102 protein-coding genes and 1 other RNA gene (2 of these 103 only partly in view) are annotated in these 113,508 nt (G+C 63.1%); 35 read left to right on the top strand and 68 right to left on the bottom strand.

Translation table 11 applies throughout. The features are described 5' to 3' along the window. From AC07VY_RS12690 to rnpB, 28 genes are all read right to left on the bottom strand, one after another. Positions 1–970, bottom strand: partial view of a methyl-accepting chemotaxis protein gene (locus tag AC07VY_RS12690; protein ID WP_495074222.1) — the 5' portion only. 617 nt of this gene lie to the left of the window's left edge; 970 of the gene's 1,587 nt are visible here — the first part of the coding sequence; it begins with the start codon at positions 968–970; its stop codon lies beyond the left edge, outside the window. Positions 971–1,120: 150 nt separating this feature from the next. Continuing rightward, a complete protein-coding gene (locus tag AC07VY_RS12685; RefSeq protein ID WP_495097552.1) occupies positions 1,121–1,297 on the bottom strand; it encodes a hypothetical protein in 177 nt (58 codons plus the stop codon). 10 nt (positions 1,298–1,307) lie between these two features. After that, complete coding sequence (gene lpxC, locus AC07VY_RS12680; protein ID WP_495074079.1) at positions 1,308–2,231, bottom strand: UDP-3-O-acyl-N-acetylglucosamine deacetylase; 924 nt, start codon at positions 2,229–2,231, stop codon at positions 1,308–1,310. A gap of 129 nt (positions 2,232–2,360) precedes the next feature. Then, complete coding sequence (gene ftsZ, locus AC07VY_RS12675; RefSeq protein ID WP_495097553.1) at positions 2,361–3,578, bottom strand: cell division protein FtsZ; 1,218 nt, start codon at positions 3,576–3,578, stop codon at positions 2,361–2,363. A 155-nt stretch (positions 3,579–3,733) separates the two neighbouring features. Further along, positions 3,734–4,963 carry a cell division protein FtsA gene (gene ftsA / locus AC07VY_RS12670; protein ID WP_490591098.1) on the bottom strand — a complete coding sequence of 410 codons (1,230 nt, stop codon included), beginning with the start codon at positions 4,961–4,963 and terminating at the stop codon, positions 3,734–3,736. A gap of 77 nt (positions 4,964–5,040) precedes the next feature. Beyond that, positions 5,041–5,820 (bottom strand): cell division protein FtsQ/DivIB, encoded by a 780-nt coding sequence (locus tag AC07VY_RS12665; protein WP_495097554.1) that lies wholly within the window; start codon positions 5,818–5,820, stop codon positions 5,041–5,043. A gap of 32 nt (positions 5,821–5,852) precedes the next feature. Continuing rightward, positions 5,853–6,800: a D-alanine--D-alanine ligase gene (locus AC07VY_RS12660; protein ID WP_495097555.1), complete on the bottom strand. Its 948-nt coding sequence runs from the start codon at positions 6,798–6,800 to the stop codon at positions 5,853–5,855. Further along, positions 6,797–8,230 carry a UDP-N-acetylmuramate--L-alanine ligase gene (gene murC, locus AC07VY_RS12655; protein WP_495097556.1) on the bottom strand — a complete coding sequence of 478 codons (1,434 nt, stop codon included), beginning with the start codon at positions 8,228–8,230 and terminating at the stop codon, positions 6,797–6,799. The genes AC07VY_RS12660 and murC overlap by 4 nt, the downstream gene beginning before the upstream one ends. Next, complete coding sequence (gene murG, locus AC07VY_RS12650) at positions 8,227–9,294, bottom strand: undecaprenyldiphospho-muramoylpentapeptide beta-N-acetylglucosaminyltransferase (protein ID WP_495097557.1); 1,068 nt, start codon at positions 9,292–9,294, stop codon at positions 8,227–8,229. The genes murC and murG overlap by 4 nt, the downstream gene beginning before the upstream one ends. Next, positions 9,291–10,547, bottom strand: a complete 1,257-nt coding sequence (ftsW, locus tag AC07VY_RS12645; RefSeq protein ID WP_495074084.1) for a putative lipid II flippase FtsW — start codon at positions 10,545–10,547, stop codon at positions 9,291–9,293. Before ftsW ends, murG begins: the two co-directional genes overlap by 4 nt. Further along, entirely contained in the window at positions 10,544–12,154 is a 1,611-nt protein-coding gene (gene murD, locus AC07VY_RS12640) for a UDP-N-acetylmuramoyl-L-alanine--D-glutamate ligase (RefSeq protein WP_495097558.1), read from the bottom strand. Before murD ends, ftsW begins: the two co-directional genes overlap by 4 nt. Positions 12,155–12,158: 4 nt before the next feature. After that, positions 12,159–13,337: a phospho-N-acetylmuramoyl-pentapeptide-transferase gene (gene mraY / locus AC07VY_RS12635; protein WP_495074086.1), complete on the bottom strand. Its 1,179-nt coding sequence runs from the start codon at positions 13,335–13,337 to the stop codon at positions 12,159–12,161. Beyond that, positions 13,327–14,727 (bottom strand): UDP-N-acetylmuramoyl-tripeptide--D-alanyl-D-alanine ligase, encoded by a 1,401-nt coding sequence (locus tag AC07VY_RS12630; RefSeq protein ID WP_495097720.1) that lies wholly within the window; start codon positions 14,725–14,727, stop codon positions 13,327–13,329. Before AC07VY_RS12630 ends, mraY begins: the two co-directional genes overlap by 11 nt. 5 nt (positions 14,728–14,732) lie before the next feature. Continuing rightward, positions 14,733–16,220 carry a UDP-N-acetylmuramoyl-L-alanyl-D-glutamate--2,6-diaminopimelate ligase gene (locus AC07VY_RS12625; protein WP_495097559.1) on the bottom strand — a complete coding sequence of 496 codons (1,488 nt, stop codon included), beginning with the start codon at positions 16,218–16,220 and terminating at the stop codon, positions 14,733–14,735. Then, the gene (locus AC07VY_RS12620; protein ID WP_495074088.1) at positions 16,220–17,950 is read right to left on the bottom strand and encodes a peptidoglycan D,D-transpeptidase FtsI family protein; all 1,731 of its coding nucleotides are present in this window, start codon (positions 17,948–17,950) and stop codon (positions 16,220–16,222) included. The genes AC07VY_RS12625 and AC07VY_RS12620 overlap by 1 nt, the downstream gene beginning before the upstream one ends. Next, positions 17,947–18,240: a cell division protein FtsL gene (gene ftsL / locus AC07VY_RS12615; RefSeq protein WP_495074089.1), complete on the bottom strand. Its 294-nt coding sequence runs from the start codon at positions 18,238–18,240 to the stop codon at positions 17,947–17,949. The genes AC07VY_RS12620 and ftsL overlap by 4 nt, the downstream gene beginning before the upstream one ends. Next, positions 18,237–19,190: a 16S rRNA (cytosine(1402)-N(4))-methyltransferase RsmH gene (gene rsmH / locus AC07VY_RS12610; RefSeq protein WP_495097560.1), complete on the bottom strand. Its 954-nt coding sequence runs from the start codon at positions 19,188–19,190 to the stop codon at positions 18,237–18,239. The genes ftsL and rsmH overlap by 4 nt, the downstream gene beginning before the upstream one ends. Before the next feature lie 9 nt (positions 19,191–19,199). Next, positions 19,200–19,628 carry a division/cell wall cluster transcriptional repressor MraZ gene (gene mraZ / locus AC07VY_RS12605; protein ID WP_495097561.1) on the bottom strand — a complete coding sequence of 143 codons (429 nt, stop codon included), beginning with the start codon at positions 19,626–19,628 and terminating at the stop codon, positions 19,200–19,202. A gap of 288 nt (positions 19,629–19,916) precedes the next feature. Continuing rightward, entirely contained in the window at positions 19,917–21,269 is a 1,353-nt protein-coding gene (hslU, locus tag AC07VY_RS12600) for an ATP-dependent protease ATPase subunit HslU (RefSeq protein ID WP_495097562.1), read from the bottom strand. Positions 21,270–21,314: 45 nt separating this feature from the next. Beyond that, positions 21,315–21,860: an ATP-dependent protease subunit HslV gene (gene hslV, locus AC07VY_RS12595; RefSeq protein ID WP_490591112.1), complete on the bottom strand. Its 546-nt coding sequence runs from the start codon at positions 21,858–21,860 to the stop codon at positions 21,315–21,317. A 63-nt stretch (positions 21,861–21,923) separates the two neighbouring features. Next, positions 21,924–23,654 carry an STAS domain-containing protein gene (locus AC07VY_RS12590; RefSeq protein ID WP_495097563.1) on the bottom strand — a complete coding sequence of 577 codons (1,731 nt, stop codon included), beginning with the start codon at positions 23,652–23,654 and terminating at the stop codon, positions 21,924–21,926. 46 nt (positions 23,655–23,700) lie between these two features. After that, the gene (dksA, locus tag AC07VY_RS12585) at positions 23,701–24,312 is read right to left on the bottom strand and encodes an RNA polymerase-binding protein DksA (protein WP_495074094.1); all 612 of its coding nucleotides are present in this window, start codon (positions 24,310–24,312) and stop codon (positions 23,701–23,703) included. A gap of 277 nt (positions 24,313–24,589) precedes the next feature. Then, entirely contained in the window at positions 24,590–25,642 is a 1,053-nt protein-coding gene (locus AC07VY_RS12580; protein WP_495097564.1) for a CobW family GTP-binding protein, read from the bottom strand. A 109-nt stretch (positions 25,643–25,751) separates the two neighbouring features. Beyond that, a complete protein-coding gene (locus tag AC07VY_RS12575; protein ID WP_495097565.1) occupies positions 25,752–26,948 on the bottom strand; it encodes a class I SAM-dependent rRNA methyltransferase in 1,197 nt (398 codons plus the stop codon). Between the two features lie 38 nt (positions 26,949–26,986). Next, positions 26,987–27,931: a tyrosine-type recombinase/integrase gene (locus AC07VY_RS12570; RefSeq protein WP_495097566.1), complete on the bottom strand. Its 945-nt coding sequence runs from the start codon at positions 27,929–27,931 to the stop codon at positions 26,987–26,989. Positions 27,932–27,936: 5 nt separating this feature from the next. Then, complete coding sequence (locus AC07VY_RS12565; RefSeq protein ID WP_495074098.1) at positions 27,937–28,620, bottom strand: DUF484 family protein; 684 nt, start codon at positions 28,618–28,620, stop codon at positions 27,937–27,939. A 15-nt stretch (positions 28,621–28,635) separates the two neighbouring features. Then, positions 28,636–29,505: a diaminopimelate epimerase gene (gene dapF / locus AC07VY_RS12560; protein ID WP_495097567.1), complete on the bottom strand. Its 870-nt coding sequence runs from the start codon at positions 29,503–29,505 to the stop codon at positions 28,636–28,638. A 145-nt stretch (positions 29,506–29,650) separates the two neighbouring features. Continuing rightward, positions 29,651–30,088: RNase P RNA component class A (gene rnpB, locus AC07VY_RS12555), an RNA gene on the bottom strand. Positions 30,089–30,165: 77 nt separating this feature from the next. Here rnpB and cysK point away from each other — a divergent pair. From cysK to AC07VY_RS12505, 10 genes are all read left to right on the top strand, one after another. Then, positions 30,166–31,083 carry a cysteine synthase A gene (cysK, locus tag AC07VY_RS12550; protein ID WP_495074100.1) on the top strand — a complete coding sequence of 306 codons (918 nt, stop codon included), beginning with the start codon at positions 30,166–30,168 and terminating at the stop codon, positions 31,081–31,083. 134 nt (positions 31,084–31,217) lie between these two features. After that, positions 31,218–34,187, top strand: coding sequence for a transglycosylase domain-containing protein (locus tag AC07VY_RS12545; RefSeq protein ID WP_495097721.1), 2,970 nt, complete (start codon positions 31,218–31,220; stop codon positions 34,185–34,187). A gap of 9 nt (positions 34,188–34,196) precedes the next feature. Continuing rightward, entirely contained in the window at positions 34,197–34,838 is a 642-nt protein-coding gene (gene alkB, locus AC07VY_RS12540; RefSeq protein ID WP_495097568.1) for a DNA oxidative demethylase AlkB, read from the top strand. Between the two features lie 200 nt (positions 34,839–35,038). Next, complete coding sequence (locus AC07VY_RS12535; protein WP_495097569.1) at positions 35,039–36,124, top strand: ABC transporter ATP-binding protein; 1,086 nt, start codon at positions 35,039–35,041, stop codon at positions 36,122–36,124. 8 nt (positions 36,125–36,132) lie between these two features. Then, positions 36,133–37,008 (top strand): carbohydrate ABC transporter permease, encoded by an 876-nt coding sequence (locus AC07VY_RS12530; protein ID WP_495097570.1) that lies wholly within the window; start codon positions 36,133–36,135, stop codon positions 37,006–37,008. 12 nt (positions 37,009–37,020) lie between these two features. Beyond that, positions 37,021–37,857 (top strand): carbohydrate ABC transporter permease, encoded by an 837-nt coding sequence (locus tag AC07VY_RS12525; protein WP_092758527.1) that lies wholly within the window; start codon positions 37,021–37,023, stop codon positions 37,855–37,857. A gap of 87 nt (positions 37,858–37,944) precedes the next feature. Further along, positions 37,945–39,276 (top strand): extracellular solute-binding protein, encoded by a 1,332-nt coding sequence (locus AC07VY_RS12520; RefSeq protein ID WP_495097571.1) that lies wholly within the window; start codon positions 37,945–37,947, stop codon positions 39,274–39,276. Between the two features lie 64 nt (positions 39,277–39,340). Continuing rightward, positions 39,341–40,861: an arabinosylfuranosidase ArfA gene (gene arfA, locus AC07VY_RS12515; protein WP_495097572.1), complete on the top strand. Its 1,521-nt coding sequence runs from the start codon at positions 39,341–39,343 to the stop codon at positions 40,859–40,861. 43 nt (positions 40,862–40,904) lie between these two features. Further along, the gene (locus tag AC07VY_RS12510; protein ID WP_495074107.1) at positions 40,905–41,624 is read left to right on the top strand and encodes a FadR/GntR family transcriptional regulator; all 720 of its coding nucleotides are present in this window, start codon (positions 40,905–40,907) and stop codon (positions 41,622–41,624) included. A 64-nt stretch (positions 41,625–41,688) separates the two neighbouring features. After that, positions 41,689–42,393 (top strand): phosphoglycolate phosphatase, encoded by a 705-nt coding sequence (locus AC07VY_RS12505; protein ID WP_495074108.1) that lies wholly within the window; start codon positions 41,689–41,691, stop codon positions 42,391–42,393. Positions 42,394–42,411: 18 nt separating this feature from the next. Here the strand turns inward: AC07VY_RS12505 and AC07VY_RS12500 are convergent, their stop codons facing one another. From AC07VY_RS12500 to AC07VY_RS12470, 7 genes are all read right to left on the bottom strand, one after another. Then, on the bottom strand, positions 42,412–43,419 hold the full coding sequence (locus AC07VY_RS12500; protein WP_495097573.1) for a Bug family tripartite tricarboxylate transporter substrate binding protein: 1,008 nt from the start codon (positions 43,417–43,419) through the stop codon (positions 42,412–42,414). Between the two features lie 172 nt (positions 43,420–43,591). Next, positions 43,592–44,356: an enoyl-CoA hydratase gene (locus tag AC07VY_RS12495; RefSeq protein ID WP_495097574.1), complete on the bottom strand. Its 765-nt coding sequence runs from the start codon at positions 44,354–44,356 to the stop codon at positions 43,592–43,594. 158 nt (positions 44,357–44,514) lie between these two features. Continuing rightward, the gene (locus AC07VY_RS12490) at positions 44,515–45,723 is read right to left on the bottom strand and encodes an acetyl-CoA C-acyltransferase (RefSeq protein ID WP_310376440.1); all 1,209 of its coding nucleotides are present in this window, start codon (positions 45,721–45,723) and stop codon (positions 44,515–44,517) included. A gap of 9 nt (positions 45,724–45,732) precedes the next feature. Further along, on the bottom strand, positions 45,733–48,147 hold the full coding sequence (locus AC07VY_RS12485) for a 3-hydroxyacyl-CoA dehydrogenase/enoyl-CoA hydratase family protein (RefSeq protein ID WP_495097575.1): 2,415 nt from the start codon (positions 48,145–48,147) through the stop codon (positions 45,733–45,735). Positions 48,148–48,161: 14 nt separating this feature from the next. Then, positions 48,162–48,590, bottom strand: a complete 429-nt coding sequence (locus tag AC07VY_RS12480) for a DUF2147 domain-containing protein (RefSeq protein ID WP_495074112.1) — start codon at positions 48,588–48,590, stop codon at positions 48,162–48,164. 20 nt (positions 48,591–48,610) lie between these two features. Then, on the bottom strand, positions 48,611–50,419 hold the full coding sequence (locus AC07VY_RS12475) for an acyl-CoA dehydrogenase C-terminal domain-containing protein (RefSeq protein WP_495097576.1): 1,809 nt from the start codon (positions 50,417–50,419) through the stop codon (positions 48,611–48,613). 2 nt (positions 50,420–50,421) lie between these two features. After that, complete coding sequence (locus AC07VY_RS12470) at positions 50,422–51,126, bottom strand: TetR/AcrR family transcriptional regulator (protein WP_495097577.1); 705 nt, start codon at positions 51,124–51,126, stop codon at positions 50,422–50,424. 234 nt (positions 51,127–51,360) lie between these two features. Here AC07VY_RS12470 and AC07VY_RS12465 point away from each other — a divergent pair, with 234 nt between their 5' ends. Further along, positions 51,361–52,923 carry a DUF5666 domain-containing protein gene (locus tag AC07VY_RS12465; protein WP_495097578.1) on the top strand — a complete coding sequence of 521 codons (1,563 nt, stop codon included), beginning with the start codon at positions 51,361–51,363 and terminating at the stop codon, positions 52,921–52,923. A 27-nt stretch (positions 52,924–52,950) separates the two neighbouring features. Here the strand turns inward: AC07VY_RS12465 and AC07VY_RS12460 are convergent, their stop codons facing one another. Further along, complete coding sequence (locus AC07VY_RS12460; protein WP_495097579.1) at positions 52,951–54,366, bottom strand: aminotransferase-like domain-containing protein; 1,416 nt, start codon at positions 54,364–54,366, stop codon at positions 52,951–52,953. Positions 54,367–54,530: 164 nt separating this feature from the next. Between AC07VY_RS12460 and AC07VY_RS12455 the strand changes: the two genes are divergently transcribed. From AC07VY_RS12455 to AC07VY_RS12440, 4 genes are read left to right on the top strand one after another with little or no spacing between them, the layout of a single operon-like run. Then, positions 54,531–55,637 (top strand): ABC transporter ATP-binding protein, encoded by a 1,107-nt coding sequence (locus AC07VY_RS12455; protein WP_495097580.1) that lies wholly within the window; start codon positions 54,531–54,533, stop codon positions 55,635–55,637. Positions 55,638–55,686: 49 nt separating this feature from the next. Then, positions 55,687–56,715 carry an ABC transporter substrate-binding protein gene (locus tag AC07VY_RS12450; protein WP_495097722.1) on the top strand — a complete coding sequence of 343 codons (1,029 nt, stop codon included), beginning with the start codon at positions 55,687–55,689 and terminating at the stop codon, positions 56,713–56,715. 22 nt (positions 56,716–56,737) lie between these two features. After that, positions 56,738–58,003 carry an ABC transporter permease gene (locus tag AC07VY_RS12445; RefSeq protein ID WP_495074117.1) on the top strand — a complete coding sequence of 422 codons (1,266 nt, stop codon included), beginning with the start codon at positions 56,738–56,740 and terminating at the stop codon, positions 58,001–58,003. A gap of 1 nt (position 58,004) precedes the next feature. Continuing rightward, positions 58,005–58,826, top strand: coding sequence for an ABC transporter permease (locus AC07VY_RS12440; RefSeq protein WP_495074118.1), 822 nt, complete (start codon positions 58,005–58,007; stop codon positions 58,824–58,826). Positions 58,827–59,039: 213 nt separating this feature from the next. Here AC07VY_RS12440 and AC07VY_RS12435 read toward each other — a convergent pair whose 3' ends face one another. Then, the gene (locus AC07VY_RS12435) at positions 59,040–59,888 is read right to left on the bottom strand and encodes a fumarylacetoacetate hydrolase family protein (protein ID WP_495097581.1); all 849 of its coding nucleotides are present in this window, start codon (positions 59,886–59,888) and stop codon (positions 59,040–59,042) included. Between the two features lie 200 nt (positions 59,889–60,088). Here AC07VY_RS12435 and AC07VY_RS12430 point away from each other — a divergent pair, with 200 nt between their 5' ends. Together AC07VY_RS12430 and AC07VY_RS12425 are read left to right on the top strand one after the other, a co-directional pair. Next, entirely contained in the window at positions 60,089–60,799 is a 711-nt protein-coding gene (locus tag AC07VY_RS12430; RefSeq protein WP_495097582.1) for a FadR/GntR family transcriptional regulator, read from the top strand. Positions 60,800–60,813: 14 nt separating this feature from the next. Beyond that, positions 60,814–62,352 (top strand): UxaA family hydrolase, encoded by a 1,539-nt coding sequence (locus AC07VY_RS12425; protein ID WP_495097583.1) that lies wholly within the window; start codon positions 60,814–60,816, stop codon positions 62,350–62,352. A gap of 96 nt (positions 62,353–62,448) precedes the next feature. On the opposite strand, the gene AC07VY_RS12420 is transcribed toward AC07VY_RS12425, so the two are convergent. From AC07VY_RS12420 to AC07VY_RS12410, 3 genes are all read right to left on the bottom strand, one after another. Beyond that, positions 62,449–62,874, bottom strand: coding sequence for an SRPBCC domain-containing protein (locus tag AC07VY_RS12420; RefSeq protein ID WP_495097584.1), 426 nt, complete (start codon positions 62,872–62,874; stop codon positions 62,449–62,451). A 202-nt stretch (positions 62,875–63,076) separates the two neighbouring features. Continuing rightward, positions 63,077–63,796 (bottom strand): hypothetical protein, encoded by a 720-nt coding sequence (locus tag AC07VY_RS12415; RefSeq protein WP_495097585.1) that lies wholly within the window; start codon positions 63,794–63,796, stop codon positions 63,077–63,079. Between the two features lie 188 nt (positions 63,797–63,984). Beyond that, positions 63,985–66,396, bottom strand: a complete 2,412-nt coding sequence (locus AC07VY_RS12410) for a bifunctional diguanylate cyclase/phosphodiesterase (RefSeq protein WP_495097586.1) — start codon at positions 66,394–66,396, stop codon at positions 63,985–63,987. A 443-nt stretch (positions 66,397–66,839) separates the two neighbouring features. Between AC07VY_RS12410 and AC07VY_RS12405 the strand changes: the two genes are divergently transcribed. Beyond that, positions 66,840–67,007 carry a hypothetical protein gene (locus tag AC07VY_RS12405; RefSeq protein WP_495097587.1) on the top strand — a complete coding sequence of 56 codons (168 nt, stop codon included), beginning with the start codon at positions 66,840–66,842 and terminating at the stop codon, positions 67,005–67,007. Further along, positions 66,973–67,701 carry a substrate-binding periplasmic protein gene (locus tag AC07VY_RS12400; protein ID WP_495097588.1) on the top strand — a complete coding sequence of 243 codons (729 nt, stop codon included), beginning with the start codon at positions 66,973–66,975 and terminating at the stop codon, positions 67,699–67,701. Before AC07VY_RS12405 ends, AC07VY_RS12400 begins: the two co-directional genes overlap by 35 nt. A gap of 14 nt (positions 67,702–67,715) precedes the next feature. Here AC07VY_RS12400 and slmA read toward each other — a convergent pair whose 3' ends face one another. The 3 genes from slmA to AC07VY_RS12385 are packed head-to-tail and all read right to left on the bottom strand — an operon-like array spanning position 67,716 to position 69,715. Then, entirely contained in the window at positions 67,716–68,342 is a 627-nt protein-coding gene (gene slmA, locus AC07VY_RS12395) for a nucleoid occlusion factor SlmA (RefSeq protein WP_495097589.1), read from the bottom strand. Positions 68,343–68,349: 7 nt separating this feature from the next. After that, positions 68,350–69,234 (bottom strand): acetylglutamate kinase, encoded by an 885-nt coding sequence (gene argB, locus AC07VY_RS12390; protein ID WP_495074126.1) that lies wholly within the window; start codon positions 69,232–69,234, stop codon positions 68,350–68,352. A 58-nt stretch (positions 69,235–69,292) separates the two neighbouring features. Continuing rightward, entirely contained in the window at positions 69,293–69,715 is a 423-nt protein-coding gene (locus AC07VY_RS12385; protein WP_495074127.1) for an Lrp/AsnC family transcriptional regulator, read from the bottom strand. 108 nt (positions 69,716–69,823) lie between these two features. Between AC07VY_RS12385 and ctlX the strand changes: the two genes are divergently transcribed. Further along, on the top strand, positions 69,824–70,780 hold the full coding sequence (gene ctlX, locus AC07VY_RS12380; protein WP_495097590.1) for a citrulline utilization hydrolase CtlX: 957 nt from the start codon (positions 69,824–69,826) through the stop codon (positions 70,778–70,780). Between the two features lie 135 nt (positions 70,781–70,915). On the opposite strand, the gene AC07VY_RS12375 is transcribed toward ctlX, so the two are convergent. The 3 genes from AC07VY_RS12375 to AC07VY_RS12365 all read right to left on the bottom strand — a co-directional run bounded on the left by AC07VY_RS12375 (position 70,916) and on the right by AC07VY_RS12365 (position 73,913). Next, positions 70,916–71,392, bottom strand: coding sequence for an FKBP-type peptidyl-prolyl cis-trans isomerase (locus tag AC07VY_RS12375; RefSeq protein WP_495097591.1), 477 nt, complete (start codon positions 71,390–71,392; stop codon positions 70,916–70,918). Positions 71,393–71,519: 127 nt separating this feature from the next. Continuing rightward, complete coding sequence (locus AC07VY_RS12370) at positions 71,520–72,815, bottom strand: MFS transporter (protein ID WP_495097592.1); 1,296 nt, start codon at positions 72,813–72,815, stop codon at positions 71,520–71,522. Positions 72,816–72,881: 66 nt separating this feature from the next. Further along, on the bottom strand, positions 72,882–73,913 hold the full coding sequence (locus tag AC07VY_RS12365; protein WP_495097593.1) for a pirin family protein: 1,032 nt from the start codon (positions 73,911–73,913) through the stop codon (positions 72,882–72,884). Positions 73,914–74,194: 281 nt separating this feature from the next. On the opposite strand from AC07VY_RS12365, the gene AC07VY_RS12360 reads away from it, so the two are divergent. After that, positions 74,195–74,725, top strand: a complete 531-nt coding sequence (locus AC07VY_RS12360; RefSeq protein ID WP_495097594.1) for a GFA family protein — start codon at positions 74,195–74,197, stop codon at positions 74,723–74,725. 40 nt (positions 74,726–74,765) lie between these two features. Here AC07VY_RS12360 and AC07VY_RS12355 read toward each other — a convergent pair whose 3' ends face one another. Genes AC07VY_RS12355 through AC07VY_RS12340 form a run of 4 tightly spaced genes read right to left on the bottom strand, consistent with a single transcriptional unit; the run spans position 74,766 to position 79,593 of the window. Next, positions 74,766–75,794, bottom strand: a complete 1,029-nt coding sequence (locus AC07VY_RS12355; protein WP_495097595.1) for a bifunctional nicotinamide-nucleotide adenylyltransferase/Nudix hydroxylase — start codon at positions 75,792–75,794, stop codon at positions 74,766–74,768. A gap of 21 nt (positions 75,795–75,815) precedes the next feature. After that, the gene (locus AC07VY_RS12350; RefSeq protein ID WP_495097596.1) at positions 75,816–77,525 is read right to left on the bottom strand and encodes an NAD+ synthase; all 1,710 of its coding nucleotides are present in this window, start codon (positions 77,523–77,525) and stop codon (positions 75,816–75,818) included. An 18-nt stretch (positions 77,526–77,543) separates the two neighbouring features. Next, positions 77,544–78,761, bottom strand: a complete 1,218-nt coding sequence (pncB, locus tag AC07VY_RS12345; protein WP_495097597.1) for a nicotinate phosphoribosyltransferase — start codon at positions 78,759–78,761, stop codon at positions 77,544–77,546. A gap of 16 nt (positions 78,762–78,777) precedes the next feature. Further along, entirely contained in the window at positions 78,778–79,593 is an 816-nt protein-coding gene (locus AC07VY_RS12340) for a cysteine hydrolase family protein (protein WP_495097598.1), read from the bottom strand. A 112-nt stretch (positions 79,594–79,705) separates the two neighbouring features. On the opposite strand from AC07VY_RS12340, the gene AC07VY_RS12335 reads away from it, so the two are divergent. Next, the gene (locus tag AC07VY_RS12335; RefSeq protein ID WP_495097599.1) at positions 79,706–80,377 is read left to right on the top strand and encodes an NUDIX hydrolase; all 672 of its coding nucleotides are present in this window, start codon (positions 79,706–79,708) and stop codon (positions 80,375–80,377) included. Between the two features lie 76 nt (positions 80,378–80,453). On the opposite strand, the gene AC07VY_RS12330 is transcribed toward AC07VY_RS12335, so the two are convergent. After that, positions 80,454–81,305: an oxidoreductase gene (locus AC07VY_RS12330; protein WP_495097600.1), complete on the bottom strand. Its 852-nt coding sequence runs from the start codon at positions 81,303–81,305 to the stop codon at positions 80,454–80,456. A gap of 114 nt (positions 81,306–81,419) precedes the next feature. On the opposite strand from AC07VY_RS12330, the gene AC07VY_RS12325 reads away from it, so the two are divergent. Beyond that, positions 81,420–82,379: a LysR family transcriptional regulator gene (locus AC07VY_RS12325; RefSeq protein WP_495097601.1), complete on the top strand. Its 960-nt coding sequence runs from the start codon at positions 81,420–81,422 to the stop codon at positions 82,377–82,379. A gap of 15 nt (positions 82,380–82,394) precedes the next feature. On the opposite strand, the gene msrA is transcribed toward AC07VY_RS12325, so the two are convergent. Further along, positions 82,395–83,132, bottom strand: coding sequence for a peptide-methionine (S)-S-oxide reductase MsrA (gene msrA, locus AC07VY_RS12320; RefSeq protein ID WP_495097602.1), 738 nt, complete (start codon positions 83,130–83,132; stop codon positions 82,395–82,397). Between the two features lie 217 nt (positions 83,133–83,349). On the opposite strand from msrA, the gene AC07VY_RS12315 reads away from it, so the two are divergent. Next, a complete protein-coding gene (locus AC07VY_RS12315) occupies positions 83,350–83,616 on the top strand; it encodes a hypothetical protein (RefSeq protein ID WP_495074136.1) in 267 nt (88 codons plus the stop codon). A 24-nt stretch (positions 83,617–83,640) separates the two neighbouring features. Here AC07VY_RS12315 and AC07VY_RS12310 read toward each other — a convergent pair whose 3' ends face one another. Beyond that, a complete protein-coding gene (locus tag AC07VY_RS12310; RefSeq protein WP_495097603.1) occupies positions 83,641–84,525 on the bottom strand; it encodes a LysR family transcriptional regulator in 885 nt (294 codons plus the stop codon). Positions 84,526–84,602: 77 nt separating this feature from the next. On the opposite strand from AC07VY_RS12310, the gene AC07VY_RS12305 reads away from it, so the two are divergent. Continuing rightward, entirely contained in the window at positions 84,603–85,271 is a 669-nt protein-coding gene (locus tag AC07VY_RS12305) for a glutathione S-transferase family protein (protein ID WP_495097604.1), read from the top strand. A 3-nt stretch (positions 85,272–85,274) separates the two neighbouring features. Here the strand turns inward: AC07VY_RS12305 and AC07VY_RS12300 are convergent, their stop codons facing one another. The 8 genes from AC07VY_RS12300 to AC07VY_RS12265 form a co-directional block, all read right to left on the bottom strand. Beyond that, positions 85,275–85,775, bottom strand: a complete 501-nt coding sequence (locus tag AC07VY_RS12300; RefSeq protein WP_495097605.1) for a DUF1439 domain-containing protein — start codon at positions 85,773–85,775, stop codon at positions 85,275–85,277. A 121-nt stretch (positions 85,776–85,896) separates the two neighbouring features. Further along, entirely contained in the window at positions 85,897–86,742 is an 846-nt protein-coding gene (locus AC07VY_RS12295) for a transglutaminase-like domain-containing protein (protein ID WP_495097606.1), read from the bottom strand. Between the two features lie 208 nt (positions 86,743–86,950). Then, entirely contained in the window at positions 86,951–87,274 is a 324-nt protein-coding gene (locus AC07VY_RS12290) for an AzlD domain-containing protein (RefSeq protein WP_495097607.1), read from the bottom strand. Further along, entirely contained in the window at positions 87,271–87,996 is a 726-nt protein-coding gene (locus tag AC07VY_RS12285) for an AzlC family ABC transporter permease (protein ID WP_495097608.1), read from the bottom strand. Before AC07VY_RS12285 ends, AC07VY_RS12290 begins: the two co-directional genes overlap by 4 nt. Positions 87,997–88,067: 71 nt before the next feature. Next, on the bottom strand, positions 88,068–88,934 hold the full coding sequence (locus AC07VY_RS12280) for a helix-turn-helix domain-containing protein (RefSeq protein ID WP_495074143.1): 867 nt from the start codon (positions 88,932–88,934) through the stop codon (positions 88,068–88,070). A gap of 128 nt (positions 88,935–89,062) precedes the next feature. Then, positions 89,063–89,767, bottom strand: a complete 705-nt coding sequence (locus AC07VY_RS12275; protein ID WP_495097609.1) for a glutathione S-transferase N-terminal domain-containing protein — start codon at positions 89,765–89,767, stop codon at positions 89,063–89,065. A gap of 79 nt (positions 89,768–89,846) precedes the next feature. Next, entirely contained in the window at positions 89,847–90,458 is a 612-nt protein-coding gene (locus tag AC07VY_RS12270) for a hypothetical protein (protein WP_495074145.1), read from the bottom strand. Positions 90,459–90,629: 171 nt separating this feature from the next. Beyond that, complete coding sequence (locus AC07VY_RS12265; RefSeq protein WP_495097610.1) at positions 90,630–91,397, bottom strand: tRNA-uridine aminocarboxypropyltransferase; 768 nt, start codon at positions 91,395–91,397, stop codon at positions 90,630–90,632. Positions 91,398–91,561: 164 nt separating this feature from the next. Between AC07VY_RS12265 and AC07VY_RS12260 the strand changes: the two genes are divergently transcribed. Further along, entirely contained in the window at positions 91,562–94,189 is a 2,628-nt protein-coding gene (locus AC07VY_RS12260; protein ID WP_495097611.1) for a chemotaxis protein CheW, read from the top strand. 161 nt (positions 94,190–94,350) lie between these two features. Further along, the gene (locus AC07VY_RS12255) at positions 94,351–94,695 is read left to right on the top strand and encodes a PRC-barrel domain-containing protein (protein ID WP_495074150.1); all 345 of its coding nucleotides are present in this window, start codon (positions 94,351–94,353) and stop codon (positions 94,693–94,695) included. Positions 94,696–95,017: 322 nt separating this feature from the next. Here AC07VY_RS12255 and AC07VY_RS12250 read toward each other — a convergent pair whose 3' ends face one another. Next, entirely contained in the window at positions 95,018–97,144 is a 2,127-nt protein-coding gene (locus tag AC07VY_RS12250; RefSeq protein WP_495097612.1) for a TPR end-of-group domain-containing protein, read from the bottom strand. 334 nt (positions 97,145–97,478) lie between these two features. On the opposite strand from AC07VY_RS12250, the gene AC07VY_RS12245 reads away from it, so the two are divergent. Next, a complete protein-coding gene (locus AC07VY_RS12245) occupies positions 97,479–98,165 on the top strand; it encodes a dienelactone hydrolase family protein (RefSeq protein WP_495097613.1) in 687 nt (228 codons plus the stop codon). A gap of 110 nt (positions 98,166–98,275) precedes the next feature. Here the strand turns inward: AC07VY_RS12245 and AC07VY_RS12240 are convergent, their stop codons facing one another. Continuing rightward, on the bottom strand, positions 98,276–99,505 hold the full coding sequence (locus AC07VY_RS12240; protein WP_495097614.1) for a Fic family protein: 1,230 nt from the start codon (positions 99,503–99,505) through the stop codon (positions 98,276–98,278). A 285-nt stretch (positions 99,506–99,790) separates the two neighbouring features. Here AC07VY_RS12240 and ypfH point away from each other — a divergent pair, with 285 nt between their 5' ends. The 4 genes from ypfH (at position 99,791) to AC07VY_RS12220 (ending at position 102,721) form a co-directional block, all read left to right on the top strand. Next, positions 99,791–100,495, top strand: coding sequence for an esterase (gene ypfH, locus AC07VY_RS12235; protein ID WP_495097615.1), 705 nt, complete (start codon positions 99,791–99,793; stop codon positions 100,493–100,495). 147 nt (positions 100,496–100,642) lie between these two features. Next, positions 100,643–100,927, top strand: a complete 285-nt coding sequence (locus AC07VY_RS12230; RefSeq protein ID WP_315427213.1) for a type II toxin -antitoxin system TacA 1-like antitoxin — start codon at positions 100,643–100,645, stop codon at positions 100,925–100,927. An 8-nt stretch (positions 100,928–100,935) separates the two neighbouring features. After that, positions 100,936–101,241, top strand: coding sequence for a type II toxin-antitoxin system RelE/ParE family toxin (locus AC07VY_RS12225; RefSeq protein ID WP_495097616.1), 306 nt, complete (start codon positions 100,936–100,938; stop codon positions 101,239–101,241). A gap of 538 nt (positions 101,242–101,779) precedes the next feature. Beyond that, positions 101,780–102,721: a GSU2403 family nucleotidyltransferase fold protein gene (locus AC07VY_RS12220; protein ID WP_495097617.1), complete on the top strand. Its 942-nt coding sequence runs from the start codon at positions 101,780–101,782 to the stop codon at positions 102,719–102,721. 155 nt (positions 102,722–102,876) lie between these two features. Here AC07VY_RS12220 and AC07VY_RS12215 read toward each other — a convergent pair whose 3' ends face one another. Further along, a complete protein-coding gene (locus tag AC07VY_RS12215) occupies positions 102,877–105,606 on the bottom strand; it encodes a DEAD/DEAH box helicase (RefSeq protein WP_495097618.1) in 2,730 nt (909 codons plus the stop codon). A gap of 162 nt (positions 105,607–105,768) precedes the next feature. Beyond that, positions 105,769–106,098 (bottom strand): hypothetical protein, encoded by a 330-nt coding sequence (locus AC07VY_RS12210; protein ID WP_495097619.1) that lies wholly within the window; start codon positions 106,096–106,098, stop codon positions 105,769–105,771. Positions 106,099–106,330: 232 nt separating this feature from the next. On the opposite strand from AC07VY_RS12210, the gene AC07VY_RS12205 reads away from it, so the two are divergent. Genes AC07VY_RS12205 through AC07VY_RS12195 form a run of 3 tightly spaced genes read left to right on the top strand, consistent with a single transcriptional unit; the run spans position 106,331 to position 110,293 of the window. Further along, the gene (locus AC07VY_RS12205; protein WP_495097620.1) at positions 106,331–108,589 is read left to right on the top strand and encodes an FUSC family protein; all 2,259 of its coding nucleotides are present in this window, start codon (positions 106,331–106,333) and stop codon (positions 108,587–108,589) included. Positions 108,590–108,593: 4 nt separating this feature from the next. Then, positions 108,594–109,796, top strand: a complete 1,203-nt coding sequence (locus AC07VY_RS12200; RefSeq protein WP_495097621.1) for an MFS transporter — start codon at positions 108,594–108,596, stop codon at positions 109,794–109,796. 8 nt (positions 109,797–109,804) lie between these two features. Further along, positions 109,805–110,293: a hypothetical protein gene (locus tag AC07VY_RS12195; protein WP_495097622.1), complete on the top strand. Its 489-nt coding sequence runs from the start codon at positions 109,805–109,807 to the stop codon at positions 110,291–110,293. A 149-nt stretch (positions 110,294–110,442) separates the two neighbouring features. On the opposite strand, the gene AC07VY_RS12190 is transcribed toward AC07VY_RS12195, so the two are convergent. From AC07VY_RS12190 to AC07VY_RS12180, 3 genes are all read right to left on the bottom strand, one after another. Continuing rightward, positions 110,443–110,778 (bottom strand): four-helix bundle copper-binding protein, encoded by a 336-nt coding sequence (locus AC07VY_RS12190; RefSeq protein WP_495097623.1) that lies wholly within the window; start codon positions 110,776–110,778, stop codon positions 110,443–110,445. A gap of 227 nt (positions 110,779–111,005) precedes the next feature. Next, entirely contained in the window at positions 111,006–111,575 is a 570-nt protein-coding gene (locus AC07VY_RS12185; protein WP_495097624.1) for a hypothetical protein, read from the bottom strand. 9 nt (positions 111,576–111,584) lie between these two features. Continuing rightward, positions 111,585–113,508, bottom strand: the 3' end of a protein-coding gene (locus AC07VY_RS12180) for a pilus assembly protein (RefSeq protein ID WP_495097625.1). 2,246 nt of this gene lie beyond the right edge of the window; 1,924 of the gene's 4,170 nt are visible here — the last part of the coding sequence; its start codon lies beyond the right edge, outside the window; it ends in the stop codon at positions 111,585–111,587.

Here is a 113,508-nt window from a genome sequence, read left to right as displayed (position 1 = left end):
TGGCGTGGGCAGACGAGTCGCTGTTCTTCTGGGTGGTTTCATGCAGCTGCTCCATGGAGGCGGAGGCCTCTTCCAAACTGGCTGCGGTTTGTTCGGTGCGGTTGCTCAAGTCCTGGTTGCCGGACGCCATTTCGCCGCTGGCCAAGGCAATACGCTCGCCGGCCTCCATCACCTGACGGACCAGGCCGCGCAACGCGTCCTGCATCAAGCCCATGGCCTGCACCAATTGGCCTACCTCGTCCTGGCGTGTCGCACTGACCTCGTCCGACAAATCACCCTGGGCGATACGGTTGGCCAACTCCTGAGCACGGGACAGCGAACCGGTAATGGAGCGTACCGTTATGACTGTCACAGGCACCAAAACCAACAACGCCAGCACTACGATGCCAATCTGCAAACGCAGCAGCATATTGGTGCGTGTATCGATGTCGTGCACCGCCGCACGCATCTGGGCGTGCGAGTTGACCGACAATTCACCCAATAACTTGTCTACCGTATCCATTTGCGGAGCCACACGCCCGGCATAAGCGGCTGCCACCGATCCATCGATCTGAGCAGCCTCGATCTGCCCCAGCACCGGGGTGATCGCATCTTCGTATTCCTTGAGCAGGGCCGGCGCCTTGCTGAGTGTCTGCACTGGGCCGGTGGCCGCGTATTTGCCTTGCAACAGCTGGCCCATCTGCTTGCGCAGCGAGGCCAGGGACTGCCCCCAGGAGGTTCGCAGAGTGGCCACCTCAACCGCGTTATTGGCGTTGACGATGGCGTCTTTTTCAATACGCCGCACCTGTGCCAGCGAGAAGCGCAGCTCGCCCACGTCCACCAGCACCTGCACCTGGTCGTCCACCATGGCATCCATGGTGGAACGGGTGTCGTTCAGTGCCCAGGTGCCGACCACGCCGACCAAGAGAAGCACAGCCAATGAAAATGCCATGCTGAAGTACAGCCTGGCGCGGATGGACAACATTTTCATAGCAAGCACAGGGCACCCCTTGTGTATCAAAAGGTTACGATAACGCAACTTTCGTTCCAGCCTAAGAGGGTAATCCAGGCAACTACCGGAATGTCAAAAACTTTGCTGGGCATTAGCGCAGCGAATACCGGACCACCTCCAGCGACGGCGCTATGCAATACGTTCGAGTACCAGAACACCGAAAAACCCCAGTGCCGCCAGCACGGTCCACTTCAAGATGCGCAGCCCCCAGAGTCGAAAGCGCTGCTGCCCCGTGCCGACATAGAACGCAAAGCACACACCGGCCCCCAGCAACAGGAACAGCACGGCCCAACGAAACAGCAGCATGGCTTGAGGGCTACCAGGCCCGCGCGAGCTGGGCGAAGCCGCTAGGCGCCTTGGCGGCGTCTTCGAAGGTCACGATCTCCCAGGCATCCGGGCGCAACATTAGTTCACGAACCAATTTGTTATTCAAGGCATGGCCGGACTTCATGGCGGTATAGCTGGCCAGCAGCGGCTTGCCCAGCATGTACAGGTCGCCCATGGCATCCAGCACCTTGTGCTTCACGAACTCGTCGTCATAGCGCAGGCCGCCGGCATTCAGCACCTTGTAGTCATCCATCAGAATGGCGTTGTCCATGCCGCCGCCCAGGCCCAGGCCGTTGGCACGCAGCATCTCGGCATCGCGGGTGAAGCCAAAGGTACGGGCGCGGGCGATGTCGCGGGTATAGGAGCCAGAACCCAGGTCGAACTCCACATGCTGGCCAGTGGAATCCACCGCCGGGTGGTCAAAGATGATGTCGAAACTGAGCTTGTAACCGTAGTAGGGCTCCAGCCGCGCCCATTTCTCGGCGCTGCCTGTGCCTTCGCGCACTTCCACTGGCTGGGTCACGCGCAGGAAGCGGCGCGGCGCGTTCTGCAACTCGATACCCGCCGTTTGCAGCAGGTACACAAAGGCCGCCGCCGAACCGTCCAGGATAGGCACTTCTTCGGCAGTGATATCCACATACATATTGTCGATACCCAGGCCGGAGCAAGCCGACATCAGATGCTCGACAGTAGACACTTTGGCCGAACCGACGGACACGGTCGTGGCCATGCGGGTATCGGTTACTGCCGTCACCGTCATGGGGATCTCGACAGGCACAGCCAGGTCGATGCGCCGAAACACAATGCCAGTATCCGGCGGTGCCGGCCGCAAGGTCAGCTCGACCCGCTGACCGGTATGCACGCCCACACCGACGGCACTGGTCAGGGACTTGAGAGTTCTTTGCTTGAGCATGCTGCGATTTTAGTTGCCCGCCCCGCCAACCACGATCAGCATGGTTGATGGCGGAGATTGGCGAAATTCATCCCCAAACCGCTTTTGCAGCGCCTCCCGGGCAGGCCTGGCCCACCCAAGAGGGCTTCATCAGTCGGCTTGCTTGCGTAGAAACGCCGGGATTTCGTAGTCGTCCATGCCGCCAGAGGACAAAGCGTCCACACGGGCACTGGCCTGGGTGCGGTTGGGCGTGCGCCACACGGCCGGACCGCGCAGGGCTTCGTAATCCGGCTGGGCAATGCCGCCCGTGGCAGCAGCGCCGGCGCCCATGCCCGTGGTCGGCAGGGTGAAGCCCACGTTGTCGGTACCCGTGCGTTGCACCACCACCTGCAGCGGGGCCGCTGCGCGGCGCTTGCTCAAGCCGGTGGCCACCACAGTCACGCGGATCTTCTCGCCCAGGCTGTCGTCATAAGCCGTGCCGTAGATCACATGCGCGTCAGGCGAAGCGTAGGCGCGGATGGTATTCATGGCCAGCTTGGATTCGCTCAGTTTCAGCGAGCCCTTGGCGGCGGTGATCAGCACCAGCACGCCCTTGGCGCCCGACAGGTCGATGCCTTCCAGCAGCGGGCAGGCCACAGCCTGCTCGGCAGCGATACGGGCACGGTCCGGGCCATCTGACACCGCGGTACCCATCATGGCTTTGCCGGGCTCGCCCATGACGGTGCGCACGTCTTCAAAGTCGACGTTCACGTGGCCGGGCACATTGATGATTTCGGCAATACCGCCCACCGCGTTCTTCAACACGTCGTTGGCATGGGCAAAGGCTTCGTCCTGGGTGACGTCGTCGCCCAGCACTTCCAGCAGCTTCTCATTCAGCACCACGATCAGCGAGTCCACATTGGCTTCCAGCTCGGCTAGGCCGTTATCAGCATTGGCCATGCGCTTGGGGCCTTCAAAGTCGAAAGGCTTGGTGATCACGCCCACGGTCAGAATCCCCATTTCCTTGGCCACGCGCGCGATCACGGGTGCTGCGCCGGTGCCGGTACCGCCGCCCATGCCGGCAGTGATGAACAGCATGTGTGCACCATCGATCGCAGCGCGGATATCGTCCACCGCCATTTCGGCTGCTTCACGCCCCTTGTCGGGTTTGCTCCCAGCGCCCAGGCCGCTCTGGCCCAGCTGGATGGTCTTGTGCGCCACGCTGCGGCCCAGGGCCTGCGCGTCGGTGTTGGCGCTGATGAACTCCACGCCTTGCACCGAGCAACCAATCATGTGCTCGACAGCATTGCCGCCGCCGCCGCCGACACCGATCACTTTGATCTGGGTGCCCAGGTTAAATTCTTCGACTTCAATCATTTCGATAGGCATATGTTTCTCCTGATATTCCAATTAAATGCAGTTGCGTGTATGAATGTGTTTGTTGTTTTTCTAAGAGGCATTTCACCTCCAGGGCGGATGGCAACTTCGCCATCGCCCGTTTAAAGGGGGACTTCCCCGCGCCAGCCAGATCTTGGTTTGCATGGTCAGAAATTCCCCACAAACCAGTCTTTGACGCGGCCGACCGCAGTCTTCATCGAGCCGTTTTTCTGGGCTACCTTGAAGCCGCGCAGACGGCCGATACGCGCCTCTTCCAGCAAGCCCATGACGGTGGCCGCACGCGGCTGGGCCACCATGTCAGACAATGCACCGCGGTACTTGGGCACGCCGCGGCGCACCGGTTTCAAAAAGATGTCTTCGCCCAGTTCGACCATGCCGGGCATGACTACGCTACCGCCGGTTAAAACGATGCCGCTGGACAAGACTTCTTCAAAGCCCGACTCGCGGATGACCTGGGCCACCAGCGAATAGATTTCTTCGACACGCGGTTCGATCACACCAGCCAGCGCCTGGCGGCTCAGCATGCGCGGGCCACGGTCGCCCAAGCCAGGCACTTCCACCTGGGCTTCCGGGTCGGCCAGCAATTGCTTGGCGTAGCCGCTTTCGACCTTGATGTCTTCCGCGTCCTTGGTCGGCGTGCGCAAGGCCATGGCGATGTCGCTGGTGATCAGGTCGCCAGCGATCGGAATCACCGCCGTGTGACGGATCGCGCCGTTGGTGAAGATAGCCACATCAGTCGTGCCCGCGCCAATGTCCACCAATGCCACACCGAGCTCGCGTTCATCTTCGGTCAGTACCGACAGGCTGCTGGCCAAGGGGTTCAGCATCAGCTGGTCCACATCCAGACCGCAGCGGCGCACGCATTTGATGATGTTCTCTGCCGCGCTCTGGGCACCGGTCACGATATGCACCTTGGCCTCCAGGCGGATGCCGCTCATGCCGATGGGCTCTTTCACGTCCTGGCCGTCGATGACGAACTCCTGCGGCTCGACCAACAGTAGGCGCTGGTCGGTACTGATGTTGATCGCCTTGGCGGTTTCCACCACGCGGGCCACGTCGGCGGCCGTGACTTCGCGGTCTTTCACCGCCACCATGCCGCTGGAATTGATACCGCGGATATGGCTGCCGGTGATGCCGGTATAGACGTGCGAAATCTTGCAGTCAGCCATCAGTTCGGCCTCTTTCAGTGCCAGCTGGATGCTTTGCACCGTGGCGTCGATATTCACCACCACGCCGCGCTTCAGCCCGTTGCTCGGGGCCACGCCAAAGCCGGCCAGCTTCAGCTCGCCACCGGGCATGACTTCCGCCACCACGACCATCACCTTGGCCGTGCCAATGTCTACGCCGACGACCAAGTCTTTGTACTCTTTTGCCATAGTTCGTCCTGTATCAGTCTATTTTCCAAAGCACCCTGGCCGGCTTACGGGCCGCCAGGGCGCTGTGGGAAATGGATTCAGTGGTCCACCGGCAGCGCTTTGCGCACTGCGGGTGCAACCACTGTCGTCACGCCACGCAAGCGCAGCGCATAACCCTCGCCGTAACGCAAATCTGCTTGCTCCACCGCATTCGCTCCACGCCCGTACTGGCGCGCCACCTGGGTCACCGTGCCCAGAAAACGCTGCAGGCGCTGCGTGATCTCGTCGCTGGTGCCGCGACCCAGCTCGATCACACCGCCGGAATCCAGTTGGGCGCGCCAGCCGCCCCGGTTGGTCAGCTCCAACTCGTCCAGCGACACATCCAACGGGGTAAACATGGGCTCCAGCGTGTGGTACATGCCCAGCACCTGGCTGGACTGCCCGTCGGGACCGTTGAGGTGAGGCAGGTCATCGCGCTCCACCTCGTCCACGTTGGCCTCGAAGACTTCGCCAAAGTTGTTCAGCAGGCGGGACGAATCCTCATCCCCCCAATAAGCCGCCACCTGGTGCTCCTGCAGCACCACCTTCAAACGATTGGGAAACTCACGGCGCACAACGGCCCGGCGCACCCAGGGCACGGCCTCGAAGGCGGCACGGGTCGCAGCCAGGTCCACGGTGAAGAAGGTGCCCTTGATCTTGCCGCCCAGGTTGGCGCGCAGCGTGACTTCGTTGTTGTGCGCCACGTCGCCCACCACCGAGATCGACTGGATGGCAAACATGGGCTGGCGCGCGGCCCATTTCACCAGGCCGGCCACGCCCAGGACGAGCGCGCCCAGGAACAGCACCGAGGCGGTGGCGTTCATGAGTTTCACGTCCATGGGGGTGGGCAGCTTTTGCATACTCAGGCGGCCTAGCTTCCGTAATCCAGGGCCGCCGACTGCAGCAGGCGCAGGCACAGGGCCTCATATGACAGGCCTGCCGCGCGCGCCGACATGGGTACCAGGGAATGGCCGGTCATGCCGGGCGAGGTGTTGATTTCCAGCAGATAGGGCTTGCGCGTCTTGGCGTCAATCATCACGTCAGCACGGGCCCAGCCGCGGCAGCCCAGCGTCAGATAGGCCTGGCGCACCATGGCCTGGATGGCGGCCTCTTCGCCGTCGGGCAGGCCGCAGGGCACCAGGTACTGGGTCACGTCGGTAAAGTATTTGTTCTGGTAGTCGTAGTTGCCTTCGGGCGCCACGATGCGTATCACCGGCAGCACCTCGGCCTGTGCGCCGCTGCCCAGCACGGGTACGGTCACCTCGTCACCGCTGACGAATTGCTCGCACAGCACGCTGGGGTCCAGCTGTGCGGCCAGGGCATAAGCAGCATCGCACTGCTCCAGGCTCATGACCTTGGTCAAGCCGATGGTGGAGCCTTCGCGCGCAGGCTTGACGATCATGGGTGCGCCCAGCTGGGCGAAGGCGGTGCGCGCAGCCTCGGCGCTGTCCACCACAAACCAACCAGGGGTAGGCAGACCTTCGGCGCGCCATATGCGCTTGGTCATGACCTTGTCGATACCGATGCTGGAGGCCATCACGCCGGAGCCGGTGTAAGGAATGCCCAGCAATTCCAGCGCACCCTGCACCGTGCCGTCTTCGCCAAAGCGGCCATGCAGTGCAATGAAGCAACGCGCAAAGCCATCGCGCTTGAGCTCGGACAGATCGCGCTCGCCGGTGTCGAAGGCATGGGCGTCCACGCCCTGGCTGCGCAGCGCGGCCAGCACGCCGGTGCCGGACATCAGCGAGACTTCGCGCTCTGCCGATGCGCCGCCCATCAGCACGGCGACTTTTCCGAGGTTTAGGTTATTTGCGGTCATAGCGCAGACGCTGCCTCCACTGCATGCTCTTTTTTCGATAGCATTTCGACCACCTTGGCCGGCACGGTGCCGATGGAGCCCGCCCCCATGCACAGCACCACGTCACCATCGCGGGCGTTGTCGTAAATGGCCTGCGGCATGGTGGCGATGTCGTCCACAAACACCGGCTCCACCTTGCCCGCCACGCGCAGCGCGCGTGTCAGCGCACGGCCGTCTGCCGCCACGATGGGCGCCTCGCCTGCAGCATAGATTTCAGACAGCAGCACCACGTCGGCCTCGCCAATCACCTTGACGAAGTCCTCGAAGCAGTCGCGGGTGCGGCTGTATCGGTGCGGCTGGAAGGCCAGCACCAGACGCCGCCCGGGGAAGGCGCCGCGCGCTGCAGCCAGGGTGGCGGCCATTTCAACCGGGTGGTGGCCATAGTCGTCCACCACGCTGAACTGCCCGCCACCCTGCGCTGGCAGATCGCCATAAGGCTGGAAGCGCCGGCCCACGCCCTGGAAGCTGGCCAGGGCACGCTGCACGGCTTCATCAGGGATATTCAGCTCCACCGCCACGGCGATTGCCGACAGTGCATTCAGCACGTTGTGCCGGCCGGCTAGATTCAAAACCACTGGCAGATCGGGCAAGGTCACGCCGTTGCGCCGCTCCACCGTGAAGTGCATTTGACCGCCCACAGCGCGCACGTCGATGGCGCGCACCTGGGCACCCTCTTCAAAGCCGTAGCTGGTAATGGGGCAGGTCACATCCTCCAGGATGGAGCGCACGCCGGGGTCATCGGTGCACAGAATGGCCGTGCCGTAGAACGGCATGCGGTGCAGAAAGTCCACAAAGGCCTGCTTCAGGCGGCCCAGGTCATGGCCATAGGTTTCCATGTGGTCGGCGTCGATATTCGTCACCACGGCCATCACTGGCAGCAGGTGCAGAAAAGACGCGTCGGACTCGTCGGCCTCGACCACGATGTAGTCGCCGTTGCCCAGCTTGGCGTTGGCGCCCGCGCTGTTCAACCGGCCACCGATCACAAAGGTCGGGTCCAGACCGGCCTCCATCAGCACACTGGACACCAAGCTGGTAGTGGTGGTCTTACCGTGCGTGCCGGCAATCGCAATGCCCTGCTTCAGGCGCATCAGCTCGGCAAGCATCAGGGCGCGCGGCACGATGGGCACATGGTTCTCGCGCGCGGCCAGCACCTCGGGGTTGTCGGCCTTGACCGCCGTGGAGGTGACGATGGCATCCGCCCCGGACACATTCGCCGGGTCGTGGCCGATAAAGGTGTGTATGCCCAGGCCGCCCAGACGGCGCAGCGTTGCGCTGTCGGACTGGTCCGAGCCCGACACCACATAGCCCAGCTTGTGCAGCACCTCGGCAATCGCCGACATGCCCGAGCCGCCAATGCCGACAAAGTGCAAATGTCTTACAGCGTGTTTCATGCGGCGAGCTCCTCACAGGCGGCGACTACGGCTTCGGTAGCCCCTATTTTTTGCATCATTTTTGCCTTTTGCGCAGATTCCACCAGCGTGGATCGCTCTAATTTCTGTAGCATTTCTGCCAATCCCTGGGGCGTCAGTTCGCGCTGAGGCAGCAGCCAGCCTGCGCCGGCCTGCACCAGGAACCGCGCATTCACCGTCTGGTGATCGTCCACCGCCGCTGGGAACGGCACGAACAGCGCTGCCGCGCCCACGGCGGCCAGCTCGGTCACCGTGCTGGCGCCGGCTCGGCAAATCACCAGATCGGCATCCGCATAGGCCTGGGCCGTGTCGTCGATAAAAGGCGTCAGCTCGGCCTCCACGCCGGCTGCGGCATAGCTGGCGCGCAAGGCGTCGATCTGCTTGGCGCCGCTCTGGTGCAGCACACTGGGGCGCTGCACAGCTGGAATCATGGCCAGCGCCTGGGGTACGGCGTCGTTCAAGGCCTTGGCCCCCAGGCTGCCGCCCACCACCAGCAGACGCAAAGGCCCGCTGCGCTGCGCGAACCGGCTGGCCGGATCGGCCTGGTGCAGGAAAGCGGTACGCAGCGGATTGCCCACCCAGCGGCCACGCGGCAGCACATCCGGGAAGGCAGTAAACACCCGCTTGGCCAGCCGCGCCAGCAGCTTATTGGCCGTACCGGCCACGGAGTTTTGCTCGTGCAGCACCAAAGGTTTGCCCATCAGCGCAGCCATCACGCCGCCAGGGAAGGTGATGTAGCCCCCCAGGCCCAGCACCACGTCCGGGCGCACCCGGCGCAGCACCTGCATGCTTTGCCAGCAGGCTTTGCCCAGGCGCAGCGGCAGGCGCAGCAGCGTGCCCAGGCCCTTGCCACGCACACCGCCAAACTCCACCGATTCAAAGGCAAAGCCACGCGGTGGCACCAGCTGCTGCTCCATGCTGCCAGGCACGCCCAGCCAATGCACGCGCCAGCCGCGTTCGCGCAGGGCCTCGGCCACGGCCAGGCCCGGGAAGATATGCCCCCCAGTGCCACCGGCCATGACGAGTGCGCAACGTTGCTGGGTCATACCCTGACTCCATGCATCAATTGGCGGTTCTCAAAGTCCACTCGAAGCACTACCGCAAGAGCAATCAGGTTCCACAAAATGGCCGATCCGCCGAAACTCATCAACGGCAGGGTCAGACCCTTGGTGGGCAATGCGCCCAGGTTCACGCCCATATTGATGAAGGTCTGGAAGCCCATCCACAGGCCCACACCCTGCGCCACCAGGCCGGCGAACAGACGGTCCAGGGCGATGGACTGGCGGCCTATGTGCATGATGCGGCGTATCAACCAGAAGAACAGGCCGATCACGCAGATCACGCCCACCAAGCCAAATTCTTCGCCGATCACGGCCAACAAAAAGTCGGTATGCGCCTCGGGCAGCCAGCTCAACTTTTCGACACTGCCGCCCAGGCCCACGCCAAAAATCTCGCCACGCCCAAAGGCGATCAGCGAGTGCGATAGCTGGTAACCCTTGCCCAGAGCGTGCTTCTCGCTCCACGGGTCGAGGTAGGCAAAGATGCGCTCGCGCCGCCATTCGCTGAAAGCGATCATCAGCCCGAACGCGGTCACCAGAATGGTGGCGATCAGGAAGAACATGCGCGCATTCACGCCGCCCAGAAACAAAATGCCCATGGCGATCACGGCGATCACCATAAAGGCGCCCATGTCCGGCTCGGCCAGCAGCAGCACGCCAATCACGGCCACGGCCGCGCCCATCGGCAGCACGGCGCGCAAGAAGTTTTCCTTCACGTCCATCTTGCGCACCATGTAGTCGGCCGCGTACACCACGATGGCGAACTTGGCCATCTCCGACGGCTGAAAATTCATGATGCCCAGGGGCAGCCAGCGCCGCGCGCCGTACACCACCCGACCCACCCCGGGAATCAGCACCGCCACCAACAGCAGCAGCGAAACGATGAACAGCCAGGGTGCCCAGCGCTCCCAGGTGCGCATTGGCACCTGGAAGGAGATCAAGGCAGCCACAAAGGCCACACACAGAAAGGCCGCGTGGCGCACCAAAAAGAAGTTGTGGTCGTACTTGGCGAAGCGCGGGTTGTCCGGCATGGCGATGGAGGCGGAATACACCATCACCAGCCCCCAGGCCAGCAGCGCCACGGTGACCCATACCAGGGCCTGGTCAAAGCCATGCACGCGTGCCGGCTGGCTGGGCGTGCGCGAAAAGCCGCTGGCACCCAGGCGTACAGGCAAGGCATCGGCCGCGGCCTTGGGCAGGCCCTTGAACCAGTCACTGAAGCGCAGGGACAGGCCGCTCATGCTGCGTCCCCCATGTCGCCATTTGCCAGCGCCTGCACGGCCTCAACGAACACCTGGGCCCGGTGTTCGTAGTTCTTGAACATGTCAAAACTGGCGCAGGCGGGTGACATCAGTACCGCATCGCCCGGGTGGGCGCGCTGCGCCGCCAGTTGCACGGCATCGGCCATGCTGGCTGCATCCACCAATGCCACGCCAGCACCTTCCAGCGCACTGCGGATCAGCGGCGCGTCGCGGCCGATCAGCACCACGGCGCGCGCGTAGCGGGCGACAGGCGCGGCCAACGGCGTGAAGTCCTGGCCCTTGCCCTCGCCGCCCAGAATCAAAACAATGCGGCGATCGGCGCCCAGGCCGACCAGCGCCGCCACGGTGGCCCCTACATTCGTGCCCTTGCTGTCGTCGAAATACTCGACTTCGCGCACCGTGTTCACCGACTCCACGCGGTGCGGCTCGCCCTGGTATTCGCGCAGGCCATACAGCATGGGCGCCAGCGCGCAACCAGCGGCGCTGGCCAACGCCAAGGCGGCCAATGCGTTCACCGCGTTGTGCCGACCGCGGATGCGCAGGGCATCGGCCGGCATCAGGCGCTGGATGTACAAGTCGTCGGCAGCTTCGCTGCGTTTGCGCTTGGTCTCATCGGCCTCCAGCGCGCGCACCAGCCAGGCCATGCCGTTGACGATTTCGATACCGAAGTCGCCGGGCCGCTGCGGCATATCTGCACCAAAGGTGATGTGACGACGCAGCTGCGGCTTCTGCAGGCGCAACTTGATGGGCGCGGGCAACATGGCCATCACGCCCGGGTCTTCGCGGTTCAGCAGCATCAGGCCATGCTGGCCAAAGATACGGGCTTTGGCTGCGGCATAGGCCTGCATGCTGCCGTGCCAGTCCAGGTGGTCCTGCGTCAGGTTCAATACAGCGGCCGCCGTCGGCTCGAACCCCCTTGTCGCATCCAGTTGGAAGCTGGACAGCTCCAGCACCCAGACCTCGGGCAAAGTAGCGGCATCCATATGGCCGGCCAGGGTGTCCAGCAGCGTGGGGCCGATATTGCCGGCCACGGCCACGGTCTTGCCCGCACGCGCCACCAGTTGGCCGGTCAGCGAGGTTACCGTGGTCTTGCCATTGGTGCCGGTAATAGCCAACACGGCGGGTTGGTAACCCAGGACTTCAGCCGGGGCCGCAATCACCGGGGCCTCGCCTTCATCCGACAGCTCTACGGGAGCCGCTTCTTCCTCGGGCTCGGGCTGGACTTCGCTCTCTGGCGCGGCGGCGGTCTGGCGCAAATCGGCCAGCGCCTGGGCAAACAGGTCCAGCTCGCCGCCCACACGCAGGCCGGCGCGCTGCGCCTCGTCCAGCACCGGGGCCAAGACGTCGGGAGCCAGGCCCGGCGAGCGGTAGATCGCCTGCATGCCGTTCGCCAGTGCCGCCGTAAACGGGCCACCGATAAACACGGCGCCAGGTACTTCCTGCTGCAAGGTGGCCAGCTGCGGCGGCGCCTCGCGCGTGTCCGCCACCGTGACCTGCGCACCGTGGCGGGCGCACCAGCGCGCCATGGCCAGGCCGGACGCACCCAGGCCCAGGATCACGACAGGAAGGTCTTGCAGGTGGCGCATGGGCTTAACGCAGCTTCAGGGTGGACAAGCCCACCAGGCATAGCAACATGGTGATGATCCAGAAGCGCACGACGACCTGCGTTTCCTTCCAGCCGCTTTTTTCGAAATGGTGGTGCAGTGGCGCCATCTTCAGGATGCGCCGACCGGTGCCGTATTTTTTCTTGGTGAACTTGAACCAGCTGACCTGCAGCATCACGGACAAAGCCTCGACCACGAAGATGCCGCCCATGATGGACAGCACCACTTCCTGGCGCACGATGACGGCAATGGTGCCCAGAGCACCGCCCAGGGCCAGAGCCCCCACATCGCCCATGAACACCTGGGCCGGATAGGCGTTGAACCATAAAAAAGCCAGGCCGGCACCAGCCATGGCGGTACAGAACACCAGCAGCTCGCCCGCGCCCGTGATGTGCGGCAAAAACAGATAGCGCGAAAACACCGAGCTGCCCGTCACATAGGCAAACACGCCCAGCGCCGAGCCCACCAGCACCACCGGCATGATGGCCAAGCCGTCCAAGCCGTCGGTCAGGTTCACCGCATTGCTGGAGCCCACGATCACCAGATAGGTCAGCACCACAAAGCCCAGCACGCCCAGGGGATAGCTCACCTCTTTGAAGAAGGGCAGCATCAAACCGGCTTTGGGCGGCAGGTTCAAATCAAAGCCAGACTGCACCCAGCTCAGGAACAGCTCCAGCACCCGCAAATTGGAGTTTTCAGAAATGCTGAACACCAAATACAAAGCGGCCACCAGGCCGATCAGCGACTGCCACATGTATTTCTCACGTGAACGCATACCTTCCGGATCTTTGTTGACCACCTTGCGCCAGTCGTCCACCCAGCCTATGCCACCAAAGCCCAGGGTCACCAGCAGCACGATCCAGACAAAGCGGTTCGACAGATCCACCCACAGCAGGGTGGAGATGGCAATGGACAGCAGGATCAGCACGCCGCCCATGGTGGGCGTGCCCTGTTTGACCAGGTGGCTTTCCATGCCATAGCCACGGATGGGCTGGCCGATCTTCAGCGCGGTCAGGCGGCGGATCACAGCCGGGCCGGCAGCAATGCCGATCAGCAAGGCCGTCATGGCCGCCATCACCGCACGGAAGGTGAGGTACTGGAAAACGCGAAAAAACCCGAACTCGGGCGCCAGGGTTTGCAGCCACTGGGCAAGACTAAGCAGCACGGGACGGTTCCTTTGGATGTTGTTCTTGTGGTTCAGCCTGGGCTGCGATGAAAGCGACCACGCGCTCCATCTGCATGAAGCGCGAGCCTTTGACCAGCACGCTGGCCATGTGGGGTAATTGCTGCTGCACGGCGGCCAGCAGCGTGTCGATGTCTTCGAAATGCACGGCACCGGCAAACTGCGCACTGGCGTGGGCCGACAAACTTCCCAGCGTCAGCAGGCTGTCGATGCCGCTGTCCTGGGCCTGGGTACCCGCTTCGGCGTGGAATTGCGGCCCCTGGTCGCCCACCTCGCCCATATCGCCCAGCACCAGCATGCGCGGCCCGGGCAGCGCGGCCAGCACCTGCACGGCGGCTTTGACGGAGTCAGGGTTGGCGTTATAGGTGTCGTCCACCACGGTCAGGCTACGCCCGCCCATGGGCACGGCCAGCGCGCGCGAACGGCCCTTGACGGGCTCGAACACAGACAAGCCCTGGACCACGGCTGTCAACGGCACGCCGGCCGCCAAGGCGCACGCGGCGGCGGCCAATGAATTCTTGACGTTGTGCAAGCCGGCAATACGCAAACGGTAGGACAGCGTTCCCGCCGGGGTGTGGGCGCGGACCTGCCAGGCGCCATCGGCCCAGACTGGGGTTTCGGCATACACGTCGGCATCGGCCAGTGAAAACTGCAGGCAGCGGTGTACGCCCGCCAGGCCCCGCCATACCGGCGTGTAGTCATCGTCTGCCGGGAAGACGGCGACGCCATCCGCAGGCAGTGCGGCCAGCACGCTGCCGTTTTCCTGGGCGACAGCCTCTACCGTGGCCATGAACTCCAGGTGCTCGCGCTGCGCGTTGTTCACCAGGGCTACCGTGGGCTGTGCCATGGCGGCCAGTGCGGCGATTTCGCCGGGGTGGTTCATACCCAGCTCGACCACTGCCAGGCGGTGGTGGGCGCGCAGACGCAACAGGGTCAGCGGCACGCCGATGGCGTTGTTGTAATTGCCCTGGGTGGCCAGCATGGCGTCCGGCTGCGCGGCCCGCAGTATGGACGCCAGCATTTGCGTCACCGTGGTCTTGCCATTGCTGCCGGTCACCGCGATCAGCGGCAAACTGTATTGGGCGCGCCAGCCGGTCGCCAAGGCCCCCAGCGCCGCCAGACTGTCATCCACCTTGATGCACGGCAGGCCAGGCAGCGCATGGCCGTGGTGGCAGATTGCGGCTGCGGCACCCTGCACACGGGCACGCTCCAGCAGAAGATTGGCGTCGAAGTTGTCGCCCTTCAGCGCCACGAAGAGATCACCGGACTGCAGGCTGCGGGTATCGGAGTGCACACGGTGGATGGCCACCGTCGCATCGCCGCTGATGCGTGCGCCGGGAATCCAGGCAGCCGCCTGCTGCAGCGTCATCATGGCGCTCATACCTGGCCTCCCTGGGCACGCTGGGCCAGTGCTGCTTCTGCATGTGTTTTGTCGGAAAAAGGATGCTTGACCCCGGCCACTTCCTGGGTAGCCTCGTGGCCCTTGCCTGCCAACAGGACAACGTCCTGCGGCGCGGCCTGGGCAATGGCTTCGGCGATGGCCTCGGCACGGTCTGACTGGACCCGCACGCAGGCGTTGTGGCTCAGGCCCAGCAAAATCTGGCTGATGATGGCCTCGGGGCGCTCGCTGCGCGGGTTGTCGCTGGTCACCAGTACAAAGTCCGCATTCTTCTCGGCCACTGCAGCCATTAGCGGGCGCTTGGAGTTGTCGCGGTCGCCACCACAGCCAAACACGCACCACAGCTTGCCGCCACGCGCCTCGGCCAAGGGCCGTAGCGCCAGCAAGGCCTTGTCCAGGGCATCGGGCGTGTGCGCATAGTCAATCGCCACCAGGGGCTGGCCGGGCGGGTTCAGGCAGTCCATGCGGCCAGGCACCGGCAGCAGGCCATCGCAGGCACGCACCGCTTCGTCCAGCGGCACGCCCAGCGCCCGCATGGTGCCGATCACGCCCAGCAGATTGGCCACGTTGTACTGGCCAATCACGGAAGATTGCAGGCGGCAGGACTGCGCGCCTTCCACCACCTCGAAACTCAGACCTGCGGCCTCGTAGCGGATATTGCGCGCCTGCAGACGGGCGCTGTGGGCACACGATAGGGTCCAAACGTCCAGCCCGCTCAGGGAGGCAGCCAGCACAGAGCCCTGTGGATCGTCCACATTCACCACGGCCGCTTGCAGGCCGGGCCAACGGAACAAGGCTTCCTTGGCCTGCCAATACGCTTCGGTACTGCCGTGGTAGTCCAGATGGTCCTGGGTGAAATTGGTGAAGACCGCCACGCGGATCTTCGTGCCGTCCAGCCGGCGCTCTACGACGCCGATGCTGGAAGCTTCGATGGCGCAGGCGCCCAGGCCCAGGTCCACAAAGCCGCGGAAGGAGTTTTGCAACAGAACCGGATCGGGCGTGGTCAGGCCGGTAGCTAGCACATCGGGCGGAATTCCCACACCCAAAGTACCCACTACCGCGCAAGGTGCCTGCGCATAACGCTGCACTTTTGATAGCGCCTGGGCTAGCCACCAGGTGGTAGAGGTTTTGCCGTTGGTGCCGGTAACGGCCAGCACGTCCAACTGCTGGCTGGGGTGTTTGAAATAAGCGGCGGCAATCGGTCCGGTGCTGGCCTTCAAGCCGGTATAGCTGGCCACCGCGTCGCTGGTGAAGCCGAAGGCAGCACTGCCCTCTTGTTCGACCAGGCAGGCGCTTGCGCCCTGGGCCAGTGCGGCCTGAACAAACTTGCGGCCATCGGTGGCTGCCCCCGGCCAGGCGATGAATCCATCGCCTGGCTGGATGGCGCGGCTGTCGACGCGCAGCGCACCCGTCACCCGGCTTTGCAGCCAGGCTACCGCTTCGGCAGGCGTGTGTAGTTCCAGCATCAGAACGACTCCTCCACGGCCTTGGACACCACCTGGGCCTTGACGTCCAGATCGGGCTGCACGCCCATCATGCGCAAGGTTTGCTGTACCACTTCACTGAACACCGGCGCGGCCACGATACCGCCGTAGTACGAGCCCGCGCTGGGTTCATCCACCATCACGGCAACGATGATGCGCGGCTTTTCAATGGGTGCCATGCCGGTAAACCAGGCGCGGTATTTGTTGCTGGCGTAGCCCTTGCCGACCTGCTTGTGCGCCGTGCCGGACTTGCCGCCCACCGAATAACCTACAGTCTGCGCCAAGGGACCTGTGCCGCCCGGGCCGGCGGCCAGTTGCAGCATCTTGCGTACTGCAGCGGCGTTCTGCGCCGAGAACACCTGCACGCCCACAGCCGGTTCATCCGACTTGAGCATGGTGGCTGGAATGATTTTTCCGTCGTGGGCAAAAGCCGTATAGGAATGCGCCATCTGGAACAGCGAGGCCGACAGACCGTAGCCGTAAGACATGGTGGCCTGCTCGATCGGGCGCCAGGACTTCCAGGGGCGCAAACGCCCGGTCACGGCACCCGGGAAGGTCAGCTGCGGCTTCTGGCCGAAGCCCACCGCGGTGAACGAGTCCCACATCTCGTGCGGACTCATGCGCTGCGAGATCTTGGTGGCGCCCACGTTGCTGGACTTCTGGATCACGCCCTCCACCGTCAGCAAACCATAGTTGTGCGTGTCGGTGATGGTGGAGCCGGTCACGGTATAGCGCCCAGGCGAGGTGTCGATCGGCGTTTGCGGCGTGATGCGACCCAACTCCAGGGCTGTCGCCACGGTGATGGGTTTCATGGTGGAGCCGGGCTCGAAGGTATCGGTCAGGGCGCGGTTGCGCAGCTGTTCACCAGTCAGGTTCTTGCGGTTGTCCGGCGAATAGCTGGGATAGTTGGCCAGCGCCAGCACTTCGCCCGTGATGGTGTCCAGCACCACCACGCTACCGGCCTTGGCCTTGTTGGCAATGACGGCATCGCGCAGCTTCTGGTAGGCGAAGAACTGCACCTTGCTGTCGATACTGAGCTGGATCTCGCGGCCATCGACCGGCGGCACCTGGTCGCCGATGTCTTCCACCACGCGCCCCATGCGGTCCTTGATGACGCGGCGCGAACCGGGCTTACCACCCAATTCCTTGTTGAAAGCCAGTTCGATGCCATCCTGGCCGTTGTCTTCCACGTTGGTAAAGCCAACCACGTGGGCAATCGCCTCGCCTTCGGGGTACTGGCGCTTGTATTCCTTGCGCAGATAAATACCCTTGATACCCAGGGCTGTGATCTGCTGGGTAATCGGCTCATCCACCTGGCGCTTGATCCAGACAAAGCTCTTGTCTTCGTCCAGCTTCTTGTTCAGGTCAGCCAGCGGCATTTCCAGCAGCTTGGCCAATTGCTTGAGTTTGGCCGGATCGTGGTCCACGTCCTCCGGGATCGCCCAGACGCTGGGCGCAATCACGCTGGAGGCCAGGATCAAGCCGTTGCGATCCAGAATGCGGCCCCGATTGGCCGGCAGTTCCAGGGTACGGGCAAAGCGCACCTCGCCCTGGTGCTGGTAGAAGGCATTGCCAATCACCTGGATATAGGCAGCACGCGCCGTCAGCCCCAGAAAGCCGACGGCAATCGCGGCCACCACCAGCTTGCTACGCCATACCGGTGTTTTACTGGCCAGCAAAGGGCTGGAGGTATAGCGAACGCTGCGGCTCATGGCGTTCCTCCCGCAGCGGATGCCAGGGGAGCCACCGTCACGTACTGGGTGATGGCGGGTGAGCTGGTGCGCATCTGCAACTGTTCTTTGGCCAGCTTCTCCACCCGCAAAGGCGTGGCCTGGGCGCGCTTTTCCACCTGCAAGCGTTCGTTTTCAATTTCCAGCTTTTGCGATAAGGCAACCGCACGGTCCACCTCAACAAACAGGCTGCGTGATTCGTACTGGATGCGCACCAGATACAAGGCGCTGGCCAGTACGGCGAGCAGCAACACCAAGTTCAGCCGGGTCATGGCGCCGCCGTCCTGCGTGCAACCCGCATCACCGCGCTGCGTGAACGCTTATTACCAGCCACCTCTTGCGCACTGGGCTTGACGCGACCCAGCGACTCCAAAGGCATGGGACTCGAGCCCCCCAGCATCCAGTCAGGGGTGCGGCGGTCCACCACCTCTCGGGCATGCTTGGCGATGAATTGTTTGACGATGCGGTCTTCCAGCGAATGGAAGCTGATCACCACCAGCCGCCCACCGGGTTGCAGCACGCGCAGGCTGGCGTTCAGCGCAAGCTGCAACTCTTCCAGCTCGGCATTGATGAAAATCCGAAAAGCCTGAAATGTGCGCGTTGCCGGGTTTTGCCCCGCTTCGCGGGTCTTGACCGCGCCAGCCACGAGGTCGGCCAGTTCGGAGGTAGTGGTGATCGGGCCGCGCTCTTGTCGGCGCGCGACAATCGCCTTTGCAATGGGGCCAGCAAACCGTTCTTCACCGTAGTCACGTACCACCTCTGCGATCTGTTGAACTTCGGCTGTTGCCAGCCATTCGGCCACACTTTCACCGCGCGTGGGGTCCATGCGCATATCCAGCGGGCCATCGGAGCGGAAACTGAACCCCCGGGCCGGGTTGTCAATTTGGGGAGAGCTGATGCCCAGGTCCATCAACACGCCGGCCACACTGGCGTCGGGCAGCTCAGACAGATGGCGAAAGCCCTGGTGGCGGATGGAAAAGCGCGGGTCGGCAATGGTGGCGGCTTCGGCAATCGCCTCGGGATCGTGGTCAAAGGCGATCAAGCGATCGCCGTCCGCCATTTTGGATAACAACAGACGCGAATGGCCACCCCGACCGAAAGTAGCATCGACGTAAGTAGCCACAGCGCCATCGGCGCTGTGGGAAGGGGAGTCCGGCTTGTCGAGAAGCGCGTCAATCGCTTCATCCAACAAGACGGTGGTATGTTTCCACAACGTATCCACCGTAGGGCCTTAGAAAGAAAAATCCTGAAAAACCTCGGGCATCTCACCCTGCATGGCCTTGGCCTCCTGGGCATCGTAGGTGACCTTGTCCCAGAGTTCAAAATGCCGCCCCATGCCCAGCAGCATGGTGTCTTTGGCAATACCTGCCGCTTCACGCAACTCAGGCGACACCAGCACCCGGCCGGTGGCGTCCATATCCACATCCATCGCGTTACCCAGAAAGATGCGCTTCCACCACTGGGCCGACATAGGTAGCTCGGCAATACGTTCGCGGAACTTCTCCCACTCCGGGCGGGGGAACAGCATCAAGCAGCCGTGCGGGTGCTTGGTGATGGTCAGCTGACCGCCCGCAGTCGCGCTCAGCACGTCCCGGTGCCGGGTCGGCACCGATAAACGCCCCTTGGCATCCAGACTGAGAGACGAAGCCCCTTGAAACACAACTACTGCCCACCTTGCTTGAGAGTTGCAATCCGATGGAGCGTGCGAAGGCACTTTTCACCACTTAATTGCACTTTTTTGCACTGTAGCAGGAAAAAAAGACTGCGCCCATTCCGCAACTGGTATTTTTTGTAATCAAATCAAGGACTTAGACGTCGCCTTGCAAGTAGGAAAATGCAAAATACGTTCTAAATTAAGCACTTAGCGCACATTCTGAATGTGCCAGCTCAGATGGGCGACACGACAGGCGGTAACAAAAAAGTCCGGCAGGGGGCCAGACTTCGGTGCTCAGAGGATATAGCGGGATAAATCTTCGTTTTTGCTCAGCTCTTGCAGGCGCACGTCCACATATGCAGCGTCCACAACAACCGTCTGTCCAGTCAACTCGGCAGCCGCAAAGCTAACCTCATCGAGCAGGCGCTCCAACACCGTGGACAGCCGCCGCGCACCAATGTTCTCTGTACGCTCGTTCACGTCAAACGCAATGTGGGCCAGCCGGGTGATCCCCTCAGACGTGAACTCCAGAGTCACACTCTCCGTCGCCAGCAAAGCCTGGTACTGCTTGACCAAAGATGCATGGGTTTGGGTGAGGATGGCCTCGAAGTCCTGCACAGACAAGGACTGCAGCTCCACCCGTATCGGGAAGCGGCCTTGCAGCTCGGGGATCAGGTCGCTGGGTTTGCTCAAATGAAAAGCCCCCGAGGCGATGAACAGGATGTGGTCGGTTTTCACCGTGCCATATTTGGTCGATACCGTGGTACCTTCAACCAAGGGCAGCAAATCACGCTGCACCCCCTGACGCGAAACCTCGGCTCCAGAACCTTCGGAACGAGATGTCACCTTGTCGATTTCATCGATAAAGACTATGCCGTTTTGCTCTGCATTATGGATAGCCTGGGTTCTGATATCTTCTTCATTCACCAGCTTGGCGGCCTCTTCCTCGACCAGGAGCTTCATGGCCTCGTCAATACGCAGCTTGCGGGTCTTGCGCTTGGGTTGCCCAATCTGACTGAACATGCCGCGCAGCTGCTCGGTCATTTCCTCCATGCCTGGCGGACCCATGATCTCCAGCTGAGCCTTGGCATCCGCAAGCTCCAGCTCGATTTCCTTGTCGTCCAGCTGGTGCTCGCGCAGCTTCTTGCGGAACGCCTGGCGCGCAGCACTGTCCGCCACGGCAGGCGTGGCCGGCGTAAAACCGAAATCCGCTCCGCTGGCGGCACTGCGGGCAGGGGGAATCAGAATATCCAAAATACGCTCTTCGGCAGCATCCTCAGCGCGGGTGCGCACCTTACGCATTTCAGTTTCGCGGGTTTGTTTGACGGCAATATCGGCCAGGTCACGGATGATGGCATCCACATCCTTGCCCACATAACCCACCTCAGTGAACTTGGTAGCTTCGACCTTGATGAAAGGCGCATCCGCCAGGCGAGCCAAACGGCGGGCGATTTCGGTTTTACCCACACCGGTGGGGCCAATCATGAGAATGTTCTTGGGCGTGATCTCAAAGCGCAGGGCCTCCGGCACCTGCTGGCGGCGCCAACGGTTACGCAGTGCAATAGCCACCGCACGCTTGGCCTGGTGCTGGCCAACGATATGGCGGTCGAGTTCAGAAACGATTTCTTGGGGCGTCATCGAGGACATGGTGCTTACTCTATTCTGGACAATGGCTGCGGCTGACGCGCAAACTCAAAGGACTTCAATGGTGTGGTGCATATTGGTGTAGATGCACAGTTCGCCGGCGATTTCCAGCGACTTTTTGACTATCTCCTGGGCTGACAAATCGGTGTTGTCCAGCAAGGCCTTGGCGGCAGACTGTGCAAAGGCACCGCCCGACCCGATAGCCACAATGCCATTTTCCGGCTCCAGCACATCGCCATTGCCCGTGATGATCAGCGAAGCCGTACTATCTGCCACCGCTAGCATGGCCTCCAGGCGGCGCAGCACGCGGTCGGTACGCCAATCCTTGGTCAGCTCGATGGCCGCACGCACCAAGTGGCCCTGGTGCTTTTCCAGCTTGCCCTCAAACCGTTCAAACAGCGTGAATGCGTCCGCCGTCGCACCGGCAAAACCAGCCAGCACCCGGTCATGGTGCAATTTGCGCACCTTGCGCGCCGTACCCTTGACCACGATATTGCCCAGCGTGACCTGGCCATCTCCGCCAATCGCAACCTGCATACCGGTCGGGGTTTTGCGCCGCACACTGAGGATGGTGGTACCGTGAAATTGCTCCATAGGATCCAAATAAGAGGTGAGCGCCATCCATGCAGCCGGCCCGATTGTGCCGGCAGCCAAGGCTCAATTCCTGCGGGGAATCACCTTGGCATGTTCATTGATGCCGACAATGTTGAAGAAAATCGCAGCCAGTCTGTGCAGGCCGGTAAAACGCACGCTGCGCCCTGCAGCATGGTGAAGCGCAGCCCAGTTCAGTACAGAACCGGCCGCCGAAAAATCAATGCGAACCAAATAGTCACAAGGCACGACCACAGTGGCGGCGCCATCCGCCCAAACGTCTACCCTGGCCAATATATCTGCTGCATCGCCCTCCACCACGCCGCTTAAGCCCGTGTGCTGCATACCCTGGATGGAGTCGCCCCCCCCCATATCGGTATGTTTGAACATGGAGTCAGCTGGCTGACGGGATAACGGCGCACCGGGTACGGCCTCCTCATCGGGCGCGGACAAGACCACGCAGGAACATCGCACATCCTGCCATGAGGGCGGGGACACCTCGTAGGTGATGCAGTACTCCAGCGCAACCATGTCAAATGCATCGTGGTTGCGCAAAATACGCAGCAAATCCAGCCGCAAACGCCACCAGGCCTGGTTGACGCCCGCATCCCCCGTTCGGGCTTGGCTCTGCACCACGGCTTCCAGGCGATCGATACGCAAAAAACTCAGGCGCACGGCCTGGTGCGTCCAGCTGTCCAGCAGGGCATTCAGCCCCTCCAGCGCCGCTACATCGATAGAAACCAAATGGGACCAATCGATCTGCAACCTGGACGGCGCACCGCGCTGCAGCGCGAGCCGCAGATTCGCCACCGTGGTAGCACCCAGCACACTGGGGCTGGTCCAGTTGAAATCATTGTCCGCCTGCGCCGCCGGCGTACTGGCAGTTCCCCAGCGCCCCGCCTGCTCTGGAATGGAAAACCAGTTGGGCGCAGAGCGGCCAAACCGGGTCGCGTAATCAATGCCCGCAACGTCAAACCGATCAGCCCGATCGGTCGCGCGGTAAAAGTCAAACAAAGTGGCCCAGAGTTCGGAATTGCCGTCCGCGCCATGCTCGGCCCGCAGCAAAGCCTGGATGAGGGCCTCTACCGCATCCACATCTCCGTTGGCGAAACGGATCGCCGCCTCGTCCAGCTCGGGGATATGCACAAAATCCACGTCGTCCAACCCGCCAGCACCCTGTGCGTCAGCGGAAAAATTGATCTGGGTATCCAGCGCCGCCAACATATCCACCATGGGCTCGCTCGATGACGTACTTTCCCGCAGCGGAGCAACCTCGGTCGGTGCAAACGCCGTGGAGGCCACCGTGGGGGACAAGGGAGATGGCACCGTAGGTGCAAAAGAAGTGGCAGTACCCGCTGCCGACACCGACTCGGCTGGCAGCAGCCCCGCCCGAGACGACAAGGGCACGGCAGACTTGCCGCCCGTTGCATCCTTGGCTTTCCACCATTGGCGCGACATCTGCTCTTCAATCTCATCGATCTTCTTGATCGTACCCGCGCGGTCATCCAGCTTGGACTGGATGGACTGCATGCTGCTCTGAAAGAAAGAAGGCCGCTCCGCCGCATCCGCCGCCTGCGGCTGGGCTTCGTTCTGGCGCAACTTACGCAGCTGGTCAAACTCACGGCGCCGCACAAAGTCATTGCGGCGCTTGCGCTCAATCATTTCCTTGAGCATCTGCTTGCTGTACTGGCTTTCCTTGTCCGTCTCCGGCTGGTCAAGGTCAGACCAGTTCGTCGTCGGGTTACGAACGAACTTGACGACCTTGGACAGCAAACCAGAAGGTTCGTTAGGGGGCATGGCTAACCTGGTACGACCGGGGAATCAGAGTGAAACAGCAATATGCTCAATCGCCGAACATCTTCTGCTTGAGCTCGCGACGCTGCTGGGCTTCCAGCGACAGCGTGGCGGTAGGACGCGCCAGCAAGCGACCGACGCCGATAGGCTCCCCGGTTTCGTCGCAGTAGCCATAGTCGCCCGCATCGATGCGGTTGATGGACTGCTCGATCTTCTTGAGTAGCTTGCGCTCACGGTCACGGGTACGCAACTCCAGGGCATGCTCTTCCTCGATCGTGGCGCGGTCGGCTGGATCGGGCACGACCACCGTGTCTTCACGCAAATGTTCGGTGGTTTCACCGGCGTTGTTCAGCATATCCTGCTTCAGCGCCACCAGCTTGAGACGGAAGAAAGCCGTCTGCTTTTCGTTCATGTACTCGCTGTCAGGCATGGCCATGACTTCGGCATCGGTCAATTTGTCGGCCGGCGTTGTCTTCCAGTTGTTGGCCAGCTTGGGGTCCTTCTTGGCGGCAACGTGCGGTGGCGGCGCAATCATGGGCTCTGGCGCGTTCTGCATATAGCTGGACTTGGCGGCCGTGGAGGCCACGGTGGGCGCCATGGAAGGCACGGTCAGCTGGGCCAACCGCGAGGACGGGCGGGTACTTTTTGCTGGGATGGCCATGTACCGCGGCCCGGTCTGGGTCGTTTCGGTCGTAGCTTCCGGGGTCGCCGGCTTGGGTGCGGTTGTCACTTTGGGGGGGTACTCACGGTTGGCGCGGGGCAATTGCTACCGCCGCTGACTTCTTAGATTTTGTGGGTGGGTACGTGGTAAAGCGAGCATGCAGCTTCGCACGCATGCACCGACCCGCAGACTTAAAGCCGCCAGCCGTATTTCCATGCAAGAACGAAGCCATCATGTATTCACCCGCTGCAGCGGGGCCCTTTCACCAACATTGACCTTACACCAAACACTGCTCCATGCCTTGCAAAAAGATGTCTTTCGGCAGATCAATACCAATAAACACCATTTTGCTGCTGCGCTTCTCATCTTCGGCCCAAGCTGGGCCCAGGTCGCTGCCCATCAACTGATGCACGCCCTGGAAAATGACTTTACGCTCGGTGCCTTGCATATTCAAGACGCCTTTGTAGCGCAACATGCGCGGGCCGTAAATATTAACAACAGCGCCGAGAAAATCTTCCAGCTTGGCCGGATCAAACGGGCGATCGGCTTTGAATACAAAGCTTTTCACATCGTCGTCATGGTGATGGTGGTGCCCCTCATGGCCGTGGTCATGCTGGTGCGAGGGGTGGTCGCAGTGCTCACCCTCGGCATGGTCGTGGTGGTCATGATCGTCTTCCTTGAGGAAGTCGGGGTCGATGTCCAGCTTGGCATTCAGGTTGAAGCCGCGCAGGTCGAACACCTCGCTCAGGGGCACTTCGCCGAAGTGCACGGCCTTTTGCGGCGCCCGCGGGTTCATGTGCTTGAGGCGGTGCATCAGCGCATCGACCTCGGCCGGCTCGACCAGGTCAGTCTTGCTGATGAAGATCTGGTCGGCAAAACCCACCTGGCGGCGGGCTTCCTGGCGGTCGTTCAGCTGGGTTGCCGCATGTTTGGCGTCCACCAGGGTCAGGATCGAGTCCAGCAGATAGCTTTCGGCGATCTCGTCGTCCATGAAGAAGGTCTGGGCCACCGGGCCGGGGTCGGCCAGGCCAGTGGTTTCGATGACCACGCGCTCGAAGTCCAGCAGGCCCTTGCGCTTTTTGGCGGCCAGCAGGCTCAGGGTGGCGCGCAGGTCTTCGCGGATCGAGCAGCAGATGCAGCCGTTGTTCAGCTGGATGATTTGCTCGCCCGGCTCGGAGACCAGGATCTCGTTGTCGATGTTTTCTTCGCCAAACTCGTTTTCAACGACGGCGATCTTCTGGCCGTGGGCCTCGGTCAGCACGCGCTTGAGCAGCGTGGTCTTGCCCGAGCCCAGAAAGCCGGTCAGGATGGTGACGGGGATGAGTGCCATGGGTTCTTTCATTGCTAATTTGTCACTGGGAACAGCGCCGCTCCCGCGATTTCGTGGAAATTAACAGGTGGGGAGTGTAGCGGCCAATTCAGGCGGGCTTTAGATGGGGCTATTTCCTCAGAATTACAAGGCCTTTGAGGTACTCGCCTTCGGGGAAATTGATGGTCATCGGGTGGTCGGGGGCGCCGCCCAGGCGCTCGCTGATATAGCCATCCACCCCGGCGTCGATACCGGCCGAGGCAACGATCTTGTGGAACAGGTCGGCGTTGATGCCGCCCGAACACGAATAGGTAAACAGCACGCCGCCCGGCTCCAGGATCTTGAAGGCCAGCCGGTTGATATCTTTATAAGCGCGGGCCGCGCGGTCGGCGTGGGCTGCCGTGGGGGCAAACTTGGGCGGGTCCAGCACGATGCAGTCGAACGTCTGGCCTTGCGCCGCAAACTGGCGCAGCGAGGCGTTCACGTCGGCATCCATAAAGGTGACGCGGTCCGCCGCAAAGCCGTTCAGCGCCACATTCGCCGCTGCCTGCTCCAGCGCCGGGCCGGACGAGTCGATGGACGTGACATGCCCCTGGCTGCCGCCGGCCCGCATGCCGGCCAGGGCCGCCACGGTAAAGCCCCCTGTATAGCAATAGCAGTTCAGCACGCGCTGGAGCTGCAGGCGCTGGGCGTAATCGGCCATTTTCTTGCGGCTGTCGCGCTGGTCCAGATAGAAGCCGGTCTTGTGGCCCTCAGCGATGTCCAGGCCGAGGCGCCACTGGTGCTCCTGGATGGTCAGGCCGGTGGCGCCGTCGCCACGCAGCCAGCCGGTGGTGGGCTCCAGGCCTTCCAGCGAACGGGTATTGGTGTCGGAACGTTCGTACAGCTTGGTCAGGCCGGTGGCGGCCAGGATCGCGTCGACCAGCACGGCCTTCCAGCGCTCCACACCGGCAAACAGGAACTGCGCCACCAGGGTGTCGCCATAGCGGTCAACGATCAGGCCCGGCAGGCCGTCGGACTCGCCATGGATCAGACGTACGCCGTCACTATTGACATCAAATCGGGCTCTGGCGCTGATAGCAGCTGCGACAGCAGCTACAAAAAACGCAGCATCAATACGCTGGGTTTCGTCAAAGCTCCAGACCCGGGCGCGGATCTTGGACGTGGGGCTGAACGCCGCCCAGCCCAGAAACTTGCCCTCATGCGACTCCACGCGCACGGTTTCGCCCGCGTCACCGCCGCCTTTGGCGATGGCGGAGTCAAAAATCCAGGGGTGGCGGCGCTGCAGCGAGCGTTCCTTGCCTTCACGTAAACGAATAACTTTCATGGGCGGGATTGTCGGGCCTATTTGCCCAGACCTCCCGACTACTTGCCCGGCGGCAGCTTCGCCCGGGGATGGGCCGCGTCGTAGACCTTGGCCAGATGCTGGAAGTCCAGCCGGGTGTAGACCTGGGTGGTGCTGATATTGGCGTGGCCCAGCAGCTCCTGTACCGCGCGCAGGTCGCCGCTGCTTTGCAGCACGTGGCTGGCAAACGAATGGCGCAGCATGTGCGGATGCACCGGGGTGGCGGTACCGGCCAGCTGGCTGCGCCGGCGCAAGCGCTGCCAGACCGACTGGGCGGTCAACCGCGTGCCATAGCGGCCCAGAAACAAAGCCGGCGAGAACTGTGCGCCCTGCCCTTCGGCGCGCAGGGCCAGCCAGCGCTCCAGTGCTTCGACGGCCTTTCGGCCAATCGGCACGCTGCGCCGCTTGCTGCCCTTGCCCAGCACATGGGCTTCGCCGGCATCCAGGTCAATCCAGCCACGCGCCTGTGGGCTGGGCTTGGCGTCCAGTCCGGTCAACTCGCCCACGCGCAGGCCGCCGCCGTATAGCAGCTCGACCATGGCGGCGTCGCGCGCCTCCAGCCAGGGATCGTCGGCCTCGTTTTCAAAGTCGGCCAGACCCGCGGCCTCGTTCAAGCCGAGGGCTTTAGGCAGGGGCTTGGCGGCTTTAGGTGCGCGCACGTCCTGCACCGGGTTGCTGGCCACCAGGCCTTGGCGGCCCAGCCAGGTATAGAAACCGCGCCAGCCCGACAGAATGAGCGCGATGCCACGCCCGGTGCGGCCCTGGCTGTGCATTTGCGCCACCCAGCGGCGAATGTGGTGGTGGGCCACGGCAGTCAACGCCACGCCGGCCTTGTCAGCCTCCTGCGCCAGCCTCTGCAGGTCCAGCGTGTACAGCGCCACGGTACGCTCGGCCAGACGCTTTTCAAAGCGCACATGGTCCAGGTACTGCACGACCAATGGCGGCGGTACGCTGGCCTCTGCCATATTGATTAAGCGCGCAAGCGCGACAAAGCGGCGCCCGCCAGCTCGGCGATGCGCTCCAGGAAGTCGGTGCCCATGGCCGACTCGAAACGGTGAGCGTCGGGCGAGGCCAGCACCAGCATGCCGAAAGCCGGGCTAGGGCTGTTCAACACGCCGGTACGCAGCGGCATCAGCGCCAGCGACATGGCAGCCGACGGCTCGGCCAGCCAGCTGACCGCCTCGAAACCCGAGTTCACGCCGCAGAACGGCGCGGTAAGCGAGGAGGCAAAAATCTTCGCGTCATCGCTGACACCACGCGCCCAGGCGGCGTGCGCGTATTCATCGGCCACGCCCCAGACCTTGATGGCTGCCTGCGGCACGGAAAACTGGACCTCGATCTCGCGCGCGATACGTTCGGGCAGATCGGCGGGCGAACGCGTCAGCAACAGGCTGCGCGCCCAGCGCTGCAGCTTGTCGGCAATGATGACGTTCTCGTTGCCATGGCGCACCATGTCCATGATGCGGTGCTCCAGGCCCTTGATCTTCTCGCGCAGCATCTCGGCCTGACGCTCCTGCAGGCTGACGGCACGGTTGCCGTGCGGGCTGGACAGCTGCACCGAGGCCAGCACCTGGGAATGGCGCTCGAAAAACTCGGGCGTGTTGGCCAGAAAGTTGGCGATGTCGTCTTCGGTGATCGGATTGGTGGTGTTCATAGGGGGTGCAATCAATTAGTCTGGAATCGTGATCGAGCCGTCAAAAACCGTAGTGGCCGGGCCAGTCATCCGCACTGGCTGGCCCATGCCGGCCCATTCGATGGTCAGGCGGCCGCCATGGGTGTCCACGTCCACCCGCGCGTCCAGCAAGCCCAGGCGTATGCCCGCTACCACCGCCGCGCAGGCGCCGGTGCCGCAGGCCAGGGTTTCGCCGGCGCCGCGCTCATAGACACGCAGACGCACCTGGCTGCGACTGACCACCTGCAGGGAGCCGACGTTCACGCCATTCGGGAAGCAGGACTGGGCCTGCACCAGCGGGCCCAGACTGGCGACCGGCGTGGCCTCGGCGTCGTCCACCAGGTGCACGGCATGCGGGTTGCCCATGGACACAACCGCTACGCTAAATGTAGCACCCTGCGCAGACTCCACCTGCGCCAGCGGCCATATTTGCCAATCATTCACGGCCACGGGCTGCAGGCCTTGCGGGTCGAACGGAATCTGCGGCAGATCGAACACCGGCAGGCCCATGTCCACGGTGACGCGGCCGTCATCCTGCATGTTCAGTTGCAGCACGCGCTCCATGGTTTGCACGCGCACGCTGCTTTGCGTGGTGAGTCCGCGGCTGTGGACGAAGCGCATAAAGCAGCGCGCGCCATTGCCGCAGTGCTCCACCTCGCCGCCGTCGGCGTTGTGGATGGCGTATTCGAAATCGATGCCCGGTGCGCTGGCGCGGCGCACGGACAGAATTTGGTCGGCGCCGACGCCGAAGTGGCGGTCGGCCAGGAAGCGGTACTGGGCGGCGCTCAGCCCTAGGCGGCCCTGGGTTTCGTCGAGCACCACAAAGTCGTTGCCCGCGCCCTGCATTTTGGTGAATGGGATGTGCATGGGGGAATTATCCGCTCTGGCGCATGGATTTTTAAACGGCAGGGCGATTCAAGCCCTGCGTACCGTGCTGGCGCGCAAATGCTATTGAATCCATAGCTACTTACGCTTATGAAATAAGCGCCAACGGCCTATTTCTTCTATAAAAGTGTGAAGCCCACCGATAAGCCGGATTCTGTGCGCGGGAGTTGCCCCCCGTGTGACCGCCATTAATCTGGGCCGGGGGTCGCCCCGCCGGCTCAATGCTACCTACCCGCCAACTCCGGGGGCCCCGTCAACGTTGGCCTACTTGGTATTGCTGCGCGTAGAGATTGCCCGTTTCACCTCGGTCGGGCTTTGCCCGACCGAGGTGCTGTGCTATTCCCGGCTTGCGCCGGGAGCGTCTGGCTTGCGCCATCCGCGTACCCGCTTGCGCAGGTACCGCACAGACCACCCTTGCTGGGCTGACCTGACCGAACTCGTCTCTGTTGCTCTAATCCTCACCTCACGGTGGACAGCCGTTAGCTGCTACGCTGCCCTATGCAGTCCGGACGTTCCTCCAGTGCCTGGTTTCCCAGATTGCACCAGCGGCGGTCTGGCGGGCTTCACGGGGTGCATTATCGCAGTGCCACAATGCATTTCTTTTTCTGCAGCTTCAACTTTCACGTTATCGAAAGACATTCCATGCGCGCCGACACCATCCTGCACACCATTGGCAACACCCCGCACGTCCGCATCCAGCGCCTGTTTGGCCCGGCTGCCAATGTGTGGATCAAGTCCGAGCGCAGCAACCCCGGCGGCTCGATCAAGGACCGCATTGCGCTCAGCATGGTGGAAGACGCGGAGAAATCCGGCGTGCTGCGACCCGGCGGCACCATCATCGAACCCACATCCGGCAACACCGGCGTGGGCCTGGCCATGGTGGCTGCGGTCAAGGGCTACAAGCTGGTGCTGGTGATGCCTGACAGCATGTCGGTTGAACGCCGCCGCCTGATGCTGGCCTACGGCGCCAGCTTTGACCTGACGCCGCGCGAAAAAGGCATGAAGGGCGCCATCGCCCGCGCCCAGGAGCTGGTCGCCGCTACGCCCGGCAGCTGGATGCCGCAGCAGTTTGAAAATCCCGCCAACATCGACGTGCATGTACGCACCACGGCGCAGGAAATCCTGGCCGACTTCCCCGAAGGGCTGGATGCCCTCATCACCGGCGTGGGCACTGGCGGCCACATCAGCGGCTGCGCCCGTGTCCTGAAGGAAAAATGGCCCAACCTGAAGGTGTTTGCGGTGGAGCCCACGGCCTCGCCCGTGATCTCCGGCGGCGCCCCTGCGCCCCACCCCATCCAGGGCATAGGCGCGGGCTTCATCCCCAAAAACCTGGACGTAGCCCTGCTGGACGGCACCATCCAGGTAGACGCCGAGCCAGCCCGCGAAATGGCCCGTCGCAGCGCGCGCGAAGAAGGCATGCTGGTGGGCATTTCCAGCGGAGCCACGCTGGCAGCGATCGCGCAAAAGCTGCCCGAACTGGGCGCAGGCGCACGCGTGCTGGGCTTCAATTACGACACCGGTGAACGCTACCTGTCGGTAGACGGGTTTCTACCTGCATAAACAGCATGAAAAAGACGCGGGATGCGGCCGATTTTGCCTCTACCATAGGGCTTCCAAGTTGCATTTCCCACGTCTAAAAATTGTTGCTCCGTTCATGGTGGAAACTGCTCTTACTGGCCATCCTGCTGGGATTGATGGCGCTATTGGCTTGGCTGGTCGCGGATGAGCTAAACACCTCCCGGCTGCAGGCGCGCTATCTGTCACGGTTGGGGCAAGAGCTGCGCTTTGCGCCAGAACCTGGGCCCAGCCCCGAAGACGCCATCCGCTTCCCGCACAGCGGGCCCTACGACGAACGCCTGGGCTATAGCCAGATTCCGTCCTTCACCCAGTCCCTGAGCGCACACGGCTATACCGTCACCCAGCAAGCGCGTATCTCGCCACGCATGGCCGAACTGGCCGACAACGGGCTTCCGCTGCCCTACGCAGAAAAGAACCAGGCCGGGCTGAACCTGCGCGACTGCAATGCCCAAACGCTGTATGCCGAACGCTTCCCTGAGCGCGGCTATGCGGACTTCCGCTCCGTGCCCTCGCTGCTGGTGAACACCTTGCTGTTCATCGAAGACCGCGACCTGCTGGATGACAGCCAGCCCAAACACAACCCCGCCATCAACTGGGGGCGCTTCAGCAAGGCCCTGACCGACCAGGTCGTGCACGCGGTAGACAAGTCGCACGAAGCCCCCGGCGCCAGCACGCTGGTCACGCAGATCGACAAATACCGCCACTCGCCCGAGGGCCGCACCGCCTCGCCACGCGAGAAGCTGCGGCAAATGGCCAGCGCCTCCATCAAGACCTATCTGGACGGCGAAAACACCCTGGCCTTCCGCCAGCAAACCGTGGTGGACTACCTGAACACCGTGCCGCTGGCCGCCAAGCCCGGCTACGGCGAAGTCAACGGCATGGGCGACGGCCTGTGGGCCTGGTATGGGCGCGATTTCAATGAGGCCAACCAGCTGCTGCAAGACAACGCAACTGAAACCGGCCCCGCGCTGCAAAGCCGGGCCGAGGCCTTCAAACAGGCAATGTCGCTGATGATTGCGCAGCGCCGGCCCTCGTACTATCTGCGCGAGGGCCGGGCCGCCCTGCAGCAGTTGGCCGATAGCCATTTGCGCGTGCTGGCCAGCGCCGGCATCATCTCGCCCGCGCTGCGGGACGCGGCCTTGCCCATCCAGCTCAAGCTGCAGCAAGACACCGGCGCTGAACCACCGGTGTCCTTTGTCACACGCAAGGCGGTGACCGCATTGCGCAGCCACCTGTCCAGCCTGTTGCAAGTGAAACACCTGTACGACCTGGACCGTTTTGATATGGCGGCCAACGCCACCTTGAACGGCGAGGTGCAGCGCGAGGTCAGCACCGTGCTGCGCCAGTTGAGCGAGCCCGCCAGCGCCAAGGCTGCCGGCCTGTATGGCCACAATATGCTCAGCCCCGGCGACGACCCGAGCAAGCTGGTGTTCAGCTTCACGCTGTTTGAGCAGCGCGACGGCGCCAACCTGCTGCGCGTGCAGACCGACAACTTCGACCAGCCCTTCGACATCAACGACGGTGCACGGCTCAACCTAGGCTCCACCGCCAAGCTACGCACGCTGATCACCTACCTGGAAATCATCACCGAGCTGCACCAGCGCTATGCCGGAATGAGTCCACAGGAACTGGCCGCTGCCAAGGGCGACGACGCCGACACTCTGAGCCGCTGGGCCCGCGCCTACATGGCCCAGGCGCAGGACAAAAGCCTGCACCCCATGCTGGAGGCCGCCATGGAGCGCAGCTACTCCGGCAACCCGGGCGAGAGCTTCGTCACCGGCGGCGGCGTGCAAAGCTTTGAGAACTTCGAGCCCGAAGAAAACTACAAGGTCATGACGGTGCGCGAGAGCTTCCAGCACTCAGTGAACCTGGTGTTTGTGCGGCTGATGCGTGACGTGGTGCAGTACTACCAGTTCCAGCGCTCGGGTGCCAGCAGCGCCGCGCTGCCAGCCGTAGACTCGCCCGCGCGGCAGGAAATTCTGGCCCGCTTTGCCGACAAGGAGGGCCGCCAGTTCATGGCCCGCTTCTACCGCAAATACCAGGGGCTGGCGCCCGACGCCGCCCAGGACCTGCTGCTGCAAACCATGCGCCCGGTGCCGGCACGGCTGGCCACGGTGTTCCGCAGCCTGCAGCCCGATGCGGATCTGGCGCAGTTCACGGCCTTCCTGCGCCAACGCCTGCCCGGCATGGCCTTGTCCGATGCCCAGCTGCAAGATCTGTACGCCAAGTACGCGGTAGACAAATTTTCGCTGCCCGACCGGGGCTACATCGCCGGCATCCACCCGCTGGAGCTGTGGGTGGTCAGCTATATGCACCAGCAGCCGGGTGCCACGCTGGCGCAGACCCTGCAGGCCAGTAGCAGCGTGCGCCAGGATGTCTACAGCTGGCTGTTCAAAAGCAACCGCAAGGTGGCGCAGGACAAGCGCATACGCCAGATGCTGGAGCTGGAGGCCTTTCAGGAAATTGCCCAGGACTGGCGCCGGTTGGGCTACCCCTTTGAGTCGCTGACCCCGTCCCTGGCCACCGCCCTGGGCGCTTCGGGCGACCGCCCGGCAGCCCTGGCCGAACTGATGGGCATCATCGTCAACAAGGGTATGCGCCTGCCGTTGCGCAAGCTGCACAGCCTGGATTTCGCCAGCGGCACACCCTATGCCACCCGCTTTGAAAGCGCCCCACCCGTCGCCGAACGGCTGCTGCCCGAGGAGCTGACCGAGGTGGTACGCCGCTCGCTGCTGGACGTGGTGAACGGCGGCACCGCCAGCCGGCTGCGCGACGGCTTCAAGCTGGCCAATGGCAGCAGCATCGACATCGGCGGCAAAACCGGCACCGGCGACCACCGCTTTGAAACCTATGGGCCCGGCGGGCGGCTGGTGTCCTCGCGCGCGGTGAACCGCTCGGCCACCTTTGTGTTTCTGCTGGGCGACCGCTTCTTTGGCACCATGACGGCCTATGTGCACGAGCCCTATGCGGCCAACTACCGCTTCACCAGCGCACTCTCGGCCCAGCTACTGAAGTCGCTGGCGCCCACCTTGCTGTCCAGCATGGGTGACAGCCCCGCAGCCAGCGCGCTGGCCTGTCGCAACTAAGCCCTCCCCATGCAAGCCGATCTTTTTGGCGGCACGCCGGCCGAGCTGGTGCTGGCCCCGCAGGCCAAGCTGCTGCAGGGGCTGGCCCTGCCCTATGTGCCTCGGCTGCTGCAGGCACTGGAACTCATTCAGCAAACCGCGCCCTTCCGCCACATGGTCACGCCGGGCGGCCAACCCATGTCGGTGGCACTCACCAATTGCGGCGCCCTGGGCTGGACCAGCGACCGCCACAGCTACCGCTACAGCCCGCTCAACCCCGATACCGGTCAACCCTGGCCGCCCCTGCCCGAGGTGCTGCTGCAACTGGCACAAGAAGCCGCGGCGCGCGCGGGCTTCGCCGGCTTTGTGCCGGACGCCTGCCTGGTCAACCGCTACCTGCCGGGCGCGCGCCTGTCGCTGCACCAGGACAAGGACGAGCGCGACTACAGCGCGCCCATCGTCTCGGTGTCGCTGGGTATACCGGCCACCTTTCTGCTGGGCGGCTTTGACCGCGTCGGCAAGACCCTGCGCGTACCGCTGGTGCACGGCGACGTGGTGGTCTGGGGCGGCGCCGACCGCCTGCGCTACCACGGCGTGCTGCCCGTGGCGCAAGCAGAACACCCGCTGCTGGGCGCGCAGCGCATCAACCTGACCCTGCGCAAAGCGGGCTGACCTACCGCCACTGGTGGCATAGACGAAATACGGCTACAGCGCAGGTAGTACCTGCGGAAGAAGCTATTTAATTTATAGCAAACCAAATCACACGAAGCCGGCAGCCATGCTGCAATGCAACATCGAATGCGGTTGACAGCCCAACTTTGCCGCCTCTATGATTGTCTTTCATAATACCAAAGACATATTGGAGACAAGACGTGGCAGGCATTCAACTGAACCGGGTCAGCAAGCACTACGGCAACGTAGCGGTGATGAACGATCTGAGCCTGGACATCGTGCAAGGCGAGTTCCTGGTCTTCCTCGGCCCCTCGGGCTGCGGCAAATCGACACTGCTGCGCATGATGGCCGGCCTGGAGCCGGTGACCGCGGGCAGCATCACCATCGCCGGCCGCGACGTAACCGACCTCCCCCCCGGCCAGCGCGGCGTGGCCATGGTGTTCCAGCACTACGCGCTGTACCCGCACATGAGCGTGTACGACAACATGGCCTTCGGCATGCGCAACATCGGCCTGGCCGAGGCAGAGATCGGCACCCGCATCACCGACGCCGCCCGCATGCTGGAACTGGAGCCGCTGCTGCAACGCAAGCCCGGTCAGTTGTCGGGCGGGCAGCGCCAGCGGGTGGCGATCGGCCGCTCCATCGTGAAGAACCCCAGCGCGTTTTTGTTTGACGAACCCCTGTCGAATCTGGACGCCGCCCTGCGCACCCGCACCCGGGTCGAGCTGGCACGGCTGCATCAACGGCTGCAATCGACCATGGTGTTCGTCACCCACGACCAGGTCGAAGCCATGACGCTGGCGACCCGCATCGTGGTGATGAACAAAGGCCAGATCGAACAGATCGGCGCGCCCATGGACATCTACCGCCGCCCAGCCACGCGCTTTGTGGCGGGCTTCATTGGCCAGCCGGCGATGAACTTCTTAGACACCGAGCGCATGGCCCCGCAAGACGGCCGGCTGTGCCTGCAACTGGCCCATGGCAGTGTGCTGCGCACCACGCTGATGGATGCCGACGTGCCGCACACCGGTCCGCTGACCCTGGGTATCCGCGCCGAATCCATCACCGTAGACCCGCAAGGCGAGCTGCCTGGTCGCATCGACATCGTGGAGCGCCTGGGCGACCGCACGCTGGTGCACGTAGGCCTGGCCGACGGCAGCAGCGTGGTGGCCGAAGCCCACCGCGACAGTGCGGCCGCTCCCGGCGAAGCCGTGGCGCTGCGCATAGACAGCGCGCGTCTGCATGTGTTCGACGCGGCGGGCCTGGCCCACCACGCGCCTCTGTAAGGCCTGCCATGCAAAAAGCCCGCAAACAACCCAAGCACTGGGGCAACGCCTTGTTCGTGCTGCCCTTTCTGGTGGTCTACGTTTTGCTGCTGGTACTGCCGCTGGCCACCGGCTGGTGGCTGAGCCTGCGCGACGTGGACATGCTGGCCGACACCAGCGACTTCATCGGCCTGAAGAACTACGCCGACCTGCTGCATGACGACATCTTCATGGGCGCGGTGCGCAACACCTTTTACTTTGTGGGCATGACGACGCCAGTGTTCGTCGCACTAGGCCTGGCGCTTGCCTTAGCTTTAAACCGCCCTGGGCGCACCGGTGCTGCGCTACGCGCTATCTTTTTTGGGTCATCGGTGCTGTCAGTGACCATCGTCACCCTGGTCTGGCGCCTGGTGCTGATGCCCGACCGGGGCCTGCTGTCGAACCTGATGCAGGGCATGGGCCTGGCACCGATTGCGCCCCTGGTCAGCGAGAGCCTGGCCCTGCCGTCGGTGGCACTGGTCACCGTGTGGTGGATTATTGGCCTGCCCATGATGCTGTTCCTGGCCGCACTGCAGCAGATCCCGCAAGAAATGTACGAGGCCGCGGCGCTGGACAACGCCGGCCGCTGGCGCACCTTTGTGTCCATCACCTTGCCGTCGATCAAGCGCACAGTGGCGCTGGTGGCGGTGATCGAGGTCATCCAGCAATTCCAGCTGTTCGGCCAGTCCTATCTGATGACGGCCGGCGGGCCGAACAACACCTCGCGCCCCATCGTCCAGTTCATTTATGAGACCGGCTTCCGGCAGTGGGCGCTGGGCTACTCGGCCGCCGCCGCCCAGGTGCTGTTCGTACTCATGCTGCTCGGCGTCAGCCTGCAAGCCTGGCTGAACCGCCGCAACGCTTAAAGGAACCCCGCAATGTCAAATATGGTTGGAAAAGGCTGGGGCGACCGGCTGGTGCTGGGCGCGGCGATAGCGCTGGCCTGCCTGTGGGTGGCACCCTTGCTATGGGTTTTGATGCTGTCGTTCAAGCCCAATGACGTGCTGGCAGCGCGCACCGATGTGCTGTTTGCACCGCCGTTCACGCTGAAGAACTACAGCGACATCCTGGGCACCTCGTCGGTGTTCCGCTGGCTGATGAACAGCGCCATCGTCTCGCTGGGCCAGACCTTCTTGACGCTGGTGATCGCCTCGCTGGCCGGCTATGGCTTTGCCCGCACCACGTTTCCGGGCCGGCGCATCTTGTTTGCCTTCGTGCTGGCCGGGTTGGCCGTGCCCGAGCAGGCCATCATCGTGCCGCTGCATCGCATGTTTGCCGACCTGGAGCTGCACAACACCTATAGCGCACTGATCCTGCCCCGACTGGCCGCACCGTTTGGGGTGTACCTGATGGCCCAGTATTTCAAGGGCATACCAATGGAGCTGGAAGAAGCCGCGCAGCTGGACAACGCCTCGCGGCTGAAGATCTTCTGGCGCATCATCCTGCCGCTGTCGGTGCCGGCGCAGGCGACGCTGGGCATCTTCACCTTCCTGAATTCATGGAACGACTACCTGTGGCCACTGGTGTCGGCGTCCAAGTCCGAGATGTACACCATCACGCTGGGCCTGGCCTCGACGCAATCGAACTTTGCGCAATCCGAAGGCATTGGCTACCTGATGTCGCAGGCGGTGTTTGCCGGGCTGCCGCTGTTCATTCTGTACCTGTTCTTCCAGAAATACATCGTCACCGCAGTCGCCGGCACCGCCGTGCGCTGACACACCCAAAACGGGGCAGCGCCGATCCGCTGCACATGGAAAACGGCCATCCGCTGCGGTGGGGCCTGGATAAAAAAGGAGACAAGCATGCATTTCAGAAAGCTCACCATCCGCCTGCTAGCGGTCACTCTGGCCAGCAGCGCCGCGCTGTGTGCCGCCCAGGAGAAAACGGAAATCACCCTGGCCCGCTTCTTCGGCGCCTGCGAGGCCGACTACGGCAAAGCGGTGGATGCCAGCAAGGCCCAGGGCGAGTGCGGCATCATCACCACGCTGGTGAATGAATTCAACGCCACCAACAAGCAGGGCATCGTGGTCAAACCGCAGATCGCCGAATGGCAACCCTTCTACGACCAACTGAGCGCCCGCATCGTCTCCAAAGACGTGCCGACCATCAGCGTGATGCATGAGTCGGTGCTGGGCGACTACGTGGCGCGCAAACTGGTGGAGCCGCTGGACGATGGCTTCAAGTCGGTCGGCATCAGCACCGACCAGTTCAGCGAGCAGGCCAAGACCGGTGCCATCATCGGCGGCAAGGCCTACGCCCTGCCCTTCGACACCTGGTCCTGGCTGTGGCATATCAACGGCAATCTGATGAAGAAGGCCGGCTTGACCAAGGCCGACGGCACGGTCATCCTGCCGCAAAGCCCCGAAGAGCTGCTGACCCAGGCGCGCAAGTTCAAGGAAGCCACCGGCAAGCCCTATCTGAGCTGGCCCGCCGCCGATGTGGCCGGCAACTTCCGCAGCCTGGTGACCCTGGTGGCGCAGCAGAACGCCAGCCTGTTCCCGACCAGCGGCAAGCAGATCGACATGCACTCCAAAGCCGTGCGCAACGCGCTGGAGCTAGCCAATACGCTGTACAGCGAAGGACTGATCAAGCCGAATCTGGACTACAGCGCCGGCAACCAGGCCTTTGTGAACGGCGACGTGGGTGTGCACATCGTCGGCACCTGGACGATTGGCGACTTTGTCGCTGCCGCAGAAAAGGCGGATTCCCCCCTCAAAGGCGGTTATTCGGTCGTGCCATTCGCCAAGCTCTACGCCAAGAAAGCCGCATTTGCCGATGGCCACAGCTGGGTGATGCTGAAGGGCGGCGCCAAGGACGACAAGACCCGCAATGCTGCGCTGACCTTCATGAAGTTCCTGTGGGACCGCGACTACGAGTGGGCCCGCACCGGCCACCTGCCAGCCAACAAAACCGCTGCCGAGCGCGATGACTTCAAGAAGCTGCCGTTCCGCAACAACATCCTGGAGATCAGTTCCATCGGCGTATCCCTGCCCAACAGCGTGCCGCGCCAGCGCGCGATCGAGTCCATCGTTGGTGAAGAGATGGTCAACATGATGGTCGCCAAAAAGCCCATCGACGCAGTGCAGAAGTCGGCCGAAGAACGCGTCAACAAGCTGCTGGCAGGCGTTCGCTAGTTCACACCACCATTTTGCTGGGGCGCACCGCCCCAGCCCACCCACTTTTTACAGGAAGCACACCATGATCTCCACCCGCCTGGTCGTAGACCGCGACTTCGTCGTCTCCGATCTCGACCGACGCATCTTCGGCTCCTTCGTCGAACACCTCGGCCGCGCGGTCTACACCGGCATTTACGAACCCGGCCACCCCACGGCCGACGAACGCGGCTTCCGCGGCGACGTGATGGAGCTGACCCGCGAGCTCGGCCCCACCATCGTGCGCTACCCCGGTGGCAACTTTGTCTCGGGCTACAACTGGGAAGACGGCGTAGGCCCCGCCGCCGACCGCCCGGTGCGCCTGGACCTAGCCTGGGCTTCCACCGAGACCAACCAGTTCGGCACCAATGAGTTCATGGAGTGGTGCAAGGCCACCGACATCGAACCGATGTGGGCCGTCAACCTGGGCACGCGCGGCCCGGACGAAGCCCGCGAGTTCCTCGAATACTGCAACCACCCGGGTGGCACGGCCTTGTCGGAGCTGCGCAAATCGCACGGCGTAGAGACCCCGCACGACATCAAGTTCTGGTGCCTGGGCAACGAGATGGATGGCCCCTGGCAGATCTGCTCGAAAACCGCCGACGAATACGGCCGCATCGCCCATGAAACCGCCAAGCTGATGCGCCTGGTCGACCCGACCATCCAGCTCGCCGCCTGCGGCTCGTCGCAACACAATATGCCGACCTACGGCAAGTGGGAAGACACGGTGCTCGAGCACTGCTTTGACGACGTGGACTTCATCTCGCTGCACACCTATTTCGAAAACCGCGGCGACTCCACACCCGAGTTCTTCGGCTGCATCGAGCAAATGGATGTATCGATCAAGGAGATCGTCGCCGTGGCCGATGGCGTGGCGGCGCGCAAGCATTCAACCAAGCGCATCATGCTGTCGTTTGACGAGTGGAACGTCTGGTACAAGGCGCGCTCCATCAACGACCTGCGCAAGCCCGGCTGGCCGCAAGCCCCACGTCTGCTGGAAGAAATCTACAACACCGAAGACGCGCTGGTGGTCGGCGGCGCGCTCATCGTGATGATGAACAACGCCGACCGAGTCAAGGCCGCCTGCCTGGCGCAGCTGGTGAACGTGATCGGCCCCATCATGACCGAGCCCGGCGGCCTGGCCTGGCGCCAGACCATCTTCTACCCCTTCGCCCAAGCCACCCGCTTTGCCCACGGCAAGGTGCTGCGCCCGGTGATCGAGTCGCCCAGCTACGAAGCCAAGAGCCACCCGGAAATCCCCTACCTGTGCGCCTGCGTGGTGGACGACGAGAGCACCGGCACCACCACCGTGTTCGCGCTGAACCGCCATCTGACCGAAACCATGCAGCTGCGCGTCGAGCTGCGCGGTCTGGGCACGTCGCGCACGCTGGACCATGCGCTGGCCCTGCACCACAGCAATATGAAGGCCACCAACACCAAGGATGCCCCCAACACCGTGGTGCCGGAGAATAATCCGAACGTACAGGTAGACGGTGAAACCATTCTGGCGGAGCTGCAACCCGGCTCGTGGAACGTGATCGTCACCACCGCCATCGGTCGTATTTAAAGAGGCAGGGGCCCCCGTGCCCCTTGCCGCACAAGGAAAACGCATGTTCGAACGTGAACCACTGGTGGGCACGATGACCGCACAGGTCGCAAAAATCATTGGCATGCGCGTCGTCGGCGGAGAGTTCTTACCGGGTGACGCACTGCCGGTGGAAAGCGAGCTGTGCAGTGCCTACGGCGTCAGCCGCACCACCGTGCGCGAAGCCATCAAGCAGCTGTCCAGCAAGCGGCTGATCGACGTATCGCCCAAGATCGGCACCCGCGTGCTGCCCTTTGCCGACTGGAACCTGCTGGACCGCGACGTGCTGGCCTGGCGCCTGCACGCGCAGTTCGACAGCAAGATCATCGAAGACATCTACGAGATGCGGCTGTGCTTCGAGCCGCGCGCCTGCTTTCTCGCCGCCCGCGCAGGCAATGCCGCCGACATGCAGTTGCTGGACCGCCGCTACCGCGAGCTGGCCGAGGCCTACACCAGCAACGAGGTGCGCGCCGCAGCCGAGGCCGACCTGGCCTTCCACATGACCATCATCGAGGTGTCGCGCAACGGCATGTTCATCACCATCGGCAACGGCATCAAAACCGCGCTGCGGGTGTCGTCCGAAATGCTGCTGCGCCATGCCACCCGTCCCAGCGAAGACCTGGCACTGCACGCCGACGTACATCGCCACATCCTGGCCCACGAACCAGACGCCGCAGCCGCCGCCATGACGGCGCTGCTGTCGGCATCACAGGCCCGGTTGCTGCCGTATACCGTCCAGCCCTAGCCGAAAGGCGGAACCTTGAGGCATTGAATGGTCGAAAATCGCTGTATTTTTCGGACCCCATGACATGCTTCTAAACGCCATCCAGTCAAAGCAAACTTTGATACAGGCAGCCATCGTGGACCTGGACGGCACCATGGTGGACACCCTGGCTGACTTCGCTGCGGCCCTGAACGGCATGCTGGCCGATCTGGACCTGCCCGCCATCACGCCGCAGACCATAGAAACCATGGTAGGCAAGGGTACGGAACATCTGTTGCACTCCGTACTCAATCATGCCCTAGCGCAGACACCGCCTACACCCGAAGCTATCAATATAGAAGCACTCTACGCGCAGGCCTGGACACGCTACCAACACCATTACCTGGCCATCAACGGGCAGTTTTCGCAGGTTTACCCCGGTGTGCTGGAGGGCTTGCGGGCCCTGCAAGGCAGGGGCTGGAAGCTGGCCTGCCTGACCAACAAGCCCACCGCTTTCGCCCTGCCCCTGCTGCAGGCCAAGGGCCTGGACGGCTTCTTCAGCCACGTATTTGGCGGCGATGCGTTTGAGCGCAAAAAGCCCGACCCGCTGCCCCTGCAAAAAACCTGCGAAGCCCTGGGCACGCTGCCCCAGCACACGCTGATGCTGGGTGACTCGCAAAACGATGCGCAGGCCGCGCGCGCCGCCGGCTGCCCGGTGCTGCTGGTGCGCTACGGCTACAACCACGGCGAGCCGGTAGAGGCAGTGGACTGTGACGGCCTGCTGGACTCGCTCGCCGAGCTCACGCTGTAGCGTCAGCGCCCGCCATGCTCAGGCCTTGAGCTTCAGCATGTAGATGATGGCCGAGGCGGTAGTCTGGTCGATCTCTATGAAGCTGCGCAGATCGGCCCCATCCAGCCAGCTGGACTCCCAGCGGTTCTGCTTCAGTGCTTTCTGCCAGCTTGCATGTGCAGTCGCATTTTTAACCCCCGCCAGCAACTCCGCCACCCGTGCTGGCAGCACGCCGCTGCCCACGAACAGGCCACGCCAGTTGGACATGACGGCATCCACCTTTTGGTCGCGGATAGCGGGAATGCCAAACATCGGCTTGCGCGCCGACACACCGATCGCCCGCAGCTTGCCACTGGCCAGCAGGTCGGCGAACTCGCTATACCCCGACACGCCAGCCACCGCCTTACCCGACAACACAGCCTCGGCCGACTGCACTCCACTGGTGAACGGCAGGTACACCATATCGACCACCGGCGCCCCAGCGGCCCGCACAAACAAACCGGCAAAAATATGATCGATGCCGCCAGCGGACCCGCCGGTAAACGGTACCTGCTTGGGGTCGGCCTTCACCATGGCAACTAGGTCGGTCACCGAGCGTATCGGAGAGTCTGCCTTGACGACCAGCACCAAGTAGTCACCAGTCAAGCGGGCCAGCGGCTGGACCTGGGCCAGCGTTACCGCAGGCCGCTGCAGGGCTACGGCGCCCACCATCACGGCACCGCCCACCATCAATGCATTCGGGTCCTGGCTGTAGCGCTGGGCATACGCGGCCAAGCCGATGGTGCCGCCCTTGCCACCCAAGTTCTCGTAGTCCACCTGCTCGCAGACGCCAGCCGCCACCATCGCAGCGCCTATGGCCCGACCGGTCTGGTCCCAACCGCCACCCTCGTTGGCAGGAATAACGATACGCAGACGCTGAGCCAGCGGCTTGCTGGCATCTTTGGCGACTACTTTGGATTGCGCGTACAGCGCTGGAGCGATGGCGGCCAGGGCAGCGCCCGACAGCTTGGACAAAACACCTCTACGACCCATACCCTGGTTCAGCATAGTTGGCTCTCGTTGCTAGTCAATACGGTACGGCCTTGGTGGACCGCAGGCGACATCAAAGCCCGCGTCAACCGGGCAACGGAAGCTTAACAAACCCTAAATGCTATTTTATTTATAGCTATCAGCACAGGCTTTGCCTGCGCCAGGGTCGTATTTCTTATACATTCGCAGTTCAGCAGTTGCTGAAATCGGGCTTGCGGTTCTCCATGAAAGCCGTCAACGCCTCCTTGGCCGCCGGCTCACGCAGCATCTTGCCGAAGATGCCGGTTTCCTCGGCCATGCGCTCAGCTACCGGTGCGGCCAATTCCTGCTTCATCAAGCGCTTGCTGGTGACCAAGGACGCCAGCGGCTTGGCCGCCAGGCGCAAGGCCTGCCGATGTGCCAGCGCATGTACCTCGGCGGGCGGCACGATGCGGTTGATCAAGCCCACCTCCAGCGCCGTCTCTGCGGTGAACGGGTCGCCCAGCAGCAATGCCTCTGCGGCACGCTGGTGGCCCATGAGACGCGGCAGCAGGTAGCTGGAGCCGGCTTCGGGGCACAGGCCCAGATTGACGAACGGTAGCGAAAACGCAGCGTTATCCCCTGCATAGACCAGGTCGCAATGCAACAGCATGGTGGTGCCCACGCCCACCGCTGCGCCGCAGACAGCGGCCACCAGCGGCTTGGGAAATGTGCTGATAACGCGCAGAAAGCGGATCACCGGCGACTCTGCCGTAGGCGCTGGCGCATTCAAAAAATCACCAATGTCGTTACCGGCCGAGAAGATGGTTTCGTGGCCCTGGATGACGGCCACACGCACACTGGCGTCGGCCGCAGCGCCTTCCAGCGCATCGGCAATGGCGGCGTACATCACCGAAGTCAGCGAATTCTTCTTGGCCACGCGATTCAGCGTGATGGTCAGGATGCCGTCTTCGGTGTGGGTGAGGATGTCAGTCATATGTGGTTCCCCCCCAGGCTCCGCGCACTGCGTGTCGCTCCTCCAACCCCCTGCAGGGGGCGATACCAGTGGCCCGGCAAAGCCGGTTCCACGGTATCCCTGGAATGGATGCGCTCAGTCCGCCAGCCTGGGTTAGGTAGTTGCAAAAAGTGGGAGGCTTAAACTCTCTCGAAGATACCAGCTGCGCCCTGGCCCATGCCGACGCACATGGTCACCATGCCGTACTTCAGGTTGTTGCGGCGCAGCGCGTGGATAACCGTGGCTGCGCGGATGGCACCGGTAGCGCCCAGCGGGTGGCCGAGCGCAATCGCGCCGCCCATCGGGTTCACCTTGGACGGGTCCAGGCCCAGGGTGTTGATGACGGCCAGCGACTGGGCCGCAAAGGCTTCGTTCAGCTCGAACCAATCAATGTCCTGGTGCTGCAGGCCGGCGTAGCGCAGCGCGGCGGGAATCGCCTCGATCGGGCCGATGCCCATGATGTGCGGCGGCACGCCCTTGCTGGCAAAGCTGACGAAGCGCGCCAGCGGCGTCAGGCCGAAGCGCTTGATGGCCGACTCGCTGGCCAGGATCAGCGCGCCGGCGCCGTCCGAAGTCTGCGAGCTGTTGCCGGCGGTGACCGAGCCGCGGGCCGAGAACACCGTCTTCAGCTTGCCGAGGCCCTCCACCGTGGTCTCGGGGCGCACGCCTTCGTCCAGATTGACGGTACGCTGGGTCACCGTGACCTTGGCGCTGTCCAGATCGACGCTGCGGTCGTCCACCGTGATCGGCGTGATCTCGTCGGTAAACGCGCCGGCCTTCATCGCCGCCAGTGCCTTCATGTGCGATGCGTAGGCGAACTCGTCTTGCGCGCTGCGGCTGATCTTCCACTGCTGCGCCACCTTCTCGGCGGTCAGGCCCATGCCGTAGGCGATGCCGTAGTTGTCCACGTCGTCGGTGTTGCTGAAGATGTTCGGCGACAGGCTGGGCCCGTTGCCCATCATTGGCACCATGCTCATGCTCTCGACGCCGGCGGCAAACATCACATCGGCTTCGCCGACGCGGATGCGGTCGGCCGCCATCTGCACCGCGCTGATGCCGGAGGCGCAGAAGCGGTTGACGGTGATGCCGCCCACCGAATTCGGCAGGCCGGCCAGCACCGCGCCGATGCGCGCCACGTTCAGGCCCTGTTGGGCTTCGGGAATCGCGCAGCCGCAGATCACGTCTTCAATGGTCGCCGGGTCGAGGCCCGGCACCTGGGCAAGGGCCGCGCGCAGCGTGGTGGCCAGCAGTTCGTCAGGCCGGGTGTTGCGCAGATAGCCTTTGTGCGAACGGCCGATCGGCGTGCGGGTGGCGGCGACGATGTAGGCGTCTTGGATTTGCTTGCTCATATTCGTTCCTTAGTTGCGCACGGGCTTGCCGGTGTTCAGCATGCCCATGATGCGTTCCTGCGTTTTTGCGTTGTCCAGCAGGCTGCAGAAGGCTTTGCGTTCCAGGCTCATCAGGTATTCCTCGGTCACCAGCGTGCCGCTGTCAACGTCGCCGCCGGTCACCACACCGGCGATCAGGCTGGCGATGTGGAAGTCGTGCTGGCTGATGAAGCCGCCGTCGCGCATATTGACCAACTGTCCCTGGATGGTGGCCTTGCCATTGCGGCCTGCCACCAGGAACTGGCGCTTGTGCGGCGCGCGGTAGCCGCCAGCGGCCATGGCCTTAGCCTCATTCAGCGCCACAAACAGCAGCTCGTCCTTGTTCGGCACGATCACGTCGCTGTCCAGCAGGTAGCCGAGCTTGCGTGACTCCAGCGCGCTGGTACCGACCTTGGCCATCGCGGCAGCCGTGAAGCCCTCGGTCAGGAAGGGCAGCAGGTCCTTGTGGGTGGACAGGGCAGCGTTCTCGGCCGCACGGCGGGCGATATAGGTCAGGCCGCCGGCACCCGGCACCAGGCCGACACCGACTTCGACCAGGCCGATATAGCTTTCCATCGCCACCACGCGGCGGGCTGAGTGCACGGCCAGCTCGCAGCCGCCGCCCAGCGCCAGGCCGCGCACGGCAGAGACGACGGGCACATTGGCGTAACGGATTTTCAGCATCACTTGCTGCAGCGCTTTTTCCATCTTGTTGATGGCACCCGCGCCGCCCATCATGAAGCCGGGCAGCATGGCCTGCAGGTCGGCACCGGCGCTGAAGGGCTCGTCGCCCGACCAGATCACCACGCCGGCGTAGTCCTTCTCGGCCAGATCGACTGCGCGGGCCAGGCCTTCGGAGACTTCGGGACTGATGGCGTGCATCTTGGTCTTGATGCTGGCGATGATGATCTGGTCATCCAAGGTCCAGAGGCGGATCGCCTTGTCTTCATGCAGCGTTTTACCTGCCGTCTCGAAACTGCCGCCCAGGCCCAGGCCTTGGGTGTGGCCGGAGATCTTTTCAGGAAATAGCTGCCGGGCGTAGACAGGCAGTGCGTGGCGCGCTACAAATTTAGAAGTGGATGGGTTCCACGAACCTTCCGCCGTATGCACGCCGCCAGCCTCCGCCACCGGGCCGTTGAAGACCCAGTCGGGCAAGGGCGCATCGCTCAGCGCTTTGCCGGCGGCGATGTCTTCCTTGATCCAATTCGCCACCGTGAGCCAACCGGCTTCCTGCCAGAGCTCGAACGGGCCTTGCTGCATGCCGAAGCCCCAGCGCATCGCCAGGTCCACGTCGCGCGCGGTTTCGGCAATCGTCTGCAGGTGCACGGCGGCGTAGTGGAAGCTATTGCGCAGAACGGCCCACAGGAACTGGCCTTGCGGGCCTTCGCTGTTGCGCAGCAGGGCCAGGCGCTCGGCGGCCGGCTTTTTCAGCATGCGGCCATAGACCTCGTCGGCTTTCTCGCCGCCGGCCACGTAGTTGCCCGAAGCCATGTCGAAGCGCAAGATGTCACGGCCCACTTTCTTGAAAAAACCGGCCTTGGCCTTCTGGCCCAGGTTACCCATTTCCAGCAGCTTGGCCAGCACCGGCGGCGTGCCGTAGCTGCCGTAGAACGGGTCGGTCTCCAAACTGAGGTTGTCCTGCAAGGTCTTGACCACATGCGCCATGGTGTCCAGACCCACCACGTCGGCGGTGCGAAAGGTGCCCGAGCTGGCCCGGCCCAGGCGCTTGCCGGTCAGGTCGTCGACCACGTCATAGGTCAGGCCGAACTTGGCGGTCTCGCCAATGATGCCCAGCATGCCGGCGATGCCGACGCGGTTGGCGATGAAGTTCGGTGTGTCCTTGGCGCGCACTACGCCCTTGCCCAGGCTGGTGGTGACAAAGGCTTCGAGCTGGTCCAGCGCTTCGGGCTGAGTGGTGGGCGTGTTGATCAGCTCCACCAGGTACATATAGCGCGGCGGGTTGAAGAAATGGATGCCGCAAAAGCGCGGCTTGATTTCCTCGGGCAAGGCCTCGCTGAGCTTGGTGATCGACAGGCCGGAGGTGTTGGACGCCACCAGCGCGTGCGGGGCGATGAAGGGCGCGATCTTCTTGTACAGATCGAGCTTCCAGTCCATGCGCTCGGCAATGGCTTCGATGACCAGGTCGCAGTCTTTCAACTGCTCCAGGTGGTCGTCGTAATTGGCCTGCTGGATCAGGTCTGCGTCTTCCGGCACGCCCAGCGGCGCGGGCTTGAGTTTTTTCAGGTTGGCGATGGCCTTGGCGGTGATGCCGTTGGCCGGGCCTTCTTTGGCCTTCAGGTCAAACAGCACGACCTGCACTTTGACGTTGACCAGGTGCGCAGCAATCTGCGCACCCATCACGCCTGCGCCGAGTACGGCGACTTTTTTGATGGGAAATTTAGACATCACATTCTTTCGATTTATTGCACGCGCAGCCAGATCTGGGTGCGATAGAAGGGGCCGATGTAGCCACGCACCTGCAGCTTCTTGCCGTCTTCCAGCGGCACCATGCGCAGGGTGTAGTTCTTGCCGTTGTCGGGGTCTAGGATCTTGCCGTCTTCCCACAGGTCCTTGCCCTCGGCCTTCTTGGCGCCGCGGATGATTTCCATGCCGACCTTGGGCTTGTCTTTGCGGTCGTCCGTGCACTGCGTGCAGTTGGGCTCACCGCTGGTGACCAAGGCTTTTTCCACCACACCGGAGAGCACGCCGTTATTGGCGGTGATGCGGATCTCTGCCTTGGGCTCACCGGTCTTGTCGTCGATATTGCGCCACAGCCCTTCGGGCGTCATTTGGGCAAATACGCCGCTAGCGCAGACGAATCCTGCGCAGAGTGCTATCAATTTTTTCATGGTGGTCTCCGGCTGCGGCTTCAGGCCAAAGCGGCGTCGGTATCCATCAGCGCCTTGCTGCCGGTACGGATGGTGCGCATCAGCGTAGCGGTTTCAGGGAACAGCTTGGCGAAGTAGAAGCGCGCGGTCTGCAGCTTGGCCTGGTAGAACGGGTCGGTATTGCCAGCAGCGATCTCGCGCAGCGCCACCTGCGCCATGCGGGCCCAGAAATAGCCAAATACCAGGTGGCCCACCACGCGCAGATAGTCCACGGCGGCCGCGCCCACTTCATCGGCGTTCTGGAAGCCCTTGAAGCCCAGCTCGGTGGTCAGCTTGGTGACCTGGTCGCCGAGGATGGCGATGGGGGTGATGAACTCGCCCATCTTCTCGTTCACGCCCTCTTCTTCTACCAGCGCGGCGACCAGCTTGCCGAACTTCTTCAGCGTGGCGCCGTTGTTGCCCAGGATCTTGCGGCCCAGCAGATCCAGAGACTGGATGGTGTTGGTGCCTTCGTAGATCATGTTGATGCGGTTGTCGCGCACATACTGCTCCATGCCCCATTCCTTGATGAAGCCATGGCCGCCAAACACCTGCATGCAGGCATTGGTCGAGATATGGCCGTTATCGGTCAGGAAGGCTTTGACGATAGGCGTCAGCAGAGCCAGCATGTCGCCAGAGTCGGCACGTACCTTCTCGTCGGGGTGGCTGTGTTCCTTGTCCAGCAGCACGCCACAGAAGATGCCCAGCGCGCGGCCGCCTTCGGCGTAAGCCTTGGCGGTGAGCAGCATCTTGCGTACATCGGGGTGCACGATGATGGGGTCGGCCGGTTTGTCCTTGGCCTTGGTGCCGGTCAGCGAGCGCATCTGGATGCGGTCCTTGGCGTAGGCCAGGGCGTTCTGGTAGGCCACCTCGGTCAAGCCCAGGGACTGGTTGCCCACGCCCAGACGGGCCGCATTCATCATCACGAACATCGCCGCCAAGCCCTTGTTGGGCTGGCCCACGATAGTGCCGATGGCGCCGTCCAGCACCATCTGGCAAGTGGAGTTGCCGTGGATGCCCATCTTGTGCTCCAGGCCACCGCAGTAGATACCGTTGCGCTCACCCATAGTCACATTGCCATTGCCGTCGGCATTGGCATGGAACTTGGGCACGGCAAACAGGCTGATGCCCTTGCTGCCTTGGGGCGCATCGGGCAGGCGGGCCAGCACCAGGTGGACGATGTTCTCGGCCAGATCGTGCTCACCCGCGCTGATGAAAATCTTGTTGCCGGTGATGGCGTAGCTACCATCGGCCAGAGGCTCGGCCTTGGTACGCAGCAAGCCCAGGTCGGTACCGCAATGCGGCTCGGTCAGGCACATGGAGCCGGTCCATTGGCCGCTGACCAGCTTGGGCAGATACAGCGCCTTTTGCGCATCGGTACCGTGGGCCAGCAGGGCTTCGTAAGCGCCATGTGACAGGCCGGGGTACATGGTCCAGGCCTGGTTGGCCGAGTTCAGCATTTCATAGAAGCACTGGTTCACCACAAACGGCAGGCCCTGGCCGCCGTAGGCCGGGTCGCAACTGAGCGCGGCCCAGCCGCCTTCGACGTACTGCGCATAAGCTTGCTTGAAGCCCTTGGGGGCAGTGACTTCGTGCGTGGTTTTGTCCAGTGTGCAGCCTTCGGCATCGCCGCTAATGTTCAGCGGGAAGGCGACCTCGGCGGCGAACTTGCCGCCTTCTTCCAGCACGGCGTTGATGGTGTCGGCATCGGTGTCCACATGCTGTGGGCACAGCTTCAGGTCGTCGGTGACCTTGAGCACTTCGTGCATCACAAATTGCATGTCGCGCAGGGGGGGCGTGTAAGTGGGCATGGTTAGTCCTTGGAAATACGGGAAGGGTTGGAAGTAGAGACTGGCGCGGTAACACCGTAGCGCGCCAGGATGTTGTCAAACCCGGTGTTGGCGCGGGCCACGGCACCGGGGGTTTTCAAAAATCGGGCCTCGTAGTGCAGCGACAGAATCAGGCCATGGATCTCGAACGCGGCCTGGCGCTCGTCCGCATCGGGGCGCAAGTCGCCCTCTTCCTTGGCCTGCTCCAGCGCCCGACAAAATGCCGACAGCCAGGCCTGGACCGAGCTGGCCAGGGCGTCACGCACCGGGCCAGGCCGGTCGTCAAACTCGACCGCGCCGCTAATGAAGATGCAACCCGACTGCAGCTCGATGGACACGCGCTGCATCCAGTTGGCAAACAGCGCCTTCACCCGTGGCAGGCCACGCGGAGCCTGCATGGCGGGGTAGAACACCTCGGCCTCGAACTGGCGGTGGTACTCGCGGATCACCGAGATCTGCAACTCTTCGCGTGAACCGAAATGCGCGAACACACCGGACTTGCTCATGCGCGTGACTTCGGCCAGGGCGCCGATGCTCAAGCCCTCCAGCCCGATATGGCTGGCCAGACGCAGCGCCGCCTCGATGATGGATGCCTTGGTCTGCCGGCCTTTGATCAAGGCGCGACCATCCCGCACGCCCTCTACCGCAGGGGCGCGGGTGGCATCCACAGGGTCTCCTTTGGCAGACATGGCATCCTTTACGCAAAAATAAAACGAACGATCGTGCTATTTAAGGATATTCGAAGCCAATGCTTTTAGCAATGCATTTTTGGATAGCCGATTGCAATAAGCCCAAGTGCAAACCCTAGGTTACCTATAAAACTATGCACTTCTTTTTCAATGGGAAATATTCCCATATAATTTTTTGCCATGGCCTTTGACATGTAGATGCATCCCGCAGGCCTCAATCTCCAAGGAGTTCCCATGACCGCCTCCCCCTCTCGCCGCACCCGTCTGGTGCTCGGCCTTTCCATCGCAGCCATAACCGCCGTGCTCGCAGCCTGCGGTGGCGGCAGTGGTAGCGCAGCCAGCAGTGGCACCAGCACCACGTCCGCGTCCACCAACTCTGGCACGGTCACCGGCTTCGGCAGCGTATATGTGGATGGACGCGAACTGGAAGACGCGCTGGCCAACACCAGGGTGGAAAACGCCGACGGCAGCTACACCACGGTTACGCTGCAATTGGGGCAGCATGTCAACGTATCTGCCGATAGCAGTGGTATGGCAAGCACCATCACCGTGGGGGCAGCAGTGATTGGTGCTGTCAGCAGCATCGACACCAGTGCCGGTGAATTCAAGGCCGCAGGCCAATGGGTGGCGGTGAACAGCGACAGCAGTACCGGCCCTGTCACGGTATATGCAGGAGGCTATACAGCGCTGACAGATATGGCAGCTGGCGACCTGGTGGAGGTTCATGGCAGTGCCGTCTACAGCAGCACGCACGCCGCCTACGTCATCCACGCAACCCGGGTGGAAAAGGAAGCCGCCATCAGTGCCGTGCGGATCACGGGTACGGTCAGCAACCTCGACACCAGCGCCAAGACGCTCAGCATCAACGGCGTCACGGTAAATTACGCTGCGGCCACCGTGGTACCGGCAAGCGCAACGCTGGCAAACGGCCTGGTCGTGACCGTGTGGGGCCCCAGCGGCAGCCTGACGGGCGGCAGCAGCGTGACATTGGCCGCCACCCGGCTACGCATCGTAAACAGCACCGTCGCCAGCAACATTGCTTCAGGCACGGGCCAAGTGGGCGGCCTGGTCAGCAATTACAACGCCACGGCCCAAACCTTCACCATCGACGGCATCACCATCAAGCTAGCCAGCGCTACCATCACCCCCTCCGGCGCCAGCATTGCCGATGGCGCGTACGTGCTGATCACCGGTACGTTTGGCAGCGACGGCACGCTCACGGCCACCAGCATCAAGGTACGCGAGGCCAGCACAGCCGACGACACGGCCGCCATCCGCCTCAAGGGCGCCATCAGCAGCTATGTGGATGCCAGCTCCTTCGTGGTGCGCGGCATACCGGTGGATGCCTCGGCCATTGACCTGAGCACTGCCTGCCCCGGCACCACACTGGCTGATGGCGTGGTGGTCAGCATCGTCGCGGCACAACAAAGTGGCACGGACGTGGTCAAAGCCAGCAGCATGTCCTGCCTGTCATCCAGCGTCGCCGGCACCTACACCATGCATGATCTGAGTGGCACGGCTGGCAGCGTAGACACCACAGCCAAGACCTTTGTACTGACGTTGGCGAACGCAAGCACGCAAGCCGTGCTGTGGACTGACCTGACCGCCTGGGGCAGCGGGGTCACCAGCAGCACACTCAGCGGAGCATCGGTAGTGGTGGAGGGCTACCTGAATAGCGCCAGCGTGCTGGTCGCCCGCAGCATACGGATCCAGGGAACCGAAGACGTAGACCGCTACAACCGCACAGGCAGCGGCTGGGACGACTACAACCACCAGTTCCGTACGGCCCACCACTGAGCGCTGGCCTGCAGGTAGATGGCGCCGTCACTCCGCCAAAGCCCGCTCCAGCCACTGGTACACAAAGGCATCGGCATCGCTCTCGCACTGGGCCACGTTGAAGCGCATCCAGGTCTGCGTCGCAGCCACCGTGCTGAACAAATGTCCTGGTGCCAGCATGATGCCGTGCACACTGGCCCGCGCGGCCAAGTCCACCACGTTCTGGATGCGCGGATGCCAGGCCCATAAAAACAGGCCGCCCCGGGGTTCGCAGAACAACTCAAAACCCATTTGCCGCAGCCTTTGGGCGCAGCGCTCGTGGGCCTGGGTCATACGGGTGCGCAGACTGCGCAGATAGCGCGGGCGGTGCGAGTCACTCAAAGCCACATGCACGATGCGCTCGATCAGCTCCGAGCTGGTCAGCCCGGAGAACATCTTGAGACGAGAAAAATCCCCCATGATGTCTGCATGGGCCAGCAGGTAGCCGCAACGCAGACTGGGGGCAATCGACTTCGAAAAACTCCCCACATACACCACGCGTGAAAGGTTATCCAGGCTGGCCAGCGAAGGGCGGGCCTCGGTATCCAGGTCGCAGTAAATATCGTTCTCCACCAGCAGCACGTCGTACTTCTCGGCCAGTCGCAACACCTTGTGCAACTGCTGCAGCGTGGCCACCGAACCGGTAGGGCTATGGAAGCGCGGCTGGGTAAAGAAGACCTTGGGCCGCAGCCGCACAATCAGGTCCTCCAGCGCGGCCAGGTCCCAGCCATCGGACGTTCTGGGTGCACCGTGTGGGCGCACGCCCACAAAGCGCAGCGCGTTGATGAGGTTGGGATAGCCCGGCTCATCCACCAGCACCACGTCACCAGGCCCTACCAGCCAGCGTACCGCCAGGTCCAGCGCCTGGCTCGCGCCCTGGGTCAGCAGGACCTGGTGCGGCTGGATGTGGATAGCCTGTTGGCGCATGCTCTCGCAAATCCAGGCCCGTAAAGGTGGATAGCCCAGCGGGTCGCCGTAGTCGCCCAGCGGCATGGGATCCGCAGCCGTGAGCGAACGCATGGCGCGGCGCACGCCATCTTCGAACAACCAGCTGGGTGGCAACCAGCCACAACCGGGCTTGTACGGCAGGTGGTGGTTTTCAAAAATGCGCTGCAGATACCAGCTGTTGTCAAAACTGCCGGCGGACAGGGCCGACGGAGCCTCTGAGACCTGTGAGTGCACCGAAGCAGTGCGAGCACAAACGAAAAACCCCGCGTTCAGCCGGGACACTACATAGCCCGAAGCCACCAAACGGTCATACGACTCGACCACGGTAAAGATGCTGACCCCGTTTTGATGGGCGAACTGGCGTATGGATGGCAGCTTGGCTCCTGCCCGCAGCCGCCCCGTATCGACCATCTCTCCTATACGCGCAACGATCTGCGCCACCAACGGTGTGCCTTGGCGAAATTCAAACTTAAACATGGCGGTATTGGAAGCGCTAGCGACGTGTATTTTGCGTAGGGTTTGTGTGTACCGGTCTGTGGACCTACACGTACCGTGCCACACACAGCATGGGTGTACATGGTGCTAGATCAAGCTTCGCCCAAAAATACCGGCATTGCAACGACAAGCGGCGAACAACACCCATGGCAACCCACGCGCAAACCACCAGCAGCCAGCCCTTGGTTCGCTTTTCGGCCGTTCAGAAAACCTATGACGGCAGCCAGCTGGTTGTGCAGAACCTGGACCTGCAAATCCAGAGCGGTGAGTTTCTCACGCTGCTCGGGCCGTCCGGCTCTGGCAAGACCACCACGCTGATGATGCTGGCCGGATTCGAATCGCCCACCTCGGGCGAAATCTTCCTGAACGAAAAATCTATCACCCGCACCCCACCGCACAAGCGCAACTTCGGCATGGTGTTCCAGAACTACGCACTGTTCCCCCACATGACCGTGGGCGACAACGTGGCCTACCCCTTGAGCGTGCGTAACGTACCCAAGGACCAGCGCGCCGAGCGGGTAGCACGTGCACTCGACATGGTGCAATTGCGCGGCAAGCAGGACCGCTACCCCACCCAGCTGTCCGGTGGCCAGCAGCAACGCGTGGCACTGGCCCGGGCCATGGTCTTCGAACCCCAGTTGGTGCTGATGGACGAGCCACTGGGCGCGCTGGACAAACAGCTGCGCGAACACATGCAGATCGAGCTGAAAGACCTGCACAAGAAGCTCGGCGTGACCTTTGTCTACGTGACCCATGACCAAAGCGAAGCCCTGACCATGAGTGACCGCGTCGCCGTGTTCAACGACGGCGTGGTGCAGCAACTGGCCCCAGTGTTGTCGCTCTACGAGACCCCGGCCAACCGATTTGTAGCCGGCTTTGTGGGCGACAACACTCCGCTCAAAGGCACCTGCGGCAGCAGCGAAGGCGGCCTGTGCGAACTGAACATTCCCGGCGCCGTGACCCGCTGCCTGGGGGTGAACGTCAACACCGCCCACGTCGGCGCCAACATCGTCGCCAGCGTGCGCCCAGAGCGCATCGCCGTGCATACGGAAAGTGCGCTGCCCGAGTTGAATGTGTTCAAGGCCCAACTGGCCGACACCATGTATTTCGGTGACCACCTGCGCCTGCGCTGCGCCATCGAAGGCCAGGGCCTGGCCACCGTGAAACTGCCCCTGTCCGTCGCCCGCCCACCTGAGCGCGGCGACACCCTGTGGCTGCACGTCCCCCCCGAACACCTGCGTGTGTACCTGTAAGTCTGTTCACTTTCCTTGTTTGCCTCTTTTTTAAATGGAGTTTTCCGTGATGAAGCTGAAATACCTGTCCCTGCTGGCGGCTGTCGCCACCCTGCCCGCCCTGGCCCAGACGCAACTCAATGTGATCAACTTTGGCGGTGCCAACGCCAACGCACAAAAGAAGGCCTTCTACGAGCCCTATGAGAAGGCTGGCTCCGCCAAGATCGTGGCCGTTGAATACAACGGCGAACAAGCCAAGATCAAGGCCATGGTCGAAGCCGGCAAGGTCACCTGGGACGTGGTCGAGGTCGAGTCCCCCGACGTCAGCCGCGGCTGCGACGAAGGCCTGTTCGAGAAAATGGACTGGGCCAAGGTAGGCAACAAGTCCGACTTCGTGCCGGCCGCTGTACACGAATGCGGCGTGGGCGTGTTCGTCTGGTCTACCGTCATGGCCTACAACGCCGACAAGCTGAAGACCCCACCCAAGACCTGGGCCGATTTCTGGGACGTCAAGAAGGTCGCCGGCAAGCGCGGCATGCGCAAGGGCGCACGCTACAACCTGGAATTCGCACTGATGGCCGACGGCGTGCCCACCGCCGACGTCTACAAGGTACTGGCCACCAAGGCTGGCGCCGACCGCGCATTCGCCAAACTGACCCAACTCAAACCCAACATCCAGTGGTGGGAAGCCGGTGCCCAGCCGCCCCAATTCCTGGTCGCTGGTGACGTGGTCATGAGCACGGTCTACAACGGCCGCATCGACGCCGCCAACCGCGAAGGCAAGAACCTGGGCATAGGCTGGACCGGCGGCATCTACGACCTGGACTACTGGGTCATCCCCAAGGGCACGCCGAACAAGGACGCGGCCATGAAGTTCATCGCCTACGCCACGGCCCCCGCCGCCCAGGCCGAATACGCCCGCAACATCGCCTACGGTCCGGTGAACAACAAGGCCTTGCCACAGCTGAGCAAGGAAGTGCTGGCGAATCTGCCCACCTCTCCCGCCAACGCCAAGGACTCGCTGCAGTTCAACGTGAAGTTCTGGGCCGACCAGGGCGAAGAGCTGGAAAAGCGCTTCGCCGCCTGGGCCACCCAGTAAACACCGCCAGGCTGTCATGACCATGGGAGACGCTACCTTGACCTCTGCAGATGCACCCGGCATAGAGGACCGCGACCTGCTGATGCGCCAACTGGCCAAGGCCAAGCGCCGCGCCCGGCTCTGGGCCTTTGCTTTGGCCACGCCTTTGCTGGCCTACCTGCTGGTCATCCTGCTGGCGCCGATTGCGGTGCTGCTGGTGCGCGGGGTAGAGAACCCCGAGGTCGTGTCTGCCCTGCCGCGCACCGCGCGTGCGCTGGACGGCTGGGACGAGGCCATGACGGCCCCGCCCCGCGCCTTCACCGCCCTGGCGCTGGACCTGTCCCAGCTGCCCGGCGGTGGCGGCCAAGCCGGCGGCCTGGCCCGACGGCTGAATACCGAAACCCCTGGCGCACGCTCGCTGGTGATGAACACCTTCCGCGCCATGCCCCTGCCGCCAGGCCTGTCCGACGAGGAATACCGCAGCCGTATTCTGGAAATCGACCCGCGCTGGAACGAAGGTAAATACTGGATCGCCATCGCCAAGAACGGCTCGCGCTGGACACCCGACTACCTGCTGACGGCGCTAGACCTGCAGCGCGAAGCCGGCCACATAGTTGCTGTAGACCCATCGCGTGCGGTGTTCACCAAGATACTTTGGCGCACTTGCTCCACCAGCTTCATCGTCACCCTCTGGTGCCTGCTGCTGGCCTACCCACTAGCCTACTGGCTGAGCAGCCTGCCGGCCCGCAAAGCCAATCTGCTGATGATTCTGGTGCTGGTGCCTTTCTGGACCTCGATCCTGGTGCGCATCGCCGCCTGGATCGTGCTGCTGCAGCGTGAAGGCCTGATCAACCACGGCCTGCAAAACCTGGGCCTCATCAACGACCCGCTGGCCCTGTTGTTCAACCGTACTGGCGTGGTCATTGCCATGGTGCACGTGCTGCTGCCCTTCATGATCCTACCGTTGTACAGCGTGATGAAGTCCGTGCCCTCAACCTTCCAGCGCGCTGCCGTGTCGCTGGGCAGCACACCCATCGCCGCCTTCTGGCGCGTGTATGTGCCACAGACCTATGCCGGCATCGGCGCCGGTGCGCTGATGGTGTTCATCCTGTCCATCGGCTATTACGTAACCCCGGCGCTGCTCGGTGGTGCCGACGACCAGATGCTGTCGTATTACGTGGCCCAGTACATCAACGTGGATGTGAACTGGGGTGTGGCCGCCGCGCTGTCCACCGTGCTGCTGGCCACTACGCTGGTGCTGTACGCGCTGTACCGCCGTTTGCTAAAAACCGAACTGAGCATGACCTGATATGAGCAAGTTCCTCCCCGTCTTCCCCGCGTACAGCACCTGGCTCGACAAGCTCGGCTGGTGGGCGCTGCGCGCGTTCGGCGTCGGCATGCTGGTGTTCCTGCTGCTGCCCATCGTGGTGATCATTCCCCTGTCGTTCTCGTCCAGCTCCTTCTTGTCGTACCCGATTCCCGGCTGGTCCATGCAGTGGTACCAGAACCTGTTTGGTTCGGACGAATGGAAGCGTGCCGCGCAGAACAGTTTCATCGTGGCACCCGCCGCCACGGTATTGGCAACCATCCTCGGTACGCTAGCAGCGGTCGGCCTGGCGCGCGAAAACTTTCCTGGCAAAGGGCTGCTGATGGGCGTGCTGATCTCGCCGATGGTGGTGCCCATCGTGGTGGTCGGCGTGGCCTCGTACCTGAGCTTTGCCAAGGTCGGTCTGACCGATTCGTACGCCGGTTTGATCATGGTGCACGCCGCACTTGGTGCACCGTTTGTGCTGACCACCGTGCTGGCTACGCTGCAGGGCTTCAACCAGAACCTGGTACGCGCCAGCCAGTCGCTGGGCGCCTCGCCGTGGCTGACCTTCTGGCGCGTGACCTTGCCGATCATCGCTCCCGGCGTATTTTCAGGTGCACTGTTCGCCTTTGCGACATCCTTCGACGAAGTGGTGGTGACCCTGTTCCTGGCCGGCCCTTCGCAGTCCACGCTGCCGCGCCAGATGTTCAATGGCATCCGCGAGAACATCAGCCCCACCATTGCGGCCGTGGCCACGCTGCTGATCATCTTCACCACCAGCCTGCTGCTGGCGCTGGAGTGGCTGCGCGGCCGGCGCCAATAAGCAGGCGCTACAGATTCAGTAGCTACTCGCGCTTATTCCATCAGCGCTGCAGCCCTAAAAGTCTTGCAAACTGCGTACAGACACCCCTTCCAAAGATTCCGCGGAACTGGCTTCGCCAGGCCGCTGGAATCGCCCCCTGCAAGGGGGTTGGCGGCGACTTGCGTTATCGGCCCAAAGGGCCGATCCCGGGGCAGTGCGTAGCCTGGGGGTGTTCTAAAGTTTGAACGGCACCACTACTTGGTGCTGTTCGCCCAGGCCTTCAATGCCCAGGGCCATGGTGTCGCCCTTCTTCAGGAACACCGGCGGCTTCATGCCCAGGCCCACGCCGGGCGGGGTGCCGGTGGTGATCACGTCACCCGGCATCAAGGTCATGAACTGGCTGACGTAGCTAACGATCTTGGCCACGCTGAAGATCATGGTCTTGGTGTTGCCGGTCTGCACGCGCTTGCCGTTCACGTCCAGCCACATGCTGAGCTTTTGCGGGTTCGGCACTTCGTCGCGCGTCACCAGCCAGGGGCCTAGCGGGCCGAAGGTGTCACAGCCTTTGCCCTTGTCCCAGGTACCGCCGCGCTCGATCTGGTATTCGCGCTCGCTCACATCGTTGATGGTGCAGTAGCCGGCCACAAAGTTCAGTGCGTCCTTTTGCGACACGTAGCGGGCTTGCGTGCCGATCACCACACCCAGTTCGACTTCCCAGTCGGTCTTCTTCGAACCCTTGGGCAGCATCACCGGGTCGTTCGGGCCCTGGATGCAGGAAGTGGCCTTCATGAACACCACGGGTTCGGCCGGGATCGGCAGACCGGACTCGGCCGCGTGGTCGGCGTAGTTCAGGCCAATGGCGATGAACTTGCCCACGTTCGCCACCGGGCTGCCCATGCGCGGCTTGCCCTTGACCAACGGCAACTTGGCCAGATTCAGCTTGGCGATCTTGGCCAGCGCCGCATCGCCCAGCTGCGCCGGGCCGATGTCCTTGACTACCGCACTGAGGTCGCGCAGCTTGCCTTCGGCATCGATCAGGCCGGGCTTTTCCTTGCCGGGGTTGCCATAACGAACGAGTTTCATGGATTTCCTTTGTGTGTAAAAAAGCGATTCAAAGCCCCAACCAGGCCTATGGGCCGCAGGGGTCTGCAGCGGCACAGGCCCCTGGGTTTTGCCGGATGCCACCTAGCATGATGTATGCGATTATTAATTGGCCTTACCACTTGGCCAATTAAGGCTAACCCTTAACCCCATTCTCTACCCTGCCCGAACCTTTCTGATCCATGCCGCTGCACCCCCTGGAACCCCAACGCCTGTACCGCCAGATCGCCGAGCAGATGCGCAAGGGCATGCTGTCCGGCGAGTTCCCGGTGGGCACGCGGCTGCCAGCGGAGCGCGAGCTGGCCCTGCAGCTCGGTGTGAGCCGGCCCTCGGTGCGCGAGGCGCTGATTGCGCTGGAGGTAGAGGGCTGGGTAGAGGTGCGCACTGGCTCAGGCGTGTACGTGCTGGAGCGCGGGCCACGCAGCCCGGACGCCGCCGTGGCCGCCGCCGAATGGGGCCCGCTGGAGCTGATCCGCGCCCGCCGCGTCATCGAGGGTGAAACCGCGGCTCTGGCCGCCACCCTGGCCCTACCCGAACACATCGCCGCCATGCAGCAGGCCCTGCAGACCATGCAGGACGAAGCCGCACAAGGCAAGGCGCCGCTGGACGGCGACCGAGACTTCCATTCCGCCATCGTGCAGGCCAGTGGCAACGCCGTGCTGGTGGAAACCATCCACGGCTTCTGGGACGCGCGGCGCGGCCACCTGTTCACCCGGCTGGGCGGCTACTTTGAAAGCCCGCGTTCCTGGCGCATGGCGCTGAAGGAGCACCAGGCCATCCTGGCCGCCATCCAGGTCCAGGACGCTGATGCCGCCCGTGCCGCCATGCATGCCCACATGGACAAATCCCACCACCGGCTGAACGCCAGCTGGCAAAAAGCCAACCCCGCCTGAACCGCACCGCCACCATGACCACCACTTCCGCCCCTTTCATCCGCCTCCACCCTGCCGATGACGTGCTCATCGCCCGCGCCCAGCTGCTCAGCGGCGCCAGCGTCGAGGGCATTTCCGTCAAAGGCATGATTCCCCCCGGCCACAAGATCGCCACCCACGCGATTGCTGCTGGCGAGCCCGTACGGCGCTACAACCAGATCATCGGCTTTGCATCCCGCGCCATTGGTCCGGGCGAACATGTGCACACCCACAACCTGAATATGGGCCCGGACAAGGGCGACTTTGCCCGCGACTACGCGTTTGGCGCCGATGTGAAACCCGCCGCGCCACGCCGTGAGGCCACGTTCATGGGCATCAAACGCGCCGACGGCCGGGTCGCCACGCGCAACTACATCGGCATCCTCAGCAGCGTGAACTGCTCGGCCACCGTGGCCCGCGCCATCGCAGCCCATTTTTCGCGCCAGACCAATCCCGCCGCGCTGGCCGGCTACCCGAACATCGACGGTGTGGTCGCGCTGACCCACGGCACCGGCTGTGGCATGGATGGCGAGGGCCTGGGCCTGCAACTGCTGGAACGCACGCTGGCCGGCTACGCCACCCACCCCAACTTCGGCGCCGTGGTGGTCATCGGCCTGGGCTGCGAAGTCAACCAGACCAGCGCCTGGCTGGCCCACAGCAGCCTGCGCGAAGGCGACACCCTGCAGACCTACAACATCCAGGACGCAGGTGGCACCCGTCATGCCGTCGAAAAAGGCATTGCCTTGGTGAGCAATATGCTCGCCAGCGCTAACAATGTGCAGCGCGAGCCCTGCAGCGCCTCCCACATCACCATCGGCCTGCAATGCGGTGGATCGGACGGCTACTCGGGTGTCAGCGCCAACCCGGCGCTGGGCGCAGCGGTGGATCTGCTGGTGGCCCACGGCGGCACCGCCATCCTCAGCGAAACCCCGGAAGTCTATGGCGCCGAGCATTTGCTGACGCGCCGTGCGGTCAAACCGGAGATCGCCGAGAAGCTGATCGGCCGCATCAAATGGTGGGAGAACTACACCGAGATCAACGGCGGCGAGATGAACAACAACCCCTCGCCCGGCAACAAGGCCGGCGGCCTGACGACCATCCTGGAGAAGTCACTTGGCGCAGTTGCCAAAGGGGGCACAACGAACCTGGAGGGCGTGTATGAATACGCCGAGCCGGTGACAGCCCACGGCTTCGTCTTCATGGACACGCCGGGCTACGACCCGGTCAGCGCTACTGGCCAGGTCGCGGGCGGCGCCAACGTGATCTGCTTCACCACCGGCCGCGGCAGCGCCTACGGCTGCGCACCCTCGCCCTCGCTGAAGCTGGCCACCAACTCAGCGCTATGGCAGCGGCAAGAGGAGGACATGGACATCAACTGCGGCGAGATCATCGACGGCAGCAGCTCGGTACAGGAGATGGGCCAGCGCATCTTCGAGCTGGTTCTGGCCACCGCCTCGGGCGAGCAAAGCAAGAGCGAGCGCCACGGCTACGGGCAGAACGAGTTCGTGCCCTGGCAGGTCGGCGCGGTGATGTAGGCTCCAGCCACAGTATGCCGAACAGCATGCATAAAAACAGGCTCTGACGCAGATAAAACCTGCGCAAGAAGCTACCTTTTTAATAGCAAATAAAAATCAACCACCCGTCGCCAGTTCGGCCTGCCAGCGGTCCAGGTTCTGCTCGTTGGCCGGCTCCACGATGCGACGCACAGCGGCCGCGACTTCCGCGCTCTCGAAAGCCTGCTCCCAAGTCACCCGCGTACCCGCCGCCGTGGGCTCCAGGCCGATGGTGAGCACAAAGTGCGGCTGCGACAGATGCTGCACGACGATCTTGCGTGCCGGCTCAATCTGCCCGAAGGTGGATTCGTTTGGGTAGCTAGAGCCGTCCGGCCCGTGCATGGTGAAGCGCCACTGACCGCCGGGCTTGAACTCGAAGACGTCGAAGCTGTTGTGAAAACCGTCCGGCCCCCGCCACCTGGCCAAACGCTCGGGCGCAGCAAATGCCGCGAATACAGCCTCTGGGGATGCCGTGAAGATTCTGAACGTTTGGAAGGTAGTCATGGTGGGTTCTCCTGTCCTAAGTAAGGGAATCGGTCACCTTCAAATTCCAAGCAAGCATTTAAGTGCACGTTCAGCCTCGAGGCAGCGCTGCGATAAAAACCACATGCCGAAGAGGAAGGCAAAAGATATTAAAACCTTGTTTCTATCATTTGCCATCATCAGGTTGGCCGGTGAGAAAACCGACGGCTCGATGAACAAACTCTCAAGGTTGCCAATCAGAGTATTCGTTTAGGCTTTTAGCCATTTCACCCGATTGCATCAACCGCGTTACGCCCTCTACCAAATAGCGGCGGGTTGCTGTCGAATCGGCATTTGCATTGACCAACGCGCGAACTGGATAGGATTTATAAAGCGCTCGGTGAATGCTCTTGTACTTCGGATCTACCAGAAGTGGGTCAACAATATCATTCGCAACAACTAGTGCATCTGCTCGCTTCAACAAAACCATGTCCAAGCTACAGCTCATGCAACTGGACTCAGCCACTGGAAAAGGAAAGAATGAAGAATGTCCCGCTTCTATCAACACAACCTTGTTCTTTCCAACTGTATGGACATCTAACGGATCTGCCTTTCGTGAGTAAATAACAAACGGCCTTTTCCCAATAGCGACCTCAGTGACATAGGCCAATCCTTTGGGCGCAGGCAAATCGTCAACTTGGATGAATGGCATATGAAAGTCAGCATTGCCCTCGGCCGTTTCCAACAATGACCTGGCAAATGGACGAAGAATAATTTTTGTTTTCGTATGCGTCACACGATCGAGTGCGCGAATGAGATCCGGTAGCTCGCCTTGCACATCTACTCCATCCTTTTGGCTCGAACCATTCCCTGCCAATGATGCGACCCGGTCGTAAGGCTGGGCGTAGGCTACAGCACTAAAAATGCTCAGCAGAATCAACAAAACACGTGTGATATGCGGCATAAATGCTCTTTCTTTTAGGCCAGAAAATTCTAGTGATCCAAATAAAATTTATCAATTCGGATCTTCCTTGGTGTTGGTGTGATTTTTTCTCACCTCAACAGATTCCGCATACCAAATGAATTGGCTGTGCCATGAAACACACCACCATGAACGAACATCAACGACAGCTCATCCATTCTGATCTCAGGTCAAACTTCAGCCGTCTTCGCCTTGTGCAGATAGCTGGTGACTTCATCCGCCGACATCGGTCGCGCAAAGTAATAACCCTGTGCCTCGTCGCAACCGAAGACGCGTAGCTGGTGCAGCATGTCGGCGGTTTCAACGCCTTCGGCGATGGTGCGCAAATTCAGGCTGCGGGCCATCTGGATGATGGCGCGCACGATAGCGGCGTCATCGGGGTCAGTACCTAAATCGCGCACGAAGGACTGGTCGATCTTGAGCTTGTCGATGTCAAAACGCTTCAAGTACGACAGGCTGGAATAGCCGGTACCGAAATCGTCGATCGACAGCTTCACACCCAGCAGCTTCAGGCGCTTGACGCAGTCCAGCACGCTTTCCACATTCTGGATCAGGATCGACTCGGTCAGCTCCAGCTCCAGCAGAGCGGGGTTCAGCCGGCTGTCTTCCAGCGCATGGATCACCGACTGCTCCACGCTACCGCGTTTGAACTGCACTGCCGAGAGGTTCACCGCCATGCACAGTTCAGGCAGTCCGTCCCGCTGCCAAGCCATGGCCTGGCGGCAGGCTTCTCGCAAGACCCAGTCACCAATCGGAACGATCAGACCGCTTTCTTCGGACACCGGTATGAAACGCGCAGGCGACACCATGCCGAGCTGGGGATGGTTCCACCGGATCAGGGCCTCGACCCCGATGATCGCGCCGCTGGCCAGATCGATCTGGGGCTGGTAATGCAAAACGAATTCGTTGCGCTCCAGCGCGCGCCGTAGACCGTTGCGGATGAACTGGTGCTCGATCGCCTCCACGTCCATCGCATCGTCAAAATAACGGTAGGTGTTGCGCCCATCACTCTTGGCTTTGTACATGGCCATGTCGGCCTTCTTGAGCAGGCTTTCAAAGCTCGTGCCATCTTCGGGAAAGATGGCCACCCCCATGGACACCGAAGTCGATATTTCCTGGCCTTCAGCAAAGAAGGGTAGTTGCATCTGCTCCATAAGCTTCGCCAGAATTGGCGCTGCATCTTCCGCCTGGGTCAGGTCCGGCAAAAGAATGAGGAACTCATCACCGCCCAGCCGGCTGATGGTGTCGGTTTCGCGCATGCCGGCGCTCAGGCGAGTGGCAATCTGTTTAAGAAACGCGTCGCCGCTATCGTGGCCCAGCGTGTCGTTGATGCTTTTGAAGTTGTCCAGATCCAGAAACAGCAGCATCACGCGCCAGTTTGTCCGGCTCGCTCGGGCCTTTGCCTGCTCGAAACGATCTTGTAGCAGCAGACGATTGGGCAGACCGGTCAGTACATCGTGGAAAGCCTGGAACTGAATCTGCTGCTCTGCCAATTTGCGCTGGGTGATGTCAGCCACAAGAAATATATTGGCATCGGGTTGCCCGCTCTCAGTGAACAAGGGCGCGGTGGACAAGCTGATGTGAATGACAGAGCCGTCGCGGCGCTGCCGAACCAACTCGACCTGGTTAAGCGACTCCCCATTGCGTAACCTGGAAACAATGCTGTCGTACTCCTGCAGCTTGTCCTTTGGGATGAAGAGTACCTTATGGCCAATGGCCTCTTCGGCAGTCCAGCCAAACATTCTCTGTGCGGCCGGGTTCCAGCTGATCACAAGGTTGTTGCAGTCACAGGTGTAGATGGCCAGCGGCGAGTTTTTCACCATCGACTCCAGCCGTTCATTACTGGCTTTGAGCGCGGCGCCAGAGCGCTTGATCTCATTACGCATCCGATTGACGGCGTTCGCCACGTGGTCGAGAGCGTCGGGGCGCCAACGGCCACCATCCCGGCGGTTGAGCAGCAATGGCTGCTCACTGGATACATTCCTGGAAAACTGCAGCAGATAGCCGGCAATATGTTCCAGATGCTGCCCCACCAAAGCCTGAAAGATCAACAAAACAAAGGCGGTGACCAAAAAGGTCTTGATGGCGTTGCTCACCAGCATGACGATAAATTTGGACCACAACCGCGCCACCACGTTGTCCACACTGGCAACCACATGCAGCTCGCCAATGAGCACGCTCTCCCCAAAGTTGAGGCGATTCAAGGGAAAGACCGTTTCCATCTGGCGCTTGGAGGTACGGGCGCCAGCGTACCACTGGGTCTTGCCGTTGGAGACGATACTCAGATACTCAATGTCGCCTAGGTTCAGCAGGCCGTTGAGGTGGTTCTGAATCTGGGTGGGCTCCAGCACCCAGACGCTTTCCACCAAAGTGGGCAGATACACCTTGCGAATCGACTCCACCCGCTCATTGATGCCGCGTATGTCCCCTCGATAGTCCAGGTAGAGCTCCACCGCGGTGATGACTGCGGTGACGGCGGAGCTGAACAAGACCACGGCCAACATGATCCTGCGCGCGATGCCGTTGTTACGAATCAGCGCCTTATTGAAAAAATTCAATTTAAAAACGTCGGCAAGTGTCATCAGCACTCCAGCTGTTGGGCATTGCATCAAAGATGCTCTCGTCGCTCACGTCCGCGGGAAGGCCTCAGAACGTGCCCACGATCCAAGCGCCTGAGCGACCTTAAAACCAGGGCCGCGTTCGTCTTGCCAAACTCATGACTCCCTTCGCAAGTACCGGCAGTTGTTCAGCCAGAGTGTACGTCCAGCAGCATTACTGCAGACACACGTAGTTACTGAAATTTGAGCCGTCTTCTGGTAAGAAGTCTGGGTTTGGACATCGACAGGACGGAGTCCACGGCCCCTGAAAAATTGTCACTATCGGGTCAGATGCTTCCGCAGACGCTCGAACAACTTCAAGCAGAAAGTTGAAACCCGTCTAAGGATGACGAAGTAAATCCAAATGTGCTACGCTGAAAGTGACGAGACCGCCAGGTCCCCTCATGGAGGATTTCCAAGAGTTTTAGATGGCGACATCGAAAACCATCGGCGCTTTAGTATTCGCCGTTGCGGCAATAACCCCAACCCATATTCCAGAGAAACTCAAGAGTGATAAACAACAAGCGAGTTTCGCTCTTTCACTCATTGAGAATTTGGCTATTGGTCATACTCGTCATAACCAAGGCTTCAAATAGTGTTTATGCTGAAGACTTGGTATTGGTTGCAGCCGACAGCCGTCCTACAGCCTACATCGTGGACGGCAAGCCGACGGGTATTCTGGTGGATGTGGTGACCGAAGCCTTCCGACGCTCTGGCCACTCCGTAAAAATCCAGTTAATGCCATGGGCACGTTGCTTGGCCGAAGTACGCGAGGGCAATGTGGATGGCATATTCTCGGTTTTCAGACTGCCTGAGCGAGAGGCGTTTCTTGCCTACACCGAGAACCCGGTCATCACGCAAATCGAAGTCCTTTTTATCCATACAGATTCGGATATTCAATTTACTGGCAATTTAGCCGAGTTATCGCACCTCAGAGCGGGCATCATTCGCGACACAAGCTACGGTCCGGATATCGATAAGCTGGTCAAGAATGGGACTTGGCAGAACATCACCTATACCAGCAGCGTTGACAGCCTCGTTGCCATGCTTGCCGCCAAGAGAATTGATTTTGCACCCAGTTACCGGGCGGTATTTCTGGATGCCGCAAAACAGGCGGGCTCCATCGGCAAGATCAAGGAGTTAAGCCCCGCCGTTGAGTCCATTCCCAGTTACCTGGCTTTCAACAAGAAGCGCGACTACGCGAAAATCAGCGCCGAATTTGACAAGGCACTGGCATCCATGAAGAAGGACAAGTCCTTCGATGCCATTTACACCAAATACTTGAACTAAGCGCCCATCGCGGTCTAGCCCGCAGCCGCCAGCAAACTCCGCAAACTACCTTCCAGGTGTTCGGTCGGCAACCTGGTAAACCCAGACCGCGCAAAGCGCTGCAGCCGCCCGGCGGCGAAAGAGGTCAGCACCGATGCCCGCACCTGGGCGTCCACCGTGGGGGTGTCGCTGCCGGCGCTGGCCGTACGCAGGCACTGGCGCAAGGTGGCTTCTATCTTGTCGAAGAACAGGTTCATGCGCTGCTGCAGGCGTTCGTTCTCGAACACCAGGGCGTCGCCCACCATCACCCGGGTCATGCCGGGGTTCTTCTCGCCAAACTGCAGCAGCACCGAGACAATGCGGCTGGCCTGGCGCAGGCCGTTGCCGTCGTCGTTCGCCATGATCTGGTTGACCAGCGAGAACACCGACTGCTCGATGAACTCAATCAGGCCCTCGAACATCTGCGCCTTGCTGGCGAAGTGCCGGTAAAGAGCGGCCTCGCTCACCTCCAGGCGAGCGGCCAGAGCGGCGGTAGTGATGCGCTCGGCACCCGGCTGCTGCAGCATGCTGGCCAGGGTCTGCAGAATCTGCACCCGGCGCTCGCCCGGCTTGGGGCGCTTGCGCGGTGCGCTGGTCTCTACCAGCTCGGTGTCTTCGGCCATGCGGGCTTTAGTTGGAACGAATCATGGTGCCAAAGGCCTGGTCGCCCAGGATTTCCAGCAACAGCGCATGCGGCACACGGCCGTCGATGATGTGCACGGCCTTCACGCCGCTCTTGGCCGCGTCCAGCGCGCCGGCAATCTTGGGCAGCATACCGCCCGACAGGGTGCCGTCAGCGAACAGGCCGTCGATGTCGGTAGCGGTCAGGTCGGTCAGCAGCGCACCGGCCTTGTTCAGCACGCCAGGGATGTTACTCAGCATCAGCAGCTTTTCAGCCTGCAGCTGGATGGCCAGCTTGCCGGCCACCACGTCGGCGTTGATGTTGTAGCTTTCGTTGTCCACACCAAAACCGATGGGGCTGACCACGGGGATGAAGGCGTCGTCTTGCAGCGACTTGACCACGCTGGCGTCGATGCTCTCGATATCACCCACCTGGCCGATGTCATGCTCGATGCTGGGATCGGCGTTGTCGGCCATGCGCAGCTTCTTGGCACGGATCATGGCGCCGTCGCGGCCGGTCAGGCCCACGGCCTTGCCGCCGGCCTGGTTGATCAGGCCCACGATGTCCTGCTGCACCTGGCCGGCCAGCACCCATTCGACCACTTCCATGGTTTCTTCGTCGGTGACGCGCATGCCCTGGATGAACTGGCCCTTCTTGCCCAAGCGGCCCAGCGCCGACTCGATCTGCGGGCCACCGCCGTGCACCACCACCGGGTTGATGCCGACCAGCTTGAGCAGCACCACGTCTTCGGCAAAGGCTTTTTGCAGCGCCGGCTCAGTCATGGCGTTGCCGCCGTATTTGATGACCATGGTCTTGCCGTGGTACTTGCGTATGTATGGCAGGGCCTGGGCCAGGATTTCGGCTTTGTCGCGGGGGGCAATCGGGGTAGACATGGAGCGGGTTTCCCAAATAAAGGCTAAGGCTGAATCATATAAGGCTGCCGTGGCAGTTTTACAGCTTGTGGGTCGACAGCAGGATGCTGGTCTCGGTGTTGGAAATGCCGGGAATGGTGCGTATGGTGTTGAGCACCTTGTCAAACGCCTCCAGCGTGTCGGCGCGCAGCTCGGCGATCAGGTCCCAGCGGCCGTTGGTGGTGTGCAGGGTCACCACGTTGGGATGGCCGCGCAGCGTACGGCGCACCTCCTCGCCATGCGGGCCGTCCACCGCAATGCCCATGCTGGCGCGGATGCGGTGCGCCTCCACCTCGGGCCGCAGCCGCACCGAATAGCCGACGATGGTGCCATCGGCCTCCAGCTTGGCGATGCGGTTTTGCACCGTGGCACGCGCCAGGCGCAGCTTTTTGGCGATGGCCACCACCGGCATGCGGGCGTCGTCGCGCAGCAGCGCGATCAGTTGGCGGTCGGTATCGTCCACTTAAAACTAGCCATATTGCTCATATTGATGGGCTAAATGTAAGGTTTACCGTAAGACTTGCCAAGTTGCATGCTTCATTTTGGCGCCCCCGAGCGGAAAAATACCGCCATGCACACACCTACCCCCCCTTCCCGCACGGTCTCCATCCAGGCGCCCTGCGCCGTCGTCATGGTCCGACCGCACCGCTTCACCCCCAACCCCGAAACTGCCGCCGACAACGCCTTCCAGAGCCCGGCCGCCCAAGAGGCCGCGCACAGCATTGCCGCAGCCGCCTACCGCGAAGTCAGTGAAGCGGTGGCCCAGCTGGAGGCTGCGGGTGTGCGCGTGCACCTGTTCGAAGACACGGGCGAACGCGACACACCGGACGCGGTGTTCCCCAACAACTGGTTCTCCACCCACCCCGGCGGGCACATCGCCATCTATGCCATGTACTCGCCCAGCCGCCGCCGCGAACGGCGCAGCGACGTGATCGAGATGCTGAAAACGCAGTACCGCGTGCAGGACGTGATCGACTACTCTGGTCTGGAGCAGGACAACCTATTTCTGGAAGGCACGGGCGCCATGGTGTTCGACCACCTGGCCCGCGTGGCCTACACCGCGCGCTCACACCGGGCCGACCCGGTGCTGCTGGAGCGCTTCAGCACCCATTTCAACTTCGAGCCCATGCTGTTCGACACCGCCGATGCGACGGGCAAGCCGATTTACCACACCAACGTGCTGATGTGCGTGGCCACGGATTTCGCGTTGGTGGGCATGGACATGATCCCTGACATGCAGCGGGCAGCCCAGGTGCGGGCGCGGCTGGAGGAGTCGGGCCGCGAGGTGATTGCCCTCAGCACAGCGCAGATTGCCGAATTTGCCGGCAATGCCATCGAACTATCTGGTCGTGGCGGCCGGGTGTTGGCGCTATCGCAGCGTGCCTGCAACAGCCTGACAACCGCGCAGAAAGCGGTTATCGAAAAGTCGGCCCGCCTGCTGCCGCTGGCCGTGCCGACGATAGAGATGGCCGGGGGATCGGTGCGCTGCATGATTGCAGGCATCCACCTATCCCCGCGGCAGGGATAGGCGCTATTTCGTTTCCAGTTCAATCCGAGATTAGGCGCGAAGCCGCAGGCAGTGGTTTGCCACGATCAGGCGAAGCTTGTCCCAAAGCGCTGCCAGCGCCTTGGGAGGACATATCGGGTTGAACTGGGAGCGAAATCAGTGGTGGTGGCCGTGCTCGCCGTGTACGTGCTGGTGCGCCACCTCTTCGTCCGACGCGGCACGCACGCTGACCACCGTCACGGTGAACTGCAGGGCTTGGCCGGCCAGGGCGTGGTTGCCGTCCAGCAGCACCTCGGGGCCCTTGATCTTGACCACGTTGTAGATGTGCTCGCGGCCGTCGTCGGTACGGCCCTTGAGCTGGCCGCCGACCTTCACGCCGGGTGGGAATTCACTCTTGGGGATGCTGCGCACCAGCGACTCGTCGCGCACACCGAAGGCGTCTTCCGGTTGCAGGTTCAAGGTGACCTGGTAGCCGGCCACGCGGCCTTCCAGGGCTTCTTCGATCTTGGGCAGGGTGTTGTTGTAGCCGCCGTGCAGGTAGACCATGGGGTCCTTGGGTGCTTCGATGAGCTTGCCCTTGGCGTCGGCTACCTTGTAGCGCAGAGTGACGGCGGTGTTTTTTTCGATTTTCATGCTGGAAGCCGCCAGGGGCGGAAATAGGACAGGTGCAGCCTATTTTCGCGCAGGCTGGGGTCGGCCATTTCCGCCTCTATAAAAACAGCCGCCAGCGCAATCAATACCTGCGCTGGCAGCTATCGATTCAGGAGCACACATCAGCCAGGTCCACCTGGGCTGTCTCGGGCAGGCGCGAGGCGCCCAGCAGCGCCAGTACGGCGATCAGCATCAGATAGAAGGCCGGTGCCAGGTGGTTGCCGGTGCGCTCGATCAGGTAGGTGGCCATCAGCGGCGCCGTACCGCCAAACACGGTGTAGGCCAGGTTGTAGCTGATGGCCGAGGCGGTGTAGCGGATGCGCGTGGGGAACAGCTCGGACAGCAGCACCGCCGTCACCACGCCCGACAGCACGGCCGCCAAGGCCTGCAAAGCCGCGCCCAGCAGAGCCAGCGGCACACTGCCCGACTTGGCCAGCTGGAACGAGGGGTAGGCACACACAATCGCCAACACACACACGGTGTACATCGTGCGCTTGCGCCCCACATGGTCGCTGTAACGCCCCGCCAGCGGGCACAGCGCAATCGCCACCAGCAAGCCACATACGCCCACCAGCAGCGCCTGGTTGCGGCTCAGTTGGCCCACCACCTGCACATAGGTCGAGAAATAGGTCGTGAAGGTGTAGAAGGACAGCGCCGTCACGGCGATAAACAAGCTCAACCACAGAATGCGCAGGCCGTGGCTGCCAAAGGTTTCGCGCAGCGAGGCATGCTGCGCGCCATGGTCCTCTTCCGCCACCGCCTGGAAGGCCGGCGTCTCCGCCAGCTTGGTGCGCAGGTACAGGCCAATCAGCCCCAGCGGCGCGGACAGGATGAACGGCAGCCGCCAGCCCCAGTCGGCCATGGCCTGTGGCCCCAGCCACACACCCAGGGCATAGGCCACCACCGCCGCGCTGGCGAAGGCCGAGAAAGTAGACACCGGCAAGAAGCTGGCATAACGGGCACGCTGGCCGCGCGGCGCATGCTCCATCACATAGGCACAGGCACCGGCGTATTCGCCGCCGGCCGAGAAGCCCTGCACGCAACGCGCCAGCGTCAGGGCCAGAGGCGCCGCCACGCCAATGGCCGCGTAGTTGGGCAGGAAGCCAATCGCCGTGGTGGCGGCGGCCATGAGCAAAATGGTCAAGGCCAGCGTGCGCTTGCGGCCGATACGGTCGCCCAGCATGCCGAACACCACGCCGCCCAGGGGGCGGAAGGCAAACGCCACGGCGAACACCACGAAGGTCTTGAGCAAGCCGGCCTGCGGATCGTCCCCCGGGAAAAACTGCTGGGAAATGGCGGTGGCCAAAAAGCCATAGACCGCGAAATCAAACCACTCTACAAAATTGCCGATAGATGCGGCAGCAATAACTTTGTAGATGGTCTTCTGGGGGACGTTCGCCTGCATAGGGCTCCTTGGGTTAGTGGCCTGGACACAGAGCGATTTCCATGCCACATCCCCCGGGGGCGGTCGCTAGGCAGTGGGTGGCAACTGCTTCTCGCCGCCCAGCATCTGGGTGAAACGCGCCGGGTCCTGCCCGTGTACCGGCTCCGCATCGCCCCAGGGCCAGCCGCCAAACTGGGTGCGGCGGTAGTCGGCCATGGCCTGCTCGATCTCGGCATGGGTGTTCATCACGAAGGGGCCGTACTGCGCCACCGGCTCGCCCAGCGGTCGGCCTTGCAGCAGCAGAAATTCAGCCAGCTCGGGGCCGTTGACCAGCTCCACTGGCTGCGAAGCATCCAGCGTGACGGCGGTTTGGCTGGATACGGCCTGGCCAGCCAGTTGCACCGATGCACCCTTGAAGAAATACAGTCTGCGCTGGGTCTGCGCGCCGCTGGCGGCGGGCAGCGTCCAGCGCGCGCCGGGCGCCATGGTGATGGTCCAGATGGCTACATCCGCATCCGCCTGCGCAGCGAAGGACCCTGGGGGCGGCGCCAGGGGCGTCACATCGCCCAACTGGCCGGCGGTGACACGCACATCGGTGGCCAACCCTTGCGCATCGGAAAAGGTCTGCCGCGGCACTTCATGCTGCCAGAACATGGTGAAGTGGGGCTCCACCATTTTGTTGCGCGCGGGCAGGTTCAGCCAGATCTGGAACAGCTCCAGCGGATTCGGCTGGCTCTGGTCGAGCAGCGGAAACATCTCGGCATGCACGATGCCGCGACCGGTGGTCAGCCACTGGACATCACCCGCGCCATAACGGGCACTGGCACCCAACGAATCCGCGTGGTCCACCAGACCTTTGCGCACAATGGTCACGGTCTCGAAACCGCGGTGCGGGTGTGGCGGAAAGCCAGGTACGGACTCGCCGTGGTACATGCTCCAGCCGTCCTTGCGGCTGAAGTCCTGCCCGATAGCACGACCCGCCAGCGATGCAGCAGGGCCCAGTTCGCCATTCGCCTGCGGATAAGCGTCATCGTGGTAGACGCAGAACAGAAACGGATCCATCGTCGGCCACGGAAAACCGAGGGGCTGAACGTTCAAGACAGCGGAGGGGGCGGACATGGCAGACGTTCCTTCTTCAAAAGGTATACATGGAGGCGCAGGCCGCCACTTCAACCGCCAGCTACGGCATGCAGGCCAAGACCCGGCCGACGGCAGGGAGACATATCCAACGATACACTGACTTTCAGACCCTAGCCTGGGCGGCGGCTAGCGATGAACATGATGGTCGCCGAGGCGCACTACCCGGTACTGCGGCAGGCCATGCACACCATGCACAACCACCCCACGGTGGCGAAGCTGATCCCCACCTTGCTGGGTGAATTGAAACCCTAGGACACAGCATGCATCTGGAAGGCTCCTGCCACTGCGGCAAGGTCAAGTTTTCGGTCGAATCCCACGAGCCCGTGCCCTTTATGCGCTGCTACTGCAGCATCTGCCGCAAGACGGCCGGCAGCGGTGGCTATGCCATCAACCTGGGCGCCGACCACCGCACCTTGAAAGTCACTGGCAAACGGCATTTGCGGGTGTACCAGGCCGACATCCGCGAAGGCGACGACGTGCACCACAGCAGCGGGCAACGCCACTTTTGCAGCCGCTGCGGCACCGCCCTGTGGTTGTGGGACCCGCAATGGCCGGACCTGGTGCACCCGCATGCCGGCGCCATCGACACGCCGCTGCCGACGCCGCCCGAGAACGTGCACTGCCTGCTGGACTCCAAGGCCCCGTGGGTGCAGGTCGAAGGCCACAAGGGCGACCCACGCTTTGGCGGCTACCCCGACTTTTCGCTGGCCGAATGGCATGCGCAGCGGGGACTGTCATCGGGCGCGCCAGCGCCCAAAATACCAACTAAAAATAAGCGCCAGCGCAATTAATACCTACGCCGATAGCTAGTGTTTTTATAGCAAATAACTTTCAAACAAACAAGCCCACAAAGCGGTCCAGAATGACCGCGTGGTCTTCAAACAGCTGGTCTTCCAGCCCCGGCAAATCGGCCAGCGGCACCCACTGGGCCAGTAGCGCGTCGTCGGCACCCTGCACCTCGGGCAGGCGAATATCACCCAGATCGAAATGGAAAGCGTTGGTAATCAACCGGCCGCGTGGACTGCGCAAGGGGTGGTCGAATACCTGGCTGCCCTTCAAAGCGTGGCGCATGGTGGAAGCCAGGGTTTTGAAGCCGGTTTCCTCCTCCAGTTCGCGCAAACTGGCGGCGTAGAAGCGCTCGTTCTTGTCTACAAATCCGCCCGGCAACGCCCATTGGCCATGGCCCATGGCACCGCCCCGGCGCACCAGCAGCACATGCTGGCTGGCGACCAGCACGGCATCGGCGGTCAGATAGGCGTCGGCCGTCCAGCGCTTACGGTAGGCGGCCACCGCCTGGTGTTCGCGCACCCGCTCGGCATACACCGGCAGGCGCGCCCAGGCCTGCAGATAGGCCAGTACCGGCGGGCTGACGTGCGGGGCCAGCACGGCCAGGCGCGCATCCGGGTCGTCGCCTTCAAAGAACACATTGCGCAGGGAAGTGGCATCCAGCTCGTATTGCGGCTGGACGGCGTGGGAAGACCAGCTAGGGAAGCTGTCCAAGTAATAGGTGGTGTGGTCCTTTTTGAAGCCCACCAGGGTCACACCGCCCTGCCCCTGCGTTAGCTGCTGCACGCCGGCACGCACGGCAGCGTTCCAGCGCTCATCGTCGAAGTAGTCGCGCACCGGCAAAAACTGCACGCGGGGCAGGTCTGCCGGAGAAAGAACCGACTGCAACATCGCCTGCCGCTCCTGCCAGGTAAAGGGGTTGCGCGCATCGCGCGACCGGTAGGCAGAGCCGATGACAACGATCACCTGCTCGGCGATCTCCAGCGCGGCGTTGAGCAGGGTTTCGTGCCCTTTGTGGAACAACTGCCAGCGGCCGACGATGATGCTGGTTTTAACTTTTGGGGTGTCTTGCATGGGTTCTTTCTGCTCAGGTGATCAAGCGTAATGGACGGCGGCAATGGGCATCTGCCGCCCGCTGCCAAAGGCCCGACCGCGCACGCGCAGCACGGGCGGGGCCTGGCGGCGCTTGTATTCGTTGCGGGCAATCATTTTCTGGATGCGGGCGATCAACGCCGCGCCCGCCGGTGTGGCACGCAGCGCAGCCACTTCGGCATCGGAACGCTCACGCTCCCATGCTGGCAAGCGGTGGCCTTCGACCAGATGCTTCAGGATTTCGTCCAGCACCTCGTAGGGCGGCAGGCTGTCGGTATCTTTCTGGCCGGGGGCCAGCTCGGCGGACGGCGGCTTGTCGATGATGGCGACGGGGATCAGCTCGCGCCCGGCCATCGCGTTGATGTGGCGGCACAGCGCGAACACCTCGGTTTTGTACAGGTCGCCGATCAGGCCCAGGCCGCCGTTGGTGTCGCCGTACAGCGTGCAGTAACCCACCGACACCTCGGACTTGTTGCCGGTGGTCAGCAGCAGGTGGCCGAAGCTGTTGGAGTATTCCATCAGCGTGGTGCCGCGCACCCGGGCTTGCAGGTTCTCCAGCGCCAGGCCTTGCAGCGGCTGCCCAAAGGCCTGCGCAAAGCCGCCCTCGAAAGACTGCACGATGGCCTTGATGGGGTGCTCCACCAGCTGGATGTCCAGGTTGCGGCACAGCGTTACCGAGTCCGACACACTGCCCTCGCTGGAGAAGCGCGACGGCATGGTGATGCCCACCACGTTCTGCGTGCCCAGGGCTTCCACCGCCAATACCAGGGTCAGAGCCGAATCGATGCCACCGGAGCAGCCCACCACGGCTTGGGTGAAGCCGCAGCGGCGCGCGTAGTCCTTCAGGCCCAGCACGATTTGCTGGCGGTAAAACTCCATGGTGGGCAGGCCATCGCGCGGCACGGCGGGCAGCGCCTGGCCGTTGGCGTCGCTGAAGGTCTGCGTGCTGGCATCGAAACTGAGGGTGCGCACGTCCTCGGTAAAGCGCGGCGCTTCGAACACGATGGCGCCCTGCGCGTCCACCGCGAACGAGGCGCCGTCGTACACCAACTGGTCATGCCCGCCGATCTGGTTCACATACAGCAGCGGCAGCTTGTGGCGCGCGCAGGCCTGGCTGAAGATGGCATGGCGCTCCTCGCGCTTGCCCACGTTGCTGGGGCTGGCGTTAATGGACAGCACCACGTCCGGCGCGGCGTCGGCCAGGCGCAGAAAGGGGTTGACGCCGTAGTCCTGGCCCGCGTCGTTCCAGCCGTCTTCGCAGACCATGAAGCCGACCTGCATGTGCCCCACCCGCAGCACACGGGCGGCGTCGGGGCCGGGCTCGAAATGGCGGCGTTCGTCGAAGATGTTGTAGGTGGGCAGCAACTGCTTGGCGTACTGCAGCACGATGGCGCCGTCGCGCAGCACCAGCAGCGCGTTCAGATAACGCTTGCCCACCCCATCGCGGCGCACCGGCACGCCCACTACCCACAGCAGCTGGGGTGTGGACAGGGTGGCGTGCAGCAGCTGGGCCAGGCCGGCCTCGACCCGCGCCTGGAAATGCGCGTCGTCCAGCAGGTCGCCGGGGTAATAGGCGGTCAGGCTCAGCTCGGGGAACACCACCAGGTGCGCGCTCTCGGCATGGGCCTGCCGGGCCGCGCGCAGCATCAGGGCGATGTTGCCGTCGATGTCGCCGATGGTCGGGTTGATTTGGGCACTGGTGATGCGCAGCATGGCCGGTCCTCCGTTCATTTAATTTTTCTGAGAAAACACCTGGCGCAGATAGGCCAGAAAGGTCTCATCGTCGCACAGGGTTTTGCCCGGAGAGTCCGACAGCTTGGCCGTGGGCTGGCCGTTGCACGACACCAGCTTCATCACGATGTTCAGCGGCTTCAAGCCAGTGTCGTTGGTCAGGTTGGTGCCGATGCCAAAGCCGGTTTGTATGCGGTCGGCAAAATGGCTGTGCAAGCGAAGGGCGGTAGGCACGTCTAGGCCATCCGAGAACACCAGGCGCTTGGCGTGCGCGTCCAGCTTGAGCTTGGCGTAGTGGGCCAGGGCTTTTTCGCCCCACACCACCGGGTCGCCGCTGTCGTGGCGCAGGCCGTCGAACAGCTTGGCGAAGTACAGGTCGAAGTCGGCCAGGAAGGCGTCCATGCCCACCACGTCGGTCAGCGCTACACCCAGATCGCCGCGGTATTCCTGCACCCAGGCTTCCAGTGCGGCTTTTTGAAAACCCTTGAGCTGCACGCCCACGGCCTGGAAGGTCTGCAAATACTCATGCGCCATGGTGCCGATGGGCACCAGGCCAAACTTCCTGGCCAGGTAGACGTTGGAGGTGCCTTTGAAGAACTGCGGCACCTCGCGGGCCAGCGTGCCGACCACCTCCTCCTGCCAGGCGCCCGAAAAACGCCGGCGCACGCCAAAGTCAAAAAACTCGAACGGGTGCTGGCGTGCCGGGCCGGTGGCTTCATAGTCACGCAGCGTGGCGATCTTGGCCTGCAGGCGTTGGCGGCCCTGGTCCAGCGCGGCTTCGCGCTCGGCGCCTTGGGCCAGGCGGCGGAAGTACAGCTCGTTGACGATGGCCAGCACATGAATCTCGAAGCCCATGGTGTGCACCTGCGGCCCCTTGGCCACAATCACCAGCTGCTCACCCTGCACCTCGGCCTGGATGTACTGGCGCTGAAACTGGAACAGCCGCAGGAAGTCGATGAAGTCGGACTTGATGTAGCGCAGCCCAGCCAGATAGGCCAGCTCGTCCACCGTGAAGCGCAGCGCGCACAAGGCGTCCAGCTGCGCATCAACCTCGGCCTTCAGTTGGGCCAGCGCAAAGGCCGGCGTGCTGCGGCAGACAAAGCGGTACTCGGCCTGGTTGGTCGGCATGGAGTGCAGCATGGGCTGCCACATGGTGAACTTGTAGAGGTCGGTTTCCAGCAGGCTGTGGATAACGGGTTGGAAGGTGGTCGTGGTCATGGTGACTTTCTGAAAATTAGGCGAGCAAGGCCTGGGCCTCGTCGGCACGCAATATCTCGGCGCCCGCCGCCCGGGCCCGTTCAAAGAACGCAGCCGCGTCGGCCTCGAAGCCGGTCACCGGACTCATGCAGTCGCTGAGCAACACGATGCGCGGCGCCGGGCCGGGCTGCTGGGCCAGGTAGCCCGCGAGTTGGTCGTAACTGGCCGCCACGCAGTGGCTGGACGCCTCGCCCGCCAGCAGCAACAGGTCAACGCCCTGCGTCACGGCGGCGGCCAGCGCGGTGTTGAACTGGGTGGACGCCACGCCGGCCACCGGCGCATCGGCCTCGAACACGCCAAAGTGCTCGGTCAGCGGGTACTCGCCCTTGAGCACCTTGCGCACCGCCCGCTGCTGTGCAAATTCCCAGGCCTGCAGCTGCTCGGCCAGCGCGCCGTGGATGTTGTGGCCCCAGGTGCCCGTCACACAGTGCACCGGCCACACCACCAGGCCGGGGCGGCCCTTGGCGGCGAGCTGCGCCAGCATCGCCAACACGGCGGGGGTGTATGTGGAATCACGCGGCACAAAGGCGCCGTTCTGCACGTCGGCAGCGGTGATGAAGCTGAACGGCGCCACCGCCTCGCCCTGGCCGGTGCGCCAGAAGGTGGTGCGCTCCACCGCCACGCTGGGGTGCGAATCCAGCGTCACCGTAATGCCGTGGATGCGCGCCCGGTTGTCGCGCACAAAAGCGGCCAGGCGCTGCATGTCGGCGTTGGCACCCGCCACCGGCAGGGCTGCTTGCGGGATGTCGCAAAAGTCGTTTTGCGGGTCGATGGTGAGGAGTTGCGTGTGCATGGCGGGGGTCCTGGTTAAGGTCGACAAGCCCATTCTACACACTTAAATTCATTTAGCAATTAACTCTCTTGGAACCAAGTGAAATTGCTTAGTTGTAAGATGCGCTGAACCTATGCAATCCGCAACCATCCCCGTATCGCCCATACTGACGGTAGATGCCGTCCTGCTCACGCTGGCCGACGGCGCTTTGCACGCTGCCCTGTTCAAGCGCGACACGCCTCCTTTTCAGGACCAATGGGCTTTGCCCGGCGGCTATGTGCGTGTGGACGAAGACGACTCGGCCAAGGCCGCTGCCGCGCGGGTGCTGCTGCAGAAAACCGGTGTCACCAGCCCCTACCTGGAGGAGTTTGGCACCATGTCCGGCCCGGCACGCGACCCGCGTGGCTGGTCGCTTTCGGTTATCTACTACGCGCTGGTGCCAGCCCCGCTGTTGCCGCCCAGCGTAGCCCTGTTCCCCGTGGCGGCCCTGCCCAACCTGCCGTTCGACCATGCCGCCATCATTGCGGGCGTGGTGGCGCGGGTGCGCAGCAAGGCCAGCTATTCGTCGCTGCCGGTATACCTGTGCCCGGACCAGTTCACCATCACGGAGCTGCACGCGGTGTACCAGGCGGTGCTGGGCGACAAGCTCAACATGGCCAACTTCCGGCGCAAGCTGGAAGACCTGGAGGTTCTGGAAGAAATCCCCGGCGCCACCCGCGCCAGTGGCCGCAACCGCCCCGCCCAGCTGTACCGCGTGGCCAAACGTTTCAAGCACACGCTGTCGGTGCGGGAACGGGGCTTGTAGGAAGCATAAAAACATGCTCTAGCGCAGCTTCTACATGCGCTATAAGCTATTATTTATATAGCAAATAGACTCAGCTTTACTGCGGGAAATCGGTGGAAGCTGCCAAGGCTTGCCACTGCGCGGTTTCGCGCTCTACGAACGCATGCTTGTCGGCAATGGTCTGCAGCGTGTCGGTGCCCAAGGGCAGGCGCAGCGGCGGGGTCGGCGATGCCACCAAGGCCAGCAGCGCCTGGGCCAGCCGCAGCGGGTCGCCGGGCTGCTGGTGGTTGATCTGCGTGGCGGCCACGCGCACCTGGCCGGCGCTGGCGGCGTAGTCGTCCAGGATGCGCGGCGACACGGCCAGCGATACGGCATCCAGAAAGTCGGTGCGGAAGTAGCCCGGTTGCACCGCCGTCACGTGGATGCCCAGCGGCGCCAGCTCGGCATACAGGGCTTCGGTCAGGCCTTCGACCGCGAACTTGGTCGAGCAGTACAGGCCAAAGCCTGCCGCCGACTGGTAGCCGCCCAGCGACGAGATGTTGATGACATGGCCCTGGCGGCGCGCGCGCATGGCGGGCAGCACGGCGCGCGTCACGTTCAGCAGGCCAAATACATTGGTCTCATACAAGCGGCGCACCTCGTCGGCGCTGGCTTCTTCCACCGCACCCAGCAGGCCGTAGCCGGCGTTGTTGACCAGCACGTCGATGCGGCCAAAGCGGTCCAGCGCGGCCGCCACGGCGCGCGCGGCCTGGGCTTCGTCGGTCACGTCCAGCGGCAGGGCCAACAGCGTGTCGTTGTGGCCGAAGCGCTGTTGCAGCGCCGCCGCGTCGCGGGCTGTGGCGACCACGGCGTCACCCTGGGCCAGCGCGGCCTCGGTGATGCGCGCGCCTATGCCGCGCGATGCGCCGGTGACCATCCAGATGCGGGGGAAAGAAGTGTTGCTTGTCATGGTGACGTCCTTGAATCAATGTTGCGGTAGGGCAATGTAGTTTTTGCATCCGCATCTGAATAGCTGGCAATCGCTGGCTTCATAATCAAGAAATTCATGACAATGTAGAACCCCATGGCCATCAACGAGCTGCGCGCAGTTGCCACCTTCGTCAAAGCCGCCGAACTCGGCAGCCTGCGCCAGGCGGCCGCGGCGCAAGGCATCAGCCCGCAGGCCGCCAGCCAGGCCCTGGTGCAGCTGGAGCAGCATCTGGGCGTACGCCTGTTCCACCGCACCACGCGCAGCCTGAGCCTGACCGAAGAAGGTGCGCAGTTTCTGCAGGCCGCCCAGCCCGGCCTGTCCACCCTGCAGCGCGCGCTGCACGGAGCGCGCCGGGGCCGCGAAGAGATCGCCGGGCCGCTGCGCATCGTGGCGCCGCGCTCCATCATGCTGGAGGTGCTGTGGCCGGTGCTGGAAGAATATTGCCGCCGCCATCCGCAGATCGAGCCCGATGTGCAGATGGACGACCGCCTCAGCAACTGGGTGGAAGACCGGGTCGACGTCGGCTTCAGGGCCGGCCAGCCACCCGAGGGCAGCATCTCTCGGCGGCTGCTGTCCTTGCAGTTGGTGGTCTGCGCAGCCCCCGCCTACATCGCCCAGCATGGCGCGCCCACCAGCATCGACGCGCTGGCACAGCACCGTTGCAGCAGCTTTCGCCATGCCAGCACAGGTAAGCCGATGCCCTGGGAATTCAAGATAGGCGAGGAAATCGTGGCCCGCAACATCGCCTCGACCCTGATCTGCAACGATGTGGAGCTGGAAGCCCGCGCCGTGCTGGCAGGCCACGCGATTGGCCAGCTGGTCGGCACAACGGCCGCGCCGCTGGTACGCGCCGGGCAACTAGTGCCCTTACTCACCGCCCACGTGGCCGACCACCTGGGCCTGTATGTGTACTACGGCAGCCGCACAGCCCAACCGGCACGGGTGCGCGCCTTCATCGACCTGGCGGTGGAGCGGCTGGTGGGCAACCCGCAGTTCGTGCTGCAGCCACACGAGCTGATCCCGGCCAAAAAGCCACGGCGACGGGCCGGCTGAGCGCATACGCAGGCGTCAATTCGCCACCAGCACGGGCTGCTCGCGGTACACCGCTGGCAGCAGGCTCTTCAGGTTGGCAATCTTGGGCAGATCGAACTGCGCGATATAGGACGCCGTGGGGTGCAGGGTGGCGTAGTTCTGGTGGTACTTCTCTGCCGGGTAAAAGCCCTGCAGCGGACTGAGCTGGGTCACGATCTTGCTGGGGAAGACCTTGGCGGCATCCAGCTCGGCGATGTAGCGCTCGGCCACGGCCTTCTGGGCGGGGCTGGTGTAGAACAGCGCCGAGCGGTACTGCGTGCCCACGTCCGGGTACTGGCGGTTCAGCTGGGTTGGGTCATGGGCTACCGAGAAATAGATTTGCAGCAGCTGCGCGTAGCTGACCTGCTGGGGGTCGAAGCGCACTTGCACCGCTTCCGCATGGCCGGTGCCACCACCGCTGACGGTCTCGTAGTGCGCATCCGACTGCTTGCCGCCGGCATAGCCGGACACCGCCTCCAGCACGCCGTTGGTGTGCTGGAACACCGCCTGGATTCCCCAGAAACAGCCACCGGCGAACACCACGGTCTCACTCGCCTGGCTGGCCGGCGGCACGCCCGCCAGCGCCTGGGCCGAGGGCGGTGGAATGCTGACCGCCTTTTCGGCCGCAGCGTTCGGGCTCAGGTAGACGATGGCCAGCAGCAGCGCGCCGGCGATCAACAGCAGCAGCGTCTTGGGGATGGCGGGGCGGGATGGGGCGGGGGCGGTACGTGGCATGGCAAGTCCTTTGTGGCGGTCTGAGTCGCTGCGGAGTGCAAGGTTCACAAGGTTCATTGCCTCTTGGTCGGCCCAGGTGCCAGATCCTTACACCCGGCCCTGGCGCACAAATAAATCTTGCCGGTGTGTAAGGTTTGCGGCCCCCACCGGACTAAAGCTTACAGACAGCTGCCGCACTCCGCTGCAGCGCCTGCCTTAGCCCACAACAGGAACCACCATGAACAAATTCTCCGCCACCCTGATCTCCGCCTGCCTGCTGATGGCCACCGCCGGCGCCATGGCCGAAGACACCATGAAAAAAGACGACATGATGAAAAAGGACGGCATGGCCCAGGACAGCATGATGCAGAAAGATCACATGAAGAAGCCCATGACCAAAAAGCACGCCATGGCGAAAAAGGACACCATGAAGAAGGACGACATGATGAAGAAAGACGACACCATGATGAAGGACGGCATGGCAACCGATGCCATGAAGAAGTAAACCCGAGCCCTTAGCGCCGCAGCGCTACACCAGCGCCAGGTGCTGTGCCAAATGGCTGTACACCGCATGCACCCGCCGCAGGTGGCGGGACTCGGTGTGCGTTAGTAGCCAGAGTTCAGTCTGGGCTTCGTCCAGCGGCTCGCTGAGCTGGCACAGGTCATTGCGGCGCTGCGCCAGAAATAGCGGCAGCACACCTATGCCCAGACCTTGGGCGACCAGCTCGGCCACGGTCAGGATGCTGTTGACCCGGTACGCAGGCGCCACCTTGGGGTAATGCTTTTTGCGCCAGAGCACAGACGGGTGATCAGGCAGCCCTTCATCGGGCGCCACCCAACGGGCTTGGGCGGCCGTCTCGGCATCGAACCGTTCAATACCGCTGTGCAAACCAGCGAACAGCGCCACGCGGATGGGGCCTATGTGCTTGCCCACCAGATGCGGCGGCGGCCGCTGGGTGGCGCGCACCGCGATGTCGGCGTCACGCCGCGTCAGGCTGGCCAGTTCATTGCCCGCATGCAGCTCATAGGCCAGCAACGGGTGCTGGGTGTGCAAAGCCTGCAAGGCCGGCGCCACCAGCGCATGCAAGATGGTGTCGGTGCTGGTGATGCGCACCATGCCCGCGACCTGTTCGGGCAAGGCCTGTGCAGCGGACCGCGCGGCCTCCAGCTGGGCCTCCATCTGCTCGCCACGGCTGGCCAGCTCCTGCGCCAGTTCCAACGGCAAATAGCCGGTGCGCGAGCGCGCAAACAGGCGCTGGCCCAGGCCCTTCTCCAGGCGCTGGACGCTGCGGAACACGGTGGACGCATCCAGCGCCAGCCGTTCACCGGCCCCCGCCAGGGTGCCGGCACGCACCAGGGCCAGCACGGTTTCCACATCGGCAGCACTCAGCTTGTATTGCGTTTTTGCATGCATGGTTTGCAGAATTACCTATTTTCATTGTGCTGGTGCAATCCTACAGTCTGGGCATCTCCACGCAACACGCCCACGCCATGCCCACACTTATCAGCCACCCACTCTGCCCCTATGTGCAACGCGCCGCCATCGTGCTGGCAGAGAAAAACCAGTCCTTTGAACGCATCCACATCGACCTGGCCCACAAGCCCGACTGGTTTTTGCAGATCTCGCCGCTGGGCAAGGCGCCGGTGCTGCAGGTGGACGGCCAGGCCATCTTCGAGTCGGCCGTGATCTGCGAATACCTGGAGGACACGCTCACGCCCCGGCTGCACCCCGAAGACGCGCTGCAGCGCGCACGCCACCGCGCCTGGATGGAGTTCGGCTCGGCCATGCTGAACACCGTTGCCGGCTTCTACAACGCGCCTGACGACGCTGCACTGGAGCGCAAGGCCGCAGAACTGCGCGCCCAGTCGGCGCAGCTGGAAGTGGCCTTGCAGGACGGCCCCTACTTTGCAGGCCAGCGCTTTTCGATGGTGGATGCGGTCTTCGGCCCGGTATTCCGCTACTTCGATGTGTTCGACGGCCTGGGCGACTTCGGCTTTTTTGCCGCTACACCCAAGCTGCGCGCCTGGCGCCAGGCCCTGGCCGCCCGACCATCTGTCATAGGTGCCGTGGGCGGCAACTACCCCGAGCTGCTACGCCGGTTTTTAAGCCAGCGCCCCTCCGCGCTGGCGCAGCGCCTGGCCGCGCCGGCTCTGGTTTAAAGATCAGGCCGGCTTGTTCACAAAGCCGATCACCAGCCCCTTGTCCGTCACGATAATGCTGCCCGGCTGCAGACCCATAGTGTCGGCCAAGGCCAGGTCTTGCGGGCGCAGGGTATGCAGCACCACCTCCTGCAGGGACTGCTTGGCCAGCGCAGGGCCCATGCTGCTGAGCATCACCTGCAACTCCGGCGGCAGCTCGGGAAACTGCAGGTTCTGAAAGTGCAGCTGGTAGGCGCGTATGGTCTGGTCGCTGGCCTCGTAGCGCAGCGCAAAGTCCACATCGAAGCTGCCGCTGTAGCTGCGACCCAGTACCGGGCCGGCGGCCTCTAGTTGCATGGCGGCGCTCAGCCGGTTCTGCGCGGGCAGCAGGCGCAGGCGCGGGGTTTGTACGTCCAGGTTCAGCAGACCCTGCACCGGGTAGCGCAGCGGAAAGCGCTGGGCCAGCGTTTGCTGCAGCACCTGGGCAGACACGGTGTAGCTGGGCTGCGCCCGTGCTGTGTCCACGGTCCAAATGCCCACCCCCAGAAGCGCCCATCTAGCGCTGGCTATCAAGCAATGTCTACGTTGCATATGCCTCCTAGTCTCACTCTGGTCCGCACGGCAGACCAAAGTTCCAAAGGCCAGGTTACAGCATGTTCTCCACCGGGTTGCCCCACTCATCCACCTCATAGGTGGTCACGTCGAAACGGTTCAGGGTGTTCTCGCCGAAAGCCATGGTGATGGGCACGTCGCCTGCGTCGCGGCCACGCGCCATGACCACGCGGCCGATGCGCGGCGTGTTGTGGCGTGCGTCGAAGGTGTACCAGCGGTCGCCCAGGTAGACCTCGAACCAGGCGCTGAAGTCCATCGGGTACGGCACCGGTGGTATGCCGATGTCGCCCAGGTAGCCAGTGCAGTAGCGCGCCGGAATGTTCATGCAGCGGCACAGGGTGATGGCCAGATGCGTGTAGTCGCGGCACACGCCGGTACCTTCGCGGAAGCCCTCCACCGCGGTGCGGGTGGCGCGGGCAGCCATGTAGTCAAAGCGGATGTGGTTGTGCACAAAGTCGCAAATCGCCTGCACCCGGGCCCAGCCCAGCGGCGTCTGGCCAAACTGGTTCCAGGCGAACTGCAGCAGCTCGCTGTCCACCTCGCAGTAGCGGCTAGGCAGCAGGAACTGCAGGGTGGCGGTGGGCAGCTCGGTAGGGTCGTGCTGCCAGACGCCCAGGTTGATCTCGTCGGGCAGGCCATGGTCGCGCACCACGGCCCGGCTGCTGAAGCGCACCTGGCCCATGCCAGCCGGCGCATTCACCCGGCCGCACAAATTGCCAAAGGCGTCGAAATACTCTTCCGGCACCAGGCCAGGCCCCACCTGGATCTGCTCCGGAGCCCACAAATCGCCGCTGCGCGAGGGGTGCACGTGCAGCAGGTAGATGAACGCCATGGGCGCGGTGATGGAGAGTTCGATATCGAACCCGATCTGGATATGCATAGGGCTGCCTGGTCATAAAGAGCGTGTGCACGACCTCGACCCGTTCGAACTCGCCAGCGACCAGTGTGCGCCCACATGCCCCCAGCCCCCAGCAGCCAGACGCCCGCAGCCACGTGGGACATGTCCTACACCACCCAAGCCACATCCGTTACTGACGCAGTAAACACCAGCATTGAGAGTTATCTTTCAAGAGCAACGAGCTACGAACTCAAACGCTCAAGCCGTACTGCCAAGCAAAAAACAACGCCAAACCGGCCATGATGGTCAGCAGCGGGCGCTGCGTCCAGACGCACAACGCCGTCGCAAAGCCGGCAGCCACCAGCTGCGGGTTACGCCAGTGCAGCTCCAGGCCCTGGCCGTGCGGCGCCAGCACCATAGGCACGATGATGGCGGTCAGCACCGTCACCGGCACAAAGCCCAGGGCCTGTCGCAGCCGTGGCGAAAAGGCCACCCGGTCGCCCAACACAAAGACCAGCGCCTTGATCAGCAAAGTAATCAGCGCCATGCCGAGTATGGTAAGGCTGGCACTCATGCGGCCCGCCCTTCGGCCGGGGCTTCAGCCCCCGTCTGACTCAGCAGCAGGCCTACGGCTACACCTACCAGCACCGCCACCAGCAGGCCCAGCTTGAACGGCAGGTCTTTCAGCAGATAGGCCACGCCGCCCGCCGCCGCGGCCGCCAGCAGATGCGGCCAGCGGCGCAGCTGCGGAACCACGATGGCGATGAAGGTGACCACCATTGCAAAGTCCAGTCCCAGGCGTTGCAACTGCGGAAACGCCGCGCCGAACACCAGGCCCAGCAGCGTCCAGGCCTGCCAGTTGGCATACATGGCCAGGCCCGAGCCCAGAAAGTACCAATGTCCGTTGGGCGCCTGCGGATGCTGGCGGTAATAGCGCTCCACCACCGCAAAGCTCTCGTCGGTCAGCAAAAAGCCCAGCAGCCAGCGCCAGCGCACCGGCAGATGACGCACATACGGCAGCAGCGCCGCCGCGTACAGCAGGTGGCGCAGGTTGACGATGGCCGTGGCCAGCCAGACCACCAGGGCTCCGGCCGCACCGGCCATCAGCCCCACCGCGATGAACTGGCTGGAGCCGGCAAACACGCTGAGCGACATCAACTGCCCCTGCCAGGACGCCAGCGGCGCGCTGGCCACCAGCGCACCAAAAATAACGCCAAACGGCGCGGCGCCGACCAGCATGGGAAAGGTGTCGCGGGCACCGGCCAGCCAGCTGGCGCGCGCGGAAGTCAAAGCCATAAGGGTTCCTGTTGTTTGGGCAGAACAACATCCTAGACAGGGCGCCGGCGCGGCGCTTGTACGTTCTTGCGCTAGCTGTACTGCCAGCGTCCTGGCGCGACGCCGAAGGCGCGTTTGAAATGCCGGGTGAAATGGCTTTGGTCGCTAAAGCCCTGGGCCGCCGCCACTTCGGTAACCGACAGGCCCTGGCGCAGCAGGCCCTGGGCGCGGTTCAGCCGCATCTGGTTGCGCCATGCGTGCGGCGGCATGCCGACGGTGCGCGAGAACAGACGGCTGGCGTAGAACGGCGACAAACCCACCTCGGCAGCCAGCGCCGATAAAGGCAGGGCCTCGGCCAGGTCTTCCACCAGTCTGGCCTTCATGCGCGCCACCCGTTGCGCATCGGCGTGCAGGGTCTGCACCGAGACCCGGTTGCGCGCATGGCGTACCAGCATCAGGGCAAAGGCATTGGTCAGCGCCGACTCTGCGGCCAGCGCGTCGCTGCCGGCGTCCAGCAGCCGATGGGCTTGGCTGAGCAGGCCGGCCAAGCCGGCATCGTGAATAGCACCGTCCGGCAGCCAGGGCACGCCGACCGGACGCCCCGCCACGTCGTTGGCCAGGCCTTGCATCCAGTCAAGCGATGGGTAGAACGCTCGATAGGTCCAGCCGTTGGCGGTGGCCCGTTCGCCGGTATGGATCTCGCCGGGGTTGATGGCCGCAATGCTACCCACGCCGGCCACACACAGTGCGCCACGGTAGCGGTAGCTCTGGGCACCGGTCTGTATCACCGGGATGGAGAAGCCCTCGTGCCAGTGTGGCGCGAATTTCTGGGCGTAGTACTCGGCGGTCAGCAACTCGATATTCGGCAGCAAAGGGCTACGCCACAACCGCGCGGCATCGCGTCCGGCACGGGCGACGGCAGAACGCGGACCAGGGGTAGGCAACAGCAAATCGGACATGGCGGCAACCATAACGCGGGCGGCCGGGGCCGGCAAGCGACTGGGCTATGAACCCGCAAGAAAAGCCTCCAGCGCAGGCAATACCTGCGCCAGCAGCTATACAAACAGGAGCAAAAGAAACGGCGGTCTTAACCGCGCGGGGGAATGTTCAAGCCCTTGGCCACGGCGGGGCGGTCCACAAAGGCGGCCAGCACGCGCTGCACATTGGCAAAGTCGGAGAAACCCACCAGGTCGCCCGCGCCATAAAAGCCCACCAGGTTACGCACCCAGGGCAGGATGGCGATGTCGGCAATGCTGTAGTCGTCGCCCATGATCCAGCTGCGGCCCTGCAGCCGCTGGTCCAGCACGGCCAGCAGACGCTTGCTCTCGGCCAGGTAGCGGTCGCGCGGGCGCTTGTCTTCATAGTCCTTGCCGGCGAACTTGTGGAAGAAGCCAACCTGGCCAAACATGGGGCCGATGCCGCCCATCTGGAACATCAGCCATTGGATGCATTCGTAGCGCCGTGCCGCGTCTTGCGGGACCAGCTGGCCGGTCTTGTCGGCCAGGTAAATCAGGATGGCGCCCGACTCAAACAGCGCCAGCGGCTGGCCGCCGGGCCCATTCGGGTCCAGGATGGCGGGGATCTTGTTGTTCGGGTTCAGCGACAAAAATTCTGGCGACATCTGGTCGTTCTTCTCGAAGCTCACCAGGTGCACCTCGTACGGCAGGCCGATTTCCTCCAGCGCAATGGACACCTTCACGCCGTTGGGCGTGGGCAGCGAATACAACTGCAGCCGCTCCGGGTGCTGGGCGGGCCATTTGCGGGTGATGGGGAAGGCGGAGAGATCGGTCATGGGCAAATCCGGGGTATAGATAAAAAATGCCTCTGACGCAGGCAGTACCTACGCCAGCAGCTACGGAATCAAGAGCAAATCAATACGGCAGTTGGAAGCCGTTGCGCCCGGCGCTGATGCGCGTGACGGTGGGCTTGTCGTTCAGCACCTGGGCCGACAACGACACGCTGGCGCCGGGCACCAGCAGGCTGCTGTCGCCGGGCTTGAAGCTGACCACCGGCGCGTCTTCCGGCACCACGATGTCGCGGGCGCCGTCCTTGTATTTCAGCTGCATGGTGCGGCCCTTGGGCGCGGCCACCACATCGGCCACGGTGGCGTTGGTCATGGTGCTTTGCGGCAGCATGTCGAAGGGCCGGTGGCCTTCACCCACGCCGCGCGCCGATTCAGGGAACACCATCACCGCGATGGCGCGCTCGGTGCCGTCGGCCTGCGGCATGGCCGCCGTGCCGATGAAGCTGCCGGGCTTGATGTCCGACATGGCCATGGGGAACACCTCGGACACCGGCGTCTTCTCGGGCAGCACCAGGTCCACCACCTCGCCGCTGCGGTCTTTCACCGTCAGCAGGCCGGGCGCCACGCTCTGCACCGTGCCGCGCACGCGCACGGTAGGGGCAGGGGCGGCTTGGGCAAACGCCAGGTTGGCAGCCATACACAGAGCAAAGGCCGCAGTGCGGCGTGTCATCAACAGCATGGAACGGCTCCAAAAGAGGAAAGCCGCAAAGTTTATAGACGCCATGTGAACCTGCGGTGTGCAGGGCTATTCAGAGCGCAGGCGGGACTTTAGGGGCATCCAAAATCCATACCCTGCAAGCCTCCAGCGCATACAAATACTGCGCCATCAGCTATCACAAAAATAGCAAACTCACACCAACCGCAGCCCCCGCAGCTGCTGGTGCGCCGCGTTGTCCGCGTCAACGGGCTGCTGCTGTTTGGCTTGCAGGTAGCGGTGGGTGAAGACGTCCAGGTAGGCCTCCAGGGTCTGCGCGGCATGCAGCTCGCCAGCCAGTTCCAGGCACAGGCCGGCCACCTCGGAGGTGCAGAAATGGTCGTCGCGGCGGGACCGACGCAGCTTGTAGCGCGAGATGCGTTCGGCCTGCAGGCTCAGCACCGGCAACGGGTCCAGGTACGGGCTTTTGCGGAACATCTTGCGGGCCTCGGGCCAGGTGGCGTCCAGCAGCACGAAGAGCGGGCGCTTGGCCGGGGTCGGGGCGGCGGCGTCCACCGGCAGCAGGTCCGTCACCACGCGCCCGGGCGCCACGAACTCACCGGGGAACACCAGGTAGGGCTGCCACTGCGGATCGGCCAGCAGGGTCAGCAGGGCCGGGTCCACCTCGGTGCGGGCCCAGCCAAAGGCCCAGGTGTCGGCCACCACGTCGGCGATCAGCCAGCCGGTGTTGCTGGGCTTGAGCGGCTCGATATCGGCCATCAGCAGGCACACCCCGGCCCGCGTAGGTACCGCCGGGCGCAGCGCGCACATGCAGTAGCTGGGCGCCAACCGGCAACCTGTGCAGCGCTCCACCTTGGAGCCGCCCCGCGCCAGAAAAGGCTTGGCGCTGCGCGCCAAACGGGCAGAGCGCAGGCGGGACACCGCGTGGGGTGCATGGTGCGCGAAGGGCGTGGCGTGGGGCATGGGAAGTCTTGGGAATGGCGTGGGCAGAGGCCCTATTGTCGGGTGTGGTCGGGAGTCCCCCGGGTGATCCACCATTGACCCTGGGCATAACAGTTGCTTACATTCAATACGCAAGTACACAAACACACAAAATTGTGCTTGCTCCGTTATCTCCAACAGTGACCATGCAGCAGCCCCATCCACTCCTACACCCCGGACAACTGCTGAGCCACATGCCCAGCGTTCAGCAACAACGCCAAGAATTACGACTCATAGAGGCTGCGTGGGACAACCTGTCGCTGCTGTCCTCGCTCTCGCCACTATCGGCCAAAGCCTCGTCCGGTGGCGATCTGGCCCGTGCCCGGCAGGACTTTGCGGCGCTATCCGAGGAGATGATGCGCGGCCTGTCCAGCGAGGCGCTGAAGACCGCACTGGACGACCTGGGCGCGCAGGCCCAGGTCAGCATCGACATCCTGGTGCGCAACCTGTTCGAGCGCACGGCCGACATCGGCTTCTTTGCCACCGACGTCGCCATTGCCGACTACCTGGCGCAGGCCGATGCCAGCCAGCGCCCGGCCATAGAAGCCCGCCTGCACAGCTACGCCAGCAAGTACACGGTGTACGACAATATTTTTCTGTTCGATGCGCAGTCGGAGTTGCAGGCCTCGCTTTCCTCCGCCGCCACACACAGACCCCCGGTCAGCGCGCAAGACGCGGCATTTCTGCAAGAGGTGCGCAGCAGCCAGGCCGCCTATACCGAGCACTACGCCGTGCACGGCTTTTGCGCGGACGCCACAGACGTGGCCCCCACGCTGCTCTACGCCCAACCAGTCGCCGTGGCCGGCCGGCCGTCGGGCGTGCTGTGCCTGCAGTTCAAGCTGGCCGACGAGGCTGCCGCCATCTTTGCCCAGGTACAGGGCGACAACCCGCAGGGCCACGACGCCGTGCTGGCCCTGGTCAGCCCCCAGGGCCAGGTGCTGCATTCCAGCGACGCCCTGCAACTCCCACCGGGCTGGCAACTGCCCCAGGCCGCCAGCCCAGGCACGTTCATGCTGCGCCATCTGGGCCGCAAATACCTGGCCGTGGTGCGCGACAGCGTGGGTTTCCAGGGCTACACCGGCCCGGGCTGGCGCGGCCTGGCCATGCGCCCGCTGGACGGCGCCTTTGACGCGGACGACAACGACACCACCTTCGCGTTGATGGACGAAGTCTGTGCCAACCCGGACTTTCTGGCCGGCGAGCTCAGCCACATCCCCAAGCGCTCGGCCGCCATCCAGTCGGCCCTGGAGCGCTCGGTCTGGAACGGGCTGCTGGAGCTGAACCACCTGGCAGCCAACGGCTCCGAGTCGCAGGCCCGCGACACCTTGTTTGCCAAAACCCTGCTGTCTGAAATCGGCGCCACGGCCCACAAGACCGCCCAGGCTTTTGCCAGCGCCCTGCGCGATCTGCACGAGGTGGTTATGCGCGCCATGCTGCGCGATGTACAGCACCGCGCCGACCTGGCCATGCAGATACTGGACCGCAACCTGTACGAGCGCGCCAACGACTGCCGCTGGTGGGCACTGACGCCGCAGTTCGCGGCCACGCTGCAGGCCGGCACCATCGGCTGCGACCAATCCACAGCCGTGCTGCAGCAGATCAACGGGCTGTACACCGTCTATGCCTGCCTGGTGCTGTTTGACCGCCAGGGCCAGGTACTGGCCGTGTCCCAACCCAGCCAGTCCCACCACGTAGGCACGGTGCTGGATGAGACCTGGGTAGCCGCCACGTTGCGCCTGGGCGGCGAGCAGGACTACACCGTCAGCCCCTTTGCACCCAGCCGCTTCTATGCCGATGGCCCCACCTATGTCTATGCCGCGGCCATTCACAACCCGCAGGCCCGCCAGGCGGCAGCGCTGGGTGGCATCGCCATCGTCTGGGATGCGCATGCGCAAATGCAATCCATACTGCAAGACTGCTCCGAAGGCATGGGCACGCAAGACCTGCTGGCCTTTGTAGACCCCAGCGGCCAACTGCTGCACACCAGCCCGAACAGCATGCAGCGGCCCAGCAACGCACCGCTGCAAGAAGCCGCATCCGGCCAGCCGGTGATAGACATGCAAGGCCAGCTGTACGGCGTGGGCGACGCGCCCGGGCGCGGCTACCGCGAGTTCGGCACCGTCGACCACTACACGCACGGCCTGCGCTGCCAGGCGCTGCGGCACCTGTGCCCGCGCAGCGGCAAGGACAACGCCGACCTGCCCGTGGTGCGCCAGACGCCACGCATTCCCGCCGAGCACCACCTGCAGATGGGCACCTTTGGCATCGCCGGCCACTGGCTGGGCCTGGACGTGCGCTACATCCTGAACGCGGCGGCTGACACCGCCGTCATGAGCGCCGGCAGTGCCCGCCCACCGATGCTGGGCTTCGCGCAAATTGAAGGCAAAGTCTACCAGGTGCTGGACCTGCACGGCGTCATCGGCGCCCACGGCACGCCCCCCTCGCGCGAGCCCGACCCCACGCGCCAGATGCTGGTGCTGCAGATACCGATGGAAGACGGCAGACAGCGTGAATTCGCGCTGCGCGTCGACGCCCTGGGCGGCATGATCGATATCGACACCCGCACCCTGCAAGCCCTGCGCACCACCACCGACCCCAACGCCGTATCGCTGATAGACGCCGTGGTCTCCGTCACCATCGGCACCCCGCTGCAAGCAGACAAGCAAACCCTGCTGTGCCGCATTGCGCTGGCCTGGTTGCAGCAGTGCAGCACCGGCGAGCTGGCGCCCCAAGACCTGAGCCTGGACCCGGCCGTACAGCGTTTGTTTGCGTAAAGCCCGGCGTCTCCGCAAAAGTAGTGCAGCCGGGCGCAAGGCGCATGGTCCTACGCGGGTTCAGCCTGCACACCGCTGGCCGCTTCAAGCCGAACGGCGGATAACCATTCTTCAGACCCGCCAACATCTTGTTGACTGGCTGTACCCGAAGGAGATTCAAGATGATTGATAGCCAAATTATTTCTTCGGACAAGGTTGAAGGCAGTGCTGTCTACAACGGCAATGGCGACAAGCTGGGGTCCATCGACGACCTGATGATCGACCGGCAATCTGGCGTGGTGCGCTATGCCGTCATGGAGTTTGGTGGCTTTCTGGGCATGGGCACAGACCGGTTCCCGCTTCCGTGGAGCATGCTCAAGTACGACACCCAGCGCGAGGGCTATGTTGTCCCTGTGGACAAAACGCAGCTCGAAGGTGCACCCCACTACGCTTCCGACGAAACCCCGGAATACTCGGACGCGTATGGACGCAAGGTGTACAACCACTACGGCGTGGACTGGATGTAGCCACCCACGACGCAACCTCACGACCAAGGACGCTACAGCGCGGCCGCTGACAAGCCAAGTTTAGAGAAAACCACCTGGTTCATACCTCAGACGCACCACCACAACCGTTCGCCCTGAGGTGTCGAAGGGCTCCATTCGCAGGCCCTTCGACAAGCTCAGGGCGAACGGAGGCTTTGATGTGCGAGGTCGCCATCTGAGGCATGTATCCAATCAGGAAAATCAACCTCTAGCGCAGACAATACCTGCACCAGCAGCTACAAAAACTGCAGCAAATACGCGGGACTCAAAGGCGACTGGATGCCCCCCCTGCCCCACCCAGGCATCACGGCTGTGCGGCCGCCAGTGCCTGCAAAAACTCCGCGTCCTTCTGGTACGGCGCAAAGTCTGAGTCGGCCATGAACTGTTCTGGGCGCTTGCCCAGGCGGCGGGCTACGGCCAGGGCTTCCAGCATGCGGGTTTTGTCGCCGGTCACGGCGTAGTGGCAGGCCAGGTTGTACATCAGCGTGCCGTTGGTTTGCTTTTGCGGGTTGAAGTTGGGGCCGATCAGCGTGGCCATCACTGCGGGGACCAGGTCCTTGTCTTGCGGCGCCAGCTGGCTGTAGATGGCCAGCGTCTGGCTGGCGATCACGGTGATGTTGTAGGGTTGGCCAGGGTCTTTGCTGTAGTGGCCTATGAGCGGGTGTACCTCTTGCAGGTAGTGCCGCACCAGCGTGGCCGCGGCCTTGAAATCCTTCTGCCCGTTGTAGGCGTTGATCAGCTCGGCGTAGGCGGCTGTGACGTTGGGTGCCAGGGCTTCGGCACGCTCCTTGTCTTGCGCCAAGGTCTGCGCCTGCTTCAGGAAGGCGGGCAGGCCCGCGGCACCCGGCAGCTTGGCGGCGGCCGTGGCAGTCTGCAGCACGCCGCGCAACGCGTGGTCAGACACCTTTTCCACCGGCGGCTTCACCACATAGCTGAAGCGCGCCTGCGTCAAGGGCAGCAGCGTGCTGCCACTGCGCAGTTGCACCTGCATGCCGTCCATGCTGCCGCTCAAGTCGAGCACCCGCACCACCAGCTCCAGCGGTGCGGCCTGGGCCTTGTTGCTGCGCAGCTGCTTGAAGGCGGAGGCTGTTTCCTCGGCATCCAGCGTCACGCGCAGCATGGTGACGTCCTGGTCGTACGCGGTGTTCCACTGCACTTGCAGCGCGGCGGGCAGCTGGCGCAACGTGGGCCACAGCGCACGCACGTCCACCTTGGGGCCCATGCCCTCCAAGCGCTTGGCCGGGGGCGGGCTGCGCAGCCAATAGTGCGCGGACGGCTGGGCGGCAAACTCCACCATGCCGGTCACCGCCGCGTTGCGCGTATCCGGGCCTTCAAACACTGGGCGCCATTCGGGCAGCGGGCCTTGCGCGGCGGCGGGCTGGCCCGTGCCCTTGGGGCGCACCACATACAGGCCAATGTCTTTTTCGTAATAGGGCAGCAGCGCCTCTTCGCCCGAGCGTTCCATATAGGTCCGCATATGCTGGGTGAACCAGGGGCTGGCACCAGGCACCACCGGCGCCGGGTCCCACCAGCGCATGTCGGAGAAGCGGTAGTCGCCCCGCGCATGGGCCACAAAGGTTTTGAACTGGACCACCTCGCTGCCCACGTGCAGCTGCGTGTGCGCATCGCCAAACCAATAGCGCTCGGGCAGCCCGCCGGGCACGCCCCAGGCCTTCAGCGCCAGGCCAATGGTGGCGCCGAACAGCTGGCCGCCCAGGCCCTCTTCCATGTGGTACTTGCGGCGGTCAAAGTCCACCACCGTCGCGCGCGGGGGCGGGCTGTCGCTGTAGCCCTCAAACTGCTCGGGCTCCACCTCTTTCCAGGCCTGGGGGCGGGTGCGGTAGCCGTCCAGGCAGGTGGCGTTCCAGCGCAGCGCCTCGGCCGAGTGAGTACGCGGGTGGCAGTAGTCATCCACCTGCTTGTGGTGGGCGGTGATGTCCATGATCTGCGCCTTGCCCGCCTTCCAGATATAGGCCCAGGCCGTGGTGTCGGTTTCGCCAAACTCCACCAGGTCGGCCTTGTCCAGCGTGGCCCACAGCTCGGCGGGGCTCAACGCATTGCCATTCAGCGGCGGGCCATAGGCCTTGCGCTGCCGCTCGCCGGTGAACACCCAGTCGATGTAGTACAGCGGCGTGAACGCCACGCCCGAGGTGTACAGGTTGGAAGGCTCGCGCAGCGAATCCAGCAGCTCGCCCTGCGCGCTGAACTTCCACAAATACCCGCCCGCCGCAGCCACCACCTGCCGCGTGCGCGGCACGGCAAACACCCCATCCACATCGCCATGCAAGACCTTGCGCACCTCCAGGCTCTGCGAGGCAGCGGTGTTGTCGGACAGCCGGGGGTACGAATCGACAGGCTTGGCCGCCAGGGCCGTGGACAGTGCAGCCCAGGAGCACAGGGTGGCGAAGGAGCGGGGCAAGGAGAGTGTCATGGGGATAGTGGGTAGCGCGGTGGGGCTTGCATTGTCGGGGCTGCGGCGCCCTGTACCGGCCGGGTGCAAAGCTGGCTCGATGGGGCCAGTCGCACGGACTCGCCCCCAAACCATACGGCTCTGCAGCCCGCTCAAAATATTTGAAGAGAATCGGCCTCCAGCGCAGATAGTACTTGCGCAAGCAGCTATCAAAAAACTAGCGCGCTACTTTGCAAGCCCGTGCGGTGCGCCGGCACGACCGCCATCCAGCCCACACCCAATCCCCCCACAGCACCCTCAGCCACGCGTTCTGCCCACAATACCGCGCTGACCCTCTCAACAACAAGGAGCAAAGATGGGAACCCTCGTCAACTACGCACGCCCTGATGGCAAAACCGTGCAGGGCTATCTGGCCGAGCCGGCCGCAAGCAATGCCCCGGCCATTGTGGTCATCCAGGAATGGTGGGGCCTGAACGACCAGATCAAGGGCGTGGCCGACCGCCTGGCCGCTGCCGGCTTCCAGGCCCTGGTGCCCGACCTGTACCGCGGCAAAGCCACGGTGGAGCAGGAAGAAGCCCACCACCTGATGACCGGCCTGGACTTCGGCGACGCCGCCAGCCAGGACATCCGCGGCGCACTGCAGTTCATGAAGGCCCGCGCACCCAAGCTGGGCCTGACCGGCTTCTGCATGGGCGGCGCCCTCACCCTGCTGGCCGCCCAGGCGCCTGAGCTGGACGCCGCCGTCGTCTGGTACGGCTGCCCGCCGCTGGAATACATAGACGCCAGCAAAATCAAGATTCCCCTGCAAGGCCACTGGGCCACGCAAGACGAGTTCTTCAAGATCGACACCGTGGCTGCGCTGGAAGACAAGCTCAAGGCCGCAGACGTCAGCTTCGAATTCCACCGCTACCTGGCCCACCACGCGTTTGCCAACGAAGAAGCCGTCGGCCCCGGCCGCATCCCGGCCACGCAGTACGACCCGGTGTGGGCCCAGCAGGCCTGGGACCGGGCGCTGCGGTTCTTTGGCAAGCACCTGGGGTAAAACGCCTGGCCCGCTAGCGATTTCTGGAAGCCAGACAAGCCGCAAGCCCAACAGAAATATGGGCTTGGGGTTATTAAAAACTAGCTACAGAAAACCGCTCTGACTTGCACTCACCCCTTGAGCACAGGCTGCTCCCAACCCGGCGCGTTCACCGCGTAGCGCGTGGCCTTGCCCACGCCCTCTACGCGCAACAAGCCATGGGCCAGCAGATCCGCCAAGTCGCGTGTGGCCGTAGCTTTGGAGGCGCCAGTGATCTTGGCGTATTTCTCGGTGGTCATGCCGCCCAAGAAGCCCCCACCCGAGCCCACATGCCCGGCTTCCAGCAGCCGGTCCAGCACCTTGCGCTGGCGCTCATTGGTTTGACACTGCGCCGCCCGCAGCCGGAACAGCGCCTTGTCCGTTGCATCCCGCACCACGGCTTGGCTGGCAACGCAGGCGCGCGCAAGCGCCTGCACAAACCACAGCACCCACGGTGTGACGTCAATCGCGCTGGCCTCGGGCGCTATGCCGCGCAAGCGCTGCGCATGGTTGAGCGCGTCGTAATACGCGGCGCGGGTTTTCAGCATCTGGTGCGCCACTCCAAATACGCGCACCAGCGCCGGGCTGGCTTGTGCGTCCTGCGCGTGCATGTCTTGCGCCAGCGCCATGTCAGCCAGAGCGCGACCCAGGCGACCATTGCCGTCTTCAAACGGGTGGATGGACTCAAACCACAGATGCACCAGCGCAGCACGCGCAATGCCGTTCACTGCGGCAGCACCTGCAGCAGGCCGCGTGCTTTCAAACCATGCCAAAAAGCGAGCCATCTCTGCAGGGACCTGCTTTGACGCCGGTGCCTCGTAGTGCACCACCTCGCGCCCCAGCGCACCGCTAACGATCTGCATGGCATCGGCGTGGTCGCGCACGCGCCCCACCGTAATGCGCGTGATGCCCGACGTGCCCCCCGGAAACAGCGCCGACTGCCAACGGCACAGCCGATCCAAATCCAGCGCCGCGCTGTGATTGGCCAGCGCATCGCCCATCACCTGTACCAAGCCTTCCACCGACCGATCGGAGCCCGGCGCATCCGCCAATTGAAGCCTGTGCGCTACGGACGAGCGCAAGGATTCAAGGTTAAGCTGCTCGCCCTCAATGGCGGCAGTGGCCAACGCCTCTTGTACCCACAGCTCGCGCTGCACGGCGTTGGCCTGCTCCAGCCCAATGGCGCCCAATAGTCCCAACAAGCGGCCCTGCTCCAGCCGGGCCTGGTCCAGTGCGGGGGCCAGCGCAGCGGCATCCACCGTGAGCTGGGGCCATGCACGGTGCTGCCAGATGTAGTGGGGATATGGGGTTGCGGTGGGCATGAGGCGTATTTTGTACGATACGGATCAAAAAATGATGTGTATTTTTGCAAATACGGCTCAGCCAGAAAAATAGCCTCCGTCTGATAGCAGTGCCAAATTGACCGCTAGCGCACATGGAATAAGCACAAAAGCTATCAAAAGCGCAGCAACCACACTTCGGTTGGACGATACAAAACGCAGAGCCGGCGCATAAGGCCATGGCTCAGTCAAGGCCTGGAGAAGCCCCCATCCCTCTGCAAAGCCATTCCCGCAGAAAATACACGGCATATCCCATAAGGACTCTTCGTGTCAGATTCCATCGTCATCCAGCAACCCGCCCTGCCGGCCCAGCAACTCATGGTGCTACACCACGGCGAGGGCGGCAGTGCGCGGCACATGGAGCCCCTGGGGCGGCGCCTGGCCGCGCATTTCCCCCATGCCTTCATCGTCAGTATGCAGGCGCCGTACCCCTACGACGCGGCTGAGCCCCAGCCTGCCGACGCAGAGGTGCGCGGCCAGTGGTTCCCCACGCAAGACATCGACGACGACCAGCGCGCCGCACACGTGGCACAGGCCGTGCCCGCCTTTGTGCACAACCTGCGCTACTGGCAAACCCAGAGTGGCGTGGAGCCCGGTGCCACGGCCCTTTTTGGCTTTGCACAGGGCGCCACCATGGCGCTGGAGGCCGCGCAGGTCGAACCCGCGTTGGCTGCCCGCATCATCGTGCTGTCCAGCCGCTATGCGCAGCTACCCCTCAGCGCGCCCGAGAAGACCACGCTGCATTTCATCCACGGCAAGGCGGACCCCGTCATCCACTACGGCCACTGCGTGTCCGCCGCAGAACGCCTGGTGGCGCTGGGCGGCGACCTGACGGCAGACGTCATCCCCTTCCTGGCCCATGCAGTGACCGACGAAGTCATGGACCTGGTGCTCGAACGCCTGACAGGCCACATTCCCAAACACCAATGGGAAGAAGTGCAAAAAGCAGCTGCGCAGCAGCAGGGCAGCTAGCCCGTCGCCACACCGTAGCCAGTATGCCAAACAGGCTGCTAGCGCAGGTAACTTGAGCGCTGACAGCTATAAAAAAAGAAGCAATTTACGCCGTGTTTCATGTAGCACGAATGTGCTACCATTTCACGTCTACAAGGAGACTGCAGCATGTCCACCACCACCATCCGTATTGAAGACGACCTCAAAGCCCGCATCGCCGCTGCCGCGCAGCACGCTGGCAAAACCGCCCATGCTTTCATTCTGGATGCGATTTCCCAAACCGTGGAGCAGGTGGAACTGGACAATGCCTTCAACACGCTGGCTGATCAGCGTTGGGCCAACATTCAAGCCAGCGGCAAAACCGTGCCATGGGACGCAGCAAAAGCCTACCTCGCCGCGCGGGCGAACGGCGAGCCCGCGCGCAAACCCGCTGCACGCAAAATGGCCAAGTAACCCAGCGCATGACCTACATCGAGCTGGCCCCGGAAGTCTTTGACGATTTCGACCGTTTCTTTGAACACATCGCCCAGTTCGACCCAGCCGCAGCGCCCCAGCGCATTGGCGACATCTTGGAAGCCATCCAAATCCTGACCCACAGCCCGCAGATTGGGCGGCCCGTGAAAGACGGCAAACGCGAACTCATCATTGGCCGCGCCACGCGAGGCTATGTGGCGCTGTACCGCTATGTGGCGGCGATAGATACCGTGTTTGTGCTGGCCGTGCGGGCGCAGCGGGAGGATGGGTTTAAGCGAGAAAGCGGGGTTTAGCTAAGTTGGCATAGGCGCGCAGCCATTACTGATTGTCCAGACATGGTCTGGACAATCAGGGATTCAGGCACAGCTACCAATAGGCCAGGCGCTGTCTGACCTATTGGCAACCGAGGAAAGCTAATGCACCTCAGGCTCGAAGCATTCAGCATCGGAAGGGCCAGAATTCTTGAGTTCCGCGTACTTGGGCTCCATCGTCGGGTTGCCCCGCGTCAGCTTCTTGATAGTTAAGGATGCTCTGCAAAACTTAAGCGAGGATGTGGTGGTGCGGATCGGGATGGGATGCAAGGCGCATTGAGCAGCCCATAGCCGCAGCTATTGGCAAGAAAAGCAACGCCGCAGACCGCCCGAGGCCGTGCTGCCACAGACCGCTGGGAGTTTTGCAGAGCGTCCTCGTTAGCGCGCGGCGAAAGTCCTTGAAATTTACCGCTATTGAATGATCCGGGTGAGCCTATTAAAAACCAAATGAAAATATGTATAAGTGCATGAATTTAAATAGTTTACGGTATGAAATATAGAAACACGCTAACATACCGAAATGCTAGAAACCAGCGCCACCGTTGCACGCCAATACATTGATGCCGTCTCCACCTTCGAGGCTTTGGAAGAAGCCCAAGAGGAAGCTGCCCACGTGCGCGGCGGCATGTATTGGCATGCCGGGCCAGCACAGGCCCCCGAAGCCAAATACCTGGTGCGCACTACACCTGCCGGAGCCGAGACCAGCCTCGGAGCCCGCACAACCGAGACCGAAGCCATTTATGAGCGCTTTACCAAGCGCAAGCGCGAAAGCGTAGAGCGCGTATCTGGCCTCAAAGCCGCCCTGGAACAACACCAGCGCCTCAACCGCGCCTTGCGCGTGGGCCGGGTGGACCCTTTGGTGGTGGCGCTGCTGGGTCGTTTAGCCAGCACCCAATTGAGCCCACACTTCCGGGTGGTGGGCACCCACGCGCTCTACGCTTATGAGGCCACTGCCGGGGTGCGGCTGGACTCGGACGCGCTGGCCACCCGCGACATCGACCTGCTGTGGGACACCCGCAAGCGCATCCTCTTCCAGACCCAGCTTGCCAAAGTAGACAGCTCCATGCTGGGCGTGCTGAAAAAAGTGGACAGCAGCTTTCGTATCCGCAAGGGCCAAAAATACACCGCCGTCAACAAAGACGGCTTTGAAGTCGACATCATCCGCCGCGAACGTGCAGGCGACGACCCGCACCCCATCAAACTGAGCGATGAAGACGAAGACTTCTGGGTAGTGCAGGCGCGCCGCGCCAATGTGCTGCTGGACTCCCCCGCCTTTTCTGCCGTCATTGTGGCCACCAACGGCACCATGGCGCGCATGAACACCGTGCACCCCGCCACGTTTGTCGCATTCAAACGCTGGATGGCCAACCAGGCCGATCGAGAAGCGCTCAAACGGCGCAGGGATGTGCTTCAGGCGGATACCGTGCAAACTTTGTTGGACAAATATTTGCCGCAGTATTGATGTCAATTGTGCCTGTAGCCCTAGTGGAATATGCGCTATCAGCTATCAATACATAAGCAAACCAACGCACCACACGTTCGAGGCGCCCGAGCAACTCCTTGCCTGGCTGCGGGTGAACCACGCCACCCTACCATTGCCTTGTGCGTATTGCCGCACTATTTTCCAAGATAGGTTGGACTTCCTCCAAGTCTCTCAAACTCTGCAACACCGGGGCTGCCGAGCCAGGTCATGAAGTCGGCCGCAGACAGTGTGCCGCCATGCACGCGCAGCAGTCCCTCCATGAACACGCTGTGTTCGACCAACGTGATGTCTTTAGATGCCGCAGCCTTCTTCTTGGATGTCTCATCGAACGCGGGTTTACCTAATGTCACTCGCCTCATCACCGGATCGAAATCTGCGGCCTTCTGAATTACCGCCCAGGCTTCTTCCTTCTTGATGAGCGCGGGCGACTTTGTGCATGTCTTGCATTCCAGAAGAATCTTCTGAGCACCCAACTCAATAAGCAAGTCTGGAACATTGGGGCGTGTACCGTCATCAAGCACGGTCACGACCCACGCCGCTTCGACGCGCATCAATGTCGCTATCGCCTCTTCGTAATCTGTGCCCAAAGTGTCATGGCATGCCTTGACTTGGTGCTCGACGCCCAATTCTTGCCCTGTCTTGTTATGCGCAGCGGCGAGTCGACTTGGCCCCAGTCCGACAGTGCTTGAGACTGCATCAAGCAGCGCCTGCGCTCGCGGCTCGCTTCTCAGTAATTGCACCAATTTGTCTTTTGCAGCTCCCAGTACGTCGTGGAGCGTTGCGATACCTTGCGCGATAAGGCCCATTGCACGTTGCCGACCGAAGCCTGGCACACCATGTCGTTCTGCAACCCGCAACACGTCTAACGCCTCGGTCGGCGCGCCCCACCGGACGCGGCGTGCCAGCATAGCGATCTGATTGCTGACCGCTTGAGAGCAACCGAGTTCAGGTGTAGTGGAGAGTTTGTGCAAGCCATCCAGCACCCAGGCCACATCCAGCGCTAGGCGATGGATCATGCCCCCTGGTACATGGGTTACGTACGCGATCTTGCGATCTGCCAACCCTTCTGCATAAAGTAAGACTGCATGGGCGCAGTGAGCCAGCTTGAGATCATTGCGATCAAGCTCCACAGGCAATAGCTGTGCTCCCCAGAATGTCACTGACTCGTAAGTAGTCTTCGACGGGTATGGAAAGAAGCGGGATGGCCGTTGGGCTCTAAATTCGTCACTGGCGCATGCTGCATAGATCAATCCCGGAATCCACTCGTCGAAGTTGATCTCCAGTCTTGGTCCGATTGTGCGCAGCATCGCAGCAAGCTGGACTGCCGTGGAAGGAAGCAGACCGGACATCGCCGCTGCGTTACCTAGCGGAGTGATGAACAAGGTACCAGCCTGCTCACGGAGCAGTCCGCTGGCATTGAGCCAATCAACAGCTAATCGGCTTTCGGTCGTCAGCACTTCCAGTTTTGCGGGATTCCGATTCAGCGTCTGATACCAGTACAGCGTGTTCTCGAAGAACGTCATTACCTCCGCAAAGCTGCTGGCCAACCCCGAAGCGACCAACGTCAAAATTGATTTACGCAAACTCAAGTTCACCAACTGCGAACTCAACCGATCGTTATCGGGAAGCACCAGCATGTTGGCATGCGCGAGTTCAACATTGTTTTGCGGCAACAGCACAGCAAACCCGTCAGGGTGCATGCCCAGCCTTCCGGCCCGTCCGGACATATTGCGGTAGTCAGACCTGACAACATGGCTTCCCACGCGGTCGCCGTAGCGATAGGTCAGCTTGGAAAAAACAATCGTTCGAAACGGGAAGTTCACTCCAGCAGCAAGTGTCGACGTTGCGAAACATACCTCGAACTTACCTTCTGTGAAGCCCCCCTCGATGACTTGACGCTCCTGTGGTGACAAATCCGCCGTGTGGAAGGCAACACCACGTTCGGCATTCTCGCGGAGTTGATCTGATGACTCTGTCGGTTCTGAGAAAAAATCGAGCTGCTGCGCCAACGCAATGCCGGCGCCGACGCGGGGGCGCCCCTTGCCGAAGGCGGTCGCGAAATTCAGCGCTTCGCGTCGGCTCTCCGTAAAAACAAGAACAGGGCCACGCCCAAGTTTCAGCAGATGATCAACGACTGCACCGACGTCATTAGTTGCGGTAGCACCGCCTTGCACATCCTGCCCACTGTCGTCGCCGAATTTCGTGCGATGGGCATGGCCGCCATACCAAATCTCCTGGAAGAGTGGCACGTCCCGGTGCGTACTGCGAACGAGATCACATTGCATCCATCCAGCAATATCCTCAGGGTTTTCGACGGTAGCCGTCAACGCGACGAATTGCTTGATGCTACGCTGGCGTAGAGCTGAGCAGAGCGCTTCAATATCTGGTCCACGTCCTGGATCGCCCAGAATCTGCAACTCGTCCGCAACGATCAGAGAATTGTTAGGCCTGAGCTGACCACTCAGGAATAGGCCTAGAGCCTTTTCATAGGTTGCAACCATCAACTGTGCGTCTATGTTGCCTTCCGTGCGATCACCTGTGTTCAGTCCCACGGAGCCTATTGGTTCTGCGGCGTTTTCTCCAAAGCGGTCCACGAAGTCGAGGTATTTTTGATCTGCAAGAGCTTTGTGGGAAACGAGGTAGATCGCGCGAAGTCCGGCTCGTAGAGCACACAAGACAGCAATTTCGCCCACTAATGTCTTACCGGAAGATGTAGGAGCACTAACGACAAGGCTGCGGCCAGCAGCGGCACCAGCGGCAAGCGCCCGCTGTTGGACGTCTGTTAGTGATTCAATCTCCCAACTCTGCAGTCGCCGAAGCAGCCATGCATCGACTCCTGGCCCGATCACATCGGATATTTTCATCTTCTTGCTATCCCCCTGGGTTACATGCATATCAAATCAGTAGCAAAGTGAGAAATGTCGGTGTGTTCAATATTTGAGATTGACATGAGAGGCTTCATAAATTTTGATTTACCTGTGAGTAAACATTTGGAGTGCAGTTGCTTGCCAAATCCACCCTCTCCACTAACCGTAATCAGTAGTCTCTGCGTAGCCCCCCGTCCCATCCTCCCCCGCCGCAGGCATATGCCCCACACCAGGTAGCGCCACCACCGGAAACTTCAGCCCCTTGCTGACCTTCATGGTCATGATCTGGATGGCATTGGCGCTGGGGTTGAAGTCCCCCGCGCACTTGCGCACGTTGAAGGGCAGCCTGCGCTGCTCCAGCGCGCGGGCGCACAGGGCCATGGTGGGGTAGCCGTCTTCGAGCTTTTGCTCCAGCCGCTCGGCCGAGCGCTTTTCGCCAGACATCATGCGCGACACACAGGAGCTTATTGAGGGGATCAGAACGGCCATACCTATTCGCGCAATGTGCGCCTCCCCGTGTTTCTAATTGCAACGTTGTTACATGTTGCTCCACAAGCCCTTCCCAGCAGGAAAGCGGCATCCCCAAAATTGAGGACATTTGCGAGTCCGTGCGCCGCGCCCCTCGCCCACCCCATCTCTGCTAAATTGCCCGGCATGACCGCACACCCCGCCCAACCCCAACCGGCCATGGCAAGCACCGGCCATCCACACGCAGCGCCCCATGGCCCAGCCGTCTAGCCCCCCGCGTACCCGTTTCTCCACCCGCCTGCTCTCCCGCGGCGAAAACTTCCTGCGCGTGGCGCTGAGCCACTACGTGGTCAACGGGCTGAGCGTGACGCTGGGGCTGATCGCCATCATGTTGCTGATCTTTGAGGCGGCGGGGCTGGCGGGGGCGTCCAGCGCGGCGGTGGGGGTGCTTATCACCAGCCTGCCAGACGTACCCGCGCCGCGCCGGCGCAAGATCATGCAGATGCTGCCGGCGCCGCTGCTGGGTACGCCGCTGTTCATGCTGGTGCAGCTGGTGCGCGAAGACGTGCTGCTGCTGGGCGTGGTGCTGGTGGCGGGCACCTTTCTGGCTGTGATGGTGATGGCCTGGGGCAAGCGCGGCGGGCCGCTGACGTTTTCGCTGCTGTTCTCGATGCTGTTTTCCATGGCTGCGCCGCCGGTGGGCGAGCTGGACCAGATTGCGGTGCATGGCGGCTGGTTTGCGCTGGGTGCGGGGCTATACCTGGTGTGGGGCGTATGCACCACGCACTGGCTGAACCGGCGCTACCGCGTGCAGCTGCTGGCCGAGTGCATGCACAGCTTTGCGCAGATTTTGCGCACCCAGGCGCAGCGCTTTACGCCCAGTGCCGACCCGCAGGCGCTGCTGGCCAAAATGCTGGAGCAGCAGGCCACCCTTGCCGACCACCTGCAGAACACCCGCGACGTGGTGCTGGAGTCGCCCACCAACCCGGCGCGCATGCGCATGGCGGCGGTGTTGCTGGGCCTGCTGGAGGCGCGCGACCACCAACTGGCCTGCGACCTGGACCTGGACATGCTGCTGCTGGTAGAGAGCAGCGCGGTGCGCCTGCCCGCGCTGCAGCAGGTGCTGAACACCACCGCACTGCAGCTGGAGCAGCTGAGCCTGTCGCTGCTGCTGGGCAAGCGCCTGCAGGCCCTGGCACCCATAGCACCGCTGCGCGGCGACCTGGTCAAGTCGCTGCCGCCGCGCCACAGCTTCATGGACGAGGCGGTGCTACCGGCCGAGCGGCGCGCCGTGGCCCTGCTGCACAGCATGGCAGACCGCATCAGCCACATCAACGACGAGGCGGTGCGCATAGCCGCCCTGGCGCGCGGCGACCTGCCGCCCGAACTGGCAGCGGTGCGCACGCAGTGGCAGCTGTTTGTAAGCCCCACGCGCTGGGCCTGGGCACCGCTGCTGGGCCAGCTGACCTGGCGCGCACCCACGCTGCGCTATGCCCTGCGCGCCACGCTGGCCGTGGGCGTGGGCTACCTGGTGTCGCAGCACCTGCCCTGGGCAGCGCACAAGTACTGGATATTGACCACCATCGTGGTGGTGATGCGCGGCAACCTGGCGCAGACCCTGCAGCGACGCGATGCGCGGGTGGCGGGCACGGTGCTGGGCTGCCTGATGGTGATGGGCGTGCTGGCCACGCACCCGGGCGCGCGCACGCTGCTGGCCATTACCGCGCTGTCCATGGGGCTGGCGCATGCGTTTGCGCTGCGGCGCTACCTGTACACCACCATCTTTGCCACGCTGGCCGGCCTGCTGCAGGCGCACATGCTGCTGGTGGGCGTGGCGCCCAGCTTTGCGGTGGCTGAGCGCGTGGGCGACACGCTACTGGGCGCGGCGCTGGCCTGGATCTTCAGCTACGTGCTGCCGGCCTGGGAGCGCAACCAGCTGCCCGGCCTGGTGAAGCGCAGCCTGCAGGCGCAAAGCCAGCACGCCAAGCTGGCTCTGGCGCTGAGCGAGCCGGCGCAAGCGTCTGACCTGCCCTGGCGGCTGGCGCGGCGCGAGGCGTATGACAGCCTGTCTGCCCTGACACAAGCTACCCAACGCAGCCTGGCCGAGCCCAGCCAGGTGCGCCCGGCACTGGAGCCGCTGGAGGCCGTGCAGGGCCGCAGCTACCGGCTGCTGGCGCAGCTGACGGCCATCAAATCGCTGCTATTGCTGCGCCGCCCGCAGCTGGACATGGCGGTGGCCGCGCCGGCCTTGCAAAAAGCCGCGCAGCAGATCAGCGACGCACTGACCGCCCCGCCCAAAGACACGCCCGACACCGCCATACCCGGCCTGGATGGCGAGATAGATAGTGGCGAAGAAAGCCCCGAGGCGCTGATAGACAAGCCCTTCCAGCCCCGGCCCGACCCGCTGACGCAGGACGACCTGACGCCCTGGCTGCTGCGCCGCCTGGCCCTGGCCACCGGCATGGCGCGCGACCTGCGCCGCGCCGCCACGCAAGCCCAGCGCGCGGGCTGAGCCCATGGCCGCACCACACGCCCCCGGCACGCTGGGCCAGATACCGCGCGGCATCTGGGTACTGGGCTTCGTCAGCATGCTGATGGATATTTCTTCAGAGATGGTGCACAGCCTGCTGCCGCTGTTCATGGTGACGGTGCTGGGCACCAGCGCGTTAACGGTGGGCATCATCGAAGGGCTGGCCGAATCCACCGCGCTGATCGTGAAGGTGTTTTCGGGCACGCTGAGCGACTACCTGGGTAAGCGCAAGGGCCTGGCCCTGCTGGGCTACGGCCTGGGCGCGCTGACCAAGCCACTCTTCGCCATCGCCCCCGGCATGGGACTGGTGCTGACGGCGCGCCTGCTGGACCGGGTGGGCAAGGGCATACGCGGTGCGCCACGCGACGCGCTGGTGGCCGACATCACGCCGCCCCATCTGCGCGGCGCAGCGTTTGGCCTGCGCCAATCGCTGGACACGGTGGGCGCATTCACCGGGCCGCTGCTGGCCGTGGGGCTAATGCTGCTGTGGGCCAACGACTTCCGCGCGGTGTTCTGGGTGGCGGTAGTGCCGGGTGCGCTGGCCGTGGCCCTGCTGTTCTTTGGCCTGCAGGAGCCCGCACCCCAGCCCGGCGCCAAGCGCAGCAACCCCATCAGCCGCGAGAACCTGCGCCAGCTAAGCCCGGCCTACTGGTGGGTGGTGGCCATAGGCGCGGTGTTCACGCTGGCGCGCTTCAGCGAGGCGTTTCTGGTGCTGCGCGCCCAGCAGGGCGGCATGCCTGTGGCCCTGGTGCCGCTGGTGATGGTGGCGATGAACCTGGTGTACGCCGCGTCGGCCTACCCGTTTGGCAAGCTGTCGGACCGCATGGGGCACAAGCAGTTACTGGCCATCGGCCTGCTGGTGCTGGTGGCCGCCGACCTGGTGCTGGCGCACAGCAGCCACTGGGGCGTGGTGCTGGCCGGCGTGGCGCTGTGGGGCGTGCACATGGGCATCACCCAGGGCCTGCTGGCCACCATGGTGGCCGACACCGCGCCGGCCACGCTGCGCGGCACGGCCTATGGCCTGTTCAACCTAGTCAGCGGCCTGGCCATGCTGGTGGCCAGCGTACTGGCCGGCCTGCTGTGGGACGGGCTGGGCGCGGCGGCCACGTTTTATGCGGGGGCGGGCTTTTGCGGCGTGGCGCTGCTGGGCCTGGCCTGGCAGCCTAGGGCGCCAAAACCGGGCGTTTAAAATTTCCCATGCCTAACGACACCCCGCACGAAGAAGCCCCCAAGATACAAGAACCCCGGCTCTGGACCGGCGACGGCTGGACCGCCCAGGTCATCAAGAACGAAGACGACGACGGCTGGGCCGTGGCCATGCTGAAAGACGGCGAGCCCGAGCCCGCGCTGGTAGGCCCCTGGACCATGGGCCGCGACAAAAAGAACCCCAAGCCGCTGGACAGCAGCGCCTTCAGCACCCTGGTAAAGACGGCCAATGAGTTCGTGCGCCGCCACGAGCAGCAGTTGCACGCCAGCCTGCACCAGAGCATCACCGTCACGGCCAACACAGGCCGCGTCACCGTCTACCTGGACATCACGCCCGACGAAGACAACCCCAGCGCCACCCTGCGCGCCGAAGACGATAACGGCGACACCCTGGCCGAGGTGCGCGTGGCGCCCAGCTTCAAGCTGGACCGCAGCAGCGCCGTAGCCTGGGCCGATGGCGGCTTTGCCAAGCCACGTTGACGCTATTTAATTGATAGCTGCTTGCGCAGGCATTTCCTGCGCCAGGGGCATGTTTTCTCCATAAGGCGCTGCAGTCAATAAGGCAGGACGGCGCTTGCCGCCGCATCGAGCCGGAATTTCACGGATATTTCGGTTCCATGGGTTCTGGTTCAGGCCGTTGCGGCTATCTTGCGGCACTCTTCAGCGCACCGATGGCAGGCCTTCGCGCATGCCTGGCAGTGCTCCATGTCGTGCTGCGCACATTCGTCACCGCACGACTGGCAGATAACGGCGCACGCTTTGCAGATTTCCTGCAGATGGCCACTGCCTCGCGCCATCATTGCGGCCGCTACGGTGCAGATCTGAGCGCAGTCCGTATCCAGCGCAATGCACTTGGTCATGGCCTGGACGTCGAATTCCTTCAGGCATGCCGCAGCGCAATGGTTACAAACTGTCGCGCAGCTAGTGCAGGCTTGCATGCACGCGCTATACGTTTCGTGAGACATTGCATACTCCTTCAACTGGTGTGCCGGGGCTCTTCGTTGCGCCGACACCGAGGTCAGGAATTCAGTGTATGGAGACCGCACCAGAAGGGCTGTAGGTCAAGTGCTCGCACCGCCGTAGTCCCATATAACGCATGAGGAGTCGGTGGCGCTGCAGGCCTTGAGCGTGTGGTTTGGCCCCACGGGTTACTTGAACCCACCGGCTACCAGGGCAGATGGAGTACGAGGCGTTAAGACGCGTCGCCCAGGCTCAGCTCAATATCCTGCCGAGCCGGCACGACCGCCCCCTGCAGCTGGCCGGGGATGTAGGCCGTGGCCAGGAACATGGCCTTCATGTGGGTCACGGCCTCTTCGTCGCCCGCGTCGGCCTGCAGCACCACCACATCGACCACACGGCCCAGGGCGTCCACGTATAGGCGCAGACGCACAGGCAGGCCAGTGAAGCTCAGACCGTCCAGCAGCGCCATGTCGGGTGCGGACCGGGGGACCAGAGGGTGGTCAAGCAGCTCGGATGGGATGAAGGGGTCTGGCTCGGCCTGCGCAGCGGGCGCTGGAGGCGGGAACAGAGGTGGATACGCAGCCACAGCCGACGGAACCGGCACGCGGGCAACTTGCGTAATCGACGCCATGGCGGATGGAGACGACAGCAGCTGCACCTGCAGCACAGGGGCGGCCTGCACCGCAGACACAGGCGGTGTATGGGGCATGGCCGACTGCAAGCCCCACCATACCGCCACATGCCCCAGCAAGGACAGCAAGATGGCGCCGACCAGCACACCCCGATTCTTCACCCACGCCATAGCGAACACCTACTGCGCGGAGACTTCGCGCCAGTTCAGGCGCCTAACGCCAGTGGCGGTGGTCAAGGTGGCGGGCGTGGTGGCGGTGGTGCCGGTGCTGTCGCCGGCCAGCACGCGCAGCTTGCCGTTGACGTTCTGCACCACCAGGTCGGTGATGACGCCGGACATGGTGCTGGATTTGGCGATCAAGGTACTCGAGCTGTCGGTCAACACGCTCTTGCCGGTGGAGATACTGAAGCCCAATACATAGCCCGTGCCCGAAGGGCTGCACACGCTGCCATTGGGCAAGTTCACGCCAAAGAATGCCGAGCCGCTGTAGGCCGTGGGGGTCACGTTGACGCGCTCGGCCACATAGGGGCTGGTGGTGGATGCCGACAGGTCGAAGTACCAGCCGCTGGTAGAGGTGGGCGCGCTGCCAATGCCGGTGAGCAGGCTGGTATTGGCTTCCAGGCTGCTGCGGGTCAGCGGCGTGGCGTAGACGCTGGCGGCCTGGAAGGCGCCGTTGCCCACGGTACCGTCGTAGATGGAATAGATGCTTTGAATGGCCGTGCTGCTGATATCGCTATCGGCCAGCAGGCGGCCGGTACCTACCAGCACATAGCGCTTGTTGGTCGACGGGTCTACCTCAATCAGGGGGCGGGTGGTCACGGGCTGGGGAGTTCCGGAGGTCTTGTACAGGGTGGCCATCTTGACGATGGAATAGGCGGCGGTGGTGCCGGTCAGGTCCACGCGCCAGAGGTTGCCCTGCAGGTCGCCGGCGTAGATGGCGTCGGCGGTGTAGTCGGTCTGGTTGTAGGTATAGGCCGAGGCATGGGCCATGTTCAGCGGCGTGGTGGTGGTGCCCTCGGGCGTGACCACGGTTTCCAGCAGCGCGCCGGTGCGCGGGTTGACGATGAAGAAGTAGCCCTTGCCGTCGCTGTTGTTGTAGCCAGAGGTGAAGACAACCACCCAGCCGTACTTGGCCGTTTTCATGACCGAGGGCGCGCCGAAGCTGTAGCCCATGCGGGCGATGGTGGTGGTGTCGCTGGTCTTGGGGAACTCCCACAGCAGCTTGGCGGCCAGGTTGGTCTCGCTGGTCCAGTCGCCGTAGGTGGCGCTGGTGGTGACACCGCTGCTGGTGGTCTCGGGCGTGCCGGGGTTGGTGACATCCATCGCGTAGTAGCCCTTGCCGCCCTTGCCCAGGCCGCCGATCAGCAGGGTGCGCCAGTCCGGCGTGGTGCTGACCTTGCTGCACACCGCCGTGGTGGTGCTGGTGTCGCTGCTGCAGACCTTGCTGACGTCCACATCGAAGTCCAGCGGCGTGGCGTCCACCAGGTAGTAGTGGGAACGCGTAGGGCTGCCGAAAGACGCCAGGCCCGAGGTGGCCGCGGTGGACGATGTGCCGTAGACGAAGCTGGGTATGAAGCCAAACAGCTCTTGCCCGCAGGTGGAGCAGCTGGCGGTGGTGGATGTGCTGGTGGTGCCGGGCATGGTGCCATCGAACGCGTGCAGCATGCCGTCGTTCGAGCCTGCGAACACCACGGTTTTACGGCTGGCGTAGCTTTGCTTGAAGGCGGTGTAGCCCAGGTTGTACATCTCGTAGTAAGGCATGCTGGGCGCGCCGACTGCGGTGGTTTTGGAGCCCACAAAATCGCCCAGCAGATAGCTGCGCTTGCGGTAGATGCGGTTGGTGGCGGTAACGGTGGCACTGAGTTCGTTGGTGCGGTCGCCGCGCAAATAGGCCAGGTAGTCTGCCGCTGCCGTGCTGGAGGTGGACGTGGTGCCGGTGATGCTGGCAAACGAGGGGTAGTACAGCCGCCCGGTGGTGGGGCAGGCGGCCATGGCCGTGGCGGTGAAGGCAATGCCTGCGGGCGTGGTGGCGCTGTCGCAGTAGGTGATGATCTTGCGTGTGCTAGCGGGGCTGGTCGTGGCCTCCAGCAGGTCGCGGGCATTC

This window comes from Rhodoferax sp. GW821-FHT02C08 (genome assembly GCF_059421805.1).
The sequence above is the reverse complement of the archived record's forward strand: the minus strand, read 5'-3'. Positions and strand labels throughout refer to the sequence as shown.

Excerpts from the sequence above, each read along its gene's own strand:
- AC07VY_RS12685 (WP_495097552.1), bottom strand. The coding sequence starts at position 1,297 with ATGCTGCTGTTTCGTTGGGCCGTGCTGTTCCTGTTGCTGGGGGCCGGT.
- lpxC (WP_495074079.1), bottom strand. The coding sequence starts at position 2,231 with ATGCTCAAGCAAAGAACTCTCAAGTCCCTGACCAGTGCCGTCGGTGTG.
- ftsZ (WP_495097553.1), bottom strand. The coding sequence starts at position 3,578 with ATGCCTATCGAAATGATTGAAGTCGAAGAATTTAACCTGGGCACCCAG.
- ftsA (WP_490591098.1), bottom strand. The coding sequence starts at position 4,963 with ATGGCAAAAGAGTACAAAGACTTGGTCGTCGGCGTAGACATTGGCACG.
- AC07VY_RS12665 (WP_495097554.1), bottom strand. The coding sequence starts at position 5,820 with ATGGACGTGAAACTCATGAACGCCACCGCCTCGGTGCTGTTCCTGGGC.
- AC07VY_RS12660 (WP_495097555.1), bottom strand. The coding sequence starts at position 6,800 with ATGACCGCAAATAACCTAAACCTCGGAAAAGTCGCCGTGCTGATGGGC.
- murC (WP_495097556.1), bottom strand. The coding sequence starts at position 8,230 with ATGAAACACGCTGTAAGACATTTGCACTTTGTCGGCATTGGCGGCTCG.
- murG (WP_495097557.1), bottom strand. The coding sequence starts at position 9,294 with ATGACCCAGCAACGTTGCGCACTCGTCATGGCCGGTGGCACTGGGGGG.
- ftsW (WP_495074084.1), bottom strand. The coding sequence starts at position 10,547 with ATGAGCGGCCTGTCCCTGCGCTTCAGTGACTGGTTCAAGGGCCTGCCC.
- murD (WP_495097558.1), bottom strand. The coding sequence starts at position 12,154 with ATGCGCCACCTGCAAGACCTTCCTGTCGTGATCCTGGGCCTGGGTGCG.
- AC07VY_RS12630 (WP_495097720.1), bottom strand. The coding sequence starts at position 14,727 with ATGATGACGCTGCAGCAGGCGGCTGCCTGGATTCCCGGCGCACGCATC.
- AC07VY_RS12625 (WP_495097559.1), bottom strand. The coding sequence starts at position 16,220 with ATGCTGGAACTACACACGCCTGCCGAAGCGGTAGCCTGGCTGCAAAGC.
- AC07VY_RS12620 (WP_495074088.1), bottom strand. The coding sequence starts at position 17,950 with ATGAGCCGCAGCGTTCGCTATACCTCCAGCCCTTTGCTGGCCAGTAAA.
- ftsL (WP_495074089.1), bottom strand. The coding sequence starts at position 18,240 with ATGACCCGGCTGAACTTGGTGTTGCTGCTCGCCGTACTGGCCAGCGCC.
- hslU (WP_495097562.1), bottom strand. The coding sequence starts at position 21,269 with ATGTCCTCGATGACGCCCCAAGAAATCGTTTCTGAACTCGACCGCCAT.
- hslV (WP_490591112.1), bottom strand. The coding sequence starts at position 21,860 with ATGGAGCAATTTCACGGTACCACCATCCTCAGTGTGCGGCGCAAAACC.
- AC07VY_RS12590 (WP_495097563.1), bottom strand. The coding sequence starts at position 23,654 with ATGCCCCCTAACGAACCTTCTGGTTTGCTGTCCAAGGTCGTCAAGTTC.
- dksA (WP_495074094.1), bottom strand. The coding sequence starts at position 24,312 with ATGGCCATCCCAGCAAAAAGTACCCGCCCGTCCTCGCGGTTGGCCCAG.
- AC07VY_RS12580 (WP_495097564.1), bottom strand. The coding sequence starts at position 25,642 with ATGGCACTCATCCCCGTCACCATCCTGACCGGCTTTCTGGGCTCGGGC.
- AC07VY_RS12575 (WP_495097565.1), bottom strand. The coding sequence starts at position 26,948 with ATGAAAGTTATTCGTTTACGTGAAGGCAAGGAACGCTCGCTGCAGCGC.
- AC07VY_RS12570 (WP_495097566.1), bottom strand. The coding sequence starts at position 27,931 with ATGGCAGAGGCCAGCGTACCGCCGCCATTGGTCGTGCAGTACCTGGAC.
- AC07VY_RS12565 (WP_495074098.1), bottom strand. The coding sequence starts at position 28,620 with ATGAACACCACCAATCCGATCACCGAAGACGACATCGCCAACTTTCTG.
- dapF (WP_495097567.1), bottom strand. The coding sequence starts at position 29,505 with ATGCACATCCCATTCACCAAAATGCAGGGCGCGGGCAACGACTTTGTG.
- cysK (WP_495074100.1), top strand. The coding sequence starts at position 30,166 with ATGCGCGCCGACACCATCCTGCACACCATTGGCAACACCCCGCACGTC.
- AC07VY_RS12545 (WP_495097721.1), top strand. The coding sequence starts at position 31,218 with ATGGCGCTATTGGCTTGGCTGGTCGCGGATGAGCTAAACACCTCCCGG.
- alkB (WP_495097568.1), top strand. The coding sequence starts at position 34,197 with ATGCAAGCCGATCTTTTTGGCGGCACGCCGGCCGAGCTGGTGCTGGCC.
- AC07VY_RS12530 (WP_495097570.1), top strand. The coding sequence starts at position 36,133 with ATGCAAAAAGCCCGCAAACAACCCAAGCACTGGGGCAACGCCTTGTTC.
- AC07VY_RS12525 (WP_092758527.1), top strand. The coding sequence starts at position 37,021 with ATGTCAAATATGGTTGGAAAAGGCTGGGGCGACCGGCTGGTGCTGGGC.
- AC07VY_RS12520 (WP_495097571.1), top strand. The coding sequence starts at position 37,945 with ATGCATTTCAGAAAGCTCACCATCCGCCTGCTAGCGGTCACTCTGGCC.
- arfA (WP_495097572.1), top strand. The coding sequence starts at position 39,341 with ATGATCTCCACCCGCCTGGTCGTAGACCGCGACTTCGTCGTCTCCGAT.
- AC07VY_RS12510 (WP_495074107.1), top strand. The coding sequence starts at position 40,905 with ATGTTCGAACGTGAACCACTGGTGGGCACGATGACCGCACAGGTCGCA.
- AC07VY_RS12505 (WP_495074108.1), top strand. The coding sequence starts at position 41,689 with ATGCTTCTAAACGCCATCCAGTCAAAGCAAACTTTGATACAGGCAGCC.
- AC07VY_RS12500 (WP_495097573.1), bottom strand. The coding sequence starts at position 43,419 with ATGCTGAACCAGGGTATGGGTCGTAGAGGTGTTTTGTCCAAGCTGTCG.
- AC07VY_RS12495 (WP_495097574.1), bottom strand. The coding sequence starts at position 44,356 with ATGACTGACATCCTCACCCACACCGAAGACGGCATCCTGACCATCACG.
- AC07VY_RS12490 (WP_310376440.1), bottom strand. The coding sequence starts at position 45,723 with ATGAGCAAGCAAATCCAAGACGCCTACATCGTCGCCGCCACCCGCACG.
- AC07VY_RS12485 (WP_495097575.1), bottom strand. The coding sequence starts at position 48,147 with ATGTCTAAATTTCCCATCAAAAAAGTCGCCGTACTCGGCGCAGGCGTG.
- AC07VY_RS12480 (WP_495074112.1), bottom strand. The coding sequence starts at position 48,590 with ATGAAAAAATTGATAGCACTCTGCGCAGGATTCGTCTGCGCTAGCGGC.
- AC07VY_RS12475 (WP_495097576.1), bottom strand. The coding sequence starts at position 50,419 with ATGCCCACTTACACGCCCCCCCTGCGCGACATGCAATTTGTGATGCAC.
- AC07VY_RS12470 (WP_495097577.1), bottom strand. The coding sequence starts at position 51,126 with ATGTCTGCCAAAGGAGACCCTGTGGATGCCACCCGCGCCCCTGCGGTA.
- AC07VY_RS12465 (WP_495097578.1), top strand. The coding sequence starts at position 51,361 with ATGACCGCCTCCCCCTCTCGCCGCACCCGTCTGGTGCTCGGCCTTTCC.
- AC07VY_RS12460 (WP_495097579.1), bottom strand. The coding sequence starts at position 54,366 with ATGTTTAAGTTTGAATTTCGCCAAGGCACACCGTTGGTGGCGCAGATC.
- AC07VY_RS12455 (WP_495097580.1), top strand. The coding sequence starts at position 54,531 with ATGGCAACCCACGCGCAAACCACCAGCAGCCAGCCCTTGGTTCGCTTT.
- AC07VY_RS12450 (WP_495097722.1), top strand. The coding sequence starts at position 55,687 with ATGAAGCTGAAATACCTGTCCCTGCTGGCGGCTGTCGCCACCCTGCCC.
- AC07VY_RS12445 (WP_495074117.1), top strand. The coding sequence starts at position 56,738 with ATGGGAGACGCTACCTTGACCTCTGCAGATGCACCCGGCATAGAGGAC.
- AC07VY_RS12440 (WP_495074118.1), top strand. The coding sequence starts at position 58,005 with ATGAGCAAGTTCCTCCCCGTCTTCCCCGCGTACAGCACCTGGCTCGAC.
- AC07VY_RS12435 (WP_495097581.1), bottom strand. The coding sequence starts at position 59,888 with ATGAAACTCGTTCGTTATGGCAACCCCGGCAAGGAAAAGCCCGGCCTG.
- AC07VY_RS12430 (WP_495097582.1), top strand. The coding sequence starts at position 60,089 with ATGCCGCTGCACCCCCTGGAACCCCAACGCCTGTACCGCCAGATCGCC.
- AC07VY_RS12425 (WP_495097583.1), top strand. The coding sequence starts at position 60,814 with ATGACCACCACTTCCGCCCCTTTCATCCGCCTCCACCCTGCCGATGAC.
- AC07VY_RS12420 (WP_495097584.1), bottom strand. The coding sequence starts at position 62,874 with ATGACTACCTTCCAAACGTTCAGAATCTTCACGGCATCCCCAGAGGCT.
- AC07VY_RS12415 (WP_495097585.1), bottom strand. The coding sequence starts at position 63,796 with ATGCCGCATATCACACGTGTTTTGTTGATTCTGCTGAGCATTTTTAGT.
- AC07VY_RS12410 (WP_495097586.1), bottom strand. The coding sequence starts at position 66,396 with ATGACACTTGCCGACGTTTTTAAATTGAATTTTTTCAATAAGGCGCTG.
- AC07VY_RS12405 (WP_495097587.1), top strand. The coding sequence starts at position 66,840 with ATGGCGACATCGAAAACCATCGGCGCTTTAGTATTCGCCGTTGCGGCA.
- slmA (WP_495097589.1), bottom strand. The coding sequence starts at position 68,342 with ATGGCCGAAGACACCGAGCTGGTAGAGACCAGCGCACCGCGCAAGCGC.
- argB (WP_495074126.1), bottom strand. The coding sequence starts at position 69,234 with ATGTCTACCCCGATTGCCCCCCGCGACAAAGCCGAAATCCTGGCCCAG.
- ctlX (WP_495097590.1), top strand. The coding sequence starts at position 69,824 with ATGCACACACCTACCCCCCCTTCCCGCACGGTCTCCATCCAGGCGCCC.
- AC07VY_RS12375 (WP_495097591.1), bottom strand. The coding sequence starts at position 71,392 with ATGAAAATCGAAAAAAACACCGCCGTCACTCTGCGCTACAAGGTAGCC.
- AC07VY_RS12370 (WP_495097592.1), bottom strand. The coding sequence starts at position 72,815 with ATGCAGGCGAACGTCCCCCAGAAGACCATCTACAAAGTTATTGCTGCC.
- AC07VY_RS12365 (WP_495097593.1), bottom strand. The coding sequence starts at position 73,913 with ATGTCCGCCCCCTCCGCTGTCTTGAACGTTCAGCCCCTCGGTTTTCCG.
- AC07VY_RS12360 (WP_495097594.1), top strand. The coding sequence starts at position 74,195 with ATGCATCTGGAAGGCTCCTGCCACTGCGGCAAGGTCAAGTTTTCGGTC.
- AC07VY_RS12355 (WP_495097595.1), bottom strand. The coding sequence starts at position 75,794 with ATGCAAGACACCCCAAAAGTTAAAACCAGCATCATCGTCGGCCGCTGG.
- AC07VY_RS12350 (WP_495097596.1), bottom strand. The coding sequence starts at position 77,525 with ATGCTGCGCATCACCAGTGCCCAAATCAACCCGACCATCGGCGACATC.
- pncB (WP_495097597.1), bottom strand. The coding sequence starts at position 78,761 with ATGACCACGACCACCTTCCAACCCGTTATCCACAGCCTGCTGGAAACC.
- AC07VY_RS12340 (WP_495097598.1), bottom strand. The coding sequence starts at position 79,593 with ATGCACACGCAACTCCTCACCATCGACCCGCAAAACGACTTTTGCGAC.
- AC07VY_RS12335 (WP_495097599.1), top strand. The coding sequence starts at position 79,706 with ATGCAATCCGCAACCATCCCCGTATCGCCCATACTGACGGTAGATGCC.
- AC07VY_RS12330 (WP_495097600.1), bottom strand. The coding sequence starts at position 81,305 with ATGACAAGCAACACTTCTTTCCCCCGCATCTGGATGGTCACCGGCGCA.
- AC07VY_RS12325 (WP_495097601.1), top strand. The coding sequence starts at position 81,420 with ATGGCCATCAACGAGCTGCGCGCAGTTGCCACCTTCGTCAAAGCCGCC.
- msrA (WP_495097602.1), bottom strand. The coding sequence starts at position 83,132 with ATGCCACGTACCGCCCCCGCCCCATCCCGCCCCGCCATCCCCAAGACG.
- AC07VY_RS12315 (WP_495074136.1), top strand. The coding sequence starts at position 83,350 with ATGAACAAATTCTCCGCCACCCTGATCTCCGCCTGCCTGCTGATGGCC.
- AC07VY_RS12310 (WP_495097603.1), bottom strand. The coding sequence starts at position 84,525 with ATGCATGCAAAAACGCAATACAAGCTGAGTGCTGCCGATGTGGAAACC.
- AC07VY_RS12305 (WP_495097604.1), top strand. The coding sequence starts at position 84,603 with ATGCCCACACTTATCAGCCACCCACTCTGCCCCTATGTGCAACGCGCC.
- AC07VY_RS12295 (WP_495097606.1), bottom strand. The coding sequence starts at position 86,742 with ATGCATATCCAGATCGGGTTCGATATCGAACTCTCCATCACCGCGCCC.
- AC07VY_RS12290 (WP_495097607.1), bottom strand. The coding sequence starts at position 87,274 with ATGAGTGCCAGCCTTACCATACTCGGCATGGCGCTGATTACTTTGCTG.
- AC07VY_RS12285 (WP_495097608.1), bottom strand. The coding sequence starts at position 87,996 with ATGGCTTTGACTTCCGCGCGCGCCAGCTGGCTGGCCGGTGCCCGCGAC.
- AC07VY_RS12280 (WP_495074143.1), bottom strand. The coding sequence starts at position 88,934 with ATGTCCGATTTGCTGTTGCCTACCCCTGGTCCGCGTTCTGCCGTCGCC.
- AC07VY_RS12275 (WP_495097609.1), bottom strand. The coding sequence starts at position 89,767 with ATGACCGATCTCTCCGCCTTCCCCATCACCCGCAAATGGCCCGCCCAG.
- AC07VY_RS12270 (WP_495074145.1), bottom strand. The coding sequence starts at position 90,458 with ATGCTGTTGATGACACGCCGCACTGCGGCCTTTGCTCTGTGTATGGCT.
- AC07VY_RS12265 (WP_495097610.1), bottom strand. The coding sequence starts at position 91,397 with ATGCCCCACGCCACGCCCTTCGCGCACCATGCACCCCACGCGGTGTCC.
- AC07VY_RS12260 (WP_495097611.1), top strand. The coding sequence starts at position 91,562 with ATGCAGCAGCCCCATCCACTCCTACACCCCGGACAACTGCTGAGCCAC.
- AC07VY_RS12255 (WP_495074150.1), top strand. The coding sequence starts at position 94,351 with ATGATTGATAGCCAAATTATTTCTTCGGACAAGGTTGAAGGCAGTGCT.
- AC07VY_RS12250 (WP_495097612.1), bottom strand. The coding sequence starts at position 97,144 with ATGACACTCTCCTTGCCCCGCTCCTTCGCCACCCTGTGCTCCTGGGCT.
- AC07VY_RS12245 (WP_495097613.1), top strand. The coding sequence starts at position 97,479 with ATGGGAACCCTCGTCAACTACGCACGCCCTGATGGCAAAACCGTGCAG.
- AC07VY_RS12240 (WP_495097614.1), bottom strand. The coding sequence starts at position 99,505 with ATGCCCACCGCAACCCCATATCCCCACTACATCTGGCAGCACCGTGCA.
- AC07VY_RS12230 (WP_315427213.1), top strand. The coding sequence starts at position 100,643 with ATGTCCACCACCACCATCCGTATTGAAGACGACCTCAAAGCCCGCATC.
- AC07VY_RS12225 (WP_495097616.1), top strand. The coding sequence starts at position 100,936 with ATGACCTACATCGAGCTGGCCCCGGAAGTCTTTGACGATTTCGACCGT.
- AC07VY_RS12220 (WP_495097617.1), top strand. The coding sequence starts at position 101,780 with ATGCTAGAAACCAGCGCCACCGTTGCACGCCAATACATTGATGCCGTC.
- AC07VY_RS12215 (WP_495097618.1), bottom strand. The coding sequence starts at position 105,606 with ATGAAAATATCCGATGTGATCGGGCCAGGAGTCGATGCATGGCTGCTT.
- AC07VY_RS12210 (WP_495097619.1), bottom strand. The coding sequence starts at position 106,098 with ATGGCCGTTCTGATCCCCTCAATAAGCTCCTGTGTGTCGCGCATGATG.
- AC07VY_RS12205 (WP_495097620.1), top strand. The coding sequence starts at position 106,331 with ATGGCCCAGCCGTCTAGCCCCCCGCGTACCCGTTTCTCCACCCGCCTG.
- AC07VY_RS12200 (WP_495097621.1), top strand. The coding sequence starts at position 108,594 with ATGGCCGCACCACACGCCCCCGGCACGCTGGGCCAGATACCGCGCGGC.
- AC07VY_RS12195 (WP_495097622.1), top strand. The coding sequence starts at position 109,805 with ATGCCTAACGACACCCCGCACGAAGAAGCCCCCAAGATACAAGAACCC.
- AC07VY_RS12190 (WP_495097623.1), bottom strand. The coding sequence starts at position 110,778 with ATGTCTCACGAAACGTATAGCGCGTGCATGCAAGCCTGCACTAGCTGC.
- AC07VY_RS12185 (WP_495097624.1), bottom strand. The coding sequence starts at position 111,575 with ATGGCGTGGGTGAAGAATCGGGGTGTGCTGGTCGGCGCCATCTTGCTG.